Here is a 115343-nt window from a genome sequence, read left to right as displayed (position 1 = left end):
ATTTCTGCAAATGGAGCGTTGGCTGGTACGGAAATAAACTCGGACAAAAGGATTGCAGTAACCATCTCTGATGATGCAGTTATTGAAGATGTGGATAGTCATCCAAATGATTTGATTGGGGACCAGTTGATTCCAATAAATGCTATCGGAACAGAGTATGTAGCCATTAATACCAGTAAGGCATCCGATAGCTTTAAAAATAACAACACTGTTCAAAAGGTGTTTGTAATGGCTATAGAAGACAATACCCTTGTGTTTTTAAATAACACCACAAAAAATACGAGGGCGTTGCAAAAAGGTGAAATTGCAGAGTTTGATATTTCAGACCATGCAGTTTTTATTTATGCAACAAAGAGGGTTTATGCGTATCAGGTAACTGGTTTAGTCAACTCAACAACGAGCTCGGCTAATGAGTTGAGTAGTGCCATACTTCCCAATTATAATTGTAATGGTTCTGCCGATGTTTCTTTTACCCGGGTGTTCAACCGGGAGTTTTGGGTCAATATAATTGTAAAGCGCAAGGATAAAGCTTCGTTTGAGTTGTTTGATAACCAAGGGAATAAATTAAACCTAAAAAAGCATATAAATAGCTGGCAAACAGTTCCTGGTCAGGATACTGGTCAGGATGCATGGGTTTGTTGTGCGGTTAACCTGGATGAGTTAACAACAGGGGTACCGTATATCATAAAAAATTCCACCGGGGTATTTCATTTGTGTGTTTTAGATGAAAATGGTTCCGGTGAAGAATCCGGGTGTACTAGTTTTGGGTATTTTTCATCGTACAATGCATTTTGGCTGGATGGTGAGCAAGATGAGTGTGTGGGTAATCAGATTACCCTAAGGGCCAGGGATGGAATGCTCAATTATAACTGGTATTCGTTAGAAACGGGAAATGAACTATTGTCCTCCGACAGGGTGTTTTCTGTTGAGCAATCGGGATTGTATTATGTTGTGGCAGAGGTTAAAAATGGAGGTTGTTTTTTAACAGATAGTCTTGATGTGGAATTTCATCTTCCTGAAGTTGATTTAGGGAATGATACTACAGTGTGTCAGGGAGAGGAGCTGAGTTTTGCAGTGGATAATTCCTATTCGGTATATACATGGAGCAATGGCGATACAGGCAGTCAAACCTCAGTACAGACAGGTGAGCCAGGGAATATCTCGTTAAATGTTACAGTATCGGATGTTTTAGGATGTACTAATCAGGATGATGTAAATATTGAAGTGTCAGAAATACCTCAGATAAACCTGGATAAAACAGAGGTTTGCCTGGGGACTTCTATTGTAAATACAACCAGTTTTGATCGTTATGAATGGGTGTTTAAGGATACTGTGGTCAATACAAATACTTCTCAGAATTGGATAGTGCCTCAGGAATCAGGTGTTTATACACTTACCGGTTGGAATGCAGATGGCTGCTCTACAACCCGGGATATAAATATAACGGTATACCCGTTGCCAGCCATTGTATTGGGTGATGCGATGGCTTGTGAGGGTGAAACAAAGACCATTTCAGCACCTTCCGGATACGCCACTTATATGTGGAGTACGGGGGATAATTCTGAGAGTATCGAATTGTCGGAAACAACAGATTTTTGGCTTGAGGTTACGGATGAAAAAGGTTGTGCAGCCCGGTCTGATGGGTCAGTAACTTTTTATAAGCCGGCATCTCTTGATTTAGGCCCGGATAGAAATGAATGTGTTGGTATAGATGTTATGATTTCAGGCGATAAATCATTCAGTGATTATTCCTGGTCTTTTGAATCTTCTTCAACACGCGGAACTGTTTCTGGGTTGAATCCATCTGTTGAAAGCGAATATATCATCTCAAATGCCCGACTTTCTCATAGTGGAACTTACTATGTTACGGCCTCTGATATAAACGGATGTTCTGTTTCGGATGAGGTGATTATAACGCTTTATGCTGCAGAAGCACCTACGTTAACCATAACCGAGAACCTCTGTGAAGGAGAAGTTGTTGATATAATTGCAACAGAGGGATACGATAGTTATACATGGTATCAGGATGGCAGCCATATTGCTGCATCTGATAACCTGAACCAGATGGCAGATGTGGCAGATGCCGGATTATACCGGGTAGAAGCAACCTATGGTGCCTGTCGTAAATCTTCAGAGATTAATGTTATAAATCATGGTAATCCATCAGTACAGCTGCCTGAAAATTTTGCTGTGTGTGACGGATTTCCTAAAGAGTTGCAAGTGGAAAGCTTTGTATCCAATAATGGGGCAGGGCTGGATTATTTATACTGGGGCGATCATGATACTTTAAGGTTTGGCGATTGGCAAACGGCATCATATGAGGTGGCTGAGGCCGGAAGTTATAGTGTTACCGTGGTAGATACTTATGGCTGTGTGGCTTCGGATGAAATAGTGGTTTCTTCATTTTTACCCGAAGTGTTTGACCTGGGTCAACCCCAAAGTTTCTGTACGAATAGTAGCATCGTATTGGAGAATCCTGTAAACGGTGCATTAGACTACAGGTGGTATAAAACAACCCCATTGGGTGAAACAGAAGTGGGGAGTAACTCGGATCTGGAAATTACAGGACCGGGAAACTATATTTTGAGTGTAACAGATATTAATGGTTGTAAATCCAGCGATCAGGTTATTGTTAATGAAAACCCATTGCCGCGAGTTGCTATAGAAGGAGATCCTGTAGTCTGCGGATCAACTACATTATATGCAAACTCTGTTGATAGTGGATTAACCTATCAGTGGAACAATACTCCGGGTTTAAACTCTGATCAACTGTTGGCAGACAAAACAGGGAGTTATAGTCTCCGGGTTTGGGATGAGAATGGTTGCCAGGCAAATGCGGTTATGGAGGTAACTGTCCATGAACAGCCGTCATTTTCGCTTGAACCCCAATCGGCCTGTGAGGGAGAAGCAGTAGTGATAGAAGGGCCTTCCGGGTTTGCCGGTTATATATGGAGCAATGGAGTAACAACGCAAAATAATGAATTAAATACGGCTTCGTCTTATTGGCTCGAAGTAACCGATAATAATGGTTGTAAGGCACGTTCATCATCATCACTTAGTTATATAAAACCTGTTGGGATTGATTTGGGGCCTGACAGGGATGAGTGCGTTGGAAATGATGTGCTGCTGAATGGCGATGGTTATCATAGCTCATGGACATGGAGTTTCTCACCATCTGTTGATCCGGGTACAACCAACCCGTTGGATCCGGATCCTGCCAATACATACCAGATTATATCGGGCACAACCCATCATAACGGAACCTATAAGGTACAGGCAATTGATAATAATGGTTGTTGGGTAAGCGATGAGGTAAATGTGACCTTCTATTCATCCGCACCTCCTGAGTTGCGCTCCACAAAGGCTTTGTGCAAAGGTGGGAATATTAATCTGATGGCAACGGAAGGATATGATTCGTACAGGTGGTTTTTAGATGGCGAAGAACAAACAGCCTATGCCAACCTATCGCAATTGTCGGGTATCAACACCGAAGGAATATATCGTGTGGAAGCTATAGATGGTGCTTGTGTGATAAGTAACGAGATAGAGGTGGAAGAACATGAGTTACCAATAGTTCAACTACCGGAGTTGTTGGGCTTGTGTAACGGGGTAGAAACTATTTTGAGTGTGGAGGACTTCAAAAGTGAGGATGGATCACTGGATTATTTGTACTGGAACAGTAATGAGGCCGTGAGATATAGTGATTGGCGTTCTGCTACTTTAAAGGTAGTTGAACCAGGTATTTATAGTGTAACTGCAGTTGATGAGTTTGGGTGCAGGGCTGAAGGTCACACAGAAGTAACAAGGATTCCGGAACCTGACTTGTTGGCTGGTGATATATCGGTTTGTGCCAATGATATATTGATGCTTTCTGTTAAAGAGGGCTATGCCAAATATGCATGGAGCAATGGCGATACGGATTGGGAAACCCAGGTTGTTACAGGCGAAGCAGGACAGATTAATATAGGAGTTACAGTAACCGATGCAATGGGGTGCATAAGTGACGATGAAATATCAATAAAGGTAGAAGGTGCTCCTTCTGTGATGTTGGACAGGACTGAAGTGTGCCAGGGGGAAGCAGTAAAAAATGTGACTGATTTTGTAACCTATGAGTGGACGTTTGGAGGTGAAGTGCTAAATACCATTGAAACCCAAAATTGGATTATTCCTCAGGTGAGTGGATTGTATGGTGTTACGGGTTGGACCACAGAAGGATGTGAGGTGAGCCAGGAGGTCAATATTACGGTTCATCCACTACCGGAAATCGCATTGGAAGAAGAGATTGCCTGCAAAGGGACTGAAGTGGAAATAAACGGACCAACAGGTTATGCTTCATATTTATGGAGCAATGGAGAAACCACACAAACTGCCCGGTACAACACAGCCTCTGATTATTGGTTAGAAGTTGCGGATAATAACGGTTGTACAGGAAGGGCTGTGGCTGTGATAAAGTATATTGAACCCTTGGGATTGGATCTGGGACCGGATAAAAACGAATGTGAAGGAGTTTCGTTGAGCCTGACAGCAGATCCAAATTATACCAACTATAACTGGAGTTTTGAACCGGCCACTAATCCCGGTGCATTTGTTTCAATTACTCCGGAGAATGAATATCAATATATTAATAACAAAATAGATGAATCAAATAGCGGAACTTATTATGTTGAGGCTTTGGATATAAATGGGTGTTATGTTTCGGATAAAACAATGATCACGGTATACAATATTGCACCCCCTTTATTGAAAGCTGCTACCAACCTGTGTATAGGAGAGTCTGTTGAAATAGTGGCAACGGAGGGCTATGATACTTATCAATGGTACCGCAATGGTGTTTACCTGCCGGAATATAATAATCAATCTCTTCTTACAAATATAAATCAGGCTGGCGTATATCGGGTGGAAACAACATTGTTGGGGTGTAGTAATATGCAGGAGACAGAAGTGGTAGAGCGCCAATTGCCTGAGGTTGCAATGGATGGGGGACTAAATATTCTTTGTGCCGGAGAGGAAGGAAGGATTTCAATAGATAGTTATTCATCTTCTACAGGTGCGGCTCTGGATTATCTTTACTGGCAGTCGAATGAAAACTACAGGTATAACAATTGGCATGATGCCTCGCTAGTTGTTTATGAGCCCGGTAATTATAAAGTTACCGTTGTGGATGAGTATGGTTGTGCTGCTTCAGATATCGTAACAGTTGATGGAGCTCCTGCTACCTTACTTGAAATGGAGCATGAAGTAAAGGTTTGTGCAAACGAAAAGGTTATAATTGAAAACCCTGTTGAGGATGCACTCACTTATACCTGGTATTTTATTGATGAGGGAGTAATGGAGTTGATAGAGACCAGTAAAGCACTTGAAGTAAGCCAGCCCGGAACGTATATATTGAATGTAACAGATAAAAATGGCTGTGTTGTTCAGGATCAGGTAGATGTGAATGTAGTACCCCTTCCTGAGATAAATATAGCTGGCGACACGATTTCATGTGAACCAACAGAGTTAACCATAAGTGATGAGGGGCATAATTATTTGTATCAGTGGAACGGAGATTCCGGCTTAAATACTAATAGCATAACCATCAACGAAACGGGTATAGTGGTTCTCGATGTTTGGGATGAATATGGATGTCATAATTCGAAAGATGTAGAGGTAGTAATTGATGGGTTTGAGGGTTTTACCATGGTAAATGATTCTGTTTGTGCCGGGGAAGAGGGTGAGCTGGCAGGGCCGGAAGGAAATGGCTACTCGTATTTATGGAGTACGGGCGAAAAATCATCCTCAATATCAGTAACTGAGGGTGAATATTCGTTGGTAGTTACCAATGCCATGGGATGTCAGGCCCGATCAATGGCATCTGTTGTATGGCGGGATGTGCCGAAAGTGGATCTGGGGCCGGACATGATCATCTGTCCTTTGGCTCAGTGGCAGTTGGATGCAGGTGGTGACTATGCTTCTTATTTATGGCATAATGGAGCCACATCTCCCGGGATTGAGGCAGATTTGCTGGATACCGTTAATGTGGTTGTTGTAACTGATCAATATGGTTGCAATGGGTTCGATAGCCAGACTCTTAAATATAAGATAGCCCCAAAAATGGAGTTGTGTTCAGATACCTCAGTATGTGAAAATGAAATTTTTGAGATGGATGCCGGGTATGGTTTTGAGTCGTATTTATGGAATGATGGGTGGTATGAACAAATAAAAGAAGTTGTAACTCCCGGAGAATATTGGGTAGAGGTGTCTGATGGGTGTTTTGTATTCAGGGATACTGCCCGGGTAGTTTTTAACGAAACCCCCGTAATTGCATATATCGATACAGCCATGTATGCCCAGGTAATTGTGATTGGAGAAGGAGGAACAGAGCCGTATGAGTATTCCATAGACGGGGACTTTCCTCAAAAAGAGAATGTTTTCAAGAACTTAAAAAACGGGCTTCATGAAATAGAAGTTGTTGATGATAATGGATGTATGGCTGTTGCCCAGGTGGTGCTGAACAATAACCTGGAAATTGAAATTCCTGAGTTTTTTACCCCTAATGGTGATGGCGTAAATGATACGTGGGAAATTACAGGAAAAGACAAGTTGGTAGATAGTTATATTAGAATTTTTGACAGGTATGGCAAGTTGCTGATCAAATATAAAGCCTCTGAAAAGGGGTGGGATGGAAAATATTTGGGACAAAATGTGCCAACAGATGATTACTGGTATGTTATTGATGGTTTGCCATTTTATAGGTCTATTAAGGGGCATGTTACATTGAAAAGAAATTGATGGTGTTTGTTAGGAAGGGATTATGAAGAAGATGGTCATATTACATATAATTATTGGAATAGGGGTTGTGGTGCAGGCTCAAAAGTACTACATCTCCAATTTATATATGTATGATATGTTCCTGATGAACCCGGCCAATGCAGGGAGTGATAAAGATTGCTATTCATTTGGGCTGTTTTATCAAAACCAGTGGTTGGGGATGGAAGATTCTCCAACAACACAAATTTTTAATGCCCAGGGGCCGCTAAGTAAGAGTTTAGGGTTTGGAACCTATGTTTATAACGACAGGAATGGGAATATGAAGGAATTTGGTTTGCACCAATCCCTATCATACGAAGTGCTTTTGGGAAAATCCAGAAGGCATATCTCTAAATTGGCGTTTGGACTGGCTTTTTCGGTGGAACAGAGTAGTATTGATGAAAGTAATTTTCAAAACAATACAACCATTATCGATCCCCTGATTCATGGTGGAATTTCCTCGGGATGGGGGTATAATTCAAATGCAGGCGTGATATTTATGTACGATGATTACCACATCGGTTTTTCAGTAACCAATATGCTAAACCAAACAAATCCATTATATAAGGGAGATGGAGAACCTGGATTGCCCATGGACTGGCATTTGTTTTTAAGCGGTATGTATAAAGTGGTGGACAGGGACGTGTTCCTTGAACCCATGGTTATGGTCAGGGGAAATAGCGAAACAGATAAACGGGTAGACCTGTCCTTAAAAGGAACTTTCCCAACTCCCAATCCGATGTATGCCTTATGGGGACTGGTAGCATACAGAAGAACCATGGATGATAATTTTGGTAAAAGTTTGGGGATGGCAGCTACAATGGGTGTGAACTATCAAAGAATAAGTCTGGGTTTGGAGTATCAGCTCGGACTAACAAGGGCACAATTGGAATATGGTAGCGCCTATCAGCTGGTGTTGAGATATACCATATGCAATAACCTGAAGCACCATGCCATTCCATGTTCTGAGGCCCGGAAGAATAAAAAATCCAGATATAGCGGTATGATTTGGTATTGAATTTTTAGAGAAAGAATAAATGATGAGAAAATTAAATATAAAATACTGGACACTTCAAGTGCTGTTTGTGGGGATAAGCATGGCTTCATTCGGACAGGTTAATTGGTTTTCATTAGCTATGGATGCCCAAAAGACTATGACGGTGGTGGCTAACGATGATTATTTGTTAATAGGTGAGGGAAGAGAAGAAGAAGTTAATGTGCTCAATAATGATTATGGCTTGTTGGGTGGCGTGAAAGAACTTACAGTTATTCAAAAACCTGAACATGCAGAAATTAAGGTGTTGGATGATTTTAAGATATGGTATAAGGCAGAGATTGGATATGAGGGGACGGATGAGTTTCGGTACAAGGTGTGCGGGAAAAATGGAGAGTGTGATGAAGCAACTGTTGATGTAAATATCGAAAATATTGACTTTATCCCTGAAGCATATCCTGATTCTGCAAAAATGTTGCGCGGTCAGGAGTTCGTTATTCCTGTATTGGACAATGATGAGTTTTTATTTGATGGCACAATGGAAATATATATTCTGAGAGATATTAACAATGGGGTGAGTGAAATAGGTGTTGATAATAATATACAGGCATATTTTGACGAATATTTCCGTGGGGTGGACTCGTTGCAGTATCAGGTTTGTGACGAAAACGGAGATTGTTCTGAGGCATGGGTGTTTTTCCGGGTAGAGTCGCTGGTTGAAAATGATATTTTTATTCCTCAGGGGATTTCTCCCAATGGGGATGGGTTGAATGATGTTTTTAGCATTCCGGATTTAGAGGGATTGACGATGCAAATAAGAATATTTAATCCTTTGGGCGAATTGGTGTATCTCAATACTGAATATAAAAATGACTGGGATGGAATGGGTAATGAAGGAGGTAGTACAGGGAAAATATGTGCTAATGGTACGTATTATTATGTGTTAAAGGTACCAGCATATAAAAAAGATTTTTCAGGTTTCATCTATATCAATAAATAATTATGAGGAAGGCTGTAATTAACGATAAGGTGCTTTGGGTGTTTTGGGGACTGATAGTCTTTTGTCATGTTTCCCTTTTTGGGCAGTTTGGCAATTCCACATCCCGTTATATGCATACTCAGTATTTTATAAACCCTGCATATTCAGGCACGCTAAATACCATGTCGGTAAATGTTATGGCGCGTAAACAGTGGATGGGAATCGAAGGGGCTCCAACCAGCTACCATCTGGCTGTTCATGCACCGGTGAACAACACAATGATGTCAGTAGGAGGTGGGTTTGAATTGGAAAGTTATGGTGTAAATAAGCTTTACTCTGCAAATGTGTCGTATGCCTATTTGTTGAAAATATCAGAGTTGACTTTTTTGTCGTTGGGATTAAATACCAATCTGAACAACTATCAGATAGGATACAGTAAATTGGCCTTAACCCATGAAAATGATCCTAATTTTTCAGCCGGTAGCAGGAATACAACTGGTATAACTGCAGGGTGTGGTGCTTTTTTGTACTCCCAAAGTTTTTTTGCGGGGTTGTCGGTTGCACATTGGGCCAATATCAAACAAGCTGATGCTGATAATGGATTTGATCAGGTTGTTGGCAAAAAGTATTTTCATGTGGTATCTGGTTATATGTTTCAGATAAATAGGAGTTTAGTGGCTAAACCTTCTGTGTGGTACCGGTCGGCATCGGATTTTTCGGAAGTAAACCTGGGGATGCAGGCTATGTACAGGGATTTATTATGGTATGGAATTTTGTGGAGCGAGAGTGGTTGGCTTTCTAATGTTTTTCATGTCCAGATCACTAAAGATTTAGGAGTTGGGTACGCATTCGATTTTGCAATAGGGGAAAAATCCATTAACCGCAATAATCATGAAATCTCTTTATCCTATAAGCTGAATGACCTGATTGTGCCAAATAAGAACCGTGAATTTGGAGAAAAGAGGACCCGAAAGTTATTGAAGTCAGTAAGAGACTTTTAATGGAACTCAGTTAAACGTTAATTTTATCGGTTTGTTGAAAAATGTTAAAAAATTATTCCTAGTTTTAATGGAACTTTTTAACAAACTAACAATGAAAGTAAAAATATTGATTATTGGTATCCTGTTTTTAGGGGTACTGTTATTTGCAGGTAATTGGATATATGGCAATAAATCTGCAGCCAAACTTGATCAAAGGATACAGTTTAGTATTCAAAACCAGCAGCTCCCCTTTGATATCTCCTACGAAAAAGTACAAGTAAACCCATTGTTTTCTGAATTTACATTTACTAATTTAATAGTTTCGGACAAGTCTGGCGATATAACGCTTAAATCGGAAAAATTAAGGGTAAATATGAAGTATAGTGAGGCAATGGAGCTGTCTGAAAACCACAAGCTGGAAGAGGTTACCTGGTTTAAGCTGAATTTTGACCGGCCCCTTATTTTAAACGATAAAGATCTGGTAGTTTTTGAAACAGGTAATGCAAAATTAAATTTTGATGGTGCTTTAAAGTCATTTACGTTACAAGAGCTGGAGCGGCATTTTCCGGAAACACCCCAAGAGGTTCAGATGAATTTATCAGATGTGGTTTTTCATGCAGAAAATATGGGTGGATTTAAAATAGATGGGCTTACAAATGCATACAATACCTTAAATGAGATGGATGTGCATATGGTGTTTAATCCGGGCACGCATACTCTCGAATTAAAACAGTTGGATATGGAATCGGATCAGATGGCTATGGTGAGTGGTGCCCTGCTTAAATTTGATGGTGATTGCAAAGAAAACTTTATACCCAGGCAAGTAGTTTTTAATTCCACTGCGAGTTCAAAAGGTGAGGTGTCATGGGAAAATCCTACCCAGGGTAAGATTATATTGGAAAATACAGAGCATAAGTTCTCTGGAAATATTGCCTTTGATGAAAAGGGGGAGATTAGTAAAGATGAATTGCCTGAGTTTGATTTGTATATGCAGTTGGAGGGGTTAAAGATTGAATATGAAGAAGATGCCAGGCAAATGATAAACAAGCAGGGATCGATGGTAGGCATTAGTGCGGATGATATTGCAATAGATCATTTTGTTGTAAACTCAACTTTAAAAGATGGAAAATTGCAGGTGGCAAATACCGAGTTGGTTATGCCTGTGTTTAATGCAAATTTAGATGTGGATATAAATTTTTCGGAATCCTCTATCGAAAGCGGAGAAATAAAAAATATGGTTCTCAGGGTGTCTGATATCAAGCCGGAGCTGAAAGAAGGACTAAAGAGCATTGAAAATATGCTTGGGTTTCAATTGCCAACAGAAGGTGACGATATTGTTTTTTGTGTAAAAGGAACCTTAAAGAATCCACAGGTAAAAGGAATTCATTATTAGTTTTTCAATATAACAGATCGTTAGATTTTAGATTTTAGATAAGAGACTTATTTGCAAGATGCTTAAAATTAAATCTTTACCTAACTTAAGTTGATTTTATTAAATATCTCATAATCTTACACTTATAAAAAAATAACGAACTATTGTCAATAAACGAGATAGTAAAAAAAAGGCTCGCCACTGGCGAGCCTTTTTTATTTTATATCATCTATAAATTACTTTACAGAATCCATGTACTCGATAAGTTCACAAACTTTTGTTGAGTAACCCATTTCGTTGTCATACCAAGATACAACTTTAACGAAAGTTGGAGATAACTGGATACCAGCACCTGCATCAAAGATAGAAGTACGAGAATCACCAATGAAGTCGTTAGAAACAACAGCATCTTCAGTGTATCCTAATACACCAGCTAAATCACCTTCAGAAGCTTCTTTCATTGCAGCACAAATAGCTTCGTAAGTAGTTTCTGTAGCTAAACGTGCAGTTAAGTCAACAACAGATACGTCTGGAGTTGGAACACGGAAAGCCATACCTGTAAGTTTTCCATTCAATTCAGGAATAACTTTACCTACAGCTTTAGCAGCACCAGTAGAAGAAGGAATGATGTTCTGACCAGCACCACGTCCACCTCTCCAGTCTTTAGCAGAAGGACCATCAACAGTCTTTTGTGTAGCAGTAGTAGCGTGAACAGTAGTCATTAAACCTTCAACAATACCAAACTTGTCGTTTAATACTTTTGCGATAGGAGCAAGACAGTTAGTAGTACAAGAAGCGTTTGAAACAAAGTTCATGTCGTTAGTGTATGAAGTGTTGTTTACACCCATAACGAACATTGGAGTATCGTCTTTTGAAGGAGCAGACATAACTACTTTTTTAGCACCAGCGTCGATGTGACCTTGAGCAGACTCTTTAGTTAAGAATAAACCAGTAGACTCAACAACGTACTCAGCTTCAACAGCACCCCAGTTAATGTCAGCAGGATTTCTCTCAGCTGTAACACGGATTTCAGCACCGTTTACGATAAGCTTACCGTCTTTAACTTCAACAGTACCATCAAAAATACCGTGAGTAGAGTCATACTTTAACATGTAAGCCATGTAATCAACGTCAATAAGGTCGTTGATAGCTACAACTTCAATAGTTCCTTTGGCAACAGCCTGACGAAATACGAAACGACCGATACGGCCAAATCCGTTAATACCAATTTTAATTTTTGACATTTTATAGGTTTTTTAGAAATAAAATTTACAACTCCATTAAAAATGAGGTACAAAAGTATAAAATCATTAACAATTGGTCAAAAAAACAGGTGATGATTTTATTAATTCAGTATTAAAAAATGTAAAAAGGTTATTGGCAGGGGTTTTGGTGAGAATAAAAAAAGGAGCAAATCACGGTGACTTGCTCCTTTATGCAATAAATTAATGATATTGCTATGCTTTTTCAGAATTTTGCTCAATACTTATTTTACTGTACGCTGGGCAGTCCTGAGTGGATTTGCAGGAAGTTAAGCCCAATGCAACGAAAAATACTACTGTTGCAACAATGATCAATGCTTTTTTCATAACTAATAGATTACAATATAATTAATGATAGTTTTCGTTTTTCTTTATCCTATATCATCATGTAACGATAATTTTTTATTTGAGTTACAAAATAACATGTAATTAATGGCTAAAATATATAATTACTTGATAAAATAATATTTTTTCCACTTAAAAGATGTTTTGACCCGATTTTGTTTTTATTTATATGGTGCTCACCTCTCATGTCTCCTATTTATATACTATATAATTTTCCCGGCCGTTTCATTTTCTTTAGTTCAGAAAAAGCCCTGTCAACATCTTCATCGTTTACTAAGATGGTAAACTCATTGGTCGTTGAAATCACTTCAGTAATGTTGATCCCTTCCCAGGCTACCGATTTAAGGATATAATAATAAAAGCCGGGAATTTCGGAGTTGCTTTCATGGAGTTTGACAGTTATTGCCGAGAGGTTCTGGGTTTTATGAATAAGTTCTTCTTTTTTAAAGTATTGTTCTACCAGGTCTGAATAGTAGCTGGTTATTACAAGGTTAGACTCGTGTACGCCTCTTACCAGTGTGTAAAATATATTTGGATTATCAGCTATGGATTCAATAACTTTCATATGTCCCTTTACCAGTGTTTTGCTGTTTCTGAAAGTATAATCCGATAAATCAGACCGTACAATGATGTCGCCCAACATGGTTTTCATCTTATCAATACTTTTGTTTATTGAAAAGTTTACCTGGGGTGATAAGCGATTTAATGCCATTACAATAGCTCCGTGTTTGGCCTCCTTTAAGATAATCTTCTCAATTTCAGGCTTAATCTTTCGGGCCAGGGCCGATATGTTTATTAATCCATCTAATAAAGCCTCCGATAAAAAAGGCTTTACTTTAATCACCATTTCAACTGCTTGCGGAATTGTTATCATCTTACATTAGTTTTTACAAAAATACAAAATGTTAAATAATTAACAAGTTGTTATAAAATGGTTTTTTTTAAGGGTAAAATTTTTCCTTTAATTTAATGGGGTATATATTTGTAAACGATATTAAAAAACAAGAAATTTGTTCGGAAAAATATCAAGTAAAAACGATTTTTAAGAATAATAGTACCATGGCATTTACACTTAAAGGATCAATAGTTGCGATTGTTACCCCCTTTCATGAATCGGGAGAGATAGATTGGGATGCATTTGATAAACTTATTGATTTTCATTTGAATAACAATACTGATGGGATTGTTGTTTGTGGAACAACAGGCGAAACGCCAACATTAACAGATGAAGAGGATGAAGCGCTTGTTGCCCGTGCGGTAAAACTTATCAATGGTAAAATCCCTGTGATTGCAGGCAGTGGAAGTAATTGTACCCAAACAGCTATAGAGAAGACTCAAAAAGCAAAAGAATTGGGCGCTGATGCAGCCTTGGTTGTTGTACCTTATTATAATAAACCTACGCAAAAGGGTATTTACGAACATTTTAAAGCTGTTGCGGAGGCCGTTGATATACCAATTGTATTGTATAACGTACCATCGAGAACAGGAGCGGGATTAACACCAGAAACTGTGGTTAAACTGGCTCAGGATTTTGAAAACATTGTGGCAGTAAAAGAAGCTGCCGGAATTATATCATACTTTACCGAAATTATAGCTAGTGCACCCAAAGGATTTTTAGTGTACAGTGGCGATGATTTTCTTAGTGCTTCTGCAAATATGTTAGGAGCAGACGGCTGTATCTCTGTTGTTGCAAATATTATTCCCGTTGATTTTCATAAATTAATGGACGCTTCAATAAATGGAGATGTTGCAACAACCAAAGATTTGTTTTATAAATATCAGAAATTAATGGATCTGTGTTTTATTGAATCGAACCCAATCCCGGTAAAAACAGCATTGGCCGAAATGGGCTTTATGAAGGAGGTTTTTAGAGGGCCTTTGTGCACTATGGAGGAAGATAACAGGCAGAAATTGTTGGACGAACTAAAGTCTTTATCTATACTGTAAATAAGAAAAAAGTATATAAATTTTATATTTTGTTGGTGATGATGCAAAGGGGTCTTTCTTTATGGAAGGCCTTTTTGTTTTTTAATATATTTGTGAAATGATTAAAAACAATAAGAGAAATGATAGATACTATATTAAATCACAGATCAATTAGAAAGTACACTTCTGAAAAAATATCAAAAGAAACACTGGAAGAAATATTGAATGCCGGTATGCGTGCCTCTACAACAGGAAATATGCAGGTTTATAGTGTAGTGGTAACTGAAGATGATGACAACAAAGCCCAATTGGCACCTTGTCATTTTAATCAGCCTATGATAAAAAATGCTCCGGTTGTTTTAACCTTCTGCGCTGATTATAACAGGTTTAATAAATGGTGTGAATTGAGTAATGCCAAACCCGGGTATGATAACTTTTTGTCGTTTGTAACAGGGGCAATAGATGCTCTGCTTGCTGCCCAAAATGTTTGTGTTGCTGCCGAAAGTAAGGGGTTGGGGATTTGTTACCTGGGTACCACAATTTATACTGCTGATAAAATTATAGAGGTGCTTAAATTACCAAAAGGTGTTGTTCCTGTTACAACAGTAACCATTGGTTACCCGGATGAATCTCCAGAGCTGGCAGATAGATTGCCGTTAGAGGGAATTGTTCATTATGAAGAATATAAAGATTATTCGGATGAGGATATTAAAGATCTGTATCAGGAAAAAGAGCAATTGCCGGAGAATATTGGTTTTGTAAAAGAGAATGGTAAAGAATCATTGGCTCAGGTATTTACTGATGTGAGGTATAAAAAACAGGATAATGTAGCGTTTAGTAAGGTTTTACTGGATGTACTGAAAAGTCAGGGTTTTATGAATCATGAGGATTGAAAATTGAAAATTTTTAAAAAAAATTGATTTTTCTTACTTTTATATCTATCTTGTCAAATGATTAATTGATTAATCGTAAAGTATTAACTATTCATTTGTTAGTGTTGTGTGTTATTTAAACAAATGAATGTTGTGTGTTGTGTTAGTTGAGAATGAAAAGGCCGTTGTTTCCCCAAACATGGCCTTTTTCGCGTTATATGGTCTCTGATGTCTCAGTTAATAGTACTTCTTAGGTTATTTATATTGTCAATATAGCTATGGCTTTTGATGAATGGGGTGTTGAACTTGACTAAATAGTACATTTGTATTTTGGGCGTGTTGGTTTAAATGTTTATTTTGTATAAAGTTTTAAACCCTGGATAAAAATACATTATGACTAAAACATTTTCTTTGGTTGCATTTTGCTTCTTTTTTTTCATCTCTACTCAATTCTCTTCGGCAAAAGCACCTATCAAATTTGGCAAAGTAGATATTGAAGATTTAAAAATGACAGTTTATGAGCCGGACACAAGTGCTGCAGCTGTTGTTTTGTGTAAGTACGGATTTTTTAATGGGAATGATTACAGGTTTACCACAATTACCCGAGTTAAAATATTAAAGAAATCGGGTGTTTCTCTTTCTGAGTTTTCCTTCCCCGGAAAAGAAGACATGCAGGTCAGAGGAAAGGTATATAACCTTGAAAATGGAGAAGTAGTTGAGGAGAGGTTGAGAAATGAATCCATTTATAAATTAAAAATAACAGAAGATTATTATCGTATGAAAGTTGCTTTGCCTAATATAAAGGTAGGGAGTATATACGATATTGAAACTACACAATTGCTATTGCCTTCTGAATTTGCATTCCAGCGCGAGATTCCGGTTAGATATTGCGAACTGGTGTTGGAAAATACCCCTGAAGTGGAATTTAGGAAAAGATCCAGAGGGTACTTTCCTGTAATGCCCCAAGGCGATAATGCTTATGTAGCGAAAAATGTACCTGCTTTCAAAACAGAATCTTTTATGGATTCAAAAGAAAACTATATTTCTAAGTTTGAATTTGATATTTTAAGAGTTAGTTTTCCAGGTTATTTCAAAGGCTTTACCACTTCATGGGAAGCTGTAAATAAGAGGTTGAGGTCCAATTCCTACTTTGGCGGTGCACTTACCAATGGTGTTGGCGGGTTAAATGCTGTTAAAAAAGAGATTGAAGCCAAATATTCAGATCCTTACGATAAAATGATTGCGGCCTATGAAGCAATAAAACAGGTAGAATGGAATGAAGTGGAATCCCTTTTTTCAACTGAGTCCCATTTGGGGGGTGTGTATAAGGATAAAAAGGCTAATTCTGCTGAAATTAATATGATGCTTTATCAGTTATTGCAGAAATTGGATGTTTATGCCTTGCCCGTAGCCATAAGTACCCGTGAAAATGGTAGGTTGCATCAGTTTTATCCCAGTCTGGAGAAACTAAATTACATGTTTATCCGGGCAAAAATAGGAGATAAGGAGTATCTTTTGGATGCTACAGAGAAATTGATGCCTGCCGATATGCTGCCATTGCGTTGTTTGAATAAAACCGGGAGATTGATTAATAATGAAAGTGGTACCTGGATTGACTTGAAAACAGATAAAAAAGACAAGAGTTCTTCTCTTTATGATCTGAAATTAAATGAAAATCTTGAAGCCGAGGGTACCCTGAAATGTAAACGTTTTGAATATTCGGCTTACGATTTCAGGAAACAGTATAAAAAATATGCAAGTGAGGATGAATTTTTGGAAGCGTTTGAATATGAGCATCCCGGGTTGAGGGTTAAGGATTGTACTTTAACCAATCTGGATTCCATCTATAAACCGGTTTCAGAGGATTATACAATAAAAGTCAGTAACCTTACACAGCAAGTGGGTGAAATGATAATGATTAACCCATTTGTGTTTGATAAGGTGGAAAGTAATCCATTTAAAATGGAAGAGCGTAAATATCCGGTCGATTTTGCTTATAAACGAGAGAAGTTGGTTATGTTTAATTTAACCATTCCGGATGGATATGGTTTTGATGCCGTGCCAAAACCTACCAGGATTTTACTGCCTGAGAAATCAGGTTCAGTCTTGATAAACTATAGCGTATTAGGAAACAAATTGAGTGTTACCTATGTGATGAAAATTGATAAGGCAATATTTACATCTGAAGAATATGCCTATCTGAAACATCTATATGCTTTAGTGATCGAAAAACATGCAGAACCGGTAATCATTAAAAAGAGTCAGGATGCAGCTTCATTATAAAATTTTACTGTGCTTTCTTTTTTGCACGGTTGGGCTTTGGGCTAAAAAAGCTCCAATGTACCCGGTGTCTTCCATCCCGAAAGAATTATTAACCGGAGCGGATGCGGTTGTCCGGGAGAAAAACACTGTAGTTGAGGTAGTCTCACTTTCAAAAGTTGTATACCACGAAAAATATGTTGTTACCATATTAAAGGAGAGTGGAAAAGACAAAGCCTTGTTTGAAGAGGCTTATGACAAGCTGAGTTCCATTACTGATATTTCGGCAACTGTTTATGATGCTGAAGGGAAGAAAGTCAAATCTATTCCTTTGAGTGAAATCAGGGATTTTTCTGCCGTATCGGGCAATTCATTATATGAAGATAATCGGGTGAAAGTGATTGATCCAAAGTATAATACCTATCCATATACAGTGGCATATTCTTTTCAGCATAAATTTAATTCAACATTTTATTTACGCGGATGGAGTGCGTTTAATGGCTATAATACTTCGGTAGAAAGGCTTAGTTATAAAATAACTGCTCCAGAAGTGTTTAAATATCGTTATGAGGAATTTAATGTGGAAACCCAGGCAAAGGAGGTTGTAAATGATGGGATAAAGGAGGTGAGTTGGGAAATAAAAGGTTTTGAAGCTCCACAGGAAGAAGTGCTGGCGGGTAAGTTTGAGGGGTGGATACCTACGGTTCATATGGCGCCCGCAAAATTTATAATCGATAATTATAAAGGGAGTTTTGAATCGTGGAATGACTATGGGCAATATGTTGGACGTTTAAACCAGGGTAAGGATAATATCCCCGTGGAAACAGTGGACGAGGTTAGGCAAATGTTTAAAGAAGGGATGAGTGATTATGATAAGATTGCCATTGCCTACCAATATTCTCAGCAAAAAAACAGGTATGTAAGTATTAAGGAAGGTATTGGCGGGTGGCAACCCTTTGATGCAGAAACTGTGGACAGACTGTCGTATGGAGATTGTAAAGCATTGTCAAATTATGTAACATCGTTACTGTGTAAGTTGGGATATGATGCCCATTATTGCCTTATTTATGCAGGTAATCACCAAAGGACAAAGACTGAATTTGTTGAAAATAGCTTCAACCATATTGTGTCGTGTGTGATTTTGGAAAGTGATACCCTGTGGTTGGAATGTACCAATTCTCATTATCCTTGTGGCTATATGGGTTCGTCAACTGATGATAGGTATGCTTTGGTGATTAAGGATACTGGGGGGGAGTTGTTAAAGACTCCATCTTATACTGTTAATGATAATAATATCAACACACGTGCCCATGTTAAAATTAATGTGAAAGAAGCATCTGAACTTGAGATGCACCAGATATTCAGGGGGGCTTTGTTTCCTGAAAGTTTTGCATTAACAATCTTAGATGAAACAGATCGGAGAAAGGCTGTAATTAATTCGGTTAACCTTCCCCATTTTGATTTGCTTGACTATAATGTTACAGCTTATAAGGAGCGTAAGCCTTGGGTTGAAAAGGAAGTCAAATTATCAATCCCTGCTTTTGGCAGTATCATGGGGGATCGTATGTTTTTTTCACTGAATTCGTTAAACAAATCCAGTAGTTTGCCTCCGTATTCCCGAAACAGGAAATCACCAATGTTGTTGTCGCGACCTTATAGCGAAAATGATACCATAAACTATATTATGCCGGAAGGTTATAAAATGGAGGCCTTGCCAAAGCCTGTTGAGTTAAAATCGGAGTTTGGGTTGTATGCTTGTTCTGCAGTGGCTGAAGGAAGAAATATTGTTTACAAAAGAGAGTTTAAAATTTATAAGGGCGAATATCCTAAAGAAAAATATAACGATTTTGTGGAGTTTTTGGAGTCGGTAGCTAAGTATGATGAGGCAAAGGCTGTTTTGGTCAAAAATATTTAGTGATGAAAAGCAGTTAGATAATAATATTTAAAAAAATAACGAGAAAAATCTCTCAATAACATGCAAATTATGAGTGTGTTGATGAAAAGTGTTTTGTTATTTCGACATTTGTTAGTCTATAATTGGTAACTATTAAACATTGTGTACGTATTACCTACCATTTAAACAATTAATTTTATTATTAAAATGAGAAATTTAACCTATTGGCTGTTCGCAATTGTGCTAATTGCGTTTACGGCTTGTGAGAAAAGTGATGATGATGCAGATGTTGCTGCATTGGAACAGGAAATTGCAGAGCTAAAGGCTTTGCTCAATAGCCAAACTGCTATTACAAGTGTTGGTTTTGAAGGGGAAAACATGGTGCTTACGTTTGCAAACGGATCAAGTATTACAACGGCAACCCCACAAAGTATTGTGCCTGCTGTTGGTGATAACGGAAACTGGTGGGTAAATGGAGAAGATCTTGGCGTAAAGGCAGAAGCCGACATGCCATCTATCGGAGCTAATGGAAATTGGTGGATTGGCGATACAGATACTGGTGTTAAAGCTCAGGGTGAACAAGGAGAAGCTGGAACTGATGGTGCTGATGGAACCGGAATTCAAAATGTTGAATACGATTCGGAGACTGCCATTTTAAAATTAACGCTAACTGATGGAACTTCATATGAATATGTTCTGTTTTACGAAGAAGATGTTCAGGGAATTAAGTTGGGCGATTTAAATGGTGAGTATTTATTGGAAACCATTGCCAACGGCGATATTAAGGTGGCTGACTTTGTATACAATGATTTGAACCAGTTAACAGATATTAATTATTACACTACTGTACTCAATAAAGCCACTAAAAATGCTACATTAAGCCGTGTATATAATGCTGAGGGTGAAATTGAGAGTCAGAGCCTGATTGAGTTTGCTACAAAAAGTAAGGCGGTACCTGCTGGAGATGAATGGGATTCTTACCCTGACTATATGGAATTAGATGAAGAAATTATCATTGATACAGAATCTAATGAAGAAATTATTTTAGCAGAAGTGGCTTTTAGTGAGCTTTTTCCTGATGGAATAAGTGGTTATGAAGGTACAGCAAATGATTTTTTTGATAGTTATGAGTATTGTGTAATAAGCAAAGAGAATTATCGTTATCGTTTCTATGATCGAGAGTATTATGATGAATATAATGATGTTACAGAGGAATGGGAGAGTGGATACAGGTATTATGTTAGAAAATGGCAAGTGGCAGAGATGCATAAGAAATATATGCTTAAAGAAATAAATGGGGTAATATATGCTTTGAAACAAGGTATGGGTTGGTTTGAGATGTATGATTATACAGCATTTAGTGTCAATGAAGAGGGGGGAGTAAGTGTTGATTATCAATCATACAAAGAAGGTGAGATCTATAATGGTAGGTACAGATATGGATATAAAGCTATCGAATACACTACAGATGTAGATGAGGTTTCAGGTTCGTTGTTAAAAGATTATATTGCCATCTCTCCGGATGAAATTTACAATCCGGATAATATAGCAGGTACCTATAAAATATTGTACAAAGAATACAATATCTACGAACCAGGTGATGAAATTCAGAGAGCTACTTTGGCTTATGAATATGAAGGTGCCAATTATACCGTGAGTCACGAATTGGAGAATTTATATAAGATTGTAGTGTTGGATGATAAGATTGATGGTATTGTGTATTATAATGAAGGAGTTGAAGAGCAAATCCTAAAAATGAATTACACTAATGGTAAATTAACCACAGTCAGTTCTCCTGTTAATGAAGCTATCGATGTTATTAAAGTGTTGTACGATTCAGAAGGCAATGCTACTGAGTTGCAGGTTAATTCAAAACAGCTTGCAGACAAAGGATATGATGAACTATTTGCAGCTTTAGGTTTGGCTTACAGAACAGATGTATATGATGCAGACTTGGGTATGGTAGTTGAAAAATATACTTATCCTGAAGATTATACGGCACTATTAAAAGTGAAGTATGATTATACCATGAAGAATTTTATGAACCATACCATTACTGCTGCAAATCCGCTATTTAGTGTGTTTAATAGCAGCAATGCTATTCAGGAACTTATTTGGGCAGGACATGGAAGCTGTTTCTTTGCTGAATATGGCGACTATAATGAAGGAGGTTATCCGCAGGAAATTAAAGGGTTGTTGCAGTTAGCTCCTTTTGAGAATGGTATTGAAAGCGATGAGTTGCCAATCAATATGTCGGTTGCTACAAAATACAAATTGGGATATAAAAAGATTTCTGAGTAAATTTAATTTTTAATAATAATCAGCAACTCTTATTTTTGGGTTGCTGATTTTTTTTGTTGTAAACTCTGTAAGGTTGAATAAGATATTATTTGTCTGTATACTATTTTTATGTAGTCCGGTTGTTTTAATAAGTCAAAAGATGGGGACGGTATTAACCAATACTGGTGTGCCTGTAAATAATGTTCAAATTATAAATGTTGCCAATAACACTGGTACTGTCACTGATAGTTTGGGGAAATTCCAGATTGTTGCAAGCTTGGGGGATATACTGGAGTTTCACCATTTGAACTACCAAAGTTTCTTTCTTCCGGTTGTTAATTTTAAAAATGATACGGTTGTACTTCAGACAAAAGATTTTTCTATAGAAGAAATAAATGTTTCCAGCTCTTCCAGTAATGATTATAGCCAATCCAGCCTTGAAAAGATGAACCAGATTCCTTCGTTTCTTGGTGAAAAAGACATAGTAAAGTATTTATCAACATTGCCTGGGGTAACCTCATTGAGCATGCTTGATGAGGGGATTTATGTCCGGGGAGGGAATAGCTCGCAGAATGCTTATTTGGTTAATGGGGTAGCGGTGTCCGATCCTCAGCATATAGGAGGTATCTTGTCAATTTTCGATCCTTTTGTTTTGAGCAATTCAAAATTTTTTAAATCAGGCTTTCCTGCTCAATATAATGGTTCCTTGTCTTCGTATATTGATATGAGCCCCTCAAAATATACTGATAATAGTTTTTACGGGGAGCTAAATGTTGGTTTTTTGTCGTCATCTGTTAAAACAAGGTTTAGTCCCGACAAGAAAAAAAAGTCATTGTTAAATATGTCATTCCGTAAATCTTACTTTCAGCTTATAGCTGATTTGTATAATTCTTCAGGCGAAGAATCTATTCCTTCTTATTCGTTTTCTGATTTTACCATATCTTATGATTTTCCAATAAATAGCAAATGGAAAGTTTCGGCTTTTGGATTGGTGACAAATGATCAGTTGCCCATATCTGTTGGCAATAGTTTTAGTTATGATTTAAAATGGGGCTCGTTTAGTAGTAATATAAAGTTGGATGGGATATTGACAAAACAAACCAGGATTAGTACAGTGGTTGGTTTCAACAAAAATGAGTCTATGGTGGGTGTTTTGTCGGAGGTGGATTCAAAAACGGATACCCAAACAGACCAGCTTAGTATTCTGACCCGGTTAAATACCAATATATCTGATGAACTACAGTTGGTGTCCGGAGTTGGATACGTGCAAAAGAACTATAAGTATAATCAGGAAAGTGAAAATGTTGCTAACCAAAATCTTACTAATGAAATTTTGTATCCCTTTGTTGAAGGGGTCTGTTTTATGGGAGATAGCTATATTTTGAAGGCCGGAATAAACGCGTTGGTATATTTTGGTGAAAATACGGAGTTTTTTTTATCTCCCCGGTTCAAGCTTTCTTCAGTTAATCCTAATGTTTCATGGTGGTTGGATTATGCAAATACACGCCAGTTTGAAGAGCGGATGAATGTGTTAACTGTGCAGAGTCCTGTTGATGTATGGGTTCCTGTTGGGCAAAACATGCCGGCAAGTTGTGATCAGTTTTCTTTGGGTACAAAAATCAGAATGAGTAGGAATGTAAAGATGAAGGCCGCCCTGTTCCATAAAAAAATGCGCAGGATTAAGGATTTTGATGCTTATAATAGAATTGATATTAACCAAAGTATCGATAAAATGATTAGTGGCACGGGAAATGCCAGAGGGATTGAGTTGGATGTTGCCTGTAATACAAGTAAAATTTACTCTCGGGTGAATTATACTTATTCGGAGATAAGAAACCAATTTGCAGATATTAATCAGGGTGAATATTTTAATCCCCAATATGATGTTCGCCATAATATGCTGGTAAATTTATCAGGCAGCATCAGTGAAAAGGTAAAGGTTAATGCACTTTGGACCTATCGTTCAGGGGTGACTGCAACCGTTCCGGAAGGAGTGGCTGTTGCAAAGGATATTAGCAAAGGTTCCATGGAGTATATTCCGGTTTATAAAACAAGGTATAACTACAGGTTACCGGCTAATCACAGGTTAGATGTAAATTTTGAATATATTAAGAGTTTAAAGCATAGTGTTATAAAACTGAATGCAGGGGCTTATAATGTGTATAACCAACAAAATTCAACATTTGTATATGTGGCACCTGAAAATAAAGATGATTATTTCATCAGGTTCAGGTTAAAGTCGAGAGTTATTTTTCCTTTTATGCCATACGTAACTTTAACCTATGTGCTATAACCTGTTGAACAGAAAATGGAGGTTTTTATCTTCAAAATAATTTTTTTTGTATGAAAAAGATATTGTATTTAATTATTTGCTTGATGATTGTTGGTTATGGGTGTATTGAGGAACAAATATTACCATATAATAATTTGAAAATGGATGCAGGTTATTTTGTAGAGTGTTATCTTGAACCTAATAATTTGTATAAGTTAACAGCAACAAAGTTGCAGCCATTAAATGAAGATTATATCCTGGACTATTCGCATAGCTTTGATGCGTTTATTGACAATATTGAGCTTTATCACAGTCTTTATTCAGATACAGAATCTGGCTATATCTATAATTATGGTAGTTATTTGAGGTTTGTTCCTAAAAAAGATAAAGTATACCTCACTCTTATATCAGAGGATCAGGATACGATAAAAGGAGAAACTACAGTGCCAGAGGATATCAAAATTAATAATTTTAAAAGTAGTGATGGAGGAGTACAGTTTGATTTTCTTTTATCACCAAACAAGCTCCATAATTTTTTTATGGTTAGTATAGATTCCTACGATAGTGATAGTGTATATCGGATTGTTAAGTTGTTGGATTATAGTGGTGAAGAAGAGTTGGATACTATCTTTTTTGACTATTCGTTTAAAGACGATAAGGGTAGGACAGAGTATTTGGATGTAGTATTGAGAAGATTGACACAGGATAATTTTAAATACCAACAATCTATAGAGAACGCCAAAGATGCCAATAATGATAACCTGATTTTACCATCTCCATTGGCAGGCAACCTCAAAAACGCAATTGGCATATTTACTTGTTATACTTCTGATAGTGTTTCTGTATACTATTAAAAAAAATACCCGCCTCAGAGAGGAACGGGCATTTTTACTTATCCGAGTTTGACTGTTATTTCTTTTTCTTTTTTCCTTTCTTTTCAGATTCAGGTTCTTCATCAAAATTCAGATCTTCTAATTTCCAGTCTAATTCTTCCTGAGCATATTGTAAATCAGCCTGGGCATCTTTTAGGCTTCGTTCGTAGGTTTTGATATAACCTTTTCCTTTACCCAGGTTTCTTTCACCAGTGCTTATTAACTTATCGTTTGCCTTGGTTTTGTTTGATAGCTCCTTTGAATCGATCTTAAATTTTGCGTCTATGGCTTTTATTTCAGCTTTGGCCTCGGCAGCTTCATCCCTGTTCTTCGATTTTGAAATTTTCAACAAAGGTTTTTTATCAACTGCATATTGTTTTGTCAGCGATTTTGTTTCTGTCTTTAATTGCTTTTTCAGACTTTTACCCTCTGCAAGTTGAGATGATCCAACTTGTATAAGAGAATCGGCATAATCAACCTTTACCTGGGCTTTTTGCACTTTTGCTTCAGAAAGGGTAATGGTCTTTTTTAATTTTTCTACGGTGGATGAATCTCTTGAAGTCCAAGGTTTTTGGGCACTTATAGTGGCGGTGGCTATTAAAGCGCATAAGGTAATTAAGTATAATTTCATTTTAAATGTTTTTGATTTTGGGATGAATTTATATTATAAAACGTTGTTAATTTTTACTAGTATCAGATATTTGAACGATTAGAGTGTTGATAAAGGTGTCAATGGGTTGGCATTGAGTAATATGTGAAACAGTCTAATCTCTCAAATATCTTATCATACAATATGTGAAATGATATACGTTAACCATATAATTAATGTTCATAAAAAGGAGGATAATTTTTGCAATAATTGTTTTTTATGTATTAAAAGCTTGTATAATAAACCCTTGTGATTAGGTGCTTTTTTTTATTGTAAATAATGTATCTTTGTGGGCTAATTTTTTTAGAGAGTCAATATGCAAAAGAAAAAAGTTGTTGTCGGTTTATCGGGTGGAGTAGATTCAAGTGTTGCTGCCTATGTTTTAAAAGAGCAGGGGTATGAGGTAATAGGCTTGTTTATGAAAAACTGGCACGATACAACAGGGGTGCTTGAGGCTGATTGTCCGTGGTTGGAAGATCGTTTTGATGCCATGGCGGTAGCTAAAAAACTGGATATCCCTTTTCATTTTATTGATTTGAGTGAACAATACCGTGCCCGTGTGGTGGATTACATGTTTAGTGAATATGAGAAAGGACGTACTCCAAATCCGGATGTGCTGTGTAATCGCGAAATTAAGTTCGATGTTTTTATGGATAAAGCATTTGAATTGGGGGCGGATTACGTGGCAACAGGGCACTATTGTCGAAAAGATACCATTATTAAAGATGGTAAAGAATACCATCGCTTGTTGGCAGGTAGTGATGGCAATAAAGACCAGAGTTATTTCTTGTGCCAGTTATCGCAACAACAGTTGTCGAAGGCACTGTTTCCCATTGGCGATATTATTAAACCTGAAGTCCGCAGGATTGCCAATGAATTGAACCTGGTAACTGCGCATAAAAAGGATTCGCAGGGAATCTGTTTTGTAGGAAAGGTTGATTTACCCGTTTTTTTACAACAAAAGCTGGAGTCGAAAAAAGGGAAGGTGTTTCTTATAGATAAAGATTGTGAGCTGTATGGCAGGGATTGGAAGCAGGCGTTTGATAATCCAACGGATGATGTGCTGGAAGAATTGTCAAAACCCTATATGTTTCATCCGAAATATGGAAAAAGGGTAGGAGAACACGGGGGAGCTCATTTTTATACTGTAGGGCAACGTAAGGGTTTGAATATCGGAGGATTCCCGGAGCCGTTGTTTATTATAGGTACCAACATCGACTACAACCAGATTTATGTTGGTATGGGTAAGAAAAACCCGGGCTTGTTTCGTCAGGTTTTAAAGGTAAATGCAGATGAGCTGCATTGGGTACGCCCGGATTTGGAAATGCAAGTAGGCGAGAGCAAGCGTTTAAGTATCCGGATCAGGTATCGCCAGCCGTTGCAAAATGGCGTAATTCATAGAAGAAAAGAAGGTATGTTTGTAGTGTTTGATGAACCACAAAGGGGGATCACTGCAGGGCAGTTTGCGTCTTGGTATGTTGAGGATGAGCTGATTGGTTCGGGAGTGATTAGCTAAGTTGGTCGTTAGTTGTTAGTCATTAGTTGTTAGACATTAGTTATTCGTCATTGGACATTGGTTATTGTTCATTGGTTGTAGGTGAGTTTGTCTGCCCAGGGCATAAGGAACTACAGATGGTTTATACTTACGCCCTGAGATTGCTTGTTTGCATTGTTGCAATTAGGAAAAGGCATTTAACCAGTCACAAACACTGACAATTAAAAAACAATCTACTTAAACATTTTGGGATAAATATACAATTCTACTTTTCCGCTACGTACCTCAATATCTTTCCAACTATCAATGTTGAAATTTATAACGGTAGTACAACTTGTTGGAAAATGCCAAAGGTCATCGGAAATCAGGTTTACAGTAAAGCCGGCAATATCCGGGTTGTGGCCAAAGATTATAATTGTATCAGAACCGGAATTAAACTGAGATAGGTATTTTATCATTTCAGAGGTTGTGTAACCATCATAGATAAATTGTTCTTTTTTAATAGCGCTTGGGTTGTAGCCTAATGTCTCTGCATAGATTTCTGCTGTTTGTTTTGCTCTTTTTGCTTTGCTGGTAATAAAAAGATCTGGTATAATCTCTTTGTTTTTAAGTTGATTGGCAATGGTAGCAGCATCCTTGTGTCCCCGGGGAAGAAGTTTCCTGTCGAAGTCTGATTTGCTATAATCGTAAAGTTGTTCTGTTTTAGCGTGGCGAACCAATATTAATTTTTTCATAAAAGAAATTTTCAAGTATCACGATTTAAGTATCAAGAGCAAGAAATGTGTCTTGATACTGTTGTTTGTTAACCTTATTTATTTATAAAATTACGCTATTTTCGGGCAAAATAAAATAGCATGACTCGCATAGGACTTATTTCTGATACGCATTCATATTTTGATCCGCGTTTTAAAGAGCTGTTTGCCAATTGTAATGAGATATGGCATGCCGGTGATATTGGTGATATGAAAGTTTTGGATGCCATGCAGGATTTTAAGCCGACCCGCGCTGTTTATGGTAATATTGATGATGCTGTAATCAGGCGTATCTTAAAAGAGCATCTTCGCTTTGAATGCGATGGGGTTGATGTGTGGATTACGCATATTGGAGGCTATCCGGGCAGGTATGATGGAAGGGTTAAAGCGGGGTTGTTTAAGAATCCGCCAAAGCTTTTTATAGCCGGTCACTCGCATATATTAAAAGTAATTTACGACGACAAGTTAAATTGCCTGCATATTAATCCCGGGGCTGCCGGGCGTTCCGGATTTCATGCTGTTCGCACAGCAATAAGGTTTGTGCTGGATAAAGGAGAAATTAAGGATTTGGAAGTAATTGAGCTGGATAACAAATCCTTTGGAGAGGAAGGTTAAAAGAGTTTCTCGCAAAAAACGCTTTTATGCTTAGCGAAATTTGCGAGAAATTACTTTTTTATCAAGCTTTTCTTCTTTAGCTTATTTTTTACACATACATTCCATCCCGTTGCGCCATTAGGGCTTCATCCGAAATGTAGTCGTCGTATTCTGTTTGTTTATCTATGATGCCAGTTGGAGTAAGTTCAATAACACGGTTGCTTACTGTTTGAATAAACTCGTGGTCGTGACTTGAGAACATTACGATACCTTTAAATTGCGATAACCTTTCGTTAAACGCCTGGATAGATTCCAGGTCGAGGTGGTTTGTTGGCGTATCCAGTATCATGGTATTGGCATTTTTGAGCATCATGCGGGCAATCATGCAGCGCATTTTTTCTCCTCCGGATAATACCTTGCATTTTTTGTAAATCTCTTCGCCCGAAAAAAGCATTTTGCCCAAATAACCACGGATAAAGACTTCTGTTGTATCATCTGTAAACTGGCAAAGCCAGTCCGAAATACTTAATTCGTTATTAAAAAACTCTGAGTTCTCTAAGGGCAGATAGGCTGTGGTGATGGTCTGTCCCCATCTGAATTCGCCGGTATCTGGTTTTTTGTGTCCGTTGATGATCTCAAAAAAAGCCGTCATGGCCCTTGGGTCTTTAGATAGGAATACAATCTTGTCGTTTTTTTCCACATTGAAAGAAACATCTTTAAATAAGGTTTCTCCTTCAATTGAGGCGCTTAAATTGCGGACTTCCAAAATAGTATTGCCCGGGTCTCTTTCCGGAGTAAATATAATGGCTGGATACTTTCTTGTAGAGGGCTGTATATCCTCAACATTCAGTTTTTCGAGCATTTTTTTACGACTGGTTGTTTGTTTGCTTTTGGCTACATTGGCGCTAAAACGGGCAATAAACTCCTGCAGTTCTTTCTTTTTCTCTTCTGCCTTTTTGTTTTGCTGTTGTTGCTGGCGCAGTGCTAGCTGGCTTGATTCGTACCAAAAGCTGTAGTTTCCTGAGAATAGCTGGACTTTTCCAAAATCAATATCAACAGTGTGGGTACAAATTGAGTCAAGGAAGTGGCGGTCGTGCGATACTACCAAAACCGTATTCTCCACATTTGATAAATACTGTTCTAACCAGGTTACTGAATCTAAATCCAGGTCGTTAGTAGGCTCATCCAAAAGCAGGTTTTCGGGTTTGCCAAACAATGCACGGGCCAATAATATTTTTACTTTTTGTTTACCGCTGAGTGTGCTCATCTGCATATAATGCAAATCCTCTTTAATACCCAGGCCACTCAACAGGTTGGCAGCATCACTTTCTGCGTTCCAGCCATCCATTTCGGCAAATTTTTCTTCAAGTTCAGAAACTTTAACCCCATCTTCATCAGAGAAGTCAGGCTTTGCATAAAGCGCATTTTTCTCCTGCATGATATTCCAAAGGGGAGCATGTCCCATCATTACAGTATCTAAAACTGTAAAATCGTCAAATTCGTGGTGATCCTGTTTCAGAACAGACAAGCGTTCGTTTGGACCAAATGTTACGGCTCCACTGGTAGAGTCCAATTCGCCGCTCAGGATTCGTAATAAAGTAGACTTACCTGCTCCGTTGGCACCAATAATACCGTAGCAGTTTCCTTGTGTAAATTTTAGGTTTACATCTTGAAAAAGAGTTCGTTTGCCGAACTGAATTCGTAGATTAGATACTGTAATCATTTATAAATATTTTTCTTTTATTTCAAAAGGAGCGCAAAGATAAATATTATAAATGACCTGACATTAACTGATTGAATTTAATAATGTTAATGATTGTTTAAATGAGTTCTGAGACTAGCAATTATACCTATATCCCATCAATAGAATATCATCAACTTGTTCGTTATAACCTATCCATTGGTTAAAAAAATACTGCAATTTTTCTTTTTGGTCTTGCATTGGTAGCTTGCTGAATTCAAGTATTTTAGATTTGTATAGTCCATGCATCATTTTTCGGTTGTTGGCACCGCCAAACTGGTCGGCATAGCCATCTGAGAACAGGTAAATGCAATCGTTGTTCTGCAGGTTGATGGTATGGCATGTAAAAGGTGATTGCCTGGGATAGGAGCCTACGGGCATCCTGTTCCCTTTTATTTCAATGAGTTCGTTGTTTCGTACTAAGTAGATGGGCAGGTTTGCACCAGCATATTTAAGGGTGTTGTCTTTATCATTAATTAAAACAAGTGATGCATCCAGTCCGTCAGAAATTTCATCACTTCCCGGACTGGAAAACGTAGATATGATGGTTTCCCTTAATTGGTTCAGGATAATGTCGGGATCTGATATTTTTTCAACGTTGATAATTTCCTTGATAAAGGCCATGCTCATCATGCTCATTAAGGCACCCGGAACACCGTGTCCTGTACAGTCTGCAGCAACCAAAAGTAGCTTGTTGTTTACTTTATTAACTATATAGAAGTCACCACTTACAATATCGCGGGGTTTGTAAATTACAAAATAATCCTCCATTAAAGTATCCAAAAAGGTTTTATGTGGAAGGGTTGCATTTTGTATCCGTTGCGCATAGTACATGCTGTCGGTAATTGTATCGTAAATATCTTCAATTGATTTTAGGTATCGCGTATTGTCGTCGAGCGATTTTTTATATTTGAGTTGTGTGGAAACCCTGACTTTGAGTTCGTCAAAATTAAAAGGTTTGGTAATAAAATCAACTGCCCCTACGCCAAATCCTTTTACCAGGCTTTGTGGATCTGTTTCTCCGGTTATAAAAATAACTGGAATATCGCTGGTAGAGCTGTCGGTTTTAAGAAGAGTGCATACATCATAGCCATTCATGCCTTCCATAATAATATCCAAAAGAACAAGGTCGGGCTTGTTGTCACCACGTGCTATTTTTAAGGCTTCTTCTCCTGAATTAGCCACCAGGCAATTGTATTCGCTTAAGCAATCGCATAACACCAAAATGTTTGTCGGGGAGTCTTCAACGATAAGTACTTTCTGCGGATCGGGAGTGAACATAAACAGCTTATTTATTTACCTCAAGTTACGTAATATCATTTCATAAGAAAAGTAAAAAATGTGTAAATTTTTTTGATCTGCATTTATGTGCCATCAAAACATAAAGCAATGACTTGTATTTTTACTAATTTTGTCATTTAATTTTTGAACAAGTAAATTATTAGAATCTTGATATATCCTGAGTTTTTTGAAGAGAAGATCCGCTTTAACAGGGTGCGGGAATTGGTAAAGGAGCAATGCCTGAGTTCTTTGGGTAAAGAAAGAGTTGACGAAATGCGCTTTGTAACCTTGCATGATGTTATTAATCGTTGGGTGAACCAAACCAATGAGTTTAAGCAGATATGTGTGGAAGAATCATCATTTCCAACCAGTTATTATATTGATGTGAGGGGGCCTTTACAGAGAATTAGGGTAGAGGGGTTGTTTTTAGAAGAGCGTGAACTTTTCGACATGCGTAGGTCGTTGTCTTCAGTAAAAGATATTGTACGTTTCTTTAAAAACAAGGAGGAGTCCAATACCTATCCTTTTTTAAGGGAAATAGCATCAAAGGTTATGGTGTACCCTTATATTTTTGAGCGGATAGATGGGATTTTGAACAAGTTTGGGAAAATTAAGGACACAGCTTCGCCCGAGTTAGCCAGGATAAGGAATGAGATGGTTAAAAAACAGGGGAGTGTTTCGCGAAGAATGGCTGCTATCCTTAACAAAGCACGTCAGGAAGGTTTGGTGGAAGCCGACACCAATGTGGCCATCAGGGACGGAAGAGCTGTGATACCGGTACCTGCAGGAAATAAACGCAAGCTAAATGGTATTATCCATGATGAGTCGGCTACAGGGAAAACCAGCTTTATTGAACCTACTGAGATTGTGGAGATCAATAATGAGATCAGGGAGTTGCAGTATGCCGAAAAAAGAGAGATGGCGAGAATACTACTCGCCTTTTCAGATAGCATCCGTCCGTATATTGATGATTTAATATACTCCTACGAGTTTTTAGGTATCATGGATTTTATACGGGCAAAGGCAAAGTTTGCTTTGAGAATCAATGCCTGTCTGCCCGATATGGTAAACCATGCTACCGTGAACTGGGAACAGGCTACACACCCCTTGTTGTACCTTCAACATTCGGCAGAAGGCAAAGAGGTGGTGCCGTTGGATATTGCGCTTAACAAAGAGCAACGCATTGTTTTGATTTCAGGGCCCAATGCAGGGGGTAAATCGGTTTGTCTGCAAACCGTAGGTCTGTTGCAATATATGTTCCAGTGTGGATTGTTAGTCCCTATGGACGAGCGAAGTACCATGGGTGTTTACCGGAATATATTTATCGATATAGGCGACCAGCAGTCCATTGAAAACGATTTGAGTACCTATAGTTCGCATTTGCTGAACATGAAGTACTTCTTAAAAAACGGAACCCCTGAAACCCTGGTATTAATAGATGAGTTTGGAACCGGTACCGAACCTGCACTGGGTGGAGCTATTGCTGAATCGGTGCTGAAGGAATTTAATAATATGCAGCTCCATGGTGTAATTACCACTCACTATACAAATTTAAAACACTATGCATCAGGAGTTCAAGGGATAGAAAATGGGGCAATGCAGTTTGATACGCATCAGATAAAACCTCTGTTTAAACTGTTAATCGGACAGCCGGGGAGTTCGTTTGCATTTGAAATAGCCCGTAAAATAGGACTTCCTGAAGGATTGCTGGATGAGGCCAAGATGCAAATAGGGGAAGATCATATCAATTTTGATAAGCACCTGAGGGAAATTGCCCGAGATAAGCGTTATTGGGAAAAGAAACGGGATAATATCCGAAGAAAAGATAAGCAACTGGAAGATGTGTACGACAAGTACCTGGGGCAGTTGGAAAATATGAAGAAGGAGCGGAATGCTATTATTGAAAAAGCCAGGAAAGAGGCCGAAGAATTAATGGCTACTGCCAATAAAAAGATTGAGCGTACTATCCGCGAAATCAAAGAAAGCCAGGCTGAAAAAGAAAGAACCAAACAGGCCAGGGAATCACTCACCAAGTTTAAAGGCCGGTTGGAGCATCAGGACGATAAACAAAAACAGAAGATTGAAAGAGAGATAGAACGAATAAAAAATCGTCAGAAAAAGAAGGGTGAAAAAGTAGTTAATGAAGATGCTGAATCATCAGAATCATTTAAGGATAATGATACAGCTATTCGGAAAGAACCAGTTAAGACAACCAAAGTTAAGAATGATGGAGTAATCCGTAAGGGGGATAAAGTTAGATTGGAGGGCCAGGCATTGCCGGGAGAAGTGATGGAACTCAATGGGAAAAACGCTTTGGTAGCCTTTGGCCAGATGTTGACCAATGTAAAGGTTACGCGGCTTGAGAAAATTAGCAATAAGCAGGTTAAGCAAGCATTACGCGGTATGAATAAGCAGAGCCTGGGAGCTAACCTGGCCGAAAAGGTAAGGAACAGAAAGCTGACTTTTAAACCAGATATTGATGTGCGTGGCCAAAGGGCCGACGAAGCCATACACAACGTAACCGCTCATATTGATGATGCGGTGATGTGTGAGGTTGAAACCGTGAAAATTTTGCATGGTAAGGGAAATGGTATTTTAAGACAAATGCTCAGAGAAATGCTAAATACCATGCCACATGTAAAAAGTTTCAGGGACGAACATATACAGCACGGAGGTAGCGGGATTACCATAGTGGAAATAGATATTTGAAATATAGAGTTTTATAGGTTATATTTGCCAATTGTCAATTTAAGGATAATGGGGAGATCAGAGAGCGGAATCAGAATAATTTTTACCTTGTTGTATGTACTGTTGAATTCATGGTGTTTAACAGGGCAGTCCGATTTGGGAGGTTTTGAAAACTACACCCGCAGTGAAGGTCTGTCACATTCAACTATCCAGACTGTATTGCAAGACAGCAAAGGGTATATCTGGGTCGGATCGTCTGATGGACTCATGAGGGCGGATGGTATTTATTTTGATAGTTTTAGTAAAAAAAATTCATATTCCAGTCTGTTAAGCGATAATACCATTAAGTGCATCATTGAAGATGAAAATGAATATGCATTTTGGATTGGAACTTCCGTTGGTGGCATAAACCGGTTTGATATTACCAGAAGAGACAGTGTTCATTTTTATATATACCCGGATGCTGACAATCCAAGTAGCATGGTGTCGATTAATGCAATTGGTCAGGTAAGCGCCCATAAGTTTTTAGTTGGCACCAACACACAGGGGCTGTATTATTTTTACCCTAAAACAAGTCGTTTTGAAAAAATTGAAGAAGTTTTTGATACCTCAATACCCTTTCCAACCAGTATTATCAGAATAGAAAAATCAAAAAACTTTATTTGGGTTACTTCATCAAACGGATTGCTACAGTTTAGTCAAAAAGGAGAATATATCACAACATATTATTTTACCGGAAAATCATTTACACAGGATGCTAAAGGAAATTCCCTGGTAGTGACCTCAATAAAAGAGTTGGATAACGATCATATTGCGTTTACTTCCGAAAATGCTTTATATGTGTATAATTGGCAAAACAATAAGTTAGAGAAGGTTTATAAAGCAGAAAGCAAAGATGTGTTGTTTAATTGTTTTACATATGATAACAAGGGTGGGTACTGGATTGGTACAGAGGAGAATGGGGTGTTTTATTACAATGAGTCAAAAAAATCGGTAGTAAACCATACGCGTAATTCAAATGGAAACTCTATTATTAGCAATTTTGTTAATGATATGGTAATGTGCCAGGATAATTCAATTTTGTGGATAGCCACTCAGAATGGATTGTCAAAATATGACTATTACTTATCAAAGTTTAAGCAATATGATATTGAAAACCTGACCAATAATCAAGTGTCATCAATCTTTACTTTGTATAAAGATTCCCAATCCGGGTATTGGGTAAGAGGAGGGAGAGGCACATATTATAAAGCAAATTCAGATTCTCTTTTTAAAAGGGCAGAATGGATACAGGATAGAGTGGTTTTTCAGGTGAAGGAAGATACAGAATCAAACTTATGGTTTACCTCACAAAAGGGAGTGGTGGTGTATAGCCTGAAAAATAAGATGAGCAAGGTGATCTCTTTTGAGCATCCGGATTGTGATCCATCAAAGCTCAATTTTGTTACGGCATTGGATATTGATTCGGATGGGATACTTTGGTTGATGAGTGAAGCCGGTATTATCAGGTGCAATATTAACACTGAGCAATATAAAGTTTTCCCTCTGGACAAGGAAGAATCAGGCTTTTTACACCGGTTTACGGATATCACGATTTCAGAAAAAGATGGGGTGTTATGGATAAGTAGCAGGAGTGGGGATTTGATGTATTTTAATATTTCTTCATCGGTTTATGGTTATGTGGATGTAAAGAAGTTGCTTGGTGTTTTAAATAAGCCATGCATTATAATGGACCTGGCGTTGGAAGGTGATGATAAAGTGTGGATAGCAACCTATGGCAGCGGATTATTAATATATGATAAGAAATCCGGATCTATCTCTACAGAATTGTCCTATGGTTTTATGGAAAGCTATGTCTATGCCATTGTTGATGATGGGGCGGGGAGCTTTTGGCTTAGTACAAACCAGGGAATATGCCGGGTTACCCTGGAGGACAGGTCGGTAAAGTTCTATGACCAAACGGATGGTACATATTGTTCGGAGTTTAATGAGCTTGCTTATTGTAAAGCATCAGATGGAAATATTTTGTTTGGAGGGATTAATGGTTTTATTGAGTTTAACCCCGAAAAAATATATAAAAACCAATATCAACCGGCTGTTTTTATAAGTTCTTATGTAGAGGATAATTTGTCTGCATTATATGCCGAAGAATTATTGGACGATGTGAGGTATGATACAGATTCTATAATTACAGTAAAAGGGGATTCCGAAGTAAAGTTTTATCCTTCGGTACTCAATTATTCCACAAGTTTTGATAACAGGATAAAGTGGAAACTGGAGGGTTTTGATAAGGATTGGAAAGAGGGCTATGCTCATGAGTCCATGACCTACAATAACCTGAAGAAAGGGACTTTTACTCTAAAGTTGAAAGGCACTAACAATGATGGGGTAGAGTGTGCCAATGTGGCTACATTAACCATAAAAGTGAAAGCAAAGTTTATTGATACCACATTTTTTCAAATACTTTTAGTTTTAGTTATTGTAGGGGCCATAGTTTTATTAATCAGGATACGGGCTCTTTGGCATAAAACTCAAAACAGCTTGCTGGTTGCTAAGGTTAATGAAAAAACAGAGGCCTTGACCAATGCCAACGTGGAGTTGGAAGAGTCGAAAAATAAAATACTAAATCAGAAAACCGAATTAGAGATCCACAGAAACTATCTGGAAGAAATTGTTGATTTGAGGACTGCCGATCTGGAAAAGGCAAAGGTTAAGGCTGAGGAATCAGATCAGCTAAAGACTTCTTTTCTGGCCAATCTTTCTCATGAAATCAGAACCCCAATGAATGCCATTATCGGGTTTTCAAACCTGTTGATTTCTGATGAATTTGAGACAAGCCAGCAAAGGCACTTTCTAAAACTGATTAACCAAAGTAGTGAGTCGCTCCTGGCCCTGATCAATGATATAATCGATATTTCGAGAATAGAAACCGGTAATATTAAACTGGTCAAGCAAAAAACAAATATCCCCCAGCTTGTAAAAGAGATAAAAGAAGAGTTGATATTTGAAGAGAAAAGCAAGGATGTCCGGTTTATGCAGTTCTACGAGCTGAATACCGGGGATATGGATTTTTGTACAGACAGATATAGGCTTAAGCAGATAATTTCTAACCTGTTGCGAAATGCCTTTAAATATACTTCAGAAGGATACGTTAAGTTGACTGTAAAATCTGCTACTGTTGAGGGGCTTAAAGAAATTGGTTTTAACCTGAATGGAAAAAAAGATACCAACTTTACGCCAATTGTATTTATTGTTGAGGATACTGGTATTGGTATTGAGGAAAAGGATTTAAAAATTATTTTTGAACCTTTTCAAAAAGCACAGAACATAGATAAGTTATATGATGGCATGGGCTTGGGACTTAGTATTGTTCGCAACCTTGTTGATTTGTTCGGTGGTGAGGTTCTGGTGGAATCTGAGAGCCAAAAGGGAACAAAATTCTACTTTTTTATTAATAAAACTTTGCACAGCTGTTAGCTTACCTGCTCCTTTTGTTTACCAAACCGTAAAGAATCAGGGATGTTCCTATGATAATCATGCCTACAATAGGAATAAGCTCTGGTGACTCGCCCGGAATAATAATCCAACTCAGAATAGCACCAAATATGGGAATGATAAACTTCCATATATTTAAGTCGGATACTAAAACCCCGGGGCGTTGGAGCAACAGGAACCATATGGTAAATGCAGCCGCAGAAATAAAACTTAACCATCCCAGTGATAAAAAGTAGGGCAGGGGATGTGAGAAACCTGCAAAGGGTTCTATAAACAATGAGATGATGAAAACAACCATTCCCCCAAACGACATTTGCATTGAGTTAAGTGCCACAGGTGAAATAATCCCCTTTAACCTGGCAACATATACGTTGCCAATCCCGCTTGCAATATTGGCAAATATCAAAATAGCTATTCCCCATAGTTGATCAACCCCATCGTTGCTTTCCCATCCCTTGTGGTAGGCAATTAAAATGATGCCCAGGATACCCAGCGATATAGTGGCCAGTTTTTTTAAGCTTAAACGGTCGTTTTTTTGCATCGCATTGGAAACAAGTGCGGCAAACAAGGGTTGGGAACCGATAATAATAGCAGCAATGGCTCCGGGAACCATGCTCACTCCCCAATAAAATAAGCTGTATAAAACTATGGTTTGGTATATGGATACCCTTAAAACTTTGAGCGGGTATTTTTTTAAGGATGTAATAAGTTGTTTCCTGTCTTTAACCAGCGGGATGATCATTAACCCGGCGATAAAGAACCGTATTCCGGCAAATTGTAATGGAGTAGTGTATTCCAGACCAATTTTTATGCCTGCAAAAGCAGTGGACCAAAGCAAGCAGGCAATGATGGCCAATATATATGTATGCGAAAAAAAATGCCTCATTAGTATATCAAATGAGGCACAAAGTTATTTGTTTTGGTTATATACAGTCCTTATTTAACCAGTATTAACACACTACTGGGTCAGTGAAAAACTAAAACTTACTCCAAAGTTACTGGTAGTGGTAGGATATGAGGTTGAAATATATGGCTTGTTAACTGCCCTGTCGTAAAAGAGTTGCATGTTAAACCGGTCGCTTAATACATAGTCGGCAGTAAACTTGATTGTTGTTATTTTGCTTCCTGATGTAAGCTGGCTGGTCCCTTCTTCAATTCTCCTGATTAATGCAATGTTGTCTTTTACCGATAAATCAAACCTAAGGTTTAAATCGCTCGACATTTTCTTGGCACCTCTTCCGCTTCCAAGTATCATATCCATTTTATCAAACCTGTAACCTAAACCTACGGTGAATTTGTCATCATAATTTTCAATTAATTGGTTACTGGTTAAACTAAGGTTTAAGCCCCTCGATTTGTCAATCTCAAACTTGGTGATTAAACTGTTTTTCCATGTAATGTTAAACCCAATTAATGGTCGGAACGATTCTTCCAGCGTAACCGAATTCACCTGGTACTCTGAAATAAAGTTCTCTTGCACATCCCTGATCCAGCTGATGCCACTTGCATCCTCATCATAATCAATATTTGAGGTATATGAACTAACCCGGTATGATGATTTGTAGGTATGGTTTACATCAAATGACCTGATATATTTTTTGAACAGTTTTATTTTTGATAAACCATTGTACGTTAATCTCCAGTTCGGCTGCATTTTTAATACCGAAGGAAACAGGTCTGTGAAAATATTATCTGTATTGGTTCCGCTATAGGCTGCCAAAAAGGCCGGTATAAGTACATCCTGAGAATTTAACCCATAACCGTTTGGATTAGGGTTGTTTTCATCAAGGGCTGTAGCTTCTGTAATATAACCTGGCCGGGCTGCCAGCTTTTTATTTTCCAGTCGTTGGGCAATTTTCGACCTGTTTTGAAGGAACGTATTGTAAGTTTCCGACTCATATGTTCCCTTTTTACTAACATCTTTAAATGCCGTGCGGATGATATTATAAGTCATTGAAAAGTTTCCGCTTTCTCGGGTGTTGTATGCCTCAAAGGAGCTACCACTTTTATAATAGTATTCATCCATATTGTTGGCAAACCTTCTGTTGGTATTCAAATCAATACGAAGACCGTTAATGGGTTGTATGGTGACTTTTAAGGTTAAGTCTTCCATATGTGTCATCAAATAGGGTTGGTTGATTGTATCTACCGTAATCCAACCCTTCTGGGCAGCTTTTCTTGCAAATTGCCTGTCCTGGAAACCTGCTATAAAGTTATAACCTGGCGCATTAAATCCGTTATAGTTATCGGTTCCCATAAACTTGGAAGTAGGGAGGTATCCAGGTAATGTGGTTGAGTTCGACTCCGTATAACTTAAACTGGCATTTTTAATCCCGGTAGCAAGCATGGCTGAGTAATCCAAAATAGTTCCCAGGATAGTTGTTTTTTCAACAACAGTACCTGTTACCATTACCCTGGCATTTTTATAATCGGCTTCCGGAATAAACTCTGCCTTTGTTTCATTAACAGGCACAACTTTTCCCCTGGCGGTCCTTCCGTTTTGGTCAAACATCCTAACCCTGACATTATTGGTTTTTAGCTTGTGGTTGATGATGTATGACTGGCCTTTTACTAAATCAATCCCATCATCGTTATACCTTACCGTCTTTTTTTGATTTGTTTTTTTCTGTTTGTTAGTTCCTGAATACTTTCTGCTTAGCTCTTTTAAGTACTTAGACTGGTTGTAGAGCGTATTCATGTTCAGGTTAACAGATCCCTGAATGTTATTGCCGTTGGTAATAGTGTTACCCCATTTTATACTTTCATCGGTAGATTGAGGTGCTGTTTGCCAATTGTATCGTCCAGAATACCTTATGTTAGAGTTTACCCAGTTTAAATAAGGCAGCTTATTAATTGGCAGGTTGTAATTAGCATTAAAATTATGCTGATAATTTGTTGTTCGCCCACCATTATAAATATTTGTAAGCACCGAGTCTCTCCATAGTTCATATTCATCTTTGTACTCGTCTCTGTCTACAATTCCATCGGGCTCATCTATGCGGGCGTTTGTTGCCGAGCTAAAGTCAAATTTTAATGATTTGGTAAAGTTAAACCTTAAATCAAAGTACCTGTTCCAGTTAAAGTCTTTGCTTACCGTAACCGGGATTTTGTATTCCGGGTTATTTACGTTCCGTAGCTCAGTTTGCTTGTAATCCCGAAGCATTTCTGTTCTGTACGAAATCTGGGTCGGCATCAAATAAAAGTTAAAGTCCTTTATTATTTTAAACGCTTTTCCTTTTAATGCTTTGCTTTGTTTAAACGGCTGGTAGTTTTTTGGTTTGTTATTAAAATTGTATGCCAATACAGCCTTAAAGTCTTTGTCGATGGCCTTTTCAGTATTTACATCGCGCGATGTGGTTTCGTTGTAGGCATAAGTTGCCGACAGGTTTGATACATCGTATATTTTTGCTTTGTTATTTTTGGGTTTCAACCTTACATTGGTAAAGTTTACACTTTTACGTTTTACAACATCCTGCGAAAGCTTTTTAATGCTGTCGCGTTCGGCAGACGTTTTAGCATTGTCAAGTACCACATCTAATTTAATATCCGGATCCAATGGGTAATACTCAGGTGTTGTTACCTCTTTTGACTGGGCATAATAAAATGGCACAGACAAGCGTGAATTGGCACCCAGGAATTTACCCAGCTCCAGATTAGTAGCCATGTCGTACTGATAAAAGTCTTCCTGACTCCTTTCTGATACACTTTGGTCTACACTACCAAATCCTACCGATGAAGTATTTCCTGCAAGTGATATGTTTCCTAAGTCTGATAATTTAATATTCATACGAGCATTGGCAGCCCAGCCTCCGCGTTCGTCAAAGTTTGTTAGTCGAAGCTCGTTAAACCATGTTTCAAACGAAACAGGTTTTTCTGCCACAGTACTCCTGACCCCAATCATTATAGTCCGGATATTTCCAAGGTTCGGATTACCCTTGATCTTAGCCCAGTTTTGTCCATCCTGCATCATGTATACATCTGAACTTGAGGTGTTGCTCTGGTTCCTGTTTAGTTTAGCCGTTTGGAACACACTCAAAGGAAAATCAAATTGGTTGTTCTCCGGCCAAACATCTTCTGCATCGGTAGCCCCGTGCTGGGTCATTTCCAGTGGGACTTCATATTCGTAATAGTTATCTTTTAAATCGGAACCCAAGCGTATAAAAGCCCTGACTTTATTGTCACCAATAGAGTTTTCCTCACCCACCAGTTCTTCGGCATGAACCTCCATTTTTAACCTGCCATACTGGAGAATATCCATATTTACAGTTTTGTAAATGGCCCGCCTGTCGTTTTTAGGCAGGTCGGTAACTTTAATGGTTATGGACTGCTCGTTTAATTGTCTGATTTGAGGGTTTGCCGGATCGATAACCCTGTCAATTCCCGGAGGAAGTACATAGTTAATTGGTGACCTGTCAGCATTTTCCTCAATATTTACAGCTCCGGTTGTGAACTGTGCGTTTTCACTTTGGCTTTCGTTTAAAAATTCATCTCTTTCAGTAAGGTCGTTGGTGTATTTCCTCCATTCACTTCTAACCAGATCCAAGCTTGCAAAACGTAATATAGTGGTATCATTAAAACCTTGCATGAACATCCTCATAAACCTTATGGAACGAAGGTCGGAAATATTACCGATGGTTTCTTCCGGTACCGAAACAGGAATGCGGAACTGATACCAGGTTACTTCTTCTTGTTGGTTGTTTTTTAGGTTAACGGTAGCCACACGCTTGTCTGTAATGTAATTTTTACCCACAACCATGTTTTCAGGAGCAAGGCTTACTTTATATTGAAAATAGCTTTCGTTTTCGCTCAATGTGTTATCCTTGTTGATGTCTTCCATATCAGGAAGTGAAATAGCTGCCGTAGAATAACTCTCGGGTGAATATTCTGAAGGAACAGAGTTTCCTTCAGGACCGTTGAAATTTTTATACCTGTCCAAAATCCCGGTTTTCTCACTGTCGAAGTCACTTCCCCTGAAATAATGGTAGTCATCCGATGAGGGGTCACTAATAATGTTTTGATAAGCTTCGTCTGTTAGTTGTCCGGTATTGTACATATTTTCCACAGCATCCATATAGCTTTGGTGGAATGTAGATTCCTGTTCGCTGGTAAGACCGTCGAAACCTATATCCTGCATTATTCTTGTGGCAGCTTCGTTGCTAAAGGCGTTTACTAAACTTTGTTTTGTTGGTACATAGCCCCATGCAGTCTGATCCACATCAAACGGTTCATCGGGGCCTGGCATTCCCTGCTCAAAGAACTTCCTGGAGTCATTTAAAATATCTTCAGAAACATTACCCAGGTTAAAATACAGTTCCCCCCTGTTGTCCGAATTTTGTTCATAAACATAGGGATCCATCATCCAGAATTCAATGAATTCTACATTGGCGGCCTCAAAGTCGTTGGTTTCCACGCGGCGTTGGATACCTGCCCAACGAGATTCTGGATTGTTTAACTGTCCATCCTGATCCATATCCGTATTGTAGTTATAGGGCCCTTTTTCGTTAGGGTAATATGCTACGTTTAATACAGATATATTTGTAGGCTGGCCATATTCCGCTTCTTTTTCAGGCCATATCTCTTTTTCATAAATCTCCCTTACAAAGTGGTTCGACTGTTCATCCAGGTCGTTTGTAATATGGTTTGGAGTGTATTGGTTGTTTCTCGAAAATAATGGATCGATTGTGTACCAGGCAATTTTTGCCCTGTCGTATCCTGAAATAACATCATTTATAGCATCTGCATTAGGAATCAATTCGTTTTGTCCCTGTGGCGCACTGGCTAAACTCCAGGCAGTCCAGTTTCGCATGTCAATAGAGGTTTCTGTTCCTTCAAAATCATCAATATACGACTGTCCTTCAGATTCAATTACATCGGGGTGTCCCGGTAATATTTGCGCGTATTCACCTTCGAATGTTATGCTTGAAGGCTCCTTTACCTGTAATCCTGGCAATTTATTCAGAACGTTGGTTAGCCACTGGGTCTCTGTATAATAAGAAGTGTTGAAACCGTAAATGGTATTGGCAATTGGTTCGTCGCCAATGTTTACCTTTTGCGTTAGTGGCTGTTCGCGTAAATATTCAATAGTGGCACCAATATTAAAATTATCGTTGAACTGATAGTTTAAATGGGTACCAAGTAAAGTTTTTGTTTGAAGGTTAAATAAACTTTGGCTCTCCAATGAAATTTTTATCGGGGTACCGCTTTCCAACAATCCCTGATTAATAATTTTTACTGTACCAAAGGAGTAGTCAACGGTATAGTCAACATTTTCGGTTAGTTTAATACCCCCGGCGGTAACAATTACCGACCCTTGAGGGATATTTTGAGCATTCAATGCAATTTCACTGCTGGTGCTTGATTTGTATGTTCCCCGTAACCAGAACTTGTTTTTTTCTGAGCTTTGTGTTGCCAGTGTTTGGGTAGAATCATATAAAGCCTGGTATACATATTTATCAATAAGTTCCTGTTTGTCCACCGACGAAATAGATGTGGAACTATTTATAACCTCTTCAAGGTGAGATCCGAAAGGTTCAAGAACCGGGAAAATGATCCTACCATTTTGAGGATAGATAGTCTGGCTTTCGATATAGTCAAATACACCATCCGGAATTGGATCCAGGGCATTGTTTAACCTGTCCAGATTCATTAACCTTAATAATAGCGGTATGCTGTCTTTTCTATCGGCAAACAGTTCTGTTTCGGGCAGGTAATTGATATATGCACCTGTTGAATCATCAACATAGGCAATGTCAAACACAAAATCTTCGCGGTTAACCTGGTATGCACCAATGGAATAGATGTTTTTCATCATCAGGTCCCATGTAGGCTTAACAGAAGGAGTGAGGTTGGTGCTTTTAAGTAACTTTAGAAACAAAGAGGTGGATGCATCATTACCTGAGTTTGTAAATTCCCCCACAGTGTATGTCTGTCCGTTGTAATCGTACTCAAATGCCACAGCCAAAACTTCATCACTATTTAAAGAACTGTTTAAAGAGATAAAACCCAATCGGCTGTTCAAGGTATATTCGGATGCCGATAGTAACCTGGCATTTTCTATTTTTTCGTAATCCTGCCCGTTTGTAAAACCACTGCCCGAAAGTCCCTGAAGTGTTTGGGTAACCTGGTTGATGTCCCTGATGGCAGAATAGGTTGTGTTCATCTGGTTATACAGGTTGTTGGTATTGTTTGATGGGTTTCGCTCTTCAAAGCGAGCCCCGGGTTTAGAATCCTGCCAAAGTGTATTATTGTAAATATTTTCCTGAGTCTCACCAATATCCATAAAACCGATAATGTTCCTGGCATCATCAAAGTTACCGGCACGGTTGGTGATCCAGACTTCTACTTTTTTGATGCTTATTCTTGACAGGATAGGATAATTTTTTTGTGCATCATCATACAAATCCCTGAAATAGTTTGATAAGAAGAAGTGTCTGTTTTTATCGTATTCATTAATAGGGAGTTCGTATTCCTGTTGTTGTGCCCCTCCCTGTACGTCCATAACCGTGGTTTCGCCCTTTTGCTGCGAAGCAATGGCACTTACGCTCAGTTTACCAAACTGAAGGTCGGTTTTTATACCAAACAAACTCTGGCTTCCGGTAATAAGGGTACCAGGTAGTGATAGTGAAACATTACCGGCCTCAATCGATTGGATAATGTCATCCTCTTTTCCCTCATACTCCAGCTTCATTTCGTTTTCAAATTCAAAAGTGGCCTCTGTATTATAATTGATGCCCATTTTTAATTTGTCGCCAATACTACCCTGGATGTTCATCTGAATCTTTTCTTCAAAATCAAATGTGGTAGTTTTCCTCAAGTCTTCCTGAAGGGTGGGGTTGTCGATTTTTGTTTGGTTGACACCAATTCTCAACTCAGCCCTACCTTGTGGTTTAATGTTAATTAAGTTCCCACCTAGTAAATTATCGAGCTCGCCCCCCAGCTTTATAGAAGGGTTGAAAATGCTGAATTTATCATCTGAGTCTACAGTCCTGGCCCTTCCTTCCCAGTAGGCAAGCATTGAGTTTCTCACATCTTCGTCCATGTACTCTTCAAGGGTCATGGTATATGGAAGCCTCACATCAATATTGCCCACTTTCCTGAAAAAAGAGACTTCTCCTGTTTGAGGATTATATTTTGTGGTATATCTTAAATTTTCTGATTCCGGAAACTTAAAAGCGCTTTTTTGCTCCGGTTTAAGAAAAGGGTTGTTTGAGTTGTTGTTTATAATCGGGAACCTGGTTTCCTGACTCAGGGAGTCCGGTTCCTGCAAAAGCGGCGGGAGACTATTACCTGCCGATAGGTTGTAATTGGTTATAAATACTAAAGAAATTAGTATGGATATACTTGCTAATTTATATTTGAAAACTTTTCTCAAGTTTTAATTGTTTTAATGGTTATTATGGGTAAAACAGGATTTGTATAGGGGTAAACTACAACATTTTCAGCGCTTTTTTTATTACCTCTTCAACCTTGATTCCCGGTTCTGCCGACAGAATTTTGTCAACAACTTTTTGGGCACTATTCTTCACAAATCCTAACATTACTAAAGCAGATAACGCCTCTTCTTTTAATGTATTGTTTGGTTCAACAAATATTTTTTGATCAACAGGTTCTTTTCCCAGTTTGTCTGTTAAATCCACAATAACCCGTTGCGCGGTTTTTGCCCCAATACCTTTAATCCCTTTTAGCAGGTTTACATTACCTGATGTAATGGCATCATGGATTTCTCCCGGCGACATGGATGACAGCATCATCCGGGCAGTATTGGCTCCAATGCCACTCACCGAAATCAGGTGAACAAATATATTCCGTTCCGTTTTTTCATAAAACCCATACAGGTTGTGGGCATCCTCACGAATCTGCTCATAAAGAAACAATTGGATTTCTTTTTGGTTTTGAAGCTTGGTATAGGTGTTTAATGAAATATTAATAAAATATCCCATCCCATTGTTTTCCACAATGCAATGAGCCGGACTCGATTCTATGATATGACCTTTTATATATTCGAACATTTTTTCAATTATCAATTAACAATGATCAATTATTAATATTATTATTTATTCTGGTGGATTTAATGATGCTAAATAAAATTTTACATATTTCATCTACCGAGTTATATGCTATAATAAAATCATCTTCATTTATTAGTTCTATTTCTTTTGTTAGTTCAAGCCAATATTTTGTTTCTAATCCTTCTTTATAGGCAATACTTACTTTATTAGAGAAGTCTGCCTTAGAAATTGCTCCATTTGATTCAGCTAGATTAGCACCTATAGAAGTTCCACTTCTTAGTAATTGTCTTGATATATCAAATTCTTTATTGTTTTCTTTTAGTTTTTTACAAATTCTGTAAATCAATACAGAAAACGCAAAAGCCTTTTTAAATGCTATATTTTTACTCATAATTAAGGTTCTGATTGTTCATTGCTCATTGCTCACTGCAGATGGCTCATTGTTCATTGCTCATTGTTCCCTGTTAATGCATTCCACCCTTGTGCCTGTAATTCTATTTCCTGGTCGGCATTGGTTACCAGGTAGCATCCTTTGCTTTCTTCTGTAATATGGCCAATGGTGTATATTTTTAAGTCAGTTTCTTTCGAAAACTTTTCGTAATCATCCATCGAAATGGTAAAAAGAAGTTCGTAATCCTCGCCACCATTGAGCGCAGCCACGGTAGGGTTCATATTTATTTCTTCTGCCATTAAAGAGGTTGTATGATCGATAGGGATCTTGTTTTCGTATATTCTGCAACCCGTTCCTGAGTTTTTGCAAATATGTTTTATTTCAGAAGATAAGCCATCCGATATGTCGATCATTGAAGTCGGTTTAACGCCTATTTCTTTTAAAAATGCAATTACATCGCCCCTTGCTTCAGGTTTTAGCTGGCGTTCCAAAATGTAATCGTAGCCTGATAAATCAGGTTGCACTTTGGCGTTGCCTTCATGAACGCGTTTTTCCCTTTCAAGAAGTTGCAGTCCCATATAAGCTCCACCCAAATCCCCTGATACACAAATCAAGTCGTTGGGTTTGGCCCCTTTGCGGTAAACAATGTCATTTTCATCACCCTCACCAATAGCCGTAATACTGATGGTTAATCCTGTAAGGGAAGAAGAGGTGTCGCCACCCACCAGGTCAACACCATGTTTGTCGCAAGCCAGCTTAATTCCTTCATATAGTGTTTCCAGTGCTACAGTGTTCATTTTAGAACTAACCCCAATTGAAACCGTGATTTGTTTTGGAGTGGCGTTCATAGCAAATACATCGCTTAGGTTAACCATTACGGCCTTATATCCCAAATGTTTTAGGGGGGTATAAACCAAATCAAAATGAATGCCCTGTAAAAGCAGGTCGGTTGTTACCACAACCTGTTTATTCTTATAGTCAAGAACAGCCGCATCGTCGCCAACGCCCATTTTAGTACTGCTGTTTTTTATTTCTATATTCTTAGTAAGGAGATCAATCAATCCAAATTCGCCTAAGTTCTTAAGGTCTTGATTCTTGTTTTCTGCCATTTTTAAAAATTACATCGTTAAGGTGCAAAACTAATAAAAATGAGATTATTTAAGAATATTATTAACAGGCATTATTGTTAAGGTTACGTTTTTGGATGGTTTTTACACTTTTTGAGAACATTCTTTGCACCGTTGCTGCATCCCTATAGGTTATGTCTTTGTATACAATGATGTTTAATAATATTCAATCTTTAAAAAAAATCCATTGGCACTGATTTAAAATCAGTGCAATAGCTGCCATGTAAATCTAGTGATTTTTTTTGTGTAAAGAGTTGTTGCTTTTTATAATACGAGCTAAGGATTTGTAATCTGGCATTTAGGTATTGGTGACAGTTCGCTTATTGCATTGAATACAATTCAGTGCTAATAGCCGAGGAGTTTGATTTACATGTCTGCCCCTATATAAAAAAAGCTGCACTATTTCTAGCGCAGCTTCTCAAAACCATAATGATTTTTATCTCAATTCAATAAGTCTCCTGGTTTAAACCAAACCGGCAAATCCCATAAATGCAAGGGCAAGGATGCCGGCAACCAATAAAGCAATTGGCGTACCTTTCATTCCTTTGGGCAAATCAATCAGTTCAAGTTGTTCGCGGATTCCGGCAAAAATGATCAATGCCAAACCAAAACCTATGGCAGTAGCTGTTGAAAAAGCTACAGCTTGTAATAGGTTAAGATCTTTTTGTATGGTCATAATGGCAACCCCTAAAATGGCACAGTTTGTTGTAATCAGAGGTAAAAACACTCCAAGAGCCTGATAAAGAGGAGGGCTTACCTTTTTTAATATAATTTCAACCAACTGTACTAATGATGCAATTACCAATATAAATGAAATGGTTTGTAAATAACCAACGTTAAATACATCCAAAACATATTTTTGAAGCAAGTAAGTAACTATAGTGGCAATTACCATTACAAAAGTAACCGCCCCTGTCATACCAATACCTGTAGAAATCTTTTTAGAAACACCAAGGAACGGACAAATTCCAAGGAACTGTGCCAATACAATGTTATTAACAAATATGGCCGATATAAATATTAATACGTATTCCATTTCTTAGGCTTTTTTTAATTTGTTAATAATAGCAATTAAATATCCTAAAGCGATAAATGCACCAGGAGCCAATACAAAAACCAACATTCCGTATTGTTCCGGATAAATTGTGATGCCAAATATTTTACCGCTTCCTAAAAATTCACGCACACCACCTAAAATGGTAAGGGCCATTGCAAATCCCAATCCCATGCCTGCGCCATCTATCATTGAAGAAAGGAACCCGTTTTTTGAAGCAAAAGCTTCTGCACGTCCCAATACCACACAGTTTACTACAATAAGAGGGATAAATAACCCTAACGACTCAAACAATGCAGGCAAGTAGGCTTGCATTGATAACTCAACAACAGTTACAAAGGATGCAATGATTACAATAAATGCAGGGATACGAACTTTGTCAGGAATTAAATCCTTAACTAATGATACCACAATGTTACTCATGATAAGTACAAATGTAGTTGCTAATCCCATTCCAAGTCCGTTAATTGCTGATGAGGTAACACCAAGCGTAGGACACATACCTAATAACAAGGTAAAAACGGCATTCTCTTTAAAGAAGCCCTTTGAAAAGTTTTTCCATTGATTCATGACTGGCCTCCTTTCGATTTTGTTGTTGCAGAGCTATGGGCATCGGTGTTATCCATATATGTGTTGTAAGCAACCATAATGGCATCTAAAAACGCCCTTGAGCTAATAGTTGCAGCCGTAATAGCATCAACTTGTCCGCCATCTTTGCTTACCACCATTTTTGTAGTTTTAGGATTTTTGCCCAAAACAGATTGGTTTCCTTTATCCATTCTGAACCAGGCCTGCATTTTAGATCCCAGTCCCGGAGTTTCTTTGTGTTCAAGAACCGAGTAATTGATAATGGTTCCGTCAGGTTTCATACCAACCATAACTTTAATCTCTCCGCTAAAACCCTTTTCGGTTTTTGTTGAAATAGCTACCCCTAAAAGCTCTTCTCCTTTTTTACAAGGGAATACTTTAAGTGCAAACCCTTCTTTCGAAGTCAGTTCGTAAGCTTCGTCGGTAGGATTGTTATCAAAGCCCGGAACTACCTGTTCAATGGCTTTTTTTTGTTTGGCCAGCTTGGCCGCTGCAATAGGCTCTTTGGTTACCTTGTAAACCATGCCTAGCGATCCACCTGCAACTGCTGTAATAATAAGCAATGCAAGTACCATGTTTACTAATGTTGATTCTGTTTTTGCCATGATTTACATTTATTTTGCTACAGCAGGTTTTTCACCAAAACGTTTTGGTTTTACATACTTATCAATTAAAGGAACAAAGGCATTCATAATTAAAATAGCGAATGATATTCCTTCTGGATATGCCCCGAATACACGGATGGCAACGGTGATAACCCCAATGCCGATACCAAAAATAATCCCTCCTTTATTACTCATAGGAGAACTGGAATAGTCGGTAGCCATAAATACTGCTCCCAATAAAACACCTCCTGATAACAAGTGGAATGTTGGAGGAGCGTAAATGGCAGCATCTGCTAGATGAAGTAGCGCAGAGAAAATATACACACTTCCTAATACCGCTACAGGAATATGCCAGGTAATAATTTTACGAACCAACATAAATACCAGCCCCAATAAAATGGCAGCTCCCGCCATCTCACCGGCACTACCGGAAGTAAATCCCCAAAGCATATCCGAATAGCTAGGTAGTGTTTCTAATATCTGCGCTGGTGTTTGTCCTGTTTTAATAGCTTCTTTCATTAATCCCAATGGCGTAGCACCAGAGGTGATGTCGGCAAACGACATAGGCAATACGCCCGGTTTAACCCATGAGGTCATCTGAACAGGGAAGGAGATCAATAAGAATACCCTTCCTACCAATGCCGGGTTAAAAGGATTGTTTCCCAAACCGCCAAATGACATTTTACCAATTCCGATGGAAACCAACGCCCCAATAACGATAATCCATAAAGGAATTACCGAAGGCAAGTTAAATCCTAATAAAATACCAGTAATTATTGCCGAACCATCTGTTATGGTAACTTCTCCCTTTAGCAGGTACTTTTGAATTACGTATTCAAAAAACACACAGGCCAGAACAGAAGTGATAACAACAGACAGAGTCCCAATTCCAAAGTTGTATACAGAGAAAAGCAATGCCGGAATCATGGCAATCACCACTCCATACATATTTTTTTTCACGCTGTCGCCACTGTGTACGTGCGGTGAAGGTGAAATAGTTAATGTGCTCATATCTTAATATTTGTCTAAATTCTTATTTGAAATTATTTGGTGCGACTACGCATGATCTGTCCTACTTTTCCCTTTCCTAAACGGATATAGTCTAAAAGAGGGCGCTGTGAAGGACAGGTGTAACTACATGAACCACACTCAATACAATCCATAATCTTTTCCTCTTCAGCTCTGTCCCAAACCTGTTTGTCCGAAAGAGTCATCAATAAATAAGGCTCCAGTCCCATGGCACAAGCCGAAATACATTTACTGCATTTGATACAGTTTTGCATTTTCTTACGTTTGGCTTCCTCATTTTTCATGATTAAAATCCCTGAGCTACCTTTGGTAACAGGAATTTCGGTTGAGGTAAGGGCTTTCCCCATCATTGGTCCCCCGCCAATAATCTTACCTGTATCTTCTGGTAAACCTCCGGCAGCCTCAATCAGGTTGTTGATAGGAGTTCCGATCCTTGCTAAAAAGTTAGACGGTTTGGAAACCGATTTACCGGTAACCGTAACTACCCGCTCAAAAAGAGGTTTGTTTTTTTGAACCGCTTCGTAAACCGCAACTGTAGTACCCACATTTTGAACCACAGCTCCAACCTCGATAGGAAGTTTTCCTGATGGGATCTGACGTTTGATACAGGCATCTATCAATTGCTTTTCACCTCCCTGAGGATACTGAACTTTTAAAGGTTCAACAGTAATGCCGGGATACGATGATGCCAGTTCTGTCAGGTGCTTGATGGCATCTGGTTTATTGTTTTCAATACCAATGATTGCCTTGTCAACTTTTAAAGACTTCATCAATATTTGGGTACCTACCATTATCTCTTCACCTTTTTCCAGCATGATCTGGTGGTCGGCAGTAAGGTAAGGTTCACATTCAACCGCATTTAAAATCAATACATCACAGGTTTTTCCCGGAGGAACGGATAGTTTTACATGCGATGGGAATGTAGCCCCGCCGAGTCCTACAATTCCTGCTTCACCAACTTTTTTGATGATCTCTTCCGGAGAGGCTGTTATTTCTTTCACTAAATCAGCGGATCTGTCGATAGATTCTTCCCATTCGTCACCTTCTACATTGATAATGATGGCGGCTTTTTTGTAGCCACTTGCATCAACAATGTCGTCAATCTTAAATACAGTTCCCGAAACCGAAGAATGGATGTTGGTTGATACAAAACCTGAAGATTTTGCGATCAAAGTTCCAACTTTTACGGTATCTCCTTTTTGTACTACAGGTGTGGCAGGTGCCCCAATATGTTGAGCGATAGGAATAGCCACCTGTGCAGGGACCGGCATCACTTCAATTTGTTTACCAGCCGAAAATTTGTTTTCAGGAGGATGGATACCTCCAAGAGAAAATGTCTTTAGCACGATTTATTCCTCCTTATTTTTATCATCCGAAGATGTTATGTTTTCACTAGTTTTTGCTTCAGCTTTAGCTGTTTCTGCTTTGGGTGCCGAAGGCTTTTCTGCAGCAGGTTTTACTTTCTTAGGTGGAAAGTTAACTTCGTGGATGGCATTTGTAGGACAAACGGCAACGCACTTGCGGCACAATTTACATTTGTTGAAGTCGATGTATGCAATGTTGTTTTCAACGGTAATGGCATCAAACGGACATTCTTTCATACATTTTTTACATCCGATACAGGCTGCTGAACATGCCTTTTTAGCCACACCACCTTTGTCCTTGTTTACACACGAAACAAAAACCCTGCGATCTTTAGGACCACGTTTTCTGAGTTCGATGATGTTTTTAGGGCAGGCATCCACACAGGCACCACAAGCCACGCAGTTGTCCTTGATAACAGGCAGGCCGGTTTTTTCATCCATTTCAATGGCATCAAAAGTACAAGCCTCAACGCAATCGCCACATCCTAAACAGCCATAGCTACAACCAGTATCCCCAGCATAAAGAGAGGCTGCAACGGCACATGAAGTTGCACCATCGTAAAAGTTGGTTTTAGGACGGTTGTCGCAGGTTCCATTACATTTAACAACTGCAATCATCGGGTCGCTGGCCGCAATTTCTTTGCCTAAAATACCGGCTGCGGCATTCATGGTATCTGCGCCACCTACGGGACAGTTAAGCTCTGAAATGTCGTCGCTTTTAACCATAGCTTCGGCAAAAGCCCTACAACCTGGAAAACCACAACCACCACAGTTGGCTGCAGGAAGTACTTCCTCAACCTGGTCAATTCTTGGGTCTTCGAACACTTTAAACTTTTGTGCCACAAAATATAGCACCAGGGCCGCAATGGTACCCAAAATGGCAAGTGTTAAAACTGTTATTACTACTACATTCATTATTATTTGATTTTATTCTAAGCTAATTTTATTCTTTTATTTTAAACGAAAACGACTTTTTCAGCCTTGGCGATACCATTTTTATTACTATAAAATATGGCACAAGAACAGCCAGTGAAGAAATTCCTGCAATTCCTTCATTTTGGGTAAGTTCATAGGTAATGAACAGTGCGATAAAAACTAGTATAAAAGGGAAAATGTAAGCTAGCAAGGAAGCTTTAAGGCCAAGGGATTTTTCACCTTGTATGATAACCTTTTGACCGGCCTGATATTTTGAGGGGTCCTTACTGTATGCATCAATTATCTTTTCTTTCATGTCAGCTGCAGTACAAGCACCTTTTGCGTGGCACGATGCACATGCTGATTCGCTGATAATCCGAACTTTAATTTGATTTGGACAAACCTCTTCTATGTAACCTGTATGCTCTACTAATCTAACTTCCGACATGATATTTAAGGGAAAAAATCAGAACAAATGTAATTAATAAGGTAGTATGTAAAAGTGAGTTTTGCTATTTGTAATTGGTATAAATAAATAAAATTGCTACTTCGACATTGCAAAACCTTGATGTTTAGTGTAAAGTAGAGATTGCAATTTGTAAAAAAGGACAAAAATTTTTTTTTGAATAAATGTCAAAACTGAAAAAAATCATGTTAAGTGTTGATAGATTGGTGTTTATAAAGAAAAATTTCTTTAATTATTTGGGCGGAATTTTACGGAAACCCAATTCGTGTACGTTCACGTTTTATGATGTCAATTATTAATTAGCACTGGAATTGTTATAATCCGTTATTTTCCTTGTCAAACTAATCCATAAAGGACTCAATAACAAGGTAAGGGCAATAGTGCTGATGATAAGTTGGTAGGCATAATCCTGTATAATGCCCGATTGGTACCCTGTTGCCCCAATGATAAAGCTGAATTCCCCAATTTGGGATAATAAAGCACTAACATAAAGGCTGGTTTTCCAATCTTTACAAAACACTTTTATAATAATAGTGTTTATAATGCTATTTAATATAAATACTACCAATATCAGAGAAACAACGGTAAGCAGGTTTTCTTTCAGGAAGTTTAAGTCAATAATCATCCCTACAGAAACAAAAAAGAGGGCTACAAACAATACCTTAAAAGCAGAGAGGCTGTCGTGAACCCATTTGGTAGATTTTGTGGAGGATATCAGGATGCCGGCAATAAACGCACCCAGTGCAGCTGAAAGGTGGAAGTATGCCGATAGGGCAGAAAAGCCAAAGCATAAACTAAATGCTATAAAAACCTGCATCTCGTGGTCTTTGAATATGGCCACCTGAAAGGGGAGCCTGATTTCTTTCTTTTTCAGGATGTAGATGATCATGCCAACGATTAAAATACCGCCTATTATTTGTTTGATCAGTTCTGATTTTTCCGGCCTATGCCCCCCCAGATAGCCAAGGATAATAAGCATGGGTACAATTAAAATATCCTGGGCTATTAAAATACCCAGTGCATATTGGCCTGCTTTGGTGTTGAGTTCTTCTCTTTCCTGTAGCACTTTAACAATAACAGCCGTACTACTTAAACTGATAACAAACCCAATCATAATAATCTGGTTTGTGCTCCATCCAAAATAAAAGCTCATAAGCCATATTACCAGCAGACTTATAATTACTTGCATAAAAGTTCCAACAACTGATACTTTCCAATTGTCGATAAGTTTTGGGAGGTGGATTTCCATTCCGATAAAAAAAAGCAGGAGCACCAGTCCCAATGAGCCCAGGTTCGATATGAGGGCTTCATCGGTTATAAAGCTTAATCCCCATGGGCCTACCAACACACCTACTATAATATAGGTGATCATTGAGGGTTGTTTAAAAAGGCGAAGCAAGAAACCTACTACGATAATAATGCATGACAGGATAACAAATTTTGAAAACAGGGGATCGATATGTATGGAGGTAAATATCATGTATATACTTATTAGGTGAACGATTTAAGTCTTGCAGATAACTACTAAACCAGATATTTCTGGAAATTATCTTTAAAGTGAAATTAAATATAGGGGTGTTTGTTCAATTAAGCTGCATTATTCATCAAATTTAATAAAGATGAATGTAAATGAAGAGCCTGTCCTGAAGCTTAGCCCGGGAAAAGGTGGTGAGGGGCTTTATGATAGGCTATTTGCCTATCGGCGGTCTGCTTGATCGGCGTCTGGCCTTTTGTTATTTATGTGAAAATCTCATATATTTTTTTACATCATCTACGTTTTGTATTGAAGTTAACATTTCCAACAATTTAAATGCAACATCTAATCCTGTTGCAGGGCCTGTTGATGTAATAATATTTTCATCAATTACTATATGTTTATCTTGAACATTCACACCGAAATCAGCGAGATAATCTCTTCCATAAATATCCGTTAAATCGTATGTAGTTCCCATTCTACCTTTTAAAACACCAGATTTTGCAACAGGTACTGCAGCTGCACAAACTGCTGCAATTATTTTTTTGTCTTTATCAAACTTACGTATCACATTTTGAAATCTCTCATCAAAGACATCATCATAATATCCTGAATTTTTAAATCCACCTGGAATTGCTAATGCATCATAATCATCGAGGTTTATTTTGTCAAATTCAATCTCGGGGCGAACTATTAAATTCCATTTGCATTTAATCTCAGGTCTAAGTGATGTGGATATCATATCTACAGGCTCTTTTCCTAACTCTCTACTCCAACCAATTACATTAGTGAATACTCCAGCTTCATATTCTTCGAACCCATTGGAAAGAAATAATAATACCTTTTTACTCATTTGTTTCAATAGATTTGTGAGCAACATTACTCATTATTTTCTCCATAATTGTCTCTTGCAAATTTTCTAGTTCAATTATCGACAATACAGCATAACCTCCAATCATTACAGCTAAGCCAATCAAGTATCCAGTTAATCCAAATGCTGAAAAAGGCAAAGCAAACATAGTAATCCACATTAATCCGATAAAAAGACTAGAAAAGCCAATCGAATATCGTATTGAAAGCATATTATTTTCTGATTTATCACCGAATTTAAATTTCGCAATTATATCTGGTCTTAATTGCATTAGCTGCATTCTAAACTTTGAAATCCAAAATCCATTTTTAGTCCAATTGCCAACAAATGTTTTTAAAGTAATGCCTGTAAAACTTTGTTTAAACATTAATTGAGGGCTCAAATTAGTTTTACATGTCTCTGCTGCCATTTTATCCTTAATCACATCAATGTAATAATTGTCAATCCTATAATTTTCTCGTTTTATCAATATCATTGTTTGTTTGTTACGAGGTGTCCCTTAGGCTTGCCTGGAATAATCGTATATGTTCAATTAAATTGATAAGGTATATCAATTTATGCAGAAGAATAGCGTAGCTACCCTTACGACCAGAGGTGTGAGAGGCTCTCCGATAGGCTACTAGCCTATCGGCAGTCTACGATTTTGCTTTCGTGCTTTATTATTTTGGTGTCAATTGAATTGATAAATCTAAAGCATTTGCAACTAATAATAGATTAGAAATTCTCACATCTTCTCCATTTTCAATCCGAGAAATATAAGGACGCTTTTTCCCAACTACCTCTGCCAGTTTTTCTTGGCTCATGTGAAGTTCTTTTCTTCGATTCCTTATAATTTCTCCGAAATAGTAGGAATATGCTTCTTCTCGGAATTTCTCTCTATTTTCCGAACCTTCTTTTCCATAGCGTTTTGCTAATAAGTCCTTTGCTTTCATTGTCTTCATAATTCCTTGTTTTTTAAATATTCCTCTAAAATTTTCTCAGCTTCCTTAACCGCTTTAACATAGTCCTTATTCGACTTTTTAATAAATCCATTCAAGCAAACTGCATTTGTACATTCAGAAAAATTCAGATGGTCAATTGCAAAAATCAATACGCGATATTCGTTTCCAGCTTTAATCCTCAATTCATAAAACCTCGTATTTGTCAACTTTTTAACAAAAGTAGTATGAACAATCTTTACTTCTCCAATAATTTCAATCAGTTGAAAGAATTTATCAGACAATCTTTGTTCTTGTGAATCGATGAAATCCAAGCATTTTTCTGTAATGTCAATTTCTCTCATGGTACAAAAGTAACGAATTCGTTACATACATCCAATGATTCAGATGATGGTATTTATTTGCAGGTCGCTTTTCCCGCATGAAGCACAACCAATCCCTAAAGCGACTCAATATATATACTCCCATTATTTGCCCAATAGGAAGGAGGCGGATCCCCTTTTTATCCATCAAAATGTTATATTTTGCATGAGAATCGGTCTTGTAAACCTTAAAAACATACAGTTCTATTAACAATCGACCTTTTAAATCATCAGAATCATATACAACCATTTAAAATCGATGTGTCAAATGGTTAATTCCTTATAGTTCAGTTAACAATGTGCTATTTAAACCACAAAAAACGTATGTTTTTTGTGAAAATGTATGTTTTTGATAGAAAAAATCGAGTCTCGCTATTGGAAATCGCCCCAAATAACCGTTTTTATGCAAAAATAGCCCTGGGGAACATCATTTTTTTCCATTTATAGGGTATATATCAAATGATATAAACCATTTTGATGTTTTTTTTACCCTAATTTCACATGACGAAGCCATTTATAATGGTCAAAATGATACATTTCCCTCAACGAGATCCTTTGTATCTGTTAAATAGCGGTATTTCTTTTTAATCTGGATGATTTTAACGGTCAGAATGATGCATTTCCATTGACGAGATTCATATTAAACGGCCAAAATCATGTATTTTATAGAATATTTGCATGTTTGTACATAAAAGCATAAAAAAATAAATATTTAAAAAGGTTTTGGCACAAAACTTGAACAGGACTAAGTAAGTTATTACACTTAACCTATAACAGAAATACAGTATACTATAATTCTTTACACTTATTGTAATAACATATGGCTCAACAGTTCTTTGCTGTAAAAATCATAGATTGTTGAAGTCGGGATCAATACAACTATTGCATTTAATTACTTTTTTGTATGCGTGGATCATCACGTATAGTTGCCATTATTTTAATGCAATTGCGACTCTCATTTTTAATACGGATCAAAAAAATTACTAACCATTAAATGTTTGAATTATGATGACTAATATGAATTATTCAATTATTGATAATGGTACTATGTTTTCATTTTGTAAACATGCCTTATCTTTATTCGGAAACGAAGAGAACATTACGCCTACTTTACTTCCTTTTTATAATAAAGTTAAAAAGCAGCATGAAGTGATGCAGAATGCTTTTGAAAGGGAATTTATAGATCCTTTTACTAAGAAAAAGGCCAAGGCGAATTCTAACCGTAATCAAAGTTTTCACGCTTTTAGGCATTTTATAAAAGCTTGTTGTATGAGCATTAACGAAACAGTACGTGCTTCCGGAGAAAAACTTATGCTGGTTATTAATAAACATGCAAAATACATATCAAAACTTGGCTATAAAAAGCAGAGTAGTGCCGAAATTAGTGTAATTTATGAAATACGTAAAGATTGTATGCCGGAGTTGGAAACATGTAGTGCCACTGTATGGTTTGAGGAAATGGAGAGTCAACAGGAAATATTTGAAACCGTTATGCAGGAGAGTTTGATTTATGAACTTCATGAAAAACCGAAGCTGGTGGATACCAGAAAAGAATTGGATAAAAATTTACGTTCTCTTTTTACTCTGGTTGATTTACTAAGTCAGTCGACACCAAGCGATGAACTTACACAATTAAATCAAAATCTGAATCAATTGGTATCAGAAACCATGATAACGGCCAGATCGGTTGATACGCGTAAAAGGAACCAATTGAAAAATGATATCGAAAACGATGTGGGAGAGGAAAGTTAATAGTAGGAAGTGGAAGTTGATTTACAACTTTATAAAGTTCCCATGAAGCAAGTAACCCTGTTTGGTTTTTATGCCGGGCAGGGTTTTGTTTTGTTAAACCTGCAATATGCATTTTAAAACTCATTTAACTCGTGCTGAAAACACAATTCAAAAATGAATGAGTTGTCCCTACAGGACGTTGATTACCTCTTTACCTAGCCCCATGCGTTGCATGGGGCCAGGATAAGTTGTGCTTTCAGCACGTTATACACAATGCCTTTACAAAAGATCTTCAGCTAGCTTAAAGGTGTATGATTTTCCTTTGCTGGTTTGTATGTCATATTCGTAAACTGGCTTGATGCTTGTTCCTTTTAGTTCTGCTTGCGATGAAATAACAGGTGTTTCTATGGGTTGAAATCTATAGAAGTCATTTTTGTTATCACCTTTGGCCAGGCTGATGCCTTTACCTTCAATTTTATTGTAGGTTCTTAATCTAAGGTTTCCACCGAGTTTTGATTTAATTGTTACGGTATGTATTTTATTGTTTTTCCATTCCATATTTTCAATTTCAAATCCTCCGCGGGCTCTTAATCCCGAAACCATTCCCTTTTCCCATACCTCAGGTAGGGCAGGCAACAGGCTAAGTGCACCATCGTGGCTTTGGATAAGCATTTCAGCAATACCTGCTGTACATCCAAAGTTTCCATCGATTTGGAAAGGAGGGTGGGCATCAAACATATTGCAGTAAGTTCCTCCATCAGGATCTTTTATGGTAGCATTTGCAGGTTTTAAATTTAATTGGTTCTGTATTAGTTTATATGCGTGATCTCCATCCAGAAAACGGGCCCAGAGTACAACTTTCCATCCCATAGACCAGCCCCTGCTGGCATCGCCTTTCCCGATTAAAGTATTTTTTGATGCTTCAAAAAGTTCAGGAGTTTTAAATGCGGAAACCTGTCTTCCGGGATATACACCCCATAAATGTGATATATGACGGTGTTTATCATTTTTCCGATCCCAATCTTCAATCCATTCTTGTAATTGGGTATGTTTTCCAATTTGCATAGGAGGAAGTTGAGACCTGATTTTATCTAGCTGAGCTGTAAATTCAGTATCAATATTTAATAAATGGGCGGCATCAATTGTATTGGATAATAAATCAAAAATCATTTGATTGTCCATGGTAATACCAGCAAAAACACTGCACCTTTCTCTATGGCTGCTGCCATCAGCTCTTATCTCTTCATAAAAATGCAAGCCCGGTGTGTGTTCAGGGGAAATGGATGGGGATGCAACCAGATAGCCTGTGTTTTTATCCTTAATCAGGTAATCCTGATAAAATTCGCTGGCACTTTTTAAAATAGGATATATATCTTCTAAATAGGCTTGGTCTCCTGAAAAGAGATATTTTTCCCATAAATGGGCACAGAACCAAGCATTACAGGTAGGCCACACACCTGCAGTTTTATCAACAGCTCCGGTCATTCTCCATAAATCTGTATTGTGATGAAGTGTCCATCCCCTGCAATCATACATCTCTGATGCCGATTGTTTGCCTGTAATACTTACATCTTTAACCATTTGGATAAAAGGTTCATGGCATTCACTTAAATTGGTTATTTCTGCAGGCCAATAGTTCATCTCAACATTGATATTCGTTGTGTATTTACTATCCCATGCCGGATATTGGCCCGAATTGGGATTCCAGATTCCTTGCAGGTTTGCCGGTTGTGTTCCCGGTTGCGATGAGCTTATTAACAGGTATCGGCCAAACTGAAAGTATGTAGATACTAAATCGGGATCATAGCTGGTTGAAAACTCCTGTATTCTTACATCTGTTGGTTTTATGGTTTGTGCTGATTGGCCTAAATCAAATTTAACCCTGTTAAATTGTTTTTGATATGTGGATATATGGTCGGATTTTGCCTGTTCGTAATCTTTAGCATAGTCTGTCAAATATTTCCTGGCTTTATTTCTGGCATTACCTGAAATATCCTGATAGTTTTTAAAGTTTGTCGCAACAGATATATAAATGGTTGCTTCATCTGCATTTTTAACTAATATGCTATTGGAGTTTATTGCCTGTGAACCACCTTGCGATTTTACTTTAATTTGAGCATTAAAGTTTAACAGGTTTAAGATGTTCTCTTCTTTTTCTCTTGCGCATTTGCCATTTACTTCAAGCAATTCGTTTTGATTATCAGGAGCTGAAGTATCCACTGATACCATGTGTTTTTTTAAAGGGCCTGCAAAAGAGGTGTTAAAGCTGATTGCCCCCTTTTTGTCTGACGTTATACGGATAATTATCAGCTGATCAGGAAAGGATGTAAAAACTTCACGTTTATACAAAACACCATTGACTTTATAGGTTGTTTTTGCTATGGCTGTTTTTAGGTCTAGTTCCCTGTGAAAATCTGTAAAGTTTTCATGGCCGGGAAAATCTAAAACAAGGTTGCCAATTGATTGATAAACCTGACCGTGAGAAGTTGTTTTTCTGTCAGCAATAATATCTTTAAGGGCTATTTTTTGAGCTTCAATATAGTTGCCGTTTTCAATATGTTTCTGAATTGTTTTCAGACTTTTTTTTGCGTTGGGATTAACATTTTGGTAGGGGCTGCCTGACCAAAAAGTGTCTTCGTTAATTTGAATGGTATCTTTTGACGGAATTCCATATACCATAGCTCCCAACCTTCCATTTCCCAATGGCAAAGCGTCTGTCCATGCTTTAGACGGGGTATCGTACCATAGTGTTAATTCTTTTTGTGAAAAGAGGTTATAACACGTTATTAAAGCTATTAAGCTGAGAATAATTTTTTTCATCATGAGATTTTATCGTTTTTGTAATTTTGCTATCCAGTTATCATTGCCTTTTAAAACATTTTTTATTGAGTAAAGCTTTGCTTCATCAGGCATAAGTTCCCGTAATCCGGCCCATGTAGCCCTTTGGGAAATATCTGAGCTCACACCTGTATTTTTGTATTCGTATAAATGCAAGTCCTTACTTGTTGGGGCATATTCCATATGCCATAAAGTAGGCCATCCTACAGGATTTATTTTTTCTCCCATTTCACATTTTATCCAGGCAACTTTGGGGTAATTATGCCACGGCCTCCCTAAACTGATTAACTGATTGTCATCTTTAGGTCTAGGGCTGTTGTTTGCGAATGTGAGTTTACATTTATAAAATACAAAGCCATAGTTTTGTTTTTTAGGTGTACTTGGAGCTGTTATCCATCCACCACCGTAACTTCGGATTTCACACGAATCGAAGAAACCAATTCCAGAGCCATAGATATAGTCTGTCCTGCCTAAAATCAAGCAGTTTTTAAAGTAGCTTCTGGTTTGGTCTTTTCCTAATAGCATCGTATCCTGATAACTAAGAAAAGCGCAATTGTAAAAAACATTTTTGTCGGAGGTTATAAATATGGCCAAAGCCTGACCAACAGCTCCTGCTGTGTTTTGGAAAGTAATATTTTCTGCCTGAAATCCGTCTCCTTGAATGGTTATAGATGCTGAAGTTCTAATGGCTTGTCCGGTCCACTTGGCTGCATCCTCTGCAGGACATTTATTGTTAAACCCACCTTTGCAATCATAAATATGGTAACTAATAATTGTTTTATCACGACTTTCTCCCCGAAAAGTAATATTCGTTTTATCCTCTGGGATTAAGATTTTTTCAGTATCGTACAACCCATTTTTAATAAATATTACAGTTCGTTTTTCCTGATTGTTTTTGATAGAATTAATAGCTTCCTGTATGCTCGAAAAGTTACCTGTTCCATCTAAAGAAACGGTAATATAAGATTCGGAATTGTTTATGGCATAAGATGGAAAAAAAGTACATGCCAATAAGATGATTAGTAAAAATGGACGAAAGGTCTTCATTTTCTTTTTGTTTTTATTGTTATTAATATGACTTGTTACTTGTTAGTGTTGGCAAGAAAAGTTCAACTTCTTCCCTCCATACACTCTCTTACTTTCCCGAATACAAGTTCGGGAAAGGCTCTAATGGGAGAACCATCAACCCGCATAGAGCGAGGGATTTCCCCTTTAGGGGTTCGGGGTGAGCGATGGGAGTCACTATAAAACAGGAGTTTTCTTGCTGCAACTGATTAACAAAAGTAGATTGTAGATTGGTATATAGGCGGTTGTGTTTTGCAGAAAAGAAAGGGGTATTTTACTATTGACTATGGAGGTTTGTTAAATGACCCTTTCTTTGGGATGATTTAGCCCCGTGTTTATAGTAAATACTCTATAACTTTGTATGAAAATATATTAAAACTTTTATGATAATGTACAGAATAAATATTCTACTCGTAATTGCTTTTTTATTTGGTGTATACACAAAAATATCTGCTGAAAATTATCCTCACAGAAGTGATGTGTTGTGGGTAACAACTCCGGATCATTCCAATTGGTTGTACAAAACCAATGAAAAGGCAAAAATTTCAGTTGCTGTTTACCATTATGGAATACTACAAGATACACTTACCGTAAATTACAGTATAGCTCCGGATATGATGGAGGCTGACAAATCAGGATCTGTAAAAATCAAAAATGGAGTAGCTTCGATTAACATGGGGACTTTAAAGTATCCTGGTTTTATGGATTTGAATTTGAAGATAACCCTGAACGGAAAAGAATATAAACATCACATTAAGATAGGATTTGACCCGGAAAAGTTAATCGCTTATACCAAAATGCCTTCAGATTTTGATTCCTTCTGGGAAGATGCAAAAGAAGAAGCTGCAGCATGTACAATGAAAGTGGAACGTACTTTTGTTCCAGAATATTCAAGCGATAAAATAGATTGCTATTTGGTTAAAATACAGGCCTATGAAAAAGGACGATATGTTTATGGCTATTTAACTATTCCTAAAAAAGAAGGTAAATTCCCAGTTGTTTTCTCTCCACCGGGAGCTGGTATTAAACCGATGAATCCTTTAAAAGATATTTTTTATGCAGAAAGCGGATTTATTCGCTTTGATATGGAGATTCATGGTATCAGGCCAGATCTTGAGCGTAAAGATTATAATGAGATTAGTAGCGCATTTGGTAATAAGCATAATAGCTATCTGGTTAACGGATTGGATAACAGGGATAATTATTACATGAAGAAAGTTTACTTGTCATGTGTCAGGGTTCTTGATTATTTAACAACATTACCTGAATGGGACGGCAAAAACCTGATAGCACAAGGCGGAAGTCAGGGAGGAGCATTGGCTCTGATAACTGCAGGTCTTGACTCCCGAATTACAGCTTGTGCAGCAAATCATCCGGCTTTAAGCGATATGGCCAGGTATAAAATTGGTAAAGCAGGAGGGTATCCTCATTTATTTACAAAGTTTGATGGTATGGACACACCTGAAAAACTGAAAACCTTGCAGTATTTTGATGTTGTAAATTTCGCCCGAAAAATTAGAGTTCCAGTATTTATGACATGGGGGTATAATGATAATGTTTGTCCTCCAACAACAAGTTATATTGTATATAATACCCTAAACACTAAAAAAGAATCGTTAGTTACTCCCGTAAATGAACATTGGATTTCGCTAACCACGCGTCATTACATTTTAGATTGGATCCGAACACAATTAAAATAAATTACTATGAGTTTAAAAACAACGACTGTAATAATATATTTTTTATTTTTTGCCTCAATGGTGAGTGCGCAAACAAAAGCGCCGGCTTTTCCGGTTGATACCAGTTATACCGTTGCAAACCAGTTACGCAAATATCAAAAACATTACCCCTATTTATTGGCAGCAGAGGATGAGTTACCTAAAGGTGTTGATGGAGAAAGAGATGTGATCTATACAACGCTAAAAAAAACAGAGTATGGTAAACGCGATCTGCATGTAGATATATTTCGACCGGAAAAGGAAGGAAAATACCCTGCCATCATTCTTATTCACGGAGGTGGCTGGAAATCGGGCAACAAGTCACTATTGGTGCCAATGGCACAGATGATTGCCAAAAGAGGTTTTGTGGCCATTGCTGTTGAATACCAATTGGCTTTGGAAGCGCCTTATCCTGCTGCTGTTCATAATATAAAATCTGCAATACGATGGATGCGTGCTAATGCCGATAAATATAATATCGATCCTGAAAGAATCGCTATTTCCGGCACATCAGCCGGAGGTCACCTGGCTTCATTAGTGGGATTAACCAATGGCGTAGAGAAATTTGAAGGGACTATGGGAAATGAATCCAACTCAAGTTCTGTACAGGCAATTATTGATATTGACGGAGTGTTGAATTTTATGGCTCCTCTTTCGTTAAACAAAGAAAGGCGTGATGATTCTCCGGACGTACAATGGATAGGCGGGCAATTTAAAGATGTTCCGGAACGTTGGAAAGAAGTATCTCCCATATACTGGGCTAATGAAAACTCAGTTCCAATGTTGTTTATCAATAGTGGTTATCCCAGATTTCATGCAGGTCAGGATGAGTTAATTGGTATGTTAAATGAATGGGGAATATATAACGATGTGGTAAAGTTTAAAGTCCGTATGCATACATTCTGGTTGTTTCATCCATTTATAGATGAAACAGTGGATTATATGGTGGATTTTATGAACAAAGTAATGAAGTAGGAATTATGAAATTGATATTAAATAAAGTTTTTGGAATAATTATGCTGGCTTTTCTGTTAAGTGTAACAGTGTCAGGGCAGGATAAAGTTGTTGTTGCAATTGATGGAAGCGGGGATTATACTACAATCCAGGAGGCTTTGAATCACTGTAAAGCTTTTAGGGATTATGAACAGGTGATTTTTATTAAGGATGGAATTTATCATGAAAAGGTTTTTATAGATTCATTTCTGACAAATATTAAACTGGTAGGAGAAAGTAAGGAAAATACGATAATTACATACTCTGACCATGCAGGAATGCCTGGTATTGGAACTTTTAATAGCTATACCGTGAAAGTGTCAGGTGATAATATTAAGATGGTTAATTTAACAATTGAAAATGGGGCAGGTGAAGTAGGACAAGCTGTAGCCTTACATGTAGAAGGTGATTTGTTTGAAATTAAAGACTGTAATCTATTGGGAAATCAAGACACATTATACGCAGCAGGGAAAAATAGTCGCCAATTGTTTACAAACTGTTTTATTGATGGGACAACTGATTTTATTTTTGGTGCAGCCATTGCTGTATTTGAAAACTGTACGCTCCATAGTAAACGAAATTCATATATAACAGCCGCAAGCACTACAAAGGATCACAAATATGGCTATGTTTTTAAAGACTGTAAACTAAGCGCTGAAGAGGGAGTGGATAAGGTGTACCTTGGACGGCCATGGCGAGATTATGCCAATGTAGTTTTTATCGATTGTGAAATGGGGGCTCATATTGTACCGGAAGGCTGGCATAATTGGGGACAACCCAATAGGGAGAAAACTTCTTTTTATGCTGAATATAACAGCAAAGGTCCGGGTGCCAATGTTGCGAAACGGGTTAAATGGTCGCACCAGTTAACCCCAAAGCAAGCAGAGCAATATTCAATTAACAATATCTTTAGATTTGAAGTTGAGATGGACTAACGAATATACTTTAACTTGAAATAGTTGCTATGCTATTTCAAGTTACTTTTCCTGTATTCCATTGGAGTCATTTCGTATTTCTTTTTAAAGCATTTTCCAAAATACTTCAGGTCCTGGAATCCTGTCATAAAAGCTATTTCTTTAATAAGCAGCTGACTGTCGGTAATCATTTGAGCAGCTCGTTTCAGGCGAAAATCTCTTACAAATTCTACAGGTGAAAAACCGGTTAAACCTTTTATTTTGTAAAACATAGTTGTTCTGTTTAAACCAATATGAGAGGCTAAATCCTCAACAGAAAACTCACCGTTGTCCATGTTTTGCTCAATGATATGTATTATTTTTTCCATTATAGCCTCGTCCTGGTTTGTAATCAGGAAGGGCTTGGGTTTAAACTCTTTAAATTCGGCATTGTCTCCCCGGGTAAATATTTCATGTAACCTCTTTCGTTGGTTTAACAAATTTTCAATCCTTGCTTTAAAATAAGGAACACTAAAGGGCTTGGTTATATAATCATCAGCTCCATAGGTTAAGCCTTCCAGTTTGCTTTCGATATTTGCTTTTGCCGTTAATAGTATGATTGGGATATGACTGGTTCTAATATCGTCCCTGAGTTTTTTAAGCAGATCGATACCATTTATTTTGGGCATCATAATGTCGCTGATAATAAAATCAGGACAATGCTCAACAGCAATGTTAAAACCTGCAAACCCGTCTTCAGCGGTTAATATTTCATAGTCTTGTTCCAAAATGTTTTTAATGAAAGACCTTAGTTCATGGTCATCTTCAACAATCAGCACCTTAACTTTACTGCTATTGGGGATCTTTATTTTTGTGGTTATTTGATTTTTTGATACTTCGGGGTTGCTTTGATCAGCAGGATTAGTATTTATAAATTCTATATCGTCAGGAAAGTGGTTTTTCCCGGTTTTAAACTGTACCGAAAATACGCTTCCTTTACCTGGTTGACTATTTACTGTTACCCTGGCTTTGTGCTTGTCTGCTTCCTCTTTAACTATGGATAGGCCAATCCCCGTGCTCGGTTTATTTTCATCTTCGCTAAAAGAAACAAAACGGGTAAATAGCTTGTTAATAACATCTTTTGAAATACCAATGCCCTGATCACTAACATTTATGGTTGCAGTTTTTTCATCAGAAAAAATGCTGACTGTAATTGATTTTCCCTGCGGAGTATATTTAAAAGCATTGGAAAGAAGGTTCATCACGATTTTTTCAAGGCTTTTATGGTCTGCCCAAATTTTTACACCTTCAGCGTGGTTTTCAAAATTAAAAGAAATATCCTGTTCATGGGCAATTTCAATAAAATCATTATATATTTCCTTGACAAAGGTTCCGATTTCAATTTCAGATACTTTCAATTTCATCTCCTGTACTTTTCTGAAATCAAGAATTTGGTTTACAAGTCGTAACATGCGCGATGAGCTTTGGGCTACGTAACTCAATTGGTTTTTTACGTTTTTAGGTGTGCGGGGATCATTAATCAGGTAATCAATAGGACCTGTAATCATGGTTAAAGGGGTTCGTATTTCATGAGAGATATCCGTAAAGAATTTTTGTCTTAAACGAGACATTTTTCTCTCCACATTAATATTTGATTTGAGTTTGTAAATGGTTATTAATGTGTAATTGGTGGTTAATAGAATAATTAACATGATGGAAATATAAAGAGCATACGCCCAGTTTGTTTCCCAAAATGAAGGTAAAATGGTAATGGGTAATTCCCTTTGGTTATTCGACCACACACCCTGGCTATTGGTAGATTTGACCTTGAAAAGGTAGTCTCCTTTAGGAACATTTGTATAAATAGCCGTTCTTTGTTTATCTACATAATTCCAGTAGTTATCAAAACCCTCTAATTTGTATGCATACTTTATGTTTGAAGGGTTGTCGTAATCCAGTGCTGCATAGTCAATATGAAAAAAGTTTTCCTGATGGGAAAACACAACGGGGTGGCCGTTGTCGACACCATTTAAAGTTGTGATTTGATTTTGGGATGACCCCCTTTTGTTGAATTTCCGAATACTCAATAATGAAATATATGGCGAATAATTGTTTGTTTTAATTTGGTCGGGAAAAAAATGAATAACTCCGTTGCTATAGCCAAAAAGCAGTTCTCCGGAATTGAGACAATACCTTGTGGCTTCAGAAAAGTTTCTGCCGTGAATCTTGGTTTTTATTTCCGGAAATACTTCAATGTGCTCCTTGTTAGGGTCAAACCTGCATATCTGAAAGTCCATGGTAATCCATAATTTCCCATTTAAATCCTCAACTAACGAGAGGATATTATTTGAAGGCAAACCGTCTTTCTTTGTGTAAGTTTTAAAGACTACAGGATACCCAAAGTTATCAACAGAGTCAATACGTGTTATGCCTCCATAAGCTGTGGCAATAAATACCTTTTTAGATTTTGATACACATAAATCAATAACATCATTACTTCCTAATCCTTTGTTTGGTAATATCTGTTTATTATAAGTTTTCCAGCTTAAATTTTTACTATTAAGAGAGTCTGGATTAAAAATTAATAAACCATTCATGGATCCTGAGCACAGCAATCCTGAAGGGGTTTCATTTACACACCTGATTCTTCTTTTGCCAATATCTTTTATTTTAAACTTATTATGAATATTAATAAACTGGATGGAATCTTTATTGTTTAAGGCAAGATGAAGCCCGTCGAGAGTCCCAATCCATATACGTTTATTGCTATCTTCAAATATTGAGTATACCTGGTCATTGCTAAGGCTATGGATATTATTCGGATTGTGCTTGAAATGAGAAACCGAATAATTAAATAATTTTTTATTGGGCGTTAACTTATATACTCCATCCCCTCTTGTGGCAATCCATAGATTTCCCTTTGAATCTTCAAAAAAATTGTAAGCCGGTTTTCCCCAATTTGAATTATCAGCCAGTTTACCATTAGATGATAGCTGTCCGGTAAAGTTTAAGTCTTTATCAAAAACTAATATTTGGTTGTCTTTATTGGCAACAAGAATGTAATTGTTCTTTAGTTGGTATATGGCCCTGATGTTACTGCTGATTTGGCTTTTTATTTTTAGGGTTTCAAAATTGTTTTTACTAAAAACTATTTTTCCCAATCCTGCGGCATAGCTATTAAACCATAAATTGTCCTGTTTGTCAAACAAGGCAACTCTGAAATCATTTGAAAAGGCCATTTCTGGTTCTTTGTATTCCGATTTTAAAGGAACAAGCGTATTTGATTCCTGATTATATAAAGAAAAGCCTCCATCAAGAGCTTGTACCCAGATCTGTCCTTTACTATTTGTTAGAACATAAGGAGTTGATTGTTTGGAAGAATTAGAATTGTCTGATCTTTTGGCGGGAAAAAATGTATTGCTGTTATCATTAAAATTAAAAAGGTTAATGCCAGGTTTTGAGCTGTTGTAATACCAAAACTGATAGTCGTTTGTAATTGTTAAAGGATGTAGATGCCTTATATTCAAATGAGGATAAGTTGCAGAATTATAAACTTTAGTGTTCCTTGAATACCGATGTATCGTACAAAAACCTTTGTTGTTTGTTACTGCTAATACGCTAAAGTTATTTAATGGGATTAGTTTAATTATATTTCCATCAATAGGCAGCTTTTGTATGCTGAATGATTTATTCGATTTGGAGTATTTGGCAATAATTCCGGAAATACCTCCAAACCATATTTCATCATCAAACTCCAGATACTCGTAAAAAGGGGTGTTTTTTCCTGGTTCTTTGTCAAAAAAGTGAGCAGGGGTTTTAAAATTATTCTTTGGGAACGTGGTAATCCCGTTGTTTGTCAATAACCACGTATTATTTTGCAGATCCTGGTGTACATTGTATACGCCTGTTGCATTTAAATTATTTTGAGACGAATTAAAATAACTTACTAAGTAATCTTTACCTGAAACACAAATACATCCTGCAGAGTCGGAAAGTAGCCAAACCATATCCGATTTTGTAGGAACTATACGTGATAAATTAAAGTTCTCGGTCAGTTTATCCTTATCCGTTTTTTTGTCCCAAAACTTTTCAGTTTCCGGGTCAAAGCAATTAATAATAGGACCAAAAGCTTTTGATTCCATCCATATTCTGCCCAGACTGTCTTCAGTTAGCCTGCCTATTCTGTTGGTTTTTAAGATTGTTGAGTCGTAAGCATGAGGTGTGTACTGGTGAAATGCATAACCATCATACTTGCATAAACCATTAAACGTACTAATCCATATAAAACCTTTTTTATCCTGAATAATATCATTAATTAAATTATGGGGAAGCCCGTCTTCAACCAAATAATGATTAAGGGTAGAAACAACCTGGCCGCTTGTTTTGACAAAAGATATGATGCAAACAAAAAGAACAATAGAGTATGTACTCAGTTTTTTCATCTCAATATTATTTAAAATTTCAACGGTATTTTTTATAAAAATAAGAGTTATTAATCAAACATAAATGATTGTCTGTATTATTGTAAAACAACCCTTCCTATGTTGTGAAATACCCCCTGTTTATGGGTTGAAATCGACTGCAGATCAATTGTTCTGCAAAATCACCTCCTATCTGAAATTTATACAAATATACCCTTATTGCAAAATGACTACCTACATATTGCAATGTGCCATCCTATGTCTGGATAGATATTAAATAGTTTTGTTACAGTAATTTAAAAAACGCGATGGAACATATAAAGTTAATGATATTAGGTAGTGTTATATTATGGTTCAGTGGAAGTATTTACTCACAGGAGTATATGCCGCTATGGGGCGAGTATAATATGCCAAATTCCAGGGGAATGGAATTGCCCCGAATAGAAGAGCGTGAAAGAATAACGCAGATTGATGTTCCGGGCATGTATTGTTATTTTACTTCCAAAGAAGAAAATACAGGTTCGGCCGTATTGATTTTCCCTCCGGGAGGTTATCGTAAAGAAGCTTATAATATTGCCGGCATCCAGTTGGCAAAGTGGTTTAATACCTTTGGGGTTAATGCTTTTGTTGTATTATATCGTTTGCCCGTTTCCCCGGATTTAACCGATAGTGCGTTTGGTCCTTTGACTGATGCTCAGAGAGCAATGAAACTGGTTCGTTCTCATGCTGCCTTATGGAATATGGATCCGGAAAGGATTGGTGCGATGGGATGTTCTGCAGGTGGTGGTTTGGTATCCAATTTATCCACTTTAACAAATGATTATTCCTGTGCCGGTGATTCTATTGATCGTTTCACTTTTGTTCCTGATTTTCAGATTTCAATATCAGGAGCCATCAGCATGCAGCAAGATGCTCATAAGGGGAGCAGAAAGGCATTGCTGGGAGAAAATCCAGATGAGAAAATGAAATCTTTATTCTCAGGAGAGCTGAATGTCGGAGTTCATACGCCTCCTGCTTTTATAGCCTGTGCTTCTGATGATCCGGTAGTAAACCCAATGAACAGCCTGCGTTACTATCAGGCCTTACAAGCTGCAGGCATACCATCTTGTTTGCATGTTTTTTCTAAAGGAAAGCATTCAATTGCTCTGCGCAACAATCCGGGGTCCACAAACTTATGGACAGACTTATGTGAAGCCTGGATGAATGAGATGGGATATTTAACAAGAAAAGAAGTTTTGTAATTCAAATATTATTAATTTAAAATCAAAAATTTATGAAAAATTATCTGTCAAAGAGATTCTTTGACTTGTGGAAGAATCAACAATTGAAATTTCTGGTTTTGATTTCAATTCTTATGTATTCCTCAATCATGTTTTCTCAAGGAGGAGAGAAAATTACGGTTACAGGGAAAGTTTCTGATGAAAATGGTATGGTAATTCCGGGTGTTACAATTGCTGTAAAAGGGTTAAATACCGGTACTATTACTGATGTAAACGGCCAATATATTTTAAATGATGTTCCTGTTGACGGAATACTCGTATTTTCTTTTATTGGTATGAAAACGCAGGAAATTAGTGTGGATAGAAGGAAAGTAATTAATACAGTGTTGAAAGATGAGTTTATTGGTTTAGAGGAAGTTGTTGCTGTAGGTTATGGAACAACAAAGCGAAGAGACCTTACTGGTTCGGTGGCCTCAGTTAGCGCTGAGGCGTTGAGTGATATACCGGCTACATCTGCCATGCAGGCTATCTCAGGTCGTTTGGCCGGGGTTAATGTTACCGTAACAGAAGGTTCGCCTGATGCAGAAGTGAAAATCCGTGTGCGTGGTGGGGGATCTATTACCCAGGATAATTCACCTTTATATATAGTTGATGGCTTCCAGGTTAGTAGCATTGGAGATATACCTCCTGGTGATATTGAGACTATTGATGTGTTAAAAGATGCCTCTTCAACAGCTATTTATGGTGCTCAGGGTGCTAATGGTGTAATTTTAATTACAACTAAATCAGGTAAGGAAGGGAAAACAGAAATAAACATTAATTCATATGTGGGAATTAAAAAGGCATATAATTTAAATGATGTTTTGTCTCCCTATGAGTTTGTTTATTATCAAAGGGAACTCGATCCAAGTACCAGTACCAATTCTGCATTTACCAATAGTTATGGTTTGTGGGAAGATATCGATATATACAAAGGGGTAGAAGGAATTGATTGGCAAGATCAGTTGTATGGAAATACAGGTGTGCAAAAAAATCTTAGTGTCAGCTTAAATGGCGGAGATAAGGATTTTAAGTATAATCTTAATTATACGCGTGATGATGAGGATTTTATCATGTTAAATTCTGCCTATAAAAGAGATTACGTAACATTGAAGTTAAGCAAAAAGATTGGCAGAAAACTTTCATTTAATTTAACCTCAAGATTATCTAATACTACCATAGAAGGGCCTAGTGTATCAAGTGGGAAAAAACTACGTGATGGAGTTAAGTATGCCCCGGTTCGTAGTTTGTCGTATTTATCCGAAGATCAGTTGGTAGGGAATGAAGATGTGACTTCGGCAGAGGCTTTGAGCTCGCTTAATGATCCTATTTTTAATACGGTTAATGAATATAAGGAGCAAAATAAGTTCAGACAAACTTACAATGCAAGTTTATCGTGGGACATTATTAAAGGTTTAAGGTATACAACAAAAGGATCTTACGATTATGAGAAAAATTATACCGATAATATCTGGCTTAAAAAAACAGGCGAAGCCAGTTCTAATGGTGGCCAGCCGGTAGCTAAGCGAACCGATCAAAAAGGCTTTAGGTATTCTGTTCAAAATACATTGACATATGATTTTGACTTAAATAATAAGGTGCATAAATTCAAGTTGTTGGCAGGGCAGGAATTGTATAGTTCCGAGAGAAAAGATATGGAAGTGATGTCTAAATTTTTCCCTTCCGATTTTTCGGCCGATGATGTACTGGCAATGTGGAATTATGGTACAGCATCTCCTACCTATACTACCATAAATGAACCATCTCGTACCAATTCTTATTTTGGTCGTTTAAACTATAACTTGTACGATCGTTACCTTCTTACTTTAACGCTACGCGCCGATGGTAAAAACGTGTTCGCACCGAATAATCGTTGGGGTTATTTTCCGGGAGCAGCCTTTGCCTGGAGACTGTCGGATGAAGCTTTTATGGATGGTGTTAAAGACTGGATGTCAAATGCAAAACTTCGTTTGAGTTATGGTGCAGTAGGTAATGCCCGCGTGGGTTCTTACTGGCGACAAGAGTATAGTTTTGAGGATAATTACAGAAACCTGTATTATATTAACGATGAGGCGCAAAGTGCTTTGGTTACTTCGTCGGTATTAAAAAATGAGGACTTAACCTGGGAAACAACCATTTCTTCTAATATTGGTCTGGATTTAGGATTTTTTGATCAAAGATTGTCGGTTAATATTGATGCCTACAAAACCGAAGTGAAGGATTTGATCCTGGGTGTGGCATTACCTTCGAATTCAGGATATGATAAGCAGTATCAAAATGTAGGAAGTACTTCTAACCGGGGTATTGAAATAGCAGCTACAGGATATATTGTTGATAATAGAGATTTTAAACTTTCGGCCAGTTTTAATATTTCATTTAACAGGAATAAAATTGAAGAGCTGGATGGTTCAGATGAGTTAATAGCATCTTCGGGATGGGGACTTAATTTAGGTAGCGATGATTTTCGTGCTGTGGTTGGTCAGCCGGTTGGTGAAATGTATGGTTATGTTTCTGATGGTATGTACACTTTTGATGATTTTACTTTTAATGAAACTACTAACAAATGGGATCTGAAAGAAGGTGTTGTAGATGCTTCATCGGTGTTTACCAATTCGGGTGATTATTTTGGTCCCGGACATATGAAACTTAAAAAGTTAAGTGGTGAGGGTACCGAAATCTCTCCGGATGAGGATAGGAAAGTCATCGGACATGCCCAACCAAAACATACCGGTGGATTTTCAATGAATGCCAGTTATAAAGGATTCGACTTTGGCGCACAGTTTAATTGGTCGTATGGAAATGATATTTATAACGCAAATAAAATTGACTTTACCTCATTTAGCGGATCAAAAAGATATCAGAATCTATTGTCGGTAATGAGTTTGGATAATCGTTTTACAACCATCGATCCTGCAACAGGATATAACATCATGTTTGGAGAAAATGCCAATCCTGAATTGCTAAAAGAGTTAAATAAAGATGCACGGATCTGGCATCCCAGGGCTAATTCAACTGTTTTAACCGATTGGGCTATTGAAGATGGTTCGTTTTTACGACTGAGTAACCTGACTTTGGGGTATACTTTACCTAAAAGCATATCAGAAAAGGTTTTGATGAAAAAACTACGTGTATATGTAACTGCAAACAATTTAAAGTGTTGGACAAAATATACAGGACAAGATCCGGAAGTAGATACCCGCCGCTCAACACCTTTGACTCCGGGAGTAGATTACTCTGCTTATCCAAAAGCAAAAACACTATTGTTTGGTATTAATGTAACTTTTTAAGTGTTAGTAAAATGAAACGAATAATATATTACTTATCAATAATTTTAACTTTGGGAGTAGTTTCTTGCGAAGATGATTTTCTGGAAACAAGTTCTCCTTCAAAATTAAGTTCCGAAACGGTATATCAAACAGCATCAATGGCCGAGGCTGCTGTTATGGGACTTTATGGTAAAATGACCGATACTTATATTTACGGACAAAAGCTGTCTGTAAACTGGCAGGGAGTTACCGATATAGAATCAAATCGTGAGTTTAATAATACTACTTATAACTCCACCTCAAGGGATGAAGGTGCCGGTAATTATTACGATGATCAGTACAACAGAACAACACGCTGGCAATCTCTATTCGAAATGGCCGAACTGGCATCTACAGCAGTTGATGGATTCAGAAACTCACCCATTTTAGAGAGCGCAGCATCTCAAATGAAACCAATGTTAGGAGAGGCATTAACACTACGTGCTATGGTGTATTTTGAGTTAGTGCGATATTGGGGCGATGTTCCATTTAAAACAGAGTCATCCAAATCTGACCTTTCAAATGTGTATATGAGTAAAACCGATCGCGATACTATTTATAAATATCTGGTAGCTGATTTGCAAGAAGCAGTAGATTATGTGCCATGGTTAGGAGATAATACCGAATACGGAACCTCAGAGCGTATATCGAAAGGATATGTTAAAGGATTATTGGCAAAAGTAGCCTTGTTTGCCGGAGGTTGGTCATTGCGTGATGGTAATTTATTTGAAAGTACAACCATTGAGCATCATCCAACTATTCCTGAAAGTGGTGGTTATTTTGTTGGTCGTGTTCAAAACTGGAGAGAGTATTATGCCATAGCGGCTCAACAATGTGCAGAGGTAATTGGTAGTGATGATAATCCTCATCAGTTGGATCCTGATTATGAAAATATATGGAAAACGGTTTGTGCCCAGCAACAAAATGCATCAAATGAAAACTTGTTTGAAGTGGCATTTGGTATGGGTAACAATGGTGATATTGGCTCATTGATGGGATACAGTGTGGCTTCTAATACAAAATATGGAGCCCGTGGTTTTGGAGGTTCTTATGTGACTTCAACAGCTTATTATTTTTATTCATTCGATCGTGAAGATACCCGTCGGGATGTTACTCTGACATGGAGGAATTACTCAAAAGATAATATTGAGGAATTATCAAACAACCCGCTAGGTGTAACTTTTGCCAAATGGCGCATATACTGGACTTCAGATGCTTATTTGGCCTTGCATAAAACAGCTAATAGCCGTATTGCTACAGGTATCAACTGGATATTAATGCGTTATTCTGATATTTATTTAATGTTTGCCGAAGCTGAGTATGCTTTAAACGGATCGGATAACGTGAATGCAACAGCAAAAATGTCTGCTCGCCAGGCTTTGGAAAAAGTGCGTGAAAGAGCTTTTGGTGCAGGGTCTTCAAAAATTCAACAATACGATGCCGATTTCTTTGAGGCTATAGTAAACGAACGTGCGTGGGAGTTTGGTTGTGAGTCTATCCGCAAACAGGATTTAGTACGATGGGGATTATTGTATGATAAGATTGAGGATATGAAAAAAGCCATATGCCTGATGCTGGATCATACACAACAGGTACAAATATTTGATAAAACATATCAACCTTCTGATTTTCCTGAAACCGTATATTATAGATATGCTGATGATGAGTATATTGATCCTTCTTCTATAAATTACTATGAGGAGTTGGGGGCTAGTCCTGGTGCCGATTATGAGTCAGTGGACTGGTTTCCTAAAAGAGCAGCTAAGCCCGAAGAGGGAACCAGCACATATTACATTGATTGGCCTGTAAAAACACTATTGGCAGGTACAGGAATGTATGCACATTACGACTACTCAAGTTTCCTTGGTACATTAAGCCATGGTGATGAAATTGCAACCAGCCTGTCGCAATACTCAATGGGAAATAACATTTGTAACTACAGGCATTTTTATGCCATCTATTACGAAGATATTTATGAATCAAAAGGGAAATTGACAAACTCTTATGGTTATTAATGATGTTTTGTTTAATCAATTTGTTTATTAAAATGAAGAAATTAATATATATACTAAGTATTTCTCTTCTCTCGGTTATTTGGATTAGTTGTGAGGATGATTACAACAACTGGGAGGTAGAAGAGGGGCATGACAGACTTTTTAAATCTTTACTTTTTGAGGTCTCGGGCATTGAATCTACAGCTGTGGAGTTGAAATTCACGCAGTCTGTATCTGCTACCAAATATGTTTTTGAATTTAGTGAGGATAGTCTGGAATTTCTGGATATAGTAAGGATAGTTGAAATGGGGGCAGATACTTTAACACCATTTTCGTCTTCATCAACTATCACAAAAAACGAATTCAGGGAAACAATTATTGATCTGGATGGAACAACTGGGTATTCCGTAAGGATGAAAAGTGTGGATGAAACAAGTGGAAAGGAATCAAACTGGTGTGAACTATACTTTGAAACTCCGGCCGAGCAAATATTTACAGGATATACACCTACTTCAACATCAATAGCTTTATCATGGACGGTTTCGGATAGGGTAACAAATTTGAGTTTGTTTGATATTAATAATGAGTTGGTTAGTAATTTTGAGTTAACTGATGATCAAAAGGCAGCTGGGAATATACTGATTGAGGGACTGAGTATGGGTACAAACTATATTGCTCAAATGTTTAATGCAGATAAGGTACGGGGTACGCTTAATGTGGTAACAAGCGGTATTGCTGATGGTTATTTATACCAGGTTTTGGATACAGATAATGCAGAGGCTATTACTGCAGCATTGCAGGATCTTGTTGCAGGTGGGAATACTAATATTAATGTGGAATTTGCTGCCGGTCAATCTTATGATATTGGCGGAAAAATTATAATTCCTACAGGTGTGAATAATATTGCCTTTGTTGGTTCAGAGGATGTCAGTGGTGTGAAAACATCTCTGCAAAATGCTTATTTTACAGTAGAAAGTGCTGTCAACAATATCAATCTTCAATACCTGTCAACAACTTCAGATGGTAACTTCCTCATTGATATTGATAGTAGTGATAAAAGCGCTTTTGACATCAGAATAAATGGATGTAACGTGTCTGAAATCAACTCAATTGTAAGGTTGCGTAGTGGAGGATCAGCAAATAGTATTGTTGTAAATAACTGTATGATTTCAGAAACCGGTGGATGGGGTATGCTAAACGTGGGCTCAGGATCCGTAATTGGATCTATTGATGTTACCAATTGTACATTAACCGAAATTAGTACTCGTTTTGCAGATATTCGCGTTTCTACAGATATTACATTTAGCAATATTACTTTATGCAATATTAACAGGTCGATGAGCCATTTCTGGCGATTTGATAATAATAATCCTGCCAATGTCACTATTGAGGATTGTATTTTCAGCGGGCCAAACGGAGGCGTGGAATTGAACGATACCTATGGTACTTATAGTAATATTACCATATATTATACAGGTAGTTACAAAACCAATGATTTATTAATCAAAGACCGTCCGTTAACGGGAATTACCGAATTACCTCTAAGTATGGAGGGATTGTTTGTTGATCCGGTTAATGGAGATTTCCATATTCAGGAAGATGCCGGTTTTGCTGGTACAGGAGTGGCAGGAGATAAAAGATGGTTTAATTAAATAGTAAATATTTGTTTGGGGGAGAGTTGCTTGTAATTCTCCCTCATTATTTAGGGCATAGGTTTAGGGTTAAGATAATTCTATATCTTTTTTTACGAGTCCGCTGTTATCTATAACTAATAAAAAATGAAAAATACTTTGTATTACTTGGTTATTTTTACGTTTAGCATGCTAATTTCGTTAGGATGTGAAAAGGATGAAAAATGGGCCAAGAGTCCGGTTACATCAGAATCTGATGATGATACTAAAGGAGGAAACAATAACGCCGTGGTGGAAGATCCATATGCTTTTCCGGGAGCTGAAGGTGGAGGAATGAACACTATTGGTGGCCGGGGAGGAAATGTTTATAAGGTAACCTCTCTTGAGGATACAAATTCTCCGGGTACTTTGCGTTATGCTATTAATCAGGAAGGGGCCCGAATTGTAGTTTTTGATACTTCAGGAACCATTCATTTACAATCTTCCCTGTCAATTGATAATGATAATATTACTATTGCAGGCCAAACTGCACCGGGTGATGGTATCACTTTGGCTGATTTTCCTGTTTCAGTTAGTGCAAATGAGGTGATTATTCGTTTTATACGTTTCAGGATGGGTGACAAGAAAGTATTCGAAGCTGGAGTGGCTGATGGTGCCGATGCTTTGGGAGGGCGTCAACGAAACAATATTATCATCGACCATTGTTCTGTAAGCTGGTGTACTGATGAATGTTGTTCTTTTTACGATAATGAAAACTTCACGCTTCAATGGTCTATTATTTCCGAAAGCTTGCGACTTTCAAAACACTCTAAAGGCCCTCATGGTTATGGGGCTATTTGGGGAGGAGTGAATGCTTCGTTTCACCATAACTTAATGGCTCATCATGATAGCCGTACACCCAGGTTTGGACCAGGAGCTGTACATGCAGGTACCGACAGGGTTGATGTTCGTAATAATGTTTTTTATAATTGGAATGGCAATGGTTGTTATGGCGGAGAGGCCATGCATATAAATATTGTTAATAATTATTATAAACCAGGACCAGCCACGGCTGATAAAGTTGCCAGTCGTATTATGCAGATTGATATTAGTGGCACAGGTGGTTATTTTGAAGAAATAATTGGAGTCTGGGGACGTTATTATATTTCCGGAAACGTTTTTCCATATAACAGTGGGGTTACTGGAAATAACTGGACTGGTATTAACATATATCAAAAGGATGGATTTACTGAAGGTACAGAAGCACTTTTGAGGCTGTATACTGAAGTTGAAACAGATGCTATTACTACGCATGATGCAGAAACGGCTTACGAAAAAGTATTGGCTTATGCCGGAAGTTCACTGGTGCGCGATGCGGTTGATAATCGTATTGTAAATGAAGTAACAAACGGTACGGCTGCCTATAAGGGACTTAACGAACACAATGGATATGGTACCGATTTTCCCGGTTCGGATGTAAACTGGAAAAGTACCAATTATCCTAGATTAGGGATTATAGATAGTCAGGATGATACCAAACCGGAAGGAGCAGGTGATGAGTGGAGTGCCTGGCCTGATCTGGATGCTGGAACGCCTTTGGTGGATACTGATAATGACGGTATGCCTGATCAATGGGAAACTGATAACGGACTTGATCCTAACCTAAAAGATCACAAAGGAAGGAATTTAAGTACAGCGTATGATAATATTGAGGTTTATATAAATAGTTTAGTGTCAGATATTACTGATGCCAAGAAGTAAGGATAAAAACAAAATTTGATATATGATACGTATAATCGCAAGCTGTTTGATTTTATTATTTGTACAGTGTGAATCGGGTAAAAAGAAAGACAAGAGCCCAATAAGTTATTCTGTTCAACTGGCAGAAGCTGTTATGCAGAATAACCCCAAGGCATGGATGACGGATTTCCGGAGTAAACCTCGTTGGGGATATGTTGAGGGGTTGGTTTGTCAGGCACTTGTTAAAGTATCTGAGCAAAATGGCGACCCTAAATATTATAAGTATGTAAAAGATACTTATGCTGATGTTTTAATTGATTCCACAGGGAATATCTCAGGTTACAAAAAAGAAAGCTTTAAGCTGGATGATATTAACTCAGGCAAAATTCTTTTTCCCCTCTATGCTAAAACAAACGACGAGCGATATCGTGGTGCAATACAAATACTTAGGGACCAGGTAACTGATCAGCCCCGAATTGAGGAGGGAGGTTTCTGGCACAAAAAGGTTTACACCAATCAAATGTGGTTAGATGGTCTTTATATGGGGCTTCCTTTTTACGCCCAATATGCAACCATGTATGGAGATTCTTTGGATTTTAATGATATAACAAGCCAATTGTTGCTGGTAAAAAAATATTTAAAGGATGGACCAACAGGACTTTATTATCATGGTTGGGATGCGTCTAAGAAAGTGTATTGGGCAGATTCGGATACAGGGTTGTCTGAAAATTTTTGGGGAAGGGGCGTAGGCTGGCTTTATATGGCTTTGGTGGATGTATTGGATTACATCCCTAAGAGTCATGGCGATTATAGCGAGTTGGTTTTAATGTTTCAGGACCTGACAGATGCAATCATACAGTTTCAACAGGAGGATCACGGCTTGTGGTGGCAGGTGATGGATTGTCCGGACAGAGAGGGGAACTATCAGGAAGCCACAGCATCATGTATGTTTGCCTATGGCATGTTTAAGGGGATTCAAAACGGATTGTTAAGCGACAGATATCTGGTTTTTGCAAAAAAAGCCTATCAGGGTATTTTTAAAAATCTTGTACAGGTAGATCAAAATGGAAACCTGGAAATAACCGATTGTTGTGCAGGAGCAGGATTAGGGCCTGCTGATAATCCGGTGAGAGATGGTTCTTATGAATATTACATAAAAGAAAAAATCAGGTCAAATGATGGAAAGGCTATCGGGCCGTTGATTATGACCTGCTTATTGGTAGAGAATAATCCTGATTGGAAAGTGGAAGAGTAATGAAAGAAAAATTAAACATATGAATTTAAAAATGAAATCAAGAGTATTATCACTATTGTCGTTGATGATATTTGTGGGAGTAGCTAATGTGTTAGCTCAGGAAAAATCAAATTATGTTTCTGAAGTATGGGTAGCCGATCAGGGCGATGGTACCTATAAAAATCCGATTTTGTATACAGATTACTCTGATCCGGATGTTTGCAGGGCTGGCGATGATTATTACATGACCTCGTCAAGTTTTAATTGTATTCCAGGATTACAGATCTTACACTCTAAAGATTTGGTGAACTGGGAACTGATTGGTGCCGCAATTCCTAATGGTTTACCCCCTGCTGACGTGTTTTCAAAACCTCAGCATGGCAATGGCGTTTGGGCTCCCTCAATTCGCTACCATAACAATGAATTCTATATTTTTTATGGAGATCCTGATTATGGTATTTACATGACAAAGGCAAAAGATCCTGCCGGCCCCTGGTCTTCTCTAACTTTAGTGAAAGAAGGGAAAGGTTTAATTGATGCATGTCCTTTATGGGACGAAGATGGTCGTGTTTACCTTGTTCATGGTGTAGCAGGAAGCCGGGCTTCTTTTAAAAGTGTATTATCGGTTTGTGAGTTAAATAAGGAAGCTACAAAAGCCATAACCGAGAGTGTTATAGTTTTTGACGGGCATGGAAAACATCCAACTATTGAAGGACCTAAATTTTATAAAAAAGATGGTTATTACTACATCTTTGCCCCGGGAGGAGGCGTGCCAACAGGATGGCAAATTGTAATGCGATCTAAAAATGTTTACGGTCCTTACGAAGACAAAATTGTATTAGCCCAGGGTAAAACCGCGATTAACGGTCCGCACCAGGGTGGTTGGGTAGATACACCATCAGGCGAAGATTGGTTTATTCACTTTCAGGATGTTGGTGCTGTTGGCCGTATTGTACACTTACAACCCATGACATGGAAAAATGGATGGCCGGTAATGGGTATTGATAAAGATAAAGATGGTTGTGGAGATCCTGTTCTTACCTACAAAAAACCAAACGTAGGTAAAACATATTCAATAATGACACCTGCTGAAAGCGATGAGTTTAACGATACTAAAACCGGATACCAATGGCAATGGCATGGCAACAGCTCTCCATTCTGGATTTTTAATGATGCCACTAATGGTAACATGAGACTTTATTCGGTTTTAACTCCTGAAGACTATAAGAGCTTATGGGACGTTCCGAATTTATTTCTACAAAAGATTCCTGCACCTGAATTTACTGCTACAGTTAAAATGACATTTCATCCAAATCCAGAGAATGATGGGGAACGTGCCGGGTTTGTAATTATGGGACGTGATTATGGTGTTGTGGCTATAGAGGATACTAAAGATGGAATTGTTCTGTCTCAGGGATTTTGTAAGGGTGCCGATAAAGGCAAAGCGGAGATCATAAACGAAAAAGTAACCATTAAAAACAATAAGCCTGTTTATTTAAGAGTTACGATGCAGGGCGAAAACGACTGTCAGTTTAGCTATAGTTTTAACGGTAAAAAGTTTACAGATATAGGACAGCCTTTTAAGGCGCGTGAAGGTCAGTGGATTGGTGCTAAGATGGGGGTGTTTGTAAACAGGCATAATTATCATAAAGATAGTGGTTGGATTGATGTGGATTGGTTTAGAGTGACAAAATAATATAGAAAATGAAGAAGTTATCAGATAATATATACAGGCTTTTAATAATGATTAGCCTGGTAGGATGCATTTCGTGTGCTGATGTAAAAAAGTCGGAACAGAAAGCCTTAGCAATGGATTTACCTTTTGAAATGCCTGAGGTAATCGTTCCGGTATTTAAGGCAGACACTTTTAATATTGTAAACTATGGGGCTGTTTCAAATGGGAAGTTTTTGAACACAGAAGTGATTAACGATGCCATAGATTTATGCTCAAAAAACAATGGTGGAGTTGTATTGATACCAAAGGGCGTTTGGTTAACAGGTCCAATAGTGTTAAAAGATAATGTTAATCTTCATGTGGAAGATGGTGCTTTGTTGCAGTTTAGTGGCGACCGAAATCTATATCCGCTTTTGGATAATTTTTATGAAGGGAAAAAAAATCCCAGATGCCAAAACCCGGTGTCAGGTAAAAGCCTAAAGAATATTGCCATTACCGGAAAGGGTGTTATTGATGGAGCAGGAGGTGCCTGGAGACAAATAAAAAAAGGTAAGCTAACTGAAGGGCAATGGAAAGAAGTTGTTGCCGGAGGGGGTTTTGTTTATAACGAAAAAACATGGTACCCCTCAGAATCTTATTACAACGGGGAGCAATTAGTGCGCTCGGGAAAAGTGGATTATGACAATGTAGATGCTCTTCAACCCTATAAAGATTTTTTCAGGCCTCAATTGATAAACCTGACTCAATGTGAAAATGTATTGTTGGATGGTCCTACTTTTCAAAACTCCCCGTCGTGGAATATCCATCCCTTGCAGTGTAAAAATATTACGGTCAGGAATATTAATGTACGTAATCCCTGGTTTGCTCAAAATGGTGATGGAATAGATTTAGAATCATGTAAATATGGGATTGTGGAGAACTGTACTTTTGATGTGGGTGACGATGCTATTTGTATAAAATCAGGAAAAGATAAGCAAGGTCGTGATATCGGTGTTCCTACCGAGTATATTATTGTACGTAATTGTGTTGTTTATCATGGGCACGGAGGTTTTGTTATTGGCAGCGAAATGTCTGGAGGAGTGAAAAATATGTATGTTGAAAATTGTACTTTCCTGGGAACTGATTGCGGTCTGCGCTTTAAGAGTACACGAGGCAGGGGAGGTGTTGTTGAAAATATTTATGTAAAAGGTGTCCGCATGACGAACATACCCTCGGATGCAATTCGTTTTAACCTGTATTATGGTGGAAAAATTAAAGAAGATGAAAACGGAAATATTATAGGAGTCACCACAGAACCGGTTACGGAAGAAACTCCTTGTTTTAGAAATTTTGTTTTTGAGGATATTGAATGTTATGATGTTGAAAAGGCAATCACAATCAATGGGATTCCTGAAATGCCGGTTCAGAATATTAAAATTAAAAACAGTAAAATAGTGTCGAACGAAGGTGTTTTACTAAGGTATGCAAAAGGAATAGAAATAGAGGGCTTAAGCCTCGATGTAAAAAAGCCTGAATCCATTATTGTTCAGAATAGTGAAAGTATAAAGTTTAATAATAGCGAGGTGGCTGACATTGATCAGCATAGCATTGTTGTTAAAGGTGAGTCAACAGGTAAGGTGTATTTTGACTTCAAAAATGTATCTAATCCCCAAAAGTATGTGAAGGTTATTGGTACTCCTGAAAATAACGTGCAGTTTAAGTAATATTCTGCACTTACATAAAAAGTAAGTTTATAGTATTTGTTATAGTTTGTAAAGAGTAGTTCTGTTGAGCTGCTCTTTTTTTTTATATACAAGCAAATCCTTAAAATATATATACAAGCATTTCTATGCAATTATAAGTCATAATTGGGGTGCAAAATCGCAATGTTTTAAACTTGTTAATGGTGTTTTATGTTGGTTAATGTTCATGTATATAGTTAGTTGCAATATAGCCCTATTGTAATTGTAAAATGAAATACCTATCGCCAATTTTTGCGATTTACATTTGGTGTGAAAACAAAAGTTTTTATTCAACTAAATGATTTATTTATGAAAAAAGTTTACATTTTATTTTGGGGATTAATGCTTGCAGTAATCCAAAGTTATGCGGCATCCATAAATGTTAGTCCTGCCACAATAGAGGCAGCAATGGGAAATGCAATGGATGGCGATGTCCTGCTTTTAGAAGCGGGCACATATTCTTCAGGAATAAATTTTCAAAGCGATAAGGTTTTAACGCTAAAAGCCGCAGGTGATGGCGATGTAACAATAACCCAACAGATTTCAATGGGCGATGCACTTACAAACTGTGGATTAAGGTTTGAGGGGGTTACTATTGACCGGGGATCAGATTATTTTATGAGTGGTAATATTGGGGATATTACAGAACTTGCATTTACTAATGTGACGATTCAAAATGTAAACCGTTGTTTTTTAAGGACCGGGAATGAAGGTTTTAGTATAGGCGCTATAACATTTGATCAATGTATAATAAAAGATTGTGGCAATAATGGTTGGAACTTTATTTATACAAAGCATATTGTTAATTCTATAAGCGTTACTAATACCACACTATATAACTACTTAAACGGAGAAAGTTTCTTCTATCCACAAACCACAGACAGCAGTAATGATTTCACTTTTACATTTACTAATAATACAGTATTTAAGTGGGGTAAGGATAATAGCCGTGCTATATGTAATGTTCGCAATCTTTATAGCTCAAATTCAAATTATATCTTTACCGATAATATTATTGCAGAACCAGGAGCGACTACATTACCCAATATAATTGTTGCTACCGGGGGTAACCTATCTGCCGAAAACAACCTTGTGGTTAATTACGGGAGTTATAATATAACAAGTGCCACATCATCTTCTATTACTGATAATTCCCTTGAAACATTAGGTTTGACCGAAATAGGTTTTGCAAATGCTGATGCAGGAGATTTTACAATATTGTCTTCATCGCCTATAGCTACTGCAAGTACAACCGGCGGTATCATTGGGGATCCTCGTTGGTTAAAACAGTTGACAGCTGCAGCAGAGCTGACTGTTTCTTTATCGGAAGAAGCAGCAGGGGAGGTTGCACCAACGTCAGGTACATATAATGAAGGGGATGAGGTTACATTAACGGCAACCAATAATTTTGGATATGAGTTTGTTGAGTGGCAGGATGGTAATACTGGAGCTGTATTATCTTCTGAAAATCCATACATTTTCACAATTAATGGAGATGTAAGTGTAAAAGCTGTCTTTAATGCAAAAACAACCTATGCGTTTAATGTAGAGGTTAATGGTTGTGATTGGGGAAAAGTTTCATTAAGCCCTGAACCTACGGGAGGTAGGTATGAGGCAGGAACAATTGTTACGGTGACTGCAGAGCCAAATGTTGTAGCCAACTTTTTAAACTGGGAAGATAACACTACTGATTTGATTCGCACTGTATTAGTAAATGAGGACAAAGCTTATATAGCAAATTTTGATGAAGTCCCATTTATTGTGGGATGGGATTTTTCCGAAAAAGACCCAACAAGTGACAGGTCTGCTGATTATTTTTCTGCAACGGACAATACAGGTATGTTTTCAGTTGTGAAAAATGATGGATCTACAACCGGCTGGCTGGCCCGCACTTCCAGTTCATTCTCGCCAGGTTATGCATGTGCTCAGTTTTGGGCATCTACATCTGAATTTGCAACGCCACGGGCCTATCAAGCCTCGTTCTCCACCGTGGGATATGAAAACATACAGGTTAACTCTATGCTTTCTGGATCGTACCACGGATACTCGGTAATGACCATTCAATATTCGTTAGACGGGACAAACTTTACCCAATTGGGAAATGCAGACCTTTCAGCAGTTTGGGGGGCGTCATGGGCTGATTTAAATGTTACGCTACCTGAAGATGCAGAGGGACAGGCAAAGGTGTACGTGAGATGGATTGCCGACACATCAAGTGCCGAAATAGGGAACGCTACAGATGTTGACGGAACTGCTATTACAAATGTTTTTGTGTTTGCAGATCAAGTTGTTGTAAACGACCAAACAGCACCCACACTAATATCGACAGTACCTACAGAGGGAGCCACCAATGCTTCGGCCAATGGTTCCATTGTGCTGACTTTTGATGAGCCGGTGATGGCTGGTGCAGGTAACTGTACACTTGGCTCAACGGTTCTTTCCCCAAGTTTTGGCTCAAAAACGGTAACATTCAGCTATACCAAACTTGAGTATGACACAGAATATACTTTTACGGTACCGGATGGGGCATTGACAGATAAATCGGGTAACTCCTTTAGTGGCCTTACTTTATCTTTTAGTACTATGAACCGGCCACAGCCAATTGCCAGGCTGTATGACGCAGTTGTGGCAAAAGATGGAAGCGGGGATTATATCACGGTTCAGGAGGCCATTGATGCAGCTCCTTCAAACCAAACATCTCCTTGGCTGATATTTATTAAAAAAGGAACATACAATGAATTAGTTCGCATTCCTGAGGATAAACCATATATGTATTTAATAGGTCAGGATAAAGAAAATACCATTATTTCTTTTGCAATATGCTGTAGTGCAAGTGAAACGGATAGTGGTTGGGATTTCAGAAAAGAACTTTGGGGAATGAGTGATTGTGCAGTTGTAGTTGTTTCTGCAGGCGACTTTTATGCTGAAAATATATCATTTGTTAATGATTATGGTGTTGATTACCAGAATGGACCAATGGCTTTGGCTATGCGATCCAATAATGATAGATTTACTTTTAATAATTGTAATTTTAAATCTTTCCAGGATACTTGGTATACAACCAATGGTTTAAATGATAGACATTACGCCTACAATTGTTATATTGAGGGTGCTGTAGATTATATATACGGTTCAGGGGATGTGTTTATAGATGAATGTACTTTGTATAATGTACGCAGTGGATCAGTAATTGTGGCACCAGCTCATAACAATGGAACTAAATATGGATATGTTTTTAATAGCTGTACTATTGATGGAAATGAAGCAGCAGCAGACGGAAATTTGAAATTAGGGCGTCCCTGGCATAATGAACCAATTGCAGTATATCTTAATACAAAGATGAATATTTTACCAGCTGTTGAAGGTTGGACTAATATGGGAGTGATACCTAAATTATTTGCAGAGTATAATAGTTTGGATTCAGAAGGAAACGCCATTGATTTGTCGAATAGAAAAACTACTTATACCGAAAGTGAAGGAGAAGGTGGCGAAACAGTTTCCGGTTTACAGGCTGTATTATCTCAGGAAGAAGCAGCTAACTATACCTATGATAATGTTTTGTGTGGTAGTGATAACTGGAATCCCAGAATGTATTTTGAACCGGTAGAAAAACCTACTGGATTGTCGGTAAATAATAATGATTTAGATTGGAATTTGTCGGATTATGCTATTTGTTATGTAGTTTATCGTAATGAAGAGGTTATTGGATTTACAACAGAACCTTCTTATACCGATCTTGATGCAGAACCAGGGGTGAGTTATACATACAGTGTGTGTGCAGCAAATGAATATGGTAGCTTGAGTGAGCTATCAGAAGAAGTTAGTAACGATGTGAGTCTGTCGGTAAGTGATTCTGATGAGGCTCAGGTGTTTGTCAGTATTTATGATTCAGTGCTTCATATTGATAATTTAAAAGGAGAATCAGTTATAGCTGTTTATTCTTTATGTGGCAATTTGATTTATTTGGATAGGACAAATAATTCAAGCTATACTAAGCAGCTTGATTTACACGGTTTATATATTGTCAAGGTTAATAATAAGGTATGTAAAGCGTTATTTTAGTATTTGAATTTCGGCATAACTATTTGATGAAGCTTAATGGATCTGCTCTTAGGTATCCATATTGAGGGTTTATAATAATAGTTTTTTTAAAGTAAGTTTATAGTATTTGTTTGCTAAAGGTTATCAAAGAGTGTTATTTCTTTGATAACCTTTTTTGTTGTTTGATGGAGGTGAATTGGATAAAAGGAAAGATGATTTTACTCTGGCTGATATTGAGGTAGTATGTGTTTTGTTTAAAAAAGAAGCCCGACATCAGAGGTAAGCCTTTAATGATCTGGCTTTACCTCTAAATATCGGGGCTGTTTTTTTAAAAATATTGGCATTATATATTATTAGAATAACATTCTGACCTATAATGTCGGTCTTAAAGTTTAAAAGATTGATACTGAGTTTTATAACGCCCTAAATACATAGTTCTGGCCTTTTTCAGTATCAAATTCAACCAAATTAGTGTGAGGTAATTCTAACGATTGAAAAGAGGCTTTTTTGCTTATAATCGGGGTCTTTATTCTTGTTTTTGAAAACAAAGGATTAGGATTGTCCATTTCATCCTTTACTTTATTTAGAGCTACAGTTCCCTCTAAATTATTTATTATTCTGAGTCTGCAATTTCCGCCAACAGAGGAATGTACAACAAGCTGTTTCACCTGCCAATCGTCCCAAATCATATCAATAGTAAAACCTCCTATAGTTTTTAATCCCTTTACAGAGCCTTTTTCCCATTCGTCAGGTAGTGCCGGAAGTAAATAAATATCGCCATCGTATGATTGTAGCAACATCTCAGCAATACCGGAAGTGCATCCAAAATTTCCATCAATTTGGAATGGGGGGTGGGCATCAAACAAATTAGGGTAAGTACCTCCATGCTCCCCTTTTTTTTCAATTGGAGCAGGTGATAGCTGATCTTTTATGAGTTTGAAAGCCCTGTTTCCATCCAGCAACCTGGCCCACAAATTTACTTTCCATCCCATTGACCATCCCGTAGATTTGTCGCCCCGGTATATCAGGGAATTTTTTGCTGACTGGAATAATTCAGGGTTGGAGAATGGTGAAATTTGGCTTCCAGGAAACAATCCGTATAAATGAGATACATGGCGGTGATGATCGTCAGTGCGGTCCCAATCCTGAAGCCACTCTTGCAACTGGCTATGCTTTCCAATCTGCATGGGGGGTAATTTATCAAATAGTGCTTTTACTTCCCTGGCAAAATCCTTATCTGTATCTAATATATCAGAAGCTGCCATCAAATTCGAAAAAACATCAAAAACTAACTGGTTATCCATTGTATTTCCTGCAGCCATTGAGGTTTGGTGCGGATGTTTGTTTTCCGGTGACATACAGGGGGACACTACCATCCATCCATTTTCAGGTTCTTGCTGTAAAACATCTGCATAATACAATGCCGCTCCTTTTAATATTGGGTAAATTTCCTTTAAAAATGATTTGTCACCTGAATATAAATAATGATACCACAAGTGCTGGGTTAACCAAGCTCCTCCCATTGGCCACATACCATAAAAAGCACCATCTACAGGTCCGGTAATTCGCCATATGTCCGTATTATGATGCATTGCCCAGCCCCTGGCGCCATACATTTCTTTCGCTGTTTCCTGTCCCGTGACTGACAAATCCTTTAACATTGAAAACAGGGGTTGGTGCATCTCTGATAAATTAGTCACTTCCGCTGGCCAGTAATTCATTTCAGTGTTAATGTTTACAGTATATTTACTATCCCAGGGAGGATTGTTCTTGTGGTTCCAGATGCCTTGGAGATTGGCAGGTTGTGTACCCGGACGGGAAGATGATATTAATAAATAACGCCCAAACTGAAAGTAAAGTGAAACCAATTGAGGATCATAGCCTTTGTTGAAATCTACAATTCGCTGATCTATCGGTTTTTTTATGGAGTCGGTTATTCCAAGATCAAGTTCCACTCTATCAAAGTATTGTTTGTAATCCTTAATATGGTTGCTTTTTAGCGCTCCGTATGGCTCATTAATAGCATTAGCTAAATACCCTTCAGATACTTTTGTTTCATCGCCACTAATATCCTTGTAGTTTTTAAAATTTGTACCAATAGATAAAAAAACCGTAACAGTGTCAGCATTTTTGATATTTAAGTGGTCTTCACCCTGTATCAGTTCACCACCGGAAAGAACAGGTTTTACAGAAGTGTAAAAACGAATTTTCCCTTTTTTGTTCTTTACATTTTCTCCATTTCCTGTTAAAATCAATTGCTTATTTAAAGTAGATACTTTATGTTTAGAATGTGGGGAATCCATTTTGAGGGTACAGGAAATTTGCCCTTTTTTACTAGCGGTTAAGCGAACAACCATAACCTGTTCCGGCGCAGAAATAAAATATTCACGATTAAATGTTGTCCCATCTACTTGGTACGAAGTTTTGCTTATAGCATTGCTTATATCCAACTCTCTATAATAATTGCTGTAATTTTGTTGATGCGGAAATTCAATGAATAAATCTCCTACAGTTTGGTATGGCATGCCATAGTTATTCCACTCCGGGGCATGTCGGGGAGTTACTGTCATTGTTAATTCCTCAGCTTCCTTATACCTTCCCGCAAAGATAAGTTCTCTAACCCGGGGTAAAACATCCCTGAACCCTTTGGGTAGGTTATTTCCGGGTTCTCCGGCCCATACAGTTTCTTCATTTAATTGCAGGTGTTCTTTTTCAACGGTTCCAAAAACCATTGCCCCTAATCGTCCATTGCCAAGGGGCAAGGCTTCTTCCCATGCAGTTGCGGGTTTTGAATACCATAATTTCAGCAGATTCACTTTTTTACTATCATCTTTTGAACAAGACATCAGGGTGATGATAAGTCCCATAAAATAAATTAGATTCTTCATCTTTTTAAAATTTCAATGCGTTAACCACACTATCATATATATTATTGAAACACATGATAAAATTAAAGAAAGTTCATTTCCATAAATGGGTTAAATCGAAAAAGCAAGGGGGTCATTTTAAAAAACACTTGCTACAGGGAGAGTTTTAGGAAAGAATTGTCCGTAATAGTTACAAAGCAAGCTTGGTGCGATTTTGGATAATTTTGCATATGTCTTTGGGCTGTGTTCGGGTACCATAGCCGATGCCTATCCGAACACCACCCGAACAAACCCGAACGCTACCCGAACGTTTCCCGAACTTTTCTTGCCAACACTAACTAATCATGCTCCAGTTCATCTTCTGACGGGCAAGTTTTGTGAGCTGGCGGTTGAGTATCTGGTTTTCCGGTTGTTCAAGGTTGGGATCCTTTTCAAGTATGGCATTGGCCACATTGCGGGCATGTTGCAATAATTGGGAGTCCCTGGTAATGTTGGCAATTTTAAGCTCAAATGGCAAGCCGCTTTGCTGGGTTCCTTCCAAATCACCAGGTCCACGGAGTTTCATATCGGCTTCGGCAATTTCAAAACCATCATTTGAATCCACCATAATGTTCATGCGTTTCCGGGTGTCTTCGCCTAATTTGTGGCCGGTCATTAATATGCAGTAGCTTTGTTCGGCTCCCCGGCCAACACGACCACGCAGCTGGTGGAGTTGCGAAAGCCCAAAGCGTTCAGCACTTTCAATAATCATCACGGATGCATTGGGCACATTAACGCCAACTTCAATTACAGTAGTAGCTACCAGTATCTGAGCCTCACCTCTGGCAAATTCCTGCATGGCAGCATCTTTTTCTGCAGGTTTCATTTTTCCATGCACCATAGTGGTTTTGTATTCAGGGAATGCTGTTTGCATGTATTCAAAACCTTCTGCCAGGTTTTTAAAGTCCATCTTTTCCGATTCTTCAATCAAGGGATATACCACATATACTTGACGGCCTTTTACTATTTCGGTTTTAATAAATTTATTCAGATTATTCCGACGGTTATGAAAATAGTGTTTGGTTTCGATGGGTTTTCGTCCCGGAGGGAGTTCATCAATTACCGACACATCCAAATCTCCGTATACCGTCATGGCCAAAGTTCTGGGGATTGGTGTTGCAGTCATGACCAAAACATGGGGAGGTATATCGTTTTTCTTCCAGAGTTTAGCTCTTTGAGCCACCCCGAACCTGTGTTGTTCATCAATAATTACCATACCCAGGTTGTTAAACTGCACCACATCTTCAAGTAAAGCATGGGTACCTATTAAAATCTGCAATTCACCTGATTGTAGTTCGGAATGGATGATATCGCGTTGTTTCTTTCTGGTTGATCCGGTAAGCAGGCGAACGTTTAGATCCATCCCGTTCAGCATCTGGGTTATGGATTCAAAATGCTGGGTAGCCAGTATTTCGGTAGGAGCCATCAAACAGGCCTGATAGCTATTGTCTAAAGCAATGAGCATTACCATTAAAGCCACCATGGTTTTTCCGCTGCCCACATCACCCTGCAATAGCCTGTTCAATTGTCTTCCTGTGCCCACATCATTTCTTATTTCCCGTATCACCCTTTTTTGGGCTCCGGTTAATTCAAAAGGGAGGTTATTGTAAAAAAAGTGATTGAAAAAATCCCCTACAGTTGAAAAAATATGGCCTTTTATGTTTCTGGATCTCTGATTTTTCAGGCGTAAGATGTTCAGTTGAATATAAAAGAGCTCCTCAAACTTTAATCGGAACTGTGCTTGTTGTAATTCCTGGCTGTTTTTTGGAAAGTGTACTGTCCTTAGCGCATGATCTAATATCATCAGCTTATATTGCTGGATAATATAGGCAGGCAGTGTTTCTGAAATCAACCCCTGAAACGACAAAAAGATATTTTGTTGCATTTTCTGAATCCCCTTTGAACTCAGGTAATTGTTTTTCATTTTTTCGGTAGTGTGGTAAAAAGCCTGTAACCCGGATACAATCTTTGGTTTTGCGGGATCTACCTTTTCCATTTCAGGGTGTACAATGTTGTATGAACTGTTGAATTTGCTGGGTTTCCCAAAAATAACGTATTCAACATTGGGGTCGAGACTGGATTTGATTTGCTTTAAGAATTTAAACCATACCAGCTCAATAACACCTGAGTCATCTGCAAACTTTGCAACCAGACGTTGCGATTTTCCTGAGCCAACGGTGTTTAGTCCTACTACTTTGCCCCTAAGCTGAATATGGGATGAGGTAGTGCTTATTTCCCTGATTTTGTAGGTTCTGCTCCTGTCGATATATTTGTATGGGAAGTGGTATAGCAAATCCTCATACGATTGAATTTTTAATTCATTACGCAGCAGGTCTGCCTTTTTGGGGCCAACCCCGGGTAAATATGTTATATCCCTTGTTGCTAATTCCGACATACTTCAAAAAAATCGAACCTCAAAAATAACAGATTGTATGTAATGTTGCAACACAGAGTTTAAAGGAAGGAGTGATGATGTGATAAAAAATCCCCCAATAAATAAATAAATAATCAATTGTTGGAGGATTTTTTTTTACAATAGTTTGTTACATTAATTCGTTAAGTTTTTGTACGTGTTTAATGTTTAGAAATTTAACATTAATAAAGATTTTTATATAAGATGCAGAAATCTAGGCTGTTGACAAATAAACTAATGACCAATGACTAAAAACTAACGAACTATTGTTGTTATAAAGTCACTTTAATTGCAGCACTTGCTTTATTTGCTTTGTCTCTGGCTTCTTCAACAGAAGCACCGCGAGCCAAACAAACACCCATTCGTCTTTCTCCCTGTACTTCAGGTTTTCCAAAAAGTCTTACCTGCGTATCCGGTTCTGCCAGGGCTTCTTCTAAGCCGCTGAATTTTACCTGGGTTGAGTTTCCTTCAACCATGATTACACTACTGGCAGCAGGGGAGTGCTGAACGATATTGGGAATTGGTAATCCAAGGATAGCCCTTACGTGTAACGCAAATTCGCTTAAATCCTGGGAAATCATAGTTACCATTCCTGTATCATGCGGACGAGGAGATAGTTCACTGAAGTACACCGTATCACCTTTGATAAAGAATTCTACGCCAAACAAACCTCTTCCACCTAAGGCTTTAACTACTTTTTCGGCAATGTATTGAGCATCTTTTAAGGCTTTATCGCTCATGGCCTGAGGTTGCCACGATTCCTGATAGTCGCCACCCTCTTGTCTGTGGCCAATAGGTGCACAGAAAGAAACTCCGCCGGCATGGCTGATGGTCAGTAAAGTGATTTCATAATCAAAATCCACAAAACCTTCCACGATAACCCTGTCGCTGTTTCCGCGGGCACCTTCCAGAGCATAGTTCCATGCGTAATCAATATCAGCCTTGCTTTTAACCACGCTTTGGCCTTTCCCCGAAGAACTCATGATAGGCTTAACCACGCAGGGACATCCCACTTCGGTAATGGCAGCTTCAAATTCTTCTTTTGTTCCTGCAAATTTATATGGTGAAGTTTTTAAACCTAAATCTTCAGCTGCTAATGTCCTGATACCTTCCCTGTTCATGGTTAGTTTTGTGGCATTGGCAGTAGGAATTACGTTAAAACCTTCTTTCTCCAATTCAAGTAAAGTATCTGTTGCAATAGCTTCAACTTCCGGAATAATATAATCCGGTTTTTCTTCCCTGATTATTTTAGCCAATGATTCTCCATCAAGCATGGATACTATATAGCTGCGGTGTGCCACTTGCATGGCAGGGGCGTTCTCGTATTTGTCGATGGCAATTACTTCAACGCCATATCGCTGGAATTCGATAACAACCTCTTTCCCTAGTTCACCCGAACCCAACATAATTACTTTTGTTGCAGATGGGGATAAAGGTGTGCCAATTACTGTATTGGATAATGTGCTCATGATTAATTGGTGTAATAATGTTAATGGCGCAAAAATAGTTTTATATTTTGAGATGAAAAAACACTGATTATAAAACCTTAATACCTGAGTAAAACTAAAACCTTATTATCTTTACGCAGCATTTAGTAAATAACAAGAGCTATTAGAACAACCTTTATTTAGTATTCGTTGTTATAAAAATTGTTGTATAAGTAGTGCTTGCAGAGACTAAGTATCAAAAATCAAATTATGGTATTGGATTACGAAAGAGAAGAGCTGTTAAAAAAAGACTATAGTGAAGATGAATTGAAATATTTAAATCTTCTTGCAGAAAAATTTCCTACGGTGCAGGCTGCGTGTACCGAAATAATCAATCTGGAATCTATATTGAACCTGCCAAAGGGAACCGAGCATTTCCTTACAGATATACATGGTGAATATGAAACATTCAGTCATGTGTTGCGCAATGCATCAGGCATGGTGCGCAAAAAGATTGATGCAGTATATCAGTATACCTTGAGCGAGAAAACAAAAAATCAGTTGGCTACGCTAATCTATTATCCTGAGGAAAAATTAGAAATTATAACCAAAGAGGAAGAGGATCTGGAAAACTGGTATGCCATTACTTTGCGCAGGCTTATTGCTGTAGCCCGTGTGGCAGCAGATAAATATACGCGCTCAAAAGTGCGAAAGGCTATGCCGGTAGATTTTGCCTATGTAATAGATGAACTTTTGAATGAGCCCAATGAAAAAAAGGAATTATATTTCGACAAGATCATACAGTCTATTATTGATGTAGACCGTGCCAACCATTTTATCGTGGCCATCAGTAAATTTATCCAGCGCCTGCTTATTGACCGATTACATATTATTGGTGATATTTTTGATCGGGGCCCTTATGCCGATAAGGTTATGGATTTGATAGAAAATCATCATTCGGTAGATATACAATGGGGTAACCACGATATTGTTTGGATGGCTGCTGCCAGTGGTATACGGGCCAGCATAGCTGCCGTAATCCGTTTGAGTGCAAGATATAATAATCTGGATACCCTGGAAGATGCTTATGGTATTAACCTGATGCCTTTAGCAACATTTGCCATGAAGGCCTATAAAGGAGATCCTTGCGAGGCCTTTATTCCGGTAAATACACCACCTGAAAATATAGGCTCAACACATATCAAGCTGACCAGCAGGATGCATAAAGCTATTGCTGTTCTGGAAATGAAACTGGCTGCTGAGATAATAAAGCGAAATCCCAAATTGGGAATGGATGATCGCTTGCTGTTGGATAAGGTAGATTACGAAAAAGGTACCATTGTGATCGGGGGCAGGGAGCTGGAATTAACCGACAAGTTGTTTCCAACTATCGATCCGTCTGATCCGTTTAGGCTAACAGAAGAGGAGCAGGAGCTGGCTGAAAAATTGCGCTTTTCATTTTTGAATAGTGAAAAGCTGCAGCGCCATATTAAAACGCTTTTCTCAAAGGGTGCCACCTATTTGTCGTATAACTCAAACTTATTGTACCATGGGTGTATCCCTTTGGATGAAAAAGGGGATTTTAAAGGAGTGGAGCTCAATGGAAAAATTTATAAAGGCAAGGCCTTGTGCGATCAGTTTGACCTGATTTCGCGACGTGCTTATTTTAACCGTGAGCATCCTGAAAGGATGAGCAAGGACCGCGATTATTTGTGGTATTTGTGGAGTGGGGCAGACTCACCTCTCTTTGGAAAAAAGAAGATGGCTACGTTTGAAAGATATTTTTTAAACGATAAGGAAGCCCAAAAAGAAGAAAGCAATATGTATTATAAGCTTCGTGATGATAAAGATACCTGTTGCCGGATTCTGGAGGAGTTTGGTCTGGATCCTGAATCTTCGCACATTGTAAACGGGCATGTTCCCGTGAAGGTTACAAAAGGAGAAAGCCCGGTAAAGGCCGAAGGAAAGCTTTTTGTGATAGATGGAGGGATGTCAAAGCCTTATCAAAAAGTAACCGGGATAGCTGGTTATACTTTAATGTACGATTCCTATAGCTTGATTCTTGCTGAGCATAAGCCCTTTGAGTCGAAACGTAAAGCTATAGAAGATGAGATTGATATCGTGTCAACAAGGAATATGATTGAACATGCCACTTATCGTATTTCTGTTGGAGATACAGATATAGGAAATGAACTCCGTAAACAAATTGAAGGGTTAAACAGGTTGCTTGAAGCTTACCGTAAAGGTATTGTAAAGGTGAAGAGGGCTTAATCAATCATTAGAGAAAAATACGCCTGTTTCAGTAGTCAGATTGCGTATTGTAAGTAAAAAGTTTAACCCCAGGGACACTGGGAACTCCAATAAACACTGAGATTTATATTGTCTTTGCGTTTCTACGAGTCCTTTGCATCCCTGGGGTTGAATATTGTGTAATCTTATTTACTTTAAATATGAATTAAGCATCCAAAGGGTTTTTTCAGTTTCCGATATATAATCACTCATCAAAGAAACGGTTCCTTCGTCATTAGCATCACCTGCCAGCGCTAAAATTTCTCTTTCAATACTTATAAGCGTCGAAAAATTATTGACAACAACTTCCACTGCCTGTATGCCATTGGAAATACCCTTTGTTTCCTCTATGGAGGATTTTTCAAGATAATCGCTGAAAGTATGTAATGGCTCTGTTTCCAGTGTTAAAATCCTTTCTGCTATTTCGTCAATTTTTATAACGGCATCATCGTAGTATTCTTCAAATTTGGCGTGTAATTCAAAAAAATCACGACCCTTAATATTCCAATGAAATCCCCTGAGGTTTTGATAAAATAATTGATAATTGGCAAGTAGTGTGTTTAATTTGCCGGATAATACTTTTACTTTGTTTTGATCAAGTCCTATTAAATTTTTCATGTCTGTAAGTTTTTATTGTTATTGTTTTTATTTGTTGATACAAAGATTGTTTTCTTTGATATATAAATCAAATCAATTGTTTTTATGTATGTATAGATATGATTTATAATAATTGATTATCTTTACGATACATGTGTATAGTCAGAAAAAAATGATAACAATTACTCAATTAGAATACGTTGTTGCAGTTGATACCTATCGGCATTTTGTTACGGCAAGTGAAAAGTGTTTTGTTTCGCAACCCACCCTGAGCATGCAAATAAAAAAGCTTGAAGAGGAACTGGATATTGTCATATTTGACAGGACAAAGCAACCCATTATTCCAACCCAAATTGGACAAAAAGTAATAGAGCAAGCAAGGAGAGTGTTGGCTGAGAATAACAGGATATATAGCTTGATCAAGGAGCACAAGCAAGATCTTTCGGGAGAACTAAATATGGGTATCATACCTTCTTTAGCGCCCTATTTACTGCCCTTGTTTCTTGGGGCGTTTACAAAAAGGTATCCTGAAGTAAAATTAAATATTTCAGAGCTTTTGTCTGAAGATATTATCAGGATGCTTCAGAAGGATCAGTTGGATATAGGCATACTGGTAACCCCCATAAAAGAAGCCGGGATTTTTGAAAAGCAATTGTTTTATGAGCGCATGTTTTTATATGTGAATAATTCGCATCTTTTGGCGCAAAAAGCAAGGGTAGAACCCGAAGAAATTGCTGGTGAAGGATTATGGTTGCTTAGTCATGGACATTGTTTTAGAAGCCAGGTTGTTAATTTGTGTTCATACCATGACCAGTTAAAGGAACGGGTTTCAGTGAATTATGAAAGTGGTTCGCTCGAAACGATTAAAAGATTGGTGGAGGATGAAGGTGGGTATACCTTATTGCCGGAACTTGCATTGACCGATCAGGTGCTGAACAACAAAAAGGCACAGGTAAAAAATATAGGAGCAAGTGACCCGTTAAGGGAAGTGAGTATGGTTTATTCACGCAATTTTGTTAAAAATCAGCTAATGGAAGTTCTTTTTAATACCATTAAGGAAGTGATACCTTCGCAGCTTTCATTACAAACAGAAGGTCATATTGTTGAATGGAGAAATTAATTAAATAAATGAGAACAGATACAGAAATTGGCATTGCTCTAAGTGGTGGTGGTGCCAGGGGAATCGCACATATTGGCGTGCTTAAAGCTCTTGAGGAATTTGATATGGTACCGGATAAAATTGCCGGAACCAGTATGGGGGCTATAGTGGGTGTGATGTATGCAGCCGGTTTTAATGCAGATGAAATTGCTTCGGTTTTAAAAACGGAAAAGATTTACAAGTGGTTTAAAGTAGAATGGTTCCATGCCGGATTGTTGAGTCTGGCGGGAGTTAAAGAAATACTATTTAAATATATTGGGTACAATGAATTTGAGAGGCTTAAAAAACCATACTGGGTTTGCGTTTCTAATTTGAATTCGGGGAAAGGTGAAATAGTAAATAAAGGAACAGGTTTGCTCGATTGGGTAATCGCCAGCGCAAGTGTTCCTGTTTTGTTTACACCTGTACCAATTAATGGCAGTAGTTATGTTGATGGTGGTTTGTTTCATAACCTTCCGGCCGAAGCACTGGTTAGTGATTGTAATACTATTGTTGGCTCAAACGTGATGCCGGTTAACAGGGAAGAAAACGTTGAATCGGTAAAGCAGGTGGGAGACCGGGTTTTTAACCTGGCTATTGCACAAAACACCTGGCATAGCAGAACTTATTGCGATTTTTATATTGAATCAAGGGCTATACGAAAATTTCCAACCTGGGACTATTCTAAGGTGGATGAGCTAATTGATGTGGGTTATGATTCTGCTTGTAAGGTGATAAAGAAATTTATGATACCAGAATTGCAAGGTTAATTTGTTGTGCTTATGTTTTATTTATCTTTGCCCACAAAATTATATCAATGAATTGGTTTCAGGTTAAGGCCTACATAAAGTATATATTCAAGGCGCGTTATAGGAGAGGGCACCGGATCCACCCGCCCTTTGCTTTCGATTTGGTTCGTCATTTGTTTTATGAAAAGCATTCATATTATCATTTTGAGGTAATCAATGAAATACGAGAAGAATTGGCGCATGACCATACTTTGGTTAAAGTTACAGATTTGGGTGCTGGCTCAAAAAAGTTTTTGCATAACGACAGAAAGGTTAAAGATATTCTTAAATATAACGCTACACCCAAACGTCAGGGGGAGCTAATTTCTCGATTAGTTGCTATGTTTAAGCCCCAAAATATTATTGAGCTTGGGACCTCCCTGGGGGTTGGCACACTTTATCTTGCAATGCCTGATTCTGCATCGAAGGTTTTTACCATTGAAGGTTGTCCGAATATATCTGTTTTGGCAGGAGAACTTTTTAAAAAGGCAGGAGCACATAATATTACCCCGATTAGTGGATCGTTTAATGATGAACTCCCTATTGTTTTAAGGCAATGTCAATCAGTAGATATGGTGTATTTTGATGGGCATCATGATTATCAGGCAACCCTTGATTATTTTAGCCTGTGCCTGGAAAAAGCTTCAAAGTCTGCCATTTTTATTTTCGATGATATTTATTGGTCGCGCGATATGGCTCAGGCATGGAAAGAAGTTGTAGCCCACCCGCAAGTATCTATTTCTTTTGATTTGTTTCGTTTTGGAATAACCATATTGAATAAAGAAGTAAAAAAACAGCATTATATGGTTAGATGGCCGTAGAGGGGGATCAATTATCAATGATCAATTAACAATGACCAATGACCAATGATCAATTAACAATAACCAATAACCAATTATGAATGACATTAATGTCTAATGACCAATGACATAATGACCAATGACCAATTAGCACCCTTCTCCCTTTTTCCCTTTAGAACTATTAAACATTAAGATTGTTAGTCATTAAATAACCGGAATTAGAGAATAAAATAATATTTGATGGCAAAGAGTATTGTATATACAAAAACTGGCGACAGAGGGAGAACCAGTTTGATAGGAGGTACCCGCATACCTAAAAATGATGTGAGGCTTGAGGCATATGGTACCGTTGATGAGTTAAATACATGTATTGGGATGATCCGTTCTTATGAGATTGATAGTGGCAGTAAGGACAGGTTAATTGATATACAGAAGAAGCTGTTTGAGATAGGCGCCTATCTGGCTACAGACTCCAATGTGGCTGATTTAAGAGAGAAAATGAACTATGATGAATCTGAAATACAGCAGCTGGAAGAAGAAATGGACCGGATGGAAGCAGCACTCCCTCCGTTGAAATATTTTGTACTTCCAGGTGGGGATCCATGTATAAGTTATTGCCATATTAGCAGAACGGTATGCAGAAGGGCAGAAAGAAGGATTTTAACCATGGCAGAATATTCAGAAGTACATCCCTGGGTAATAAAATATATCAACCGGTTATCGGACTATTTGTTTGTATTGTCTCGTTATTTGTCAAAACATTTTGAAGTAAATGAAATTCCTTGGATTCCTGAGTTGTGAGTTTTAAGTTTTTTTTTATATTCGCAGAAAATAACAGAATCAATATTTAACAAACATTAATATTTAAAATTTCAGGGTATGTATTGGACACTAGAATTGGCATCAAAATTAGAGGATGCACCCTGGCCAGCTTCAAAAGATGAATTGATCGATTTTGCGATTCGTTCAGGAGCACCATTGGAAGTTATCGAAAATCTTCAGGAGATTGAGGACGAGGGAGATATCTATGAGAGTATTGAAGATATATGGCCTGATTATCCTAGCAAGGATGATTTTTTCTTTAACGAAGATGAATATTAGTACCAGCCGGGGCTAAAGAGAAAAGAAGCTGTTATGGTGTAAAAATCATAGCAGCTTTTTTTATGTTTGGCTATTAGTTGTTGCTTATTGGCTTGATCCGCCATAAGCTATCCGCTATTCGCTATCCGCTATAAGCTAAAAGCTATCCGCTATAAGCCCCTAGTTTTCAAACTCAGAATAGGTTTCATCTAAATTATATTCCGACCTGTCTTCGCCCCGGTCAATTTCCGGGAGTTCTTTCCATGTAAAGATTTCTTTTTTGTTTTTGGGGCGGAACATTTCCAGCCAGTAAAAGCCCTGAAGTCTGAGTTCTTCGTCGGGAACCAATATGATAGGCGACATTTTTCCTGTTGGGGATACCTGCATGTTGATTTTACTAACCATTCTTTCTTTCAGGTAGATAATCATATTGCTGCATTCAGCCTTGTTAACACCAATGGCGTTCTCTTTATCCATGGGGTAGTATATTGACTGGGCATTGCCATCAACATCAATTTTATATATCTCGTTGTCCTTAACGAAACCAGTCATGCTTTTCCCTTTAATCTGGTTGTATCGGCCAGAATCTTCTTCCGAAATGATAAAGGCGCGGTTTATTAAATCCACCTTATCCATTACTTCGTTTTTGGTATACATTTTAATTTCATCGGCAGTGAGCTGGTTCCCCAACGACCACATAATGGGTTCATGATAAAACGAGTTGGTTGTATCCCTCGAATCAAATACCATGGAGTCGCACCTGCCTTGCATGTCGCTACGGTAGTATTGTACTTTTCTGTATGCTTTAATCAGTTTTTCTTCAGGGTTTTCTAAGGGAACAGCTTCCAGGGTGTCTGCATGTAAAAATAAGGTATCGTTGTTATAAATCTGCATTAAAAGAGCATCTTCAGTAGTTAAGGCATCCTGGGTTAGTTCATTGTAAAAACCGTAGTTTCCTGCTATAATCACATGGTTTGCTGTGTCATGTAGTTCCATGTTGTTAAATACCTCTCCAATGCCGTTTTTCCTGTCGTAATGTATCGAATCTCCTTTTAAAAGCTGTTTGCCGTCAACGTATGCATTGTGCTGTAAAAGGGCAACATCGTTTTGGGTATCGTAAAAACCAGATTCAGCATAAATAGTATTTTCTTCGCTTATAATAAACGTGGGACCTTCAATGCTGGCTACCTTTGTTACGGTGTGGTAAGTTAAGGTATCTGAAAACATGGTGTATTTAGGGTTGGTTACCACAACACTGTCTTTATAAAAAGCGGTATTGGTATTCGGGTAATAATAACCTTTTTTACTGGTTAAAATATTATCCTTGTTTACAATTTTACCATTGTTGTAATAATATGCAATGTTGTTTTTTCTGTCGTAGTCCAGGTATTCGGTGGTTAAGGTTACGTCTTTGTTAACCAGCTTTACGTTTTCTCTTACTTCGGCAAGTCCGGTATTGCCGTAATAATTTAGTTTTTTTCCGTACAGGTGTAGTGTGTCGTTCTGAATGATATGGATATTACCAACTGCGTTTAACTTGTTTTCTTTTTCATACAGATATGCAGTATCACAGAACATGGTTGCTGTTTCATGGGTAAACTTAACGTTTCCGATAAGAACATTAACGTCTTTCCCAAATATGGCTTTGTTGCCCTTTAAAAAATCGGCATGTTTAACATTGATCTTTTTTTGACCATGAAGAGCGCTTATAAAAAATAAGCATAAAAAGTATGGTAATGTGCTCTTAAAAGTGCGTATCATTAAAAACAACAAATTGAATAAATATTTTTGGCAAAAATAGCAGTAAAAAGCAAATAAAGAAATAGTATGTTATTGCCCGAGTTTTTTTTCTAACAAATTTGCCTTTGGGGCTTTGGCTGCAGAGGTTTCAAAACTAACTCTTCTTTTAAGATAGATGGTATCTGGCAATTGATCCCTTCTTGGGTTGTACTGAATTATATTTTTCATGTAATCCTCAGCATCAATAACCATGCTAATTTTATATCCCTTATTAAATTCAAGAGAAAAACTACCCAGACTGTCTGTTTTTGAATGTTGGATATCAAAGGAGCTTTTGTCGATATTTTCCTGATAGAAGCATTGCGAAACAATTGAAGAATTGGAAACAGGCGCCAGGGTTTCATCATCAATAACCACAGCATTTCCGGTAATGTAATAAGCCTCCCGTATACAAGAGGTGTTTATTATCAACAAAGAAATGATGTAGAAATATATTTTCCGCCCCGAAGTAACCATCTTCCAATCTTCACGTTAAGCCCTCCTAAATTATATAAAATAATTTACTTTATCCAGTTTTTATACTCAAAATTACATCCTGACCATTCTTCCCTGATGGTGATATAAGTATCTAATTGTTTCTCCTTAATCCATTCGTGTATGGCATCTTCTTGTTTTTTCTGAGTCATGATATCGGTAATCAACTGATAATCGTTGCTCATATTGGCGCGGTGAGGGGGAATTTTTCTTTTTTGCTTAATGATGATGAAAACATCTTTTCCCTTTTCATCCTTAATGTTAAACGGCTCTGAAATCTCTCCCTCTTCAAGTTTTTGAAGCTCTTTTGCCAGTGCTGGTTGGCGCATGGCAGCTAACACTTCCAGTTCGAATTGAGACGATTGTGTGCGTTGGTTCACCATCAACCCTCCGTTGGTTTTGGTATCCTTATCCATCGAAAAATAATAAGCGGCATCTTCAAAACTTAATTTCTCGTCGTTAATTAAGGTTTTGATTGAATCCAGCCTGCTTATAGCCTTGGTGTTGGCATCAGCCGATACTTTTGGTTTTAACAGGATATGGCGCACGTTGATCCTTTCTCCTTTTTTATCCAGCAACTGGATGATATGATAACCAAATTCTGTTTCCACAATTTTAGAAACCTTGTTTTTTTCCTGGATATTAAATGCTACGTTAGCAAACTCAGGTACGTAGGTCGAACGTGTTGCCCATCCCATTTCACCTCCACGACTGGCGCTACCCGGGTCTTCAGAATAAAGAACCGCTAATGTACCAAAGTCTCTGCCTTCGGCCACCTGGCGCTGAAAATCACGCAGCTTTGATTTTACCCTGTCAATTTCCTTTTGGTCAATTTTAGGGTAAATAGCAATTTTTTGAATTTCGTATTGTACAGGTACCATAGGCAAACTGTCCGGGTCTGTTTTTCTGTAGTAGGCCCTAACCTGCGAAGGTGTTGGCTCAATACCGCTGGTGATGTTTTGTTGCATTGAATTGGTTAACATCTGGTCGCGCACTACCTGCATTTGCTCCTTTTTAATTTGAATGATCGATTTTTTAAACCATTCTTCAAGCTTATCTTTTCCTCCGGCACGGTCAATGAACATATTCATTTTGCGATCCACCTCGTTAATAACCGAATTCTCATTTACTTCAACACTATCCAGTACGGCCTGGTTTAGCATCATTTTTTGAATTAACTGTTGTTCAAAAAGCTGACATTTCAAGTCGCCTTTAGCCGACATACCTTGCATGATGGCTTGTTGGTACTGGTATTCAATGTCCGATTTTAAGATGGCATTGTCGCCAACAACGGCAATAACCTCGTCAATTACATTTTTTTGTGCAATCAAAGTTGTTTCAAATGAAAAGATGGTTATTATTGAAATGATCAGTGAGAAATATATTTTTTGCATAAGGTAATTTTTTGCGCAAATTTAATAGAATTTTATAACTTTTTGCTTCAAACCTTCCTGGTATAACTCTTCTTCAAGATTTTGGATGAATTCGATGCGTTTTTTGTTTAGCAATATAGCTTTAATTTTATCTGAAACATACTGTATAGGAGCTACTTCATCTGTTTTGTGGTAATCGCGGAACGAAACCATGTAATGAGACAGCGAATCGGAAGTTTCGTAAAATTTATTGTACTTTAAAAAGTTTGGATTATTGGGAATAGGGGAGGGCATCAAATCGGAAATGGTTTTTACCGATACCCATTTGTCTAAAAAGTTATCAAAATTTTGAGCATTTTGATAGCAATATTCCTCCAGTGCAACTAAATCTTCCGGTTTATCAGACTTATACCATTTTTTAAGTTCTGATAGTTTGGGTGCATTCAGGGGAATCTTTATAAAGATACCTTGAATAACATCTTCGTTTAAAATAAAATTTTCACTCATCTGGTTGTAATAATCCTCTATTTCGTTGTGAGTAATCAGAGGGGAATGTTTTGCCAATAAGAGTTTTTGCTGGTATTTATTAATTAAAAGTGATGCCCTGTAATCCTTTAAAATCTGATTCACATCTTTTTCTTCAGGAGATAAATTCAGTTCTGCTTTCCTGAGCAACAGAGTTTCTTTTACCCATCTCGAAATATAGTTCTGGGTAAAAGCCAGACTGTCATTTTTGCTTAAGTTTTTGGGAATAGCTTTTTGTAGCTCGTCTATCGTTAATATCTGTCCATCCACTTCGGCAACAGGAGCCGATGTTTCGTGGTTTGAAATGGTATTACACGAAGTGAGTATGTAAACTATCAATATTCCTGTAAAAGATGCTAATCTCATTTTAAGGTTTACTTTTTATTGTTTTTTGCGAATACTTTAAGGCTTTAGTGTTGACAACCGGATTGAATTTTTCTTTAAGCTGGTTTATCCATTGGTTTTCAATTTCAGTCTGGTAATCGCTAATAACCTGTCCCTTAGTTTCGTCAAGTGCTTTTTGTTTTTTAGCAGTTGTTTCGCCTATGGCATATACATAAGGGTAGGCTTCATCTGTTTTGCCTTCTGATTTTTTGATGTTCCAAACCTGCTTGTCGATAGCCACGTATTCCCCTTTTTCAAATTCACCATTGATACATTTGATTTTATCTGTTCCGATAATTTGTTTTAATGAGTCCACAGATATTTCAGGTGTAGCTGTCAAATGACTTTTTACTGTTTTAATATCTTTTTTGTCTTTGATAAAGAAGGCCTTTCCAATCAATTTTTCCGGATAAAAATAATCTGATTTGTGGCTGTTGAAATAGTTTTCAATTCCAGCACTATCCTGGCTGGCTTTATTCCAGATTTCTTTTTGACTAATTTCAAATATCAGCAGACCATCATGATATTCGTTTAATAAAAATTTGTATTCCGGGTATTTATTTTCCAGCTGGCTTTTTTCGTAGTCAAGGATAGATTTTTCAATAAAGTCGTTTACCAGTTGCTCTATTAAGGCCGCTTTTCGCTTTTTAGTAAACTGGCGGTTCGACTGTAAAAACTCTTTTAACGAACCCGTATTTACCTCTTGTGAAGCAAATGATGCAATGCTGCCGGTTAATTCTTCAAGGCTTTTGTAAAAAACCGGATCTGCTTCAATGGAAGCGTTTTCTTTTAGCTGATTGATAAGCTCTTTGTTTTCCTGGTAGTTATATTCTTTTTTCAAACGGTCGATAACTACTTTCTTTTCCTTGAAAGCCCTTTCATCTCTTGAAATTTTATTTGTGATTTCATCTTCCATTTCCTCAAAACTTTTAATGCCTCTTTTTTCTAAAAGTTTGATAATATGGAAGCCGTATGGAGTGCGGATTACTTTTGAAATAGCCCCGATTGAATCCAGTTTATAGGCTGGTTCGCTAAATTCAGGGATCATCCTTCCGGTACCAAACCATGGCAATTCCCCGTTGTTGCGTGCACTGTTTTTGTCTTCAGAGAAGTTTTGTGCCAGGGTTCCAAAGTCGTCTCCTTTTACTATTTGCTGGTAAATGGAATCAATCCTGGCTTTCTTTTCTGCAATAACACTTTCTGGGGCATCAGGTCTGAACATCATCATGATGTGTGCTGTTTTTAATTCCCCCCTGTTATCCCTTTTTTCGTGTACTTTAATTAAATGGTAGCCAAAGGATGTTTTTACAATATCCGAAACTTCACCAACAGCTGTATTGTATGCAGCCGATTCAAAAGGGTAAACCATCATAAATCCACCAAAAAATCCAAGCTTACCCTGGTTTTGTTTTGCAGATGGGTCTTCAGAAAATTCTGCAGCCAACTTATTAAAGTCCTCACCCTTATTAATTCGTTCTTGTATGGATTTGATTTTGTTGTATGCTCTTAATGTGTCTTCGGGAGAAGCCGATTTTTCTGTGCGGATTAAAATATGACTGGCATTCACTTCCTGGGTTAGACGTTGATAGGCTTCTTTTTTTAGTTCCTCTGTTACCGACTTGTCCGATAAATAAGGTTTGGCCAGTTCTGCCTTGTAATAGTTAAATTCCTTAACAAATGAATCTAAGGTGTCAAACCCCTGGGCCATGGCCTCATGTACTTTTAACTTATAGTTGACAAACAGGTCGATATATTCCTTTTTTGATTTTGGTTCTTCGGTGTAACTGTTGTTTTTTCCATAAATAAAATCAAACTCTTCAATACTATAGTTATTATCTCCAATAGTTACTAAAGTGTGAGAATCCTGTGCTGATACTGTATTTATGATAATTAGTGCAACCAGGATAAATAGAAGCTTAACTCTTGTCATTTTTATTCAATTATGGTACTAAAATTTTCATGTCCTTAGTTCAAACATATTTTTTGATGTATTATTGTGTTTGAAGCTAATTCGGGTGGCTAAAGAAAGCAAAAAAGGCTGAGAAAGAAAAGTTAATGAAAGGTTAAAGGTGAATTAGCTGATAGCGAATAGCTAATAGGACGCTTCGCTTTAGCTAATAGGACGCTTCGCTTTAGCTAATAGGACGGCTTCGCCTTTAGGGAAAAGGATTGGTTATTGGATATTAGTCATTAGTTGTTAGTCAATGGTCATTAGTCAATGGTGGTTGCTTATAGCTGGTAGCGAGTAGCTAATGGTTTTTTAGAGGTAGGGGAGCCGATGGTCTATGGGAAAATATCTATCAATTGTATAACATTATAGGATCCGATCTTTATAATCAAAAACGGAAATAAGATCGGTTCCTTACCTTTTGTATAGAGAGCTGATAGCGAATAGTAAATAGGACGCTTCGCTTTAGCTTTTAGGACGGCTTTGCCTTTAGGGAAAGGGTTGGTTATTGGATATTAGTCACTATGTCAATGGTCAATTGTCAATGGTTATTAGTCAATGGTCTATGGGAAAATATCTATCAATTGCATAATATTATAGGATCCGATCTTTATAATCAAAAACGGAAATAAGATCGGTTCCTTACCTTTTGTAATAGATAGCTGATAGCGAATAGCTAATAGGACGCTTCGCTTTAGCTTTTAGGACGGCTTCGCCTTTAGGGAAGGGGTTGGTTATTGGTCAATGGTCAATAGTCAATTAGTCAAAGGTCAATGGTGGTAGCTTATGGCTGGCAGCTAGTAGCTATCTGCTCATCAATCACCACTCACGCTACTTTCTGTTCGCTATTGCCTCAATCTGCTCTTTGTCACTTATATCCGGGAATTTTTCCAGGATAGTACGTGCTACTGTTTTTGATTTTGCAGTTTGTTGGTATTTTACATGGAGTTGTAGCAGGGCTACATAAAATCCGGGGTCGTTAGGGGAGTTGTCGATAGCCGTTTTTAAGAATTTTATGGCTTCTGTTTTATTGTTTTCAAAATCATACATCATGGCTATGTTATAGGCAATTCTGGAATTTTTGGGCGATAATTTATGTGCTTTTAGCAAATATTCCATTGACTCGTCATATCGTTTTTGTTCCGATAAAAAGAGCGAGTAGCTAAACATAGTGTTGCCATCTTCAGGCATATGTTTCAGGTAATCTTTAAATAATAAATCTGTTTTTTTATGTTCTCCTTTTGAATTATATAATAAAGCCAGGTTGATTTTAATGGTATGGAGCTGATCGTCTTGTTTTAACGCCCTTTTAAAAAACTCTTCTGCTTTGTCAATTTGGTTTGTGTTGTAATAATAGTTGGCCAGGTTGAATTTTCCGGTAGGGAAATCTGCACTGTACCTTAATGTTTCCAGATATTCATTTTGAGCCTTTGCATACGCTTTTTTGTATTTGACCGGAATCTGATCGGGCTGTAGGGTATTTAGTTTTGTGGCACACTCAATTCTGATGGCTTTTGTATTGTCGCTAAGCATTTCTAACACTTTATTGAGCGACTTTTGATCATTAACAACCAGACTTTGCAAGGCATTATAACGGATGTGTCCGTTAAAATTGTTTATGGCTGTGTATAAAATATCTTTCGACTGTGATTGGTAATACACACCAAGGTAATGTACGGCAATGGCTCTGACTATCTCGGGGTACACCTCGTCTTTATATATGTTTACCAGGTCATCAAATCCTTTGGGGCTTCCTGTTTGTGCTTCTTTAAAGGCCAATCCGTATTGGTACGGTCTGCCCACGCCATGCCATTTGTTTACGTAATCAATAGCCCATTGGGTCGATTTATCTGCATGGCATTGGTTACAGGCATTAGGTGTTCCAAGTTCTTTGGTTAAATCCGGACGGGGAATTCTTATGCTATGGTCGTTACGGTAGTCTACCCCCATATAAAACTGAGCCGGCATATGGCAATTGATACAACGGGTTCCTTCGCCCACTGCAAACTTAACGCCATCATCAGCAATTACCGCATTGCCTTGTTCCCCAAATTTTTTATGGAAATGGTGGTTGTAAGTATCATAATCATCTGCCCTGTGACATTGAGTACAAAGTCGGTTATCTTCAAAGTGGCGCCTGGTGCTGTGTACATCGTGGCAATCGTTGCACTGAACGTTTTGCATAAACATCTTGCTCTGGGTAAAAGACCCATAAACATAATCCTCATCTAAAATCTGGCCATCAATGTGATAGTTTTCACCTGTAGGGAGGTTTGGAATAGTATGGTTGTATATATCAGCACTGTGTTTAAAATCAGAAACGGTACCACGTCGGGTATGGCAGCGAACACACAAATCAGTGTACTGTTTGTTGTCAATATTGCTGGTTTGTACCACCAGTCCATAGTTGTTGTGTTCGTTACGTGCGTATTCAGCTTTAGCTGCCCATTCAAGGTGTTTTGAGGCCGGGCCATGACAGGCTTCGCAGCTTACATCAATTTCGTTCCAGGTGGTGTTGTACGAATCATGGTCAACATCGTAACCTTTTACCAGGTTTGTGGAGTGGCAATCGGCACACATGCTATTCCAGTTTTGAGCCTGGTTGGTCCAGTGAAGCCAGTTGTTGTGTTCGATGATTTCATCTTTATAAATTTCATTGGCCATATGGTACCATGCATTGTCCTTTGAATTCCATGTTAGCGGAAGGGTTTGCAGGCGTCCCTTGTCAAATTCAACCAGATATTGCTGCAACGGATAATAGCCAAAAGTGTACTTAACTTCAAATTCTTCCATTTCACCATTTTCACCATCAGTATACACAAAGAATTTATCATCCTTCCTAAAAAGTTTATGTGTCATGCCGTTGTATTCAATGGTTTGGTTGTTGAAATTACCCAATACGGTTGAGTCGTTGGCAGGTTGCATGGCCAGGTCGTGATCCGATCCAGTCCATTGGGTATATTCATTTAGATGGCATTCAATACATGCTTGGCGTCCTACATATTGGGCTGAATCCAATGTAGTATCGCTGGATTGACCGTAGGTATGGATTAAAAGATATAGAGGCACGGTTAATATGGTAACAGCCATTGCCGTAAAGCTGATTCTTTCAATTTTTTTACGATTCTCCATTATACGTAAGTTAATTGCGATTTTGAAAACGACTTTCTTTTGGTTGGTTTGCTGGTATCAACCAGTATATCACCATTTTTTATGGTGATAGGAAAATAATCTAACGGACGGGTGGCGGGAGAAGATAATACTTCGCCAAACCTGTTGAATTGTGATGCGTGGCAGGGACAGTTAAACCCGCCGGTTTTTATGTTGGATTGTACTATGCATCCCAAATGGGTACATTTTATCGACATGGCAATAAATCCCCCGTCATCAAACCTCCTAAGGAAAAACTGACCTGTTAAAAACGGGTATGGCTTATTTTTTTCAAAAGAGTCGGCTTTCCCGGCATTGAATAATTCCTTTTTATCTTTTTCGAGATGTGTTTTGCTGATGCTTCCTTTTATCAAAAAGAAAGTTTCAATAGAAGCCGCAGCTATGAATAACCGTTTTATAAATGTTCGTCTGTTAAACTTCATTGTTCTTCAATAATTAAAAAATCAGCAGCATCCCTTTGCCTCTAAGTAAGAGAGATATAAGTAACATACAAATGTAGGAAGCAAATAATATGGTAACCGATGCCATCATCAATTCAGTTTTGTTGGCCTTGTGTTTTTTATCCCAAAATGAAAGGAAACCGAGTGCAGGACCCATGTATAGGGAAAAGGGTATTAATCCTGTAGCTATCCACGATGGCCATGATTTAAACCAAAGGTCAAAGTGTAAAAAATGATCGAGAATATAGATTAACACAAATGTGTATACAAATGAAAATATACCGGACTGAATGGTGATTTTTTTGCCCAAAGCTGAGTTGAACCAAACCCCTGTGTTTGGTTTTAAAAAATTAAAATATGGCAAGTAAAGGAAAAAGAATCCCATTGTTATTGGAATAATTACTGCGCTAAAAACAGGATGCACATGCAGTAGCAGCTCTTGTGCTCCCAGAAAATACCATGGCGCTTTGCTCGGATTTGGACTTTTTAGCGGATTGGCCTGGTGGAGCAATGGGGCATGGTAAAATACAGCTACCAAAAATATGCCTGCCAAAACCAGACTGGCTACCATTACTTCTTTCCAAACCAGGTGAGAGATCACATCTACCTTATTTTTTTCTTTGGTTTTAGGAAGAGCAACACCTCCTGCTTTTCGTACCAGCCAAAAATGCATACACATTAAAAAAATAAAAAGGATGGGAAATATCCCTGTATGTAACGAATAAAAATTGAGCAAGGTATTTCCATCAACGGTTTCGCTACCCCTTACCAGGTTTGCAATATGATGCCCAACACCCGGAATATATTCAATAATCTGTGTAATTACGGTTACAGCCCAGTAGGCCAGCTGATCCCAGGGTAAAAGATATCCGGTAAAACTTGATGCAACAACTAAAAACATCATCAGCAAACCATAAACCCAGTTTTCTGCCCGTTTTTTATATATAGATTGTGTGTATAAAACCCTGATTAAATGTAAAAATGATGCTATAACCAACAGCTTGGCGGATAAATGGTGCAGGTTGCGGATGAACTGACCAAAAATGGTGTTGCTTTGAAGTGCCAGGATTGATTCGTAAGCATGCTCAACAGTAGGAATATACGAAAACCTTAATATAAGTCCGGTGAAACAGAGTAAAACAAAAAGCAATGCAGATATACCCCCTAAGCCAAAAGTGTGAGTAAAATTTGTTGCCCTGGAATCAATTTTAACCGGGTGCAGATGAAGTAAGAATTTTTGTATTGATGATGGAATCTTTGTTCCTGTACTTTTTACTGCCATTATAAGTTGTGTATGTTACAAAAGAGACAACACAAAGAAACATAAAAATAGCAAATATTTTAAAACCACCCATCTGTCCGGCCACAGGTGGATGGTTGATTTCCTTGATGCATAATGCATTACTATAAAAATAATAAACATCACGGGAATCAATCTTCCCCTGGTAGGGGGTGTGAGAAAACTCTTTTAACTAAGAGTGGTTACTTACAAACTGAAAGTACTTTCTCGTTATACTCCTCCATACATCCTCCCGTTTGATCGGGACAGGCTCTGAAGTGGAAACTACC

Annotated in this window: 73 protein-coding genes (1 of these 73 running past the window's edge); 35 read left to right on the top strand and 38 right to left on the bottom strand. The window is 37.8% G+C overall.

From position 1 onward, the window contains the following. From OM074_RS08260 to OM074_RS08240, 5 genes are all read left to right on the top strand, one after another. Positions 1–6771, top strand: the 3' portion of a protein-coding gene (locus OM074_RS08260) for a T9SS type B sorting domain-containing protein (protein ID WP_301198990.1). 612 nt of this gene lie to the left of the window's left edge; 6771 of the gene's 7383 nt are visible here — the last part of the coding sequence; its start codon lies beyond the left edge, outside the window; its stop codon occupies positions 6769–6771. 22 nt (positions 6772–6793) lie between these two features. Next, positions 6794–7807, top strand: coding sequence for a PorP/SprF family type IX secretion system membrane protein (locus OM074_RS08255; protein WP_301198989.1), 1014 nt, complete (start codon positions 6794–6796; stop codon positions 7805–7807). 19 nt (positions 7808–7826) lie between these two features. Further along, positions 7827–8783, top strand: a complete 957-nt coding sequence (locus OM074_RS08250; RefSeq protein WP_301198988.1) for a T9SS type B sorting domain-containing protein — start codon at positions 7827–7829, stop codon at positions 8781–8783. Positions 8784–8785: 2 nt separating this feature from the next. Then, positions 8786–9763, top strand: coding sequence for a PorP/SprF family type IX secretion system membrane protein (locus OM074_RS08245; RefSeq protein ID WP_301198987.1), 978 nt, complete (start codon positions 8786–8788; stop codon positions 9761–9763). A 91-nt stretch (positions 9764–9854) separates the two neighbouring features. Beyond that, a complete protein-coding gene (locus tag OM074_RS08240) occupies positions 9855–11135 on the top strand; it encodes a hypothetical protein (RefSeq protein ID WP_301198986.1) in 1281 nt (426 codons plus the stop codon). Positions 11136–11350: 215 nt separating this feature from the next. Here the strand turns inward: OM074_RS08240 and gap are convergent, their stop codons facing one another. Then, positions 11351–12358 carry a type I glyceraldehyde-3-phosphate dehydrogenase gene (gap, locus tag OM074_RS08235; protein ID WP_301198985.1) on the bottom strand — a complete coding sequence of 336 codons (1008 nt, stop codon included), beginning with the start codon at positions 12356–12358 and terminating at the stop codon, positions 11351–11353. Positions 12359–12917: 559 nt separating this feature from the next. After that, entirely contained in the window at positions 12918–13595 is a 678-nt protein-coding gene (locus OM074_RS08230; protein WP_301198984.1) for a hypothetical protein, read from the bottom strand. A gap of 185 nt (positions 13596–13780) precedes the next feature. Here OM074_RS08230 and dapA point away from each other — a divergent pair, with 185 nt between their 5' ends. From dapA to OM074_RS08195, 7 genes are all read left to right on the top strand, one after another. After that, complete coding sequence (dapA, locus tag OM074_RS08225) at positions 13781–14668, top strand: 4-hydroxy-tetrahydrodipicolinate synthase (RefSeq protein ID WP_301198983.1); 888 nt, start codon at positions 13781–13783, stop codon at positions 14666–14668. Between the two features lie 119 nt (positions 14669–14787). Then, entirely contained in the window at positions 14788–15540 is a 753-nt protein-coding gene (locus OM074_RS08220) for an NADPH-dependent oxidoreductase (RefSeq protein ID WP_301198982.1), read from the top strand. A 372-nt stretch (positions 15541–15912) separates the two neighbouring features. After that, on the top strand, positions 15913–17802 hold the full coding sequence (locus OM074_RS08215; protein ID WP_301198981.1) for a DUF3858 domain-containing protein: 1890 nt from the start codon (positions 15913–15915) through the stop codon (positions 17800–17802). Positions 17803–17857: 55 nt separating this feature from the next. Then, complete coding sequence (locus OM074_RS08210) at positions 17858–19693, top strand: DUF3857 domain-containing protein (RefSeq protein WP_301198980.1); 1836 nt, start codon at positions 17858–17860, stop codon at positions 19691–19693. A gap of 186 nt (positions 19694–19879) precedes the next feature. Further along, positions 19880–21973 (top strand): hypothetical protein, encoded by a 2094-nt coding sequence (locus OM074_RS08205; RefSeq protein ID WP_301198979.1) that lies wholly within the window; start codon positions 19880–19882, stop codon positions 21971–21973. 139 nt (positions 21974–22112) lie between these two features. Continuing rightward, entirely contained in the window at positions 22113–24245 is a 2133-nt protein-coding gene (locus tag OM074_RS08200) for a TonB-dependent receptor plug domain-containing protein (RefSeq protein WP_301198978.1), read from the top strand. A gap of 50 nt (positions 24246–24295) precedes the next feature. Further along, positions 24296–25078 carry a DUF4249 family protein gene (locus OM074_RS08195; protein WP_301198977.1) on the top strand — a complete coding sequence of 261 codons (783 nt, stop codon included), beginning with the start codon at positions 24296–24298 and terminating at the stop codon, positions 25076–25078. 55 nt (positions 25079–25133) lie between these two features. Here the strand turns inward: OM074_RS08195 and OM074_RS08190 are convergent, their stop codons facing one another. After that, positions 25134–25727, bottom strand: a complete 594-nt coding sequence (locus OM074_RS08190) for a hypothetical protein (RefSeq protein ID WP_301198976.1) — start codon at positions 25725–25727, stop codon at positions 25134–25136. Positions 25728–26061: 334 nt separating this feature from the next. Between OM074_RS08190 and mnmA the strand changes: the two genes are divergently transcribed. Continuing rightward, positions 26062–27261: a tRNA 2-thiouridine(34) synthase MnmA gene (gene mnmA, locus OM074_RS08185; protein ID WP_301198975.1), complete on the top strand. Its 1200-nt coding sequence runs from the start codon at positions 26062–26064 to the stop codon at positions 27259–27261. A gap of 212 nt (positions 27262–27473) precedes the next feature. Here mnmA and OM074_RS08180 read toward each other — a convergent pair whose 3' ends face one another. Then, a complete protein-coding gene (locus tag OM074_RS08180; RefSeq protein ID WP_301198974.1) occupies positions 27474–27974 on the bottom strand; it encodes a SixA phosphatase family protein in 501 nt (166 codons plus the stop codon). Between the two features lie 120 nt (positions 27975–28094). Here OM074_RS08180 and OM074_RS08175 point away from each other — a divergent pair, with 120 nt between their 5' ends. Further along, the gene (locus OM074_RS08175; RefSeq protein WP_301198973.1) at positions 28095–28607 is read left to right on the top strand and encodes a metallophosphoesterase family protein; all 513 of its coding nucleotides are present in this window, start codon (positions 28095–28097) and stop codon (positions 28605–28607) included. Positions 28608–28695: 88 nt separating this feature from the next. Here the strand turns inward: OM074_RS08175 and OM074_RS08170 are convergent, their stop codons facing one another. Both OM074_RS08170 and OM074_RS08165 read right to left on the bottom strand, forming a co-directional pair. Further along, complete coding sequence (locus OM074_RS08170) at positions 28696–30309, bottom strand: ABC-F family ATP-binding cassette domain-containing protein (RefSeq protein ID WP_301198972.1); 1614 nt, start codon at positions 30307–30309, stop codon at positions 28696–28698. 114 nt (positions 30310–30423) lie between these two features. Then, entirely contained in the window at positions 30424–31608 is a 1185-nt protein-coding gene (locus tag OM074_RS08165) for a response regulator (protein ID WP_301198971.1), read from the bottom strand. A 168-nt stretch (positions 31609–31776) separates the two neighbouring features. Here OM074_RS08165 and OM074_RS08160 point away from each other — a divergent pair, with 168 nt between their 5' ends. Both OM074_RS08160 and OM074_RS08155 read left to right on the top strand, forming a co-directional pair. Further along, positions 31777–34317, top strand: coding sequence for an endonuclease MutS2 (locus tag OM074_RS08160; RefSeq protein WP_301198970.1), 2541 nt, complete (start codon positions 31777–31779; stop codon positions 34315–34317). A 48-nt stretch (positions 34318–34365) separates the two neighbouring features. Further along, the gene (locus OM074_RS08155; RefSeq protein ID WP_301198969.1) at positions 34366–37773 is read left to right on the top strand and encodes a sensor histidine kinase; all 3408 of its coding nucleotides are present in this window, start codon (positions 34366–34368) and stop codon (positions 37771–37773) included. A gap of 1 nt (position 37774) precedes the next feature. On the opposite strand, the gene OM074_RS08150 is transcribed toward OM074_RS08155, so the two are convergent. From OM074_RS08150 to OM074_RS08070, 17 genes are all read right to left on the bottom strand, one after another. Next, complete coding sequence (locus OM074_RS08150; protein WP_301198968.1) at positions 37775–38677, bottom strand: DMT family transporter; 903 nt, start codon at positions 38675–38677, stop codon at positions 37775–37777. Positions 38678–38749: 72 nt separating this feature from the next. Beyond that, positions 38750–46162, bottom strand: a complete 7413-nt coding sequence (gene sov, locus OM074_RS08145; protein ID WP_301198967.1) for a T9SS outer membrane translocon Sov/SprA — start codon at positions 46160–46162, stop codon at positions 38750–38752. A gap of 55 nt (positions 46163–46217) precedes the next feature. After that, entirely contained in the window at positions 46218–46799 is a 582-nt protein-coding gene (gene ruvA / locus OM074_RS08140; RefSeq protein WP_301198966.1) for a Holliday junction branch migration protein RuvA, read from the bottom strand. A 25-nt stretch (positions 46800–46824) separates the two neighbouring features. Then, entirely contained in the window at positions 46825–47190 is a 366-nt protein-coding gene (locus OM074_RS08135) for a four helix bundle protein (protein WP_301198965.1), read from the bottom strand. 53 nt (positions 47191–47243) lie between these two features. Continuing rightward, a complete protein-coding gene (gene thiL / locus OM074_RS08130) occupies positions 47244–48299 on the bottom strand; it encodes a thiamine-phosphate kinase (protein WP_301198964.1) in 1056 nt (351 codons plus the stop codon). A gap of 481 nt (positions 48300–48780) precedes the next feature. Then, complete coding sequence (locus OM074_RS08125; protein WP_301198963.1) at positions 48781–49353, bottom strand: electron transport complex protein RnfA; 573 nt, start codon at positions 49351–49353, stop codon at positions 48781–48783. 3 nt (positions 49354–49356) lie between these two features. Next, a complete protein-coding gene (locus OM074_RS08120; RefSeq protein WP_301198962.1) occupies positions 49357–49941 on the bottom strand; it encodes an RnfABCDGE type electron transport complex subunit E in 585 nt (194 codons plus the stop codon). After that, positions 49938–50564 (bottom strand): RnfABCDGE type electron transport complex subunit G, encoded by a 627-nt coding sequence (locus OM074_RS08115; protein WP_301198961.1) that lies wholly within the window; start codon positions 50562–50564, stop codon positions 49938–49940. The genes OM074_RS08120 and OM074_RS08115 overlap by 4 nt, the downstream gene beginning before the upstream one ends. 9 nt (positions 50565–50573) lie before the next feature. Next, positions 50574–51575 carry an RnfABCDGE type electron transport complex subunit D gene (locus OM074_RS08110; protein ID WP_301198960.1) on the bottom strand — a complete coding sequence of 334 codons (1002 nt, stop codon included), beginning with the start codon at positions 51573–51575 and terminating at the stop codon, positions 50574–50576. A gap of 32 nt (positions 51576–51607) precedes the next feature. Further along, entirely contained in the window at positions 51608–52939 is a 1332-nt protein-coding gene (rsxC, locus tag OM074_RS08105; RefSeq protein WP_301198959.1) for an electron transport complex subunit RsxC, read from the bottom strand. A gap of 3 nt (positions 52940–52942) precedes the next feature. Next, complete coding sequence (locus tag OM074_RS08100; protein ID WP_301198958.1) at positions 52943–53872, bottom strand: Fe-S cluster domain-containing protein; 930 nt, start codon at positions 53870–53872, stop codon at positions 52943–52945. A 28-nt stretch (positions 53873–53900) separates the two neighbouring features. After that, positions 53901–54320 carry a SoxR reducing system RseC family protein gene (locus tag OM074_RS08095; RefSeq protein WP_301198957.1) on the bottom strand — a complete coding sequence of 140 codons (420 nt, stop codon included), beginning with the start codon at positions 54318–54320 and terminating at the stop codon, positions 53901–53903. A gap of 313 nt (positions 54321–54633) precedes the next feature. Then, positions 54634–55818: a cation:proton antiporter gene (locus OM074_RS08090; protein ID WP_301198956.1), complete on the bottom strand. Its 1185-nt coding sequence runs from the start codon at positions 55816–55818 to the stop codon at positions 54634–54636. A 253-nt stretch (positions 55819–56071) separates the two neighbouring features. Beyond that, the gene (locus tag OM074_RS08085; protein ID WP_301198955.1) at positions 56072–56665 is read right to left on the bottom strand and encodes a DJ-1/PfpI family protein; all 594 of its coding nucleotides are present in this window, start codon (positions 56663–56665) and stop codon (positions 56072–56074) included. Continuing rightward, the gene (locus OM074_RS08080; RefSeq protein WP_301198954.1) at positions 56658–57158 is read right to left on the bottom strand and encodes a hypothetical protein; all 501 of its coding nucleotides are present in this window, start codon (positions 57156–57158) and stop codon (positions 56658–56660) included. The genes OM074_RS08085 and OM074_RS08080 overlap by 8 nt, the downstream gene beginning before the upstream one ends. Positions 57159–57342: 184 nt before the next feature. Then, positions 57343–57624: a helix-turn-helix domain-containing protein gene (locus OM074_RS08075; protein WP_301198953.1), complete on the bottom strand. Its 282-nt coding sequence runs from the start codon at positions 57622–57624 to the stop codon at positions 57343–57345. Then, positions 57621–57965, bottom strand: a complete 345-nt coding sequence (locus OM074_RS08070; RefSeq protein WP_301198952.1) for a type II toxin-antitoxin system RelE/ParE family toxin — start codon at positions 57963–57965, stop codon at positions 57621–57623. The genes OM074_RS08075 and OM074_RS08070 overlap by 4 nt, the downstream gene beginning before the upstream one ends. A 1023-nt stretch (positions 57966–58988) precedes the next feature. Between OM074_RS08070 and OM074_RS08065 the strand changes: the two genes are divergently transcribed. Beyond that, positions 58989–59735, top strand: coding sequence for a DUF6261 family protein (locus OM074_RS08065; protein WP_301198951.1), 747 nt, complete (start codon positions 58989–58991; stop codon positions 59733–59735). Between the two features lie 258 nt (positions 59736–59993). On the opposite strand, the gene OM074_RS08060 is transcribed toward OM074_RS08065, so the two are convergent. Continuing rightward, complete coding sequence (locus OM074_RS08060; protein ID WP_301198950.1) at positions 59994–62537, bottom strand: glycoside hydrolase family 95 protein; 2544 nt, start codon at positions 62535–62537, stop codon at positions 59994–59996. Positions 62538–62543: 6 nt separating this feature from the next. Continuing rightward, positions 62544–63599, bottom strand: coding sequence for a pectinesterase family protein (locus OM074_RS08055; RefSeq protein WP_301198949.1), 1056 nt, complete (start codon positions 63597–63599; stop codon positions 62544–62546). 407 nt (positions 63600–64006) lie between these two features. On the opposite strand from OM074_RS08055, the gene OM074_RS08050 reads away from it, so the two are divergent. The 3 genes from OM074_RS08050 to OM074_RS08040 are packed head-to-tail and all read left to right on the top strand — an operon-like array spanning position 64007 to position 67263. Next, positions 64007–65317 carry an acetylxylan esterase gene (locus OM074_RS08050; protein WP_301198948.1) on the top strand — a complete coding sequence of 437 codons (1311 nt, stop codon included), beginning with the start codon at positions 64007–64009 and terminating at the stop codon, positions 65315–65317. A gap of 6 nt (positions 65318–65323) precedes the next feature. Beyond that, the gene (locus OM074_RS08045) at positions 65324–66310 is read left to right on the top strand and encodes an alpha/beta hydrolase (protein WP_301198947.1); all 987 of its coding nucleotides are present in this window, start codon (positions 65324–65326) and stop codon (positions 66308–66310) included. A 5-nt stretch (positions 66311–66315) separates the two neighbouring features. Next, on the top strand, positions 66316–67263 hold the full coding sequence (locus OM074_RS08040) for a pectinesterase family protein (RefSeq protein WP_301198946.1): 948 nt from the start codon (positions 66316–66318) through the stop codon (positions 67261–67263). A 32-nt stretch (positions 67264–67295) separates the two neighbouring features. On the opposite strand, the gene OM074_RS08035 is transcribed toward OM074_RS08040, so the two are convergent. Next, complete coding sequence (locus OM074_RS08035; protein ID WP_301198945.1) at positions 67296–71663, bottom strand: hybrid sensor histidine kinase/response regulator transcription factor; 4368 nt, start codon at positions 71661–71663, stop codon at positions 67296–67298. A gap of 287 nt (positions 71664–71950) precedes the next feature. On the opposite strand from OM074_RS08035, the gene OM074_RS08030 reads away from it, so the two are divergent. From OM074_RS08030 to OM074_RS07990, 9 genes are all read left to right on the top strand, one after another. Beyond that, a complete protein-coding gene (locus OM074_RS08030; RefSeq protein WP_301198944.1) occupies positions 71951–72883 on the top strand; it encodes an alpha/beta hydrolase in 933 nt (310 codons plus the stop codon). A 32-nt stretch (positions 72884–72915) separates the two neighbouring features. After that, positions 72916–76188 carry a SusC/RagA family TonB-linked outer membrane protein gene (locus OM074_RS08025; protein ID WP_301198943.1) on the top strand — a complete coding sequence of 1091 codons (3273 nt, stop codon included), beginning with the start codon at positions 72916–72918 and terminating at the stop codon, positions 76186–76188. A gap of 11 nt (positions 76189–76199) precedes the next feature. Beyond that, complete coding sequence (locus OM074_RS08020) at positions 76200–78221, top strand: RagB/SusD family nutrient uptake outer membrane protein (protein WP_301198942.1); 2022 nt, start codon at positions 76200–76202, stop codon at positions 78219–78221. 32 nt (positions 78222–78253) lie between these two features. Beyond that, a complete protein-coding gene (locus OM074_RS08015) occupies positions 78254–79852 on the top strand; it encodes a DUF5123 domain-containing protein (protein ID WP_301198941.1) in 1599 nt (532 codons plus the stop codon). A 126-nt stretch (positions 79853–79978) separates the two neighbouring features. Further along, positions 79979–81571 (top strand): pectate lyase family protein, encoded by a 1593-nt coding sequence (locus tag OM074_RS08010; RefSeq protein WP_301198940.1) that lies wholly within the window; start codon positions 79979–79981, stop codon positions 81569–81571. Positions 81572–81593: 22 nt separating this feature from the next. Further along, positions 81594–82805: a glycoside hydrolase family 88/105 protein gene (locus OM074_RS08005; protein WP_301198939.1), complete on the top strand. Its 1212-nt coding sequence runs from the start codon at positions 81594–81596 to the stop codon at positions 82803–82805. A gap of 31 nt (positions 82806–82836) precedes the next feature. Then, on the top strand, positions 82837–84480 hold the full coding sequence (locus OM074_RS08000) for a glycoside hydrolase family 43 protein (RefSeq protein WP_301198938.1): 1644 nt from the start codon (positions 82837–82839) through the stop codon (positions 84478–84480). An 8-nt stretch (positions 84481–84488) separates the two neighbouring features. Further along, positions 84489–86162 carry a glycoside hydrolase family 28 protein gene (locus tag OM074_RS07995; protein WP_301198937.1) on the top strand — a complete coding sequence of 558 codons (1674 nt, stop codon included), beginning with the start codon at positions 84489–84491 and terminating at the stop codon, positions 86160–86162. A gap of 327 nt (positions 86163–86489) precedes the next feature. Continuing rightward, positions 86490–90242 (top strand): pectinesterase family protein, encoded by a 3753-nt coding sequence (locus OM074_RS07990; protein ID WP_301198936.1) that lies wholly within the window; start codon positions 86490–86492, stop codon positions 90240–90242. A 392-nt stretch (positions 90243–90634) separates the two neighbouring features. Here the strand turns inward: OM074_RS07990 and OM074_RS07985 are convergent, their stop codons facing one another. From OM074_RS07985 to purT, 3 genes are all read right to left on the bottom strand, one after another. Then, entirely contained in the window at positions 90635–93109 is a 2475-nt protein-coding gene (locus OM074_RS07985) for a glycoside hydrolase family 95 protein (protein ID WP_301198935.1), read from the bottom strand. A 313-nt stretch (positions 93110–93422) separates the two neighbouring features. Then, entirely contained in the window at positions 93423–95522 is a 2100-nt protein-coding gene (gene recG, locus OM074_RS07980) for an ATP-dependent DNA helicase RecG (protein WP_301198934.1), read from the bottom strand. Between the two features lie 290 nt (positions 95523–95812). Then, positions 95813–97009 (bottom strand): formate-dependent phosphoribosylglycinamide formyltransferase, encoded by a 1197-nt coding sequence (purT, locus tag OM074_RS07975; RefSeq protein WP_301198933.1) that lies wholly within the window; start codon positions 97007–97009, stop codon positions 95813–95815. Between the two features lie 228 nt (positions 97010–97237). On the opposite strand from purT, the gene OM074_RS07970 reads away from it, so the two are divergent. Further along, positions 97238–99238 (top strand): fructose-1,6-bisphosphatase, encoded by a 2001-nt coding sequence (locus OM074_RS07970; protein WP_301198932.1) that lies wholly within the window; start codon positions 97238–97240, stop codon positions 99236–99238. Positions 99239–99406: 168 nt separating this feature from the next. Here OM074_RS07970 and OM074_RS07965 read toward each other — a convergent pair whose 3' ends face one another. After that, a complete protein-coding gene (locus OM074_RS07965) occupies positions 99407–99874 on the bottom strand; it encodes a Dps family protein (protein WP_301198931.1) in 468 nt (155 codons plus the stop codon). A gap of 151 nt (positions 99875–100025) precedes the next feature. Here OM074_RS07965 and OM074_RS07960 point away from each other — a divergent pair, with 151 nt between their 5' ends. From OM074_RS07960 to OM074_RS07940, 5 genes are all read left to right on the top strand, one after another. Then, entirely contained in the window at positions 100026–100973 is a 948-nt protein-coding gene (locus OM074_RS07960) for a hydrogen peroxide-inducible genes activator (RefSeq protein WP_301198930.1), read from the top strand. Between the two features lie 8 nt (positions 100974–100981). Continuing rightward, positions 100982–101761, top strand: coding sequence for a patatin-like phospholipase family protein (locus OM074_RS07955; RefSeq protein WP_301198929.1), 780 nt, complete (start codon positions 100982–100984; stop codon positions 101759–101761). A gap of 47 nt (positions 101762–101808) precedes the next feature. Beyond that, positions 101809–102600 (top strand): O-methyltransferase, encoded by a 792-nt coding sequence (locus OM074_RS07950; protein WP_301198928.1) that lies wholly within the window; start codon positions 101809–101811, stop codon positions 102598–102600. 219 nt (positions 102601–102819) lie between these two features. Further along, on the top strand, positions 102820–103380 hold the full coding sequence (locus OM074_RS07945; protein ID WP_301198927.1) for a cob(I)yrinic acid a,c-diamide adenosyltransferase: 561 nt from the start codon (positions 102820–102822) through the stop codon (positions 103378–103380). A gap of 78 nt (positions 103381–103458) precedes the next feature. Further along, positions 103459–103680 (top strand): DUF2795 domain-containing protein, encoded by a 222-nt coding sequence (locus OM074_RS07940; RefSeq protein WP_027472068.1) that lies wholly within the window; start codon positions 103459–103461, stop codon positions 103678–103680. A gap of 159 nt (positions 103681–103839) precedes the next feature. Here OM074_RS07940 and OM074_RS07935 read toward each other — a convergent pair whose 3' ends face one another. The 8 genes from OM074_RS07935 to OM074_RS07900 all read right to left on the bottom strand — a co-directional run bounded on the left by OM074_RS07935 (position 103840) and on the right by OM074_RS07900 (position 115056). Next, positions 103840–105420: an OstA-like protein gene (locus tag OM074_RS07935; protein ID WP_301198926.1), complete on the bottom strand. Its 1581-nt coding sequence runs from the start codon at positions 105418–105420 to the stop codon at positions 103840–103842. A gap of 69 nt (positions 105421–105489) precedes the next feature. Then, a complete protein-coding gene (locus OM074_RS07930; RefSeq protein ID WP_301198925.1) occupies positions 105490–105915 on the bottom strand; it encodes a hypothetical protein in 426 nt (141 codons plus the stop codon). Positions 105916–105959: 44 nt separating this feature from the next. Continuing rightward, positions 105960–107327, bottom strand: coding sequence for a peptidylprolyl isomerase (locus OM074_RS07925; RefSeq protein ID WP_301198924.1), 1368 nt, complete (start codon positions 107325–107327; stop codon positions 105960–105962). A 21-nt stretch (positions 107328–107348) separates the two neighbouring features. After that, positions 107349–108197, bottom strand: coding sequence for a hypothetical protein (locus tag OM074_RS07920; RefSeq protein WP_301198923.1), 849 nt, complete (start codon positions 108195–108197; stop codon positions 107349–107351). A 1-nt stretch (position 108198) separates the two neighbouring features. Next, positions 108199–110145 carry a peptidylprolyl isomerase gene (locus tag OM074_RS07915; RefSeq protein ID WP_301198922.1) on the bottom strand — a complete coding sequence of 649 codons (1947 nt, stop codon included), beginning with the start codon at positions 110143–110145 and terminating at the stop codon, positions 108199–108201. A gap of 849 nt (positions 110146–110994) precedes the next feature. Further along, positions 110995–113295: a tetratricopeptide repeat protein gene (locus OM074_RS07910; protein WP_301198921.1), complete on the bottom strand. Its 2301-nt coding sequence runs from the start codon at positions 113293–113295 to the stop codon at positions 110995–110997. Continuing rightward, positions 113295–113756 carry a QcrA and Rieske domain-containing protein gene (locus OM074_RS07905; RefSeq protein ID WP_301198920.1) on the bottom strand — a complete coding sequence of 154 codons (462 nt, stop codon included), beginning with the start codon at positions 113754–113756 and terminating at the stop codon, positions 113295–113297. Before OM074_RS07905 ends, OM074_RS07910 begins: the two co-directional genes overlap by 1 nt. Positions 113757–113769: 13 nt before the next feature. Continuing rightward, positions 113770–115056 (bottom strand): cytochrome b N-terminal domain-containing protein, encoded by a 1287-nt coding sequence (locus OM074_RS07900; protein ID WP_301198919.1) that lies wholly within the window; start codon positions 115054–115056, stop codon positions 113770–113772. Positions 115057–115343 lie beyond the last annotated feature (287 nt).

Origin of the sequence: Plebeiibacterium marinum (assembly GCF_026013615.1) — a bacterium.
Taxonomy (GTDB): Bacteria; Bacteroidota; Bacteroidia; order Bacteroidales; family Marinilabiliaceae; genus Saccharicrinis; species Saccharicrinis marinus_A.
This window is presented reverse-complemented; position numbering and strand designations above follow the sequence as displayed.

Coding starts and splice junctions, on each gene's coding strand:
- OM074_RS07940 (WP_027472068.1), top strand. CDS start 103,459: ATGTATTGGACACTAGAATTGGCATCAAAATTAGAGGATGCACCCTGG.
- OM074_RS08090 (WP_301198956.1), bottom strand. CDS start 55,818: ATGATATTTACCTCCATACATATCGATCCCCTGTTTTCAAAATTTGTT.
- OM074_RS08080 (WP_301198954.1), bottom strand. CDS start 57,158: ATGATATTGATAAAACGAGAAAATTATAGGATTGACAATTATTACATT.
- OM074_RS08095 (WP_301198957.1), bottom strand. CDS start 54,320: ATGTCGGAAGTTAGATTAGTAGAGCATACAGGTTACATAGAAGAGGTT.
- OM074_RS08110 (WP_301198960.1), bottom strand. CDS start 51,575: ATGAGCACATTAACTATTTCACCTTCACCGCACGTACACAGTGGCGAC.
- OM074_RS08005 (WP_301198939.1), top strand. CDS start 81,594: ATGATACGTATAATCGCAAGCTGTTTGATTTTATTATTTGTACAGTGT.
- OM074_RS07910 (WP_301198921.1), bottom strand. CDS start 113,295: ATGGAGAATCGTAAAAAAATTGAAAGAATCAGCTTTACGGCAATGGCT.
- OM074_RS07990 (WP_301198936.1), top strand. CDS start 86,490: ATGAAAAAAGTTTACATTTTATTTTGGGGATTAATGCTTGCAGTAATC.
- OM074_RS08050 (WP_301198948.1), top strand. CDS start 64,007: ATGTACAGAATAAATATTCTACTCGTAATTGCTTTTTTATTTGGTGTA.
- OM074_RS08200 (WP_301198978.1), top strand. CDS start 22,113: ATGGGGACGGTATTAACCAATACTGGTGTGCCTGTAAATAATGTTCAA.
- OM074_RS08115 (WP_301198961.1), bottom strand. CDS start 50,564: ATGGCAAAAACAGAATCAACATTAGTAAACATGGTACTTGCATTGCTT.
- purT (WP_301198933.1), bottom strand. CDS start 97,009: ATGAGCACATTATCCAATACAGTAATTGGCACACCTTTATCCCCATCT.
- OM074_RS07905 (WP_301198920.1), bottom strand. CDS start 113,756: ATGAAGTTTAACAGACGAACATTTATAAAACGGTTATTCATAGCTGCG.
- OM074_RS08065 (WP_301198951.1), top strand. CDS start 58,989: ATGATGACTAATATGAATTATTCAATTATTGATAATGGTACTATGTTT.
- ruvA (WP_301198966.1), bottom strand. CDS start 46,799: ATGTTCGAATATATAAAAGGTCATATCATAGAATCGAGTCCGGCTCAT.
- OM074_RS07920 (WP_301198923.1), bottom strand. CDS start 108,197: ATGAGATTAGCATCTTTTACAGGAATATTGATAGTTTACATACTCACT.
- OM074_RS08060 (WP_301198950.1), bottom strand. CDS start 62,537: ATGATGAAAAAAATTATTCTCAGCTTAATAGCTTTAATAACGTGTTAT.
- OM074_RS08255 (WP_301198989.1), top strand. CDS start 6,794: ATGAAGAAGATGGTCATATTACATATAATTATTGGAATAGGGGTTGTG.
- mnmA (WP_301198975.1), top strand. CDS start 26,062: ATGCAAAAGAAAAAAGTTGTTGTCGGTTTATCGGGTGGAGTAGATTCA.
- OM074_RS08045 (WP_301198947.1), top strand. CDS start 65,324: ATGAGTTTAAAAACAACGACTGTAATAATATATTTTTTATTTTTTGCC.
- OM074_RS08240 (WP_301198986.1), top strand. CDS start 9,855: ATGAAAGTAAAAATATTGATTATTGGTATCCTGTTTTTAGGGGTACTG.
- OM074_RS08135 (WP_301198965.1), bottom strand. CDS start 47,190: ATGAGTAAAAATATAGCATTTAAAAAGGCTTTTGCGTTTTCTGTATTG.
- OM074_RS08020 (WP_301198942.1), top strand. CDS start 76,200: ATGAAACGAATAATATATTACTTATCAATAATTTTAACTTTGGGAGTA.
- OM074_RS08070 (WP_301198952.1), bottom strand. CDS start 57,965: ATGAGAGAAATTGACATTACAGAAAAATGCTTGGATTTCATCGATTCA.
- OM074_RS08180 (WP_301198974.1), bottom strand. CDS start 27,974: ATGAAAAAATTAATATTGGTTCGCCACGCTAAAACAGAACAACTTTAC.
- OM074_RS07955 (WP_301198929.1), top strand. CDS start 100,982: ATGAGAACAGATACAGAAATTGGCATTGCTCTAAGTGGTGGTGGTGCC.
- OM074_RS07995 (WP_301198937.1), top strand. CDS start 84,489: ATGAAGAAGTTATCAGATAATATATACAGGCTTTTAATAATGATTAGC.
- OM074_RS08085 (WP_301198955.1), bottom strand. CDS start 56,665: ATGAGTAAAAAGGTATTATTATTTCTTTCCAATGGGTTCGAAGAATAT.
- gap (WP_301198985.1), bottom strand. CDS start 12,358: ATGTCAAAAATTAAAATTGGTATTAACGGATTTGGCCGTATCGGTCGT.
- OM074_RS07930 (WP_301198925.1), bottom strand. CDS start 105,915: ATGGTTACTTCGGGGCGGAAAATATATTTCTACATCATTTCTTTGTTG.
- OM074_RS07900 (WP_301198919.1), bottom strand. CDS start 115,056: ATGGCAGTAAAAAGTACAGGAACAAAGATTCCATCATCAATACAAAAA.
- OM074_RS07925 (WP_301198924.1), bottom strand. CDS start 107,327: ATGCAAAAAATATATTTCTCACTGATCATTTCAATAATAACCATCTTT.
- recG (WP_301198934.1), bottom strand. CDS start 95,522: ATGTCGGAATTAGCAACAAGGGATATAACATATTTACCCGGGGTTGGC.
- OM074_RS08190 (WP_301198976.1), bottom strand. CDS start 25,727: ATGAAATTATACTTAATTACCTTATGCGCTTTAATAGCCACCGCCACT.
- dapA (WP_301198983.1), top strand. CDS start 13,781: ATGGCATTTACACTTAAAGGATCAATAGTTGCGATTGTTACCCCCTTT.
- OM074_RS08125 (WP_301198963.1), bottom strand. CDS start 49,353: ATGGAATACGTATTAATATTTATATCGGCCATATTTGTTAATAACATT.
- OM074_RS08205 (WP_301198979.1), top strand. CDS start 19,880: ATGAGAAATTTAACCTATTGGCTGTTCGCAATTGTGCTAATTGCGTTT.
- OM074_RS08025 (WP_301198943.1), top strand. CDS start 72,916: ATGAAAAATTATCTGTCAAAGAGATTCTTTGACTTGTGGAAGAATCAA.
- OM074_RS07945 (WP_301198927.1), top strand. CDS start 102,820: ATGGCAAAGAGTATTGTATATACAAAAACTGGCGACAGAGGGAGAACC.
- OM074_RS08000 (WP_301198938.1), top strand. CDS start 82,837: ATGAAATCAAGAGTATTATCACTATTGTCGTTGATGATATTTGTGGGA.
- OM074_RS08220 (WP_301198982.1), top strand. CDS start 14,788: ATGATAGATACTATATTAAATCACAGATCAATTAGAAAGTACACTTCT.
- OM074_RS08015 (WP_301198941.1), top strand. CDS start 78,254: ATGAAGAAATTAATATATATACTAAGTATTTCTCTTCTCTCGGTTATT.
- OM074_RS08030 (WP_301198944.1), top strand. CDS start 71,951: ATGGAACATATAAAGTTAATGATATTAGGTAGTGTTATATTATGGTTC.
- OM074_RS07965 (WP_301198931.1), bottom strand. CDS start 99,874: ATGAAAAATTTAATAGGACTTGATCAAAACAAAGTAAAAGTATTATCC.
- OM074_RS08150 (WP_301198968.1), bottom strand. CDS start 38,677: ATGAGGCATTTTTTTTCGCATACATATATATTGGCCATCATTGCCTGC.
- OM074_RS08155 (WP_301198969.1), top strand. CDS start 34,366: ATGGGGAGATCAGAGAGCGGAATCAGAATAATTTTTACCTTGTTGTAT.
- OM074_RS08010 (WP_301198940.1), top strand. CDS start 79,979: ATGAAAAATACTTTGTATTACTTGGTTATTTTTACGTTTAGCATGCTA.
- OM074_RS07950 (WP_301198928.1), top strand. CDS start 101,809: ATGAATTGGTTTCAGGTTAAGGCCTACATAAAGTATATATTCAAGGCG.
- OM074_RS08245 (WP_301198987.1), top strand. CDS start 8,786: ATGAGGAAGGCTGTAATTAACGATAAGGTGCTTTGGGTGTTTTGGGGA.
- OM074_RS08120 (WP_301198962.1), bottom strand. CDS start 49,941: ATGAATCAATGGAAAAACTTTTCAAAGGGCTTCTTTAAAGAGAATGCC.
- OM074_RS07985 (WP_301198935.1), bottom strand. CDS start 93,109: ATGAAGAATCTAATTTATTTTATGGGACTTATCATCACCCTGATGTCT.
- OM074_RS07915 (WP_301198922.1), bottom strand. CDS start 110,145: ATGACAAGAGTTAAGCTTCTATTTATCCTGGTTGCACTAATTATCATA.
- OM074_RS08170 (WP_301198972.1), bottom strand. CDS start 30,309: ATGATTACAGTATCTAATCTACGAATTCAGTTCGGCAAACGAACTCTT.
- OM074_RS08215 (WP_301198981.1), top strand. CDS start 15,913: ATGACTAAAACATTTTCTTTGGTTGCATTTTGCTTCTTTTTTTTCATC.
- OM074_RS08035 (WP_301198945.1), bottom strand. CDS start 71,663: ATGAAAAAACTGAGTACATACTCTATTGTTCTTTTTGTTTGCATCATA.
- OM074_RS08210 (WP_301198980.1), top strand. CDS start 17,858: ATGTACCCGGTGTCTTCCATCCCGAAAGAATTATTAACCGGAGCGGAT.
- OM074_RS07960 (WP_301198930.1), top strand. CDS start 100,026: ATGATAACAATTACTCAATTAGAATACGTTGTTGCAGTTGATACCTAT.
- thiL (WP_301198964.1), bottom strand. CDS start 48,299: ATGGCAGAAAACAAGAATCAAGACCTTAAGAACTTAGGCGAATTTGGA.
- OM074_RS08195 (WP_301198977.1), top strand. CDS start 24,296: ATGAAAAAGATATTGTATTTAATTATTTGCTTGATGATTGTTGGTTAT.
- OM074_RS07970 (WP_301198932.1), top strand. CDS start 97,238: ATGGTATTGGATTACGAAAGAGAAGAGCTGTTAAAAAAAGACTATAGT.
- OM074_RS08055 (WP_301198949.1), bottom strand. CDS start 63,599: ATGAAGACCTTTCGTCCATTTTTACTAATCATCTTATTGGCATGTACT.
- OM074_RS08100 (WP_301198958.1), bottom strand. CDS start 53,872: ATGAATGTAGTAGTAATAACAGTTTTAACACTTGCCATTTTGGGTACC.
- OM074_RS08175 (WP_301198973.1), top strand. CDS start 28,095: ATGACTCGCATAGGACTTATTTCTGATACGCATTCATATTTTGATCCG.
- OM074_RS07935 (WP_301198926.1), bottom strand. CDS start 105,420: ATGATACGCACTTTTAAGAGCACATTACCATACTTTTTATGCTTATTT.
- OM074_RS08165 (WP_301198971.1), bottom strand. CDS start 31,608: ATGTTCACTCCCGATCCGCAGAAAGTACTTATCGTTGAAGACTCCCCG.
- OM074_RS08250 (WP_301198988.1), top strand. CDS start 7,827: ATGATGAGAAAATTAAATATAAAATACTGGACACTTCAAGTGCTGTTT.
- OM074_RS08230 (WP_301198984.1), bottom strand. CDS start 13,595: ATGATAACAATTCCGCAAGCAGTTGAAATGGTGATTAAAGTAAAGCCT.
- OM074_RS08075 (WP_301198953.1), bottom strand. CDS start 57,624: ATGAAGACAATGAAAGCAAAGGACTTATTAGCAAAACGCTATGGAAAA.
- OM074_RS08040 (WP_301198946.1), top strand. CDS start 66,316: ATGAAATTGATATTAAATAAAGTTTTTGGAATAATTATGCTGGCTTTT.